This is a genomic window from Flavobacterium taihuense (assembly GCF_019351435.1).
GTDB classification, from domain to species: domain Bacteria; phylum Bacteroidota; class Bacteroidia; order Flavobacteriales; family Flavobacteriaceae; genus Flavobacterium; species Flavobacterium taihuense.
This window is the reverse complement of record NZ_JAHWYN010000005.1, coordinates 57,672-173,014: the sequence shown is the minus strand read 5'-3', so window position 1 is coordinate 173,014 and position 115,343 is coordinate 57,672. Positions and strand designations below refer to the sequence as shown.

The 115,343-nt window shown below is 34.2% G+C and carries 117 protein-coding genes and 1 pseudogene (2 of these 118 cut by a window edge); 37 read left to right on the top strand and 81 right to left on the bottom strand.

Going from position 1 to position 115,343, the window contains the following annotated elements; genetic code table 11:
- From KZH69_RS07450 to KZH69_RS07435, 4 genes are all read right to left on the bottom strand, one after another.
- A protein-coding gene (locus KZH69_RS07450) for a polysaccharide biosynthesis tyrosine autokinase (RefSeq protein ID WP_219316804.1) crosses the window boundary here: on the bottom strand, positions 1–2,260 show its 5' portion. It extends 188 nt beyond the left edge of the window; only the first 2,260 of its 2,448 coding nucleotides appear in the window; it begins with the start codon at positions 2,258–2,260; the stop codon falls past the left edge of the window.
- Between the two features lie 15 nt (positions 2,261–2,275).
- Positions 2,276–3,067 carry a polysaccharide biosynthesis/export family protein gene (locus tag KZH69_RS07445; protein ID WP_219316803.1) on the bottom strand — a complete coding sequence of 264 codons (792 nt, stop codon included), beginning with the start codon at positions 3,065–3,067 and terminating at the stop codon, positions 2,276–2,278.
- A gap of 69 nt (positions 3,068–3,136) precedes the next feature.
- A complete protein-coding gene (gene recR / locus KZH69_RS07440) occupies positions 3,137–3,757 on the bottom strand; it encodes a recombination mediator RecR (RefSeq protein WP_219316802.1) in 621 nt (206 codons plus the stop codon).
- A gap of 277 nt (positions 3,758–4,034) precedes the next feature.
- The gene (locus tag KZH69_RS07435) at positions 4,035–4,403 is read right to left on the bottom strand and encodes a CoA-binding protein (RefSeq protein WP_219316801.1); all 369 of its coding nucleotides are present in this window, start codon (positions 4,401–4,403) and stop codon (positions 4,035–4,037) included.
- Between the two features lie 205 nt (positions 4,404–4,608).
- On the opposite strand from KZH69_RS07435, the gene KZH69_RS07430 reads away from it, so the two are divergent.
- Positions 4,609–5,238: a MarC family protein gene (locus tag KZH69_RS07430; RefSeq protein ID WP_219316800.1), complete on the top strand. Its 630-nt coding sequence runs from the start codon at positions 4,609–4,611 to the stop codon at positions 5,236–5,238.
- Positions 5,239–5,325: 87 nt separating this feature from the next.
- Here KZH69_RS07430 and ctlX read toward each other — a convergent pair whose 3' ends face one another.
- The 37 genes from ctlX to rpsL form a co-directional block, all read right to left on the bottom strand.
- Entirely contained in the window at positions 5,326–6,261 is a 936-nt protein-coding gene (gene ctlX / locus KZH69_RS07425) for a citrulline utilization hydrolase CtlX (RefSeq protein WP_219316799.1), read from the bottom strand.
- A gap of 68 nt (positions 6,262–6,329) precedes the next feature.
- Positions 6,330–7,244 (bottom strand): dimethylarginine dimethylaminohydrolase family protein, encoded by a 915-nt coding sequence (locus KZH69_RS07420; protein WP_219316798.1) that lies wholly within the window; start codon positions 7,242–7,244, stop codon positions 6,330–6,332.
- A 74-nt stretch (positions 7,245–7,318) separates the two neighbouring features.
- Positions 7,319–8,593: a citrate synthase gene (locus tag KZH69_RS07415; RefSeq protein WP_219316797.1), complete on the bottom strand. Its 1,275-nt coding sequence runs from the start codon at positions 8,591–8,593 to the stop codon at positions 7,319–7,321.
- A gap of 154 nt (positions 8,594–8,747) precedes the next feature.
- Positions 8,748–10,040, bottom strand: a complete 1,293-nt coding sequence (gene eno, locus KZH69_RS07410) for a phosphopyruvate hydratase (RefSeq protein ID WP_219316796.1) — start codon at positions 10,038–10,040, stop codon at positions 8,748–8,750.
- A 118-nt stretch (positions 10,041–10,158) separates the two neighbouring features.
- Positions 10,159–11,262, bottom strand: coding sequence for a glutamine-hydrolyzing carbamoyl-phosphate synthase small subunit (gene carA / locus KZH69_RS07405; RefSeq protein ID WP_219316795.1), 1,104 nt, complete (start codon positions 11,260–11,262; stop codon positions 10,159–10,161).
- 315 nt (positions 11,263–11,577) lie between these two features.
- Positions 11,578–12,063, bottom strand: a complete 486-nt coding sequence (gene rplQ / locus KZH69_RS07400; RefSeq protein WP_077377735.1) for a 50S ribosomal protein L17 — start codon at positions 12,061–12,063, stop codon at positions 11,578–11,580.
- 36 nt (positions 12,064–12,099) lie between these two features.
- Complete coding sequence (locus KZH69_RS07395) at positions 12,100–13,092, bottom strand: DNA-directed RNA polymerase subunit alpha (protein ID WP_035637337.1); 993 nt, start codon at positions 13,090–13,092, stop codon at positions 12,100–12,102.
- Positions 13,093–13,113: 21 nt separating this feature from the next.
- Positions 13,114–13,719, bottom strand: a complete 606-nt coding sequence (gene rpsD / locus KZH69_RS07390; protein ID WP_035668090.1) for a 30S ribosomal protein S4 — start codon at positions 13,717–13,719, stop codon at positions 13,114–13,116.
- Between the two features lie 92 nt (positions 13,720–13,811).
- Positions 13,812–14,195: a 30S ribosomal protein S11 gene (gene rpsK, locus KZH69_RS07385; protein WP_024981527.1), complete on the bottom strand. Its 384-nt coding sequence runs from the start codon at positions 14,193–14,195 to the stop codon at positions 13,812–13,814.
- 8 nt (positions 14,196–14,203) lie between these two features.
- Positions 14,204–14,578 (bottom strand): 30S ribosomal protein S13, encoded by a 375-nt coding sequence (rpsM, locus tag KZH69_RS07380; protein WP_219316794.1) that lies wholly within the window; start codon positions 14,576–14,578, stop codon positions 14,204–14,206.
- Between the two features lie 2 nt (positions 14,579–14,580).
- Positions 14,581–14,697 (bottom strand): type B 50S ribosomal protein L36, encoded by a 117-nt coding sequence (ykgO, locus tag KZH69_RS07375; RefSeq protein ID WP_008992256.1) that lies wholly within the window; start codon positions 14,695–14,697, stop codon positions 14,581–14,583.
- Positions 14,698–14,709: 12 nt separating this feature from the next.
- The gene (gene infA, locus KZH69_RS07370; RefSeq protein ID WP_007136545.1) at positions 14,710–14,925 is read right to left on the bottom strand and encodes a translation initiation factor IF-1; all 216 of its coding nucleotides are present in this window, start codon (positions 14,923–14,925) and stop codon (positions 14,710–14,712) included.
- 3 nt (positions 14,926–14,928) lie between these two features.
- A complete protein-coding gene (gene secY, locus KZH69_RS07365; RefSeq protein WP_219316793.1) occupies positions 14,929–16,275 on the bottom strand; it encodes a preprotein translocase subunit SecY in 1,347 nt (448 codons plus the stop codon).
- 13 nt (positions 16,276–16,288) lie between these two features.
- Complete coding sequence (gene rplO / locus KZH69_RS07360) at positions 16,289–16,741, bottom strand: 50S ribosomal protein L15 (RefSeq protein WP_100433332.1); 453 nt, start codon at positions 16,739–16,741, stop codon at positions 16,289–16,291.
- 11 nt (positions 16,742–16,752) lie between these two features.
- Positions 16,753–16,935: a 50S ribosomal protein L30 gene (gene rpmD, locus KZH69_RS07355; protein WP_027310825.1), complete on the bottom strand. Its 183-nt coding sequence runs from the start codon at positions 16,933–16,935 to the stop codon at positions 16,753–16,755.
- 12 nt (positions 16,936–16,947) lie between these two features.
- Positions 16,948–17,472: a 30S ribosomal protein S5 gene (gene rpsE, locus KZH69_RS07350; RefSeq protein WP_100433331.1), complete on the bottom strand. Its 525-nt coding sequence runs from the start codon at positions 17,470–17,472 to the stop codon at positions 16,948–16,950.
- 6 nt (positions 17,473–17,478) lie between these two features.
- The gene (gene rplR / locus KZH69_RS07345) at positions 17,479–17,829 is read right to left on the bottom strand and encodes a 50S ribosomal protein L18 (protein ID WP_219316792.1); all 351 of its coding nucleotides are present in this window, start codon (positions 17,827–17,829) and stop codon (positions 17,479–17,481) included.
- Positions 17,830–17,840: 11 nt separating this feature from the next.
- Positions 17,841–18,383, bottom strand: coding sequence for a 50S ribosomal protein L6 (gene rplF / locus KZH69_RS07340; RefSeq protein WP_219316791.1), 543 nt, complete (start codon positions 18,381–18,383; stop codon positions 17,841–17,843).
- A gap of 18 nt (positions 18,384–18,401) precedes the next feature.
- Positions 18,402–18,800 (bottom strand): 30S ribosomal protein S8, encoded by a 399-nt coding sequence (gene rpsH, locus KZH69_RS07335; protein WP_077377752.1) that lies wholly within the window; start codon positions 18,798–18,800, stop codon positions 18,402–18,404.
- Between the two features lie 104 nt (positions 18,801–18,904).
- Complete coding sequence (gene rpsN / locus KZH69_RS07330) at positions 18,905–19,174, bottom strand: 30S ribosomal protein S14 (protein WP_026707007.1); 270 nt, start codon at positions 19,172–19,174, stop codon at positions 18,905–18,907.
- A gap of 3 nt (positions 19,175–19,177) precedes the next feature.
- Positions 19,178–19,729 carry a 50S ribosomal protein L5 gene (gene rplE / locus KZH69_RS07325; RefSeq protein ID WP_077377755.1) on the bottom strand — a complete coding sequence of 184 codons (552 nt, stop codon included), beginning with the start codon at positions 19,727–19,729 and terminating at the stop codon, positions 19,178–19,180.
- A 2-nt stretch (positions 19,730–19,731) separates the two neighbouring features.
- On the bottom strand, positions 19,732–20,046 hold the full coding sequence (gene rplX, locus KZH69_RS07320) for a 50S ribosomal protein L24 (RefSeq protein ID WP_035668111.1): 315 nt from the start codon (positions 20,044–20,046) through the stop codon (positions 19,732–19,734).
- 11 nt (positions 20,047–20,057) lie between these two features.
- Positions 20,058–20,426 carry a 50S ribosomal protein L14 gene (rplN, locus tag KZH69_RS07315; protein ID WP_007803649.1) on the bottom strand — a complete coding sequence of 123 codons (369 nt, stop codon included), beginning with the start codon at positions 20,424–20,426 and terminating at the stop codon, positions 20,058–20,060.
- Positions 20,427–20,428: 2 nt separating this feature from the next.
- A complete protein-coding gene (gene rpsQ, locus KZH69_RS07310) occupies positions 20,429–20,689 on the bottom strand; it encodes a 30S ribosomal protein S17 (protein ID WP_026707010.1) in 261 nt (86 codons plus the stop codon).
- Between the two features lie 12 nt (positions 20,690–20,701).
- Entirely contained in the window at positions 20,702–20,893 is a 192-nt protein-coding gene (gene rpmC, locus KZH69_RS07305; protein WP_035668115.1) for a 50S ribosomal protein L29, read from the bottom strand.
- A gap of 13 nt (positions 20,894–20,906) precedes the next feature.
- Positions 20,907–21,332: a 50S ribosomal protein L16 gene (gene rplP / locus KZH69_RS07300; protein WP_007803637.1), complete on the bottom strand. Its 426-nt coding sequence runs from the start codon at positions 21,330–21,332 to the stop codon at positions 20,907–20,909.
- 19 nt (positions 21,333–21,351) lie between these two features.
- On the bottom strand, positions 21,352–22,107 hold the full coding sequence (rpsC, locus tag KZH69_RS07295; RefSeq protein ID WP_116761847.1) for a 30S ribosomal protein S3: 756 nt from the start codon (positions 22,105–22,107) through the stop codon (positions 21,352–21,354).
- Positions 22,108–22,112: 5 nt separating this feature from the next.
- Positions 22,113–22,526, bottom strand: coding sequence for a 50S ribosomal protein L22 (gene rplV, locus KZH69_RS07290; protein WP_219316790.1), 414 nt, complete (start codon positions 22,524–22,526; stop codon positions 22,113–22,115).
- Between the two features lie 6 nt (positions 22,527–22,532).
- Positions 22,533–22,811 carry a 30S ribosomal protein S19 gene (rpsS, locus tag KZH69_RS07285; RefSeq protein WP_035637298.1) on the bottom strand — a complete coding sequence of 93 codons (279 nt, stop codon included), beginning with the start codon at positions 22,809–22,811 and terminating at the stop codon, positions 22,533–22,535.
- 6 nt (positions 22,812–22,817) lie between these two features.
- Complete coding sequence (rplB, locus tag KZH69_RS07280) at positions 22,818–23,642, bottom strand: 50S ribosomal protein L2 (protein ID WP_077377767.1); 825 nt, start codon at positions 23,640–23,642, stop codon at positions 22,818–22,820.
- Between the two features lie 6 nt (positions 23,643–23,648).
- Complete coding sequence (rplW, locus tag KZH69_RS07275) at positions 23,649–23,939, bottom strand: 50S ribosomal protein L23 (RefSeq protein WP_077377770.1); 291 nt, start codon at positions 23,937–23,939, stop codon at positions 23,649–23,651.
- A 6-nt stretch (positions 23,940–23,945) separates the two neighbouring features.
- Positions 23,946–24,575, bottom strand: coding sequence for a 50S ribosomal protein L4 (rplD, locus tag KZH69_RS07270; RefSeq protein WP_111411027.1), 630 nt, complete (start codon positions 24,573–24,575; stop codon positions 23,946–23,948).
- Positions 24,575–25,192 carry a 50S ribosomal protein L3 gene (rplC, locus tag KZH69_RS07265; RefSeq protein ID WP_077377776.1) on the bottom strand — a complete coding sequence of 206 codons (618 nt, stop codon included), beginning with the start codon at positions 25,190–25,192 and terminating at the stop codon, positions 24,575–24,577. Before rplC ends, rplD begins: the two co-directional genes overlap by 1 nt.
- Positions 25,193–25,346: 154 nt before the next feature.
- Positions 25,347–25,652, bottom strand: coding sequence for a 30S ribosomal protein S10 (gene rpsJ, locus KZH69_RS07260; protein ID WP_007803605.1), 306 nt, complete (start codon positions 25,650–25,652; stop codon positions 25,347–25,349).
- Positions 25,653–25,663: 11 nt separating this feature from the next.
- Positions 25,664–27,820, bottom strand: a complete 2,157-nt coding sequence (fusA, locus tag KZH69_RS07255; protein WP_219316789.1) for an elongation factor G — start codon at positions 27,818–27,820, stop codon at positions 25,664–25,666.
- Positions 27,821–27,830: 10 nt separating this feature from the next.
- Complete coding sequence (rpsG, locus tag KZH69_RS07250; protein WP_143391055.1) at positions 27,831–28,307, bottom strand: 30S ribosomal protein S7; 477 nt, start codon at positions 28,305–28,307, stop codon at positions 27,831–27,833.
- Positions 28,308–28,380: 73 nt separating this feature from the next.
- On the bottom strand, positions 28,381–28,764 hold the full coding sequence (gene rpsL, locus KZH69_RS07245; RefSeq protein WP_007136570.1) for a 30S ribosomal protein S12: 384 nt from the start codon (positions 28,762–28,764) through the stop codon (positions 28,381–28,383).
- Between the two features lie 267 nt (positions 28,765–29,031).
- On the opposite strand from rpsL, the gene KZH69_RS07240 reads away from it, so the two are divergent.
- The 4 genes from KZH69_RS07240 to rlmB all read left to right on the top strand — a co-directional run bounded on the left by KZH69_RS07240 (position 29,032) and on the right by rlmB (position 36,348).
- The gene (locus KZH69_RS07240) at positions 29,032–30,729 is read left to right on the top strand and encodes a BamA/TamA family outer membrane protein (protein ID WP_255557668.1); all 1,698 of its coding nucleotides are present in this window, start codon (positions 29,032–29,034) and stop codon (positions 30,727–30,729) included.
- Positions 30,730–30,813: 84 nt separating this feature from the next.
- Positions 30,814–34,059 (top strand): SusC/RagA family TonB-linked outer membrane protein, encoded by a 3,246-nt coding sequence (locus tag KZH69_RS07235; RefSeq protein ID WP_219316788.1) that lies wholly within the window; start codon positions 30,814–30,816, stop codon positions 34,057–34,059.
- A gap of 4 nt (positions 34,060–34,063) precedes the next feature.
- Entirely contained in the window at positions 34,064–35,530 is a 1,467-nt protein-coding gene (locus KZH69_RS07230; RefSeq protein ID WP_219316787.1) for a SusD/RagB family nutrient-binding outer membrane lipoprotein, read from the top strand.
- 83 nt (positions 35,531–35,613) lie between these two features.
- Positions 35,614–36,348, top strand: coding sequence for a 23S rRNA (guanosine(2251)-2'-O)-methyltransferase RlmB (gene rlmB / locus KZH69_RS07225; protein WP_219316786.1), 735 nt, complete (start codon positions 35,614–35,616; stop codon positions 36,346–36,348).
- A gap of 77 nt (positions 36,349–36,425) precedes the next feature.
- Here rlmB and KZH69_RS07220 read toward each other — a convergent pair whose 3' ends face one another.
- Positions 36,426–37,223, bottom strand: coding sequence for a rhomboid family intramembrane serine protease (locus tag KZH69_RS07220; RefSeq protein ID WP_219316785.1), 798 nt, complete (start codon positions 37,221–37,223; stop codon positions 36,426–36,428).
- A 279-nt stretch (positions 37,224–37,502) separates the two neighbouring features.
- Between KZH69_RS07220 and KZH69_RS07215 the strand changes: the two genes are divergently transcribed.
- Positions 37,503–38,780 carry a replication-associated recombination protein A gene (locus tag KZH69_RS07215; RefSeq protein ID WP_219316784.1) on the top strand — a complete coding sequence of 426 codons (1,278 nt, stop codon included), beginning with the start codon at positions 37,503–37,505 and terminating at the stop codon, positions 38,778–38,780.
- Between the two features lie 145 nt (positions 38,781–38,925).
- Here KZH69_RS07215 and KZH69_RS07210 read toward each other — a convergent pair whose 3' ends face one another.
- The 13 genes from KZH69_RS07210 to KZH69_RS07150 form a co-directional block, all read right to left on the bottom strand.
- On the bottom strand, positions 38,926–39,702 hold the full coding sequence (locus KZH69_RS07210) for a hypothetical protein (RefSeq protein WP_219316783.1): 777 nt from the start codon (positions 39,700–39,702) through the stop codon (positions 38,926–38,928).
- Positions 39,703–39,705: 3 nt separating this feature from the next.
- Entirely contained in the window at positions 39,706–40,395 is a 690-nt protein-coding gene (locus tag KZH69_RS07205; protein ID WP_219316782.1) for a YjjG family noncanonical pyrimidine nucleotidase, read from the bottom strand.
- 9 nt (positions 40,396–40,404) lie between these two features.
- Positions 40,405–40,863 carry an RES family NAD+ phosphorylase gene (locus KZH69_RS07200; RefSeq protein ID WP_219316781.1) on the bottom strand — a complete coding sequence of 153 codons (459 nt, stop codon included), beginning with the start codon at positions 40,861–40,863 and terminating at the stop codon, positions 40,405–40,407.
- Positions 40,863–41,366 (bottom strand): Xre family toxin-antitoxin system antitoxin, encoded by a 504-nt coding sequence (locus tag KZH69_RS07195; protein WP_219316780.1) that lies wholly within the window; start codon positions 41,364–41,366, stop codon positions 40,863–40,865. Before KZH69_RS07195 ends, KZH69_RS07200 begins: the two co-directional genes overlap by 1 nt.
- A gap of 53 nt (positions 41,367–41,419) precedes the next feature.
- Positions 41,420–42,115, bottom strand: a complete 696-nt coding sequence (gene radC, locus KZH69_RS07190) for a RadC family protein (protein WP_219316779.1) — start codon at positions 42,113–42,115, stop codon at positions 41,420–41,422.
- An 11-nt stretch (positions 42,116–42,126) separates the two neighbouring features.
- A complete protein-coding gene (locus KZH69_RS07185; RefSeq protein ID WP_219316778.1) occupies positions 42,127–42,585 on the bottom strand; it encodes a GNAT family N-acetyltransferase in 459 nt (152 codons plus the stop codon).
- Between the two features lie 163 nt (positions 42,586–42,748).
- The gene (locus KZH69_RS07180) at positions 42,749–44,104 is read right to left on the bottom strand and encodes a UDP-N-acetylmuramate--L-alanine ligase (protein ID WP_219316777.1); all 1,356 of its coding nucleotides are present in this window, start codon (positions 44,102–44,104) and stop codon (positions 42,749–42,751) included.
- Between the two features lie 41 nt (positions 44,105–44,145).
- A complete protein-coding gene (locus tag KZH69_RS07175) occupies positions 44,146–44,835 on the bottom strand; it encodes a tetratricopeptide repeat protein (protein ID WP_219316776.1) in 690 nt (229 codons plus the stop codon).
- Between the two features lie 173 nt (positions 44,836–45,008).
- Positions 45,009–45,449 (bottom strand): carboxymuconolactone decarboxylase family protein, encoded by a 441-nt coding sequence (locus KZH69_RS07170; RefSeq protein ID WP_219316775.1) that lies wholly within the window; start codon positions 45,447–45,449, stop codon positions 45,009–45,011.
- A 64-nt stretch (positions 45,450–45,513) separates the two neighbouring features.
- Positions 45,514–46,089, bottom strand: coding sequence for a Crp/Fnr family transcriptional regulator (locus tag KZH69_RS07165; RefSeq protein WP_219316774.1), 576 nt, complete (start codon positions 46,087–46,089; stop codon positions 45,514–45,516).
- A 49-nt stretch (positions 46,090–46,138) separates the two neighbouring features.
- Positions 46,139–46,717 (bottom strand): YdeI/OmpD-associated family protein, encoded by a 579-nt coding sequence (locus KZH69_RS07160; protein WP_219316773.1) that lies wholly within the window; start codon positions 46,715–46,717, stop codon positions 46,139–46,141.
- Between the two features lie 65 nt (positions 46,718–46,782).
- Positions 46,783–47,955, bottom strand: a complete 1,173-nt coding sequence (locus tag KZH69_RS07155) for an acetyltransferase domain-containing protein (RefSeq protein ID WP_219316772.1) — start codon at positions 47,953–47,955, stop codon at positions 46,783–46,785.
- Positions 47,956–48,183: 228 nt separating this feature from the next.
- The gene (locus KZH69_RS07150) at positions 48,184–48,753 is read right to left on the bottom strand and encodes a cysteine hydrolase family protein (protein WP_219316771.1); all 570 of its coding nucleotides are present in this window, start codon (positions 48,751–48,753) and stop codon (positions 48,184–48,186) included.
- A gap of 524 nt (positions 48,754–49,277) precedes the next feature.
- Between KZH69_RS07150 and KZH69_RS07145 the strand changes: the two genes are divergently transcribed.
- Entirely contained in the window at positions 49,278–50,093 is an 816-nt protein-coding gene (locus KZH69_RS07145; protein ID WP_219316770.1) for a UDP-2,3-diacylglucosamine diphosphatase, read from the top strand.
- A 14-nt stretch (positions 50,094–50,107) separates the two neighbouring features.
- Positions 50,108–51,097, top strand: coding sequence for a glycosyltransferase family protein (locus KZH69_RS07140; RefSeq protein ID WP_219316769.1), 990 nt, complete (start codon positions 50,108–50,110; stop codon positions 51,095–51,097).
- Positions 51,098–51,235: 138 nt separating this feature from the next.
- On the opposite strand, the gene KZH69_RS07135 is transcribed toward KZH69_RS07140, so the two are convergent.
- From KZH69_RS07135 to hpt, 5 genes are all read right to left on the bottom strand, one after another.
- Positions 51,236–53,392, bottom strand: a complete 2,157-nt coding sequence (locus KZH69_RS07135; RefSeq protein ID WP_219316768.1) for a S46 family peptidase — start codon at positions 53,390–53,392, stop codon at positions 51,236–51,238.
- A gap of 250 nt (positions 53,393–53,642) precedes the next feature.
- Positions 53,643–54,644, bottom strand: a complete 1,002-nt coding sequence (gene obgE / locus KZH69_RS07130) for a GTPase ObgE (RefSeq protein WP_219316767.1) — start codon at positions 54,642–54,644, stop codon at positions 53,643–53,645.
- A gap of 78 nt (positions 54,645–54,722) precedes the next feature.
- Positions 54,723–56,003, bottom strand: a complete 1,281-nt coding sequence (locus KZH69_RS07125) for a hemolysin family protein (RefSeq protein ID WP_219316766.1) — start codon at positions 56,001–56,003, stop codon at positions 54,723–54,725.
- Positions 56,004–56,210: 207 nt separating this feature from the next.
- Positions 56,211–56,783 (bottom strand): adenylate kinase, encoded by a 573-nt coding sequence (locus KZH69_RS07120; RefSeq protein WP_219316765.1) that lies wholly within the window; start codon positions 56,781–56,783, stop codon positions 56,211–56,213.
- 32 nt (positions 56,784–56,815) lie between these two features.
- On the bottom strand, positions 56,816–57,346 hold the full coding sequence (hpt, locus tag KZH69_RS07115; RefSeq protein WP_219316764.1) for a hypoxanthine phosphoribosyltransferase: 531 nt from the start codon (positions 57,344–57,346) through the stop codon (positions 56,816–56,818).
- Between the two features lie 88 nt (positions 57,347–57,434).
- Here hpt and KZH69_RS07110 point away from each other — a divergent pair, with 88 nt between their 5' ends.
- The 4 genes from KZH69_RS07110 (at position 57,435) to KZH69_RS07095 (ending at position 62,109) form a co-directional block, all read left to right on the top strand.
- Positions 57,435–57,983, top strand: a complete 549-nt coding sequence (locus tag KZH69_RS07110) for a HEAT-like fold family protein (RefSeq protein WP_255557666.1) — start codon at positions 57,435–57,437, stop codon at positions 57,981–57,983.
- A gap of 81 nt (positions 57,984–58,064) precedes the next feature.
- The gene (locus tag KZH69_RS07105; protein WP_219316763.1) at positions 58,065–59,216 is read left to right on the top strand and encodes a 5-(carboxyamino)imidazole ribonucleotide synthase; all 1,152 of its coding nucleotides are present in this window, start codon (positions 58,065–58,067) and stop codon (positions 59,214–59,216) included.
- A gap of 93 nt (positions 59,217–59,309) precedes the next feature.
- Positions 59,310–59,795: a 5-(carboxyamino)imidazole ribonucleotide mutase gene (purE, locus tag KZH69_RS07100; RefSeq protein WP_219316762.1), complete on the top strand. Its 486-nt coding sequence runs from the start codon at positions 59,310–59,312 to the stop codon at positions 59,793–59,795.
- A gap of 286 nt (positions 59,796–60,081) precedes the next feature.
- Entirely contained in the window at positions 60,082–62,109 is a 2,028-nt protein-coding gene (locus KZH69_RS07095; RefSeq protein ID WP_219316761.1) for a M3 family metallopeptidase, read from the top strand.
- Positions 62,110–62,199: 90 nt separating this feature from the next.
- On the opposite strand, the gene KZH69_RS07090 is transcribed toward KZH69_RS07095, so the two are convergent.
- The gene (locus tag KZH69_RS07090; RefSeq protein WP_219316760.1) at positions 62,200–63,033 is read right to left on the bottom strand and encodes a UbiA prenyltransferase family protein; all 834 of its coding nucleotides are present in this window, start codon (positions 63,031–63,033) and stop codon (positions 62,200–62,202) included.
- Between the two features lie 237 nt (positions 63,034–63,270).
- On the opposite strand from KZH69_RS07090, the gene gcvP reads away from it, so the two are divergent.
- The 12 genes from gcvP (at position 63,271) to KZH69_RS07030 (ending at position 76,579) form a co-directional block, all read left to right on the top strand.
- Positions 63,271–66,120, top strand: a complete 2,850-nt coding sequence (gene gcvP / locus KZH69_RS07085) for an aminomethyl-transferring glycine dehydrogenase (protein WP_219316759.1) — start codon at positions 63,271–63,273, stop codon at positions 66,118–66,120.
- Between the two features lie 767 nt (positions 66,121–66,887).
- Positions 66,888–67,202, top strand: coding sequence for a GIY-YIG nuclease family protein (locus KZH69_RS07080; RefSeq protein ID WP_219316758.1), 315 nt, complete (start codon positions 66,888–66,890; stop codon positions 67,200–67,202).
- A 423-nt stretch (positions 67,203–67,625) separates the two neighbouring features.
- A complete protein-coding gene (locus KZH69_RS07075) occupies positions 67,626–68,114 on the top strand; it encodes a hypothetical protein (RefSeq protein ID WP_219316757.1) in 489 nt (162 codons plus the stop codon).
- A gap of 396 nt (positions 68,115–68,510) precedes the next feature.
- Positions 68,511–68,873 carry a hypothetical protein gene (locus tag KZH69_RS07070; RefSeq protein WP_219316756.1) on the top strand — a complete coding sequence of 121 codons (363 nt, stop codon included), beginning with the start codon at positions 68,511–68,513 and terminating at the stop codon, positions 68,871–68,873.
- 190 nt (positions 68,874–69,063) lie between these two features.
- Positions 69,064–69,801: a protein phosphatase 2C domain-containing protein gene (locus tag KZH69_RS07065; protein WP_219316755.1), complete on the top strand. Its 738-nt coding sequence runs from the start codon at positions 69,064–69,066 to the stop codon at positions 69,799–69,801.
- Between the two features lie 159 nt (positions 69,802–69,960).
- Positions 69,961–70,578, top strand: coding sequence for an AbiU2 domain-containing protein (locus KZH69_RS07060; RefSeq protein ID WP_219316754.1), 618 nt, complete (start codon positions 69,961–69,963; stop codon positions 70,576–70,578).
- Positions 70,579–71,063: 485 nt separating this feature from the next.
- Positions 71,064–71,726 carry a TonB-dependent receptor plug domain-containing protein gene (locus KZH69_RS07055; protein WP_219316753.1) on the top strand — a complete coding sequence of 221 codons (663 nt, stop codon included), beginning with the start codon at positions 71,064–71,066 and terminating at the stop codon, positions 71,724–71,726.
- Between the two features lie 528 nt (positions 71,727–72,254).
- Positions 72,255–73,313, top strand: coding sequence for a 3-oxoacyl-ACP synthase III family protein (locus tag KZH69_RS07050; RefSeq protein ID WP_219316752.1), 1,059 nt, complete (start codon positions 72,255–72,257; stop codon positions 73,311–73,313).
- Between the two features lie 199 nt (positions 73,314–73,512).
- Positions 73,513–74,040 carry a methyltransferase domain-containing protein gene (locus KZH69_RS07045; RefSeq protein WP_219316751.1) on the top strand — a complete coding sequence of 176 codons (528 nt, stop codon included), beginning with the start codon at positions 73,513–73,515 and terminating at the stop codon, positions 74,038–74,040.
- Between the two features lie 70 nt (positions 74,041–74,110).
- The gene (locus KZH69_RS07040; protein ID WP_219316750.1) at positions 74,111–74,959 is read left to right on the top strand and encodes a glycosyltransferase family 2 protein; all 849 of its coding nucleotides are present in this window, start codon (positions 74,111–74,113) and stop codon (positions 74,957–74,959) included.
- Between the two features lie 112 nt (positions 74,960–75,071).
- Positions 75,072–75,821: an MlaE family ABC transporter permease gene (locus KZH69_RS07035; protein WP_219316749.1), complete on the top strand. Its 750-nt coding sequence runs from the start codon at positions 75,072–75,074 to the stop codon at positions 75,819–75,821.
- Positions 75,818–76,579, top strand: coding sequence for an ABC transporter ATP-binding protein (locus KZH69_RS07030; protein WP_219316748.1), 762 nt, complete (start codon positions 75,818–75,820; stop codon positions 76,577–76,579). The genes KZH69_RS07035 and KZH69_RS07030 overlap by 4 nt, the downstream gene beginning before the upstream one ends.
- Before the next feature lie 82 nt (positions 76,580–76,661).
- Here the strand turns inward: KZH69_RS07030 and KZH69_RS07025 are convergent, their stop codons facing one another.
- From KZH69_RS07025 to KZH69_RS07010, 4 genes are all read right to left on the bottom strand, one after another.
- Positions 76,662–79,811: a T9SS type A sorting domain-containing protein gene (locus KZH69_RS07025; RefSeq protein WP_219316747.1), complete on the bottom strand. Its 3,150-nt coding sequence runs from the start codon at positions 79,809–79,811 to the stop codon at positions 76,662–76,664.
- Between the two features lie 99 nt (positions 79,812–79,910).
- The gene (locus KZH69_RS07020) at positions 79,911–80,438 is read right to left on the bottom strand and encodes a Riean_0653 family protein (RefSeq protein ID WP_219316746.1); all 528 of its coding nucleotides are present in this window, start codon (positions 80,436–80,438) and stop codon (positions 79,911–79,913) included.
- 67 nt (positions 80,439–80,505) lie between these two features.
- The gene (locus tag KZH69_RS07015; RefSeq protein ID WP_219316745.1) at positions 80,506–81,126 is read right to left on the bottom strand and encodes a hypothetical protein; all 621 of its coding nucleotides are present in this window, start codon (positions 81,124–81,126) and stop codon (positions 80,506–80,508) included.
- On the bottom strand, positions 81,123–81,533 hold the full coding sequence (locus KZH69_RS07010; RefSeq protein ID WP_219316744.1) for a carboxypeptidase-like regulatory domain-containing protein: 411 nt from the start codon (positions 81,531–81,533) through the stop codon (positions 81,123–81,125). Before KZH69_RS07010 ends, KZH69_RS07015 begins: the two co-directional genes overlap by 4 nt.
- Positions 81,534–81,731: 198 nt before the next feature.
- Here KZH69_RS07010 and KZH69_RS20745 point away from each other — a divergent pair.
- Positions 81,732–81,848 (top strand): annotated as a pseudogene (locus KZH69_RS20745) (ABC transporter ATP-binding protein); the annotation flags it as partial.
- A 1-nt stretch (position 81,849) separates the two neighbouring features.
- Here the strand turns inward: KZH69_RS20745 and KZH69_RS07005 are convergent.
- From KZH69_RS07005 to KZH69_RS06990, 4 genes are all read right to left on the bottom strand, one after another.
- Positions 81,850–82,773, bottom strand: a complete 924-nt coding sequence (locus tag KZH69_RS07005) for an EamA family transporter (protein ID WP_219316743.1) — start codon at positions 82,771–82,773, stop codon at positions 81,850–81,852.
- 112 nt (positions 82,774–82,885) lie between these two features.
- Entirely contained in the window at positions 82,886–83,944 is a 1,059-nt protein-coding gene (locus tag KZH69_RS07000; RefSeq protein WP_219316742.1) for a mannose-1-phosphate guanylyltransferase, read from the bottom strand.
- A gap of 37 nt (positions 83,945–83,981) precedes the next feature.
- On the bottom strand, positions 83,982–84,581 hold the full coding sequence (locus tag KZH69_RS06995) for a SprT-like domain-containing protein (RefSeq protein ID WP_219316741.1): 600 nt from the start codon (positions 84,579–84,581) through the stop codon (positions 83,982–83,984).
- Between the two features lie 45 nt (positions 84,582–84,626).
- The gene (locus KZH69_RS06990) at positions 84,627–85,304 is read right to left on the bottom strand and encodes an SDR family NAD(P)-dependent oxidoreductase (RefSeq protein WP_219316740.1); all 678 of its coding nucleotides are present in this window, start codon (positions 85,302–85,304) and stop codon (positions 84,627–84,629) included.
- A gap of 378 nt (positions 85,305–85,682) precedes the next feature.
- Here KZH69_RS06990 and KZH69_RS06985 point away from each other — a divergent pair, with 378 nt between their 5' ends.
- Positions 85,683–86,252: a GNAT family N-acetyltransferase gene (locus KZH69_RS06985; protein ID WP_219316739.1), complete on the top strand. Its 570-nt coding sequence runs from the start codon at positions 85,683–85,685 to the stop codon at positions 86,250–86,252.
- A 232-nt stretch (positions 86,253–86,484) separates the two neighbouring features.
- Here KZH69_RS06985 and KZH69_RS06980 read toward each other — a convergent pair whose 3' ends face one another.
- The 11 genes from KZH69_RS06980 to KZH69_RS06930 all read right to left on the bottom strand — a co-directional run bounded on the left by KZH69_RS06980 (position 86,485) and on the right by KZH69_RS06930 (position 94,411).
- The gene (locus tag KZH69_RS06980) at positions 86,485–87,138 is read right to left on the bottom strand and encodes a hypothetical protein (RefSeq protein ID WP_219316738.1); all 654 of its coding nucleotides are present in this window, start codon (positions 87,136–87,138) and stop codon (positions 86,485–86,487) included.
- Positions 87,139–88,176: an ATP-grasp domain-containing protein gene (locus KZH69_RS06975; protein WP_219316737.1), complete on the bottom strand. Its 1,038-nt coding sequence runs from the start codon at positions 88,174–88,176 to the stop codon at positions 87,139–87,141.
- A gap of 33 nt (positions 88,177–88,209) precedes the next feature.
- Positions 88,210–88,920 (bottom strand): NRDE family protein, encoded by a 711-nt coding sequence (locus KZH69_RS06970; protein ID WP_219316736.1) that lies wholly within the window; start codon positions 88,918–88,920, stop codon positions 88,210–88,212.
- Positions 88,921–89,066: 146 nt separating this feature from the next.
- A complete protein-coding gene (locus KZH69_RS06965; protein WP_255557665.1) occupies positions 89,067–89,396 on the bottom strand; it encodes a hypothetical protein in 330 nt (109 codons plus the stop codon).
- 1 nt (position 89,397) lies between these two features.
- On the bottom strand, positions 89,398–89,781 hold the full coding sequence (locus tag KZH69_RS06960; protein WP_219316735.1) for a DoxX family protein: 384 nt from the start codon (positions 89,779–89,781) through the stop codon (positions 89,398–89,400).
- A gap of 5 nt (positions 89,782–89,786) precedes the next feature.
- A complete protein-coding gene (locus KZH69_RS06955; RefSeq protein ID WP_219316734.1) occupies positions 89,787–90,248 on the bottom strand; it encodes a YHS domain-containing (seleno)protein in 462 nt (153 codons plus the stop codon).
- Between the two features lie 101 nt (positions 90,249–90,349).
- Complete coding sequence (locus KZH69_RS06950) at positions 90,350–91,231, bottom strand: helix-turn-helix domain-containing protein (protein ID WP_219316733.1); 882 nt, start codon at positions 91,229–91,231, stop codon at positions 90,350–90,352.
- Positions 91,232–91,306: 75 nt separating this feature from the next.
- Complete coding sequence (locus tag KZH69_RS06945; protein WP_219316732.1) at positions 91,307–91,720, bottom strand: nuclear transport factor 2 family protein; 414 nt, start codon at positions 91,718–91,720, stop codon at positions 91,307–91,309.
- A gap of 76 nt (positions 91,721–91,796) precedes the next feature.
- Positions 91,797–92,333, bottom strand: coding sequence for a carboxymuconolactone decarboxylase family protein (locus KZH69_RS06940; protein ID WP_219316731.1), 537 nt, complete (start codon positions 92,331–92,333; stop codon positions 91,797–91,799).
- 130 nt (positions 92,334–92,463) lie between these two features.
- A complete protein-coding gene (locus KZH69_RS06935) occupies positions 92,464–93,141 on the bottom strand; it encodes a Crp/Fnr family transcriptional regulator (RefSeq protein WP_219316730.1) in 678 nt (225 codons plus the stop codon).
- A gap of 130 nt (positions 93,142–93,271) precedes the next feature.
- Positions 93,272–94,411, bottom strand: coding sequence for an acyl-CoA dehydrogenase family protein (locus KZH69_RS06930; RefSeq protein WP_219316729.1), 1,140 nt, complete (start codon positions 94,409–94,411; stop codon positions 93,272–93,274).
- 96 nt (positions 94,412–94,507) lie between these two features.
- Here KZH69_RS06930 and KZH69_RS06925 point away from each other — a divergent pair, with 96 nt between their 5' ends.
- The 11 genes from KZH69_RS06925 to KZH69_RS06875 all read left to right on the top strand — a co-directional run bounded on the left by KZH69_RS06925 (position 94,508) and on the right by KZH69_RS06875 (position 114,982).
- On the top strand, positions 94,508–95,575 hold the full coding sequence (locus KZH69_RS06925) for an anhydro-N-acetylmuramic acid kinase (protein ID WP_219316728.1): 1,068 nt from the start codon (positions 94,508–94,510) through the stop codon (positions 95,573–95,575).
- Positions 95,576–95,854: 279 nt separating this feature from the next.
- On the top strand, positions 95,855–96,430 hold the full coding sequence (locus KZH69_RS06920; protein ID WP_219316727.1) for a chalcone isomerase family protein: 576 nt from the start codon (positions 95,855–95,857) through the stop codon (positions 96,428–96,430).
- Positions 96,431–96,689: 259 nt separating this feature from the next.
- Complete coding sequence (locus tag KZH69_RS06915) at positions 96,690–97,916, top strand: Glu/Leu/Phe/Val dehydrogenase dimerization domain-containing protein (RefSeq protein ID WP_219316726.1); 1,227 nt, start codon at positions 96,690–96,692, stop codon at positions 97,914–97,916.
- Between the two features lie 461 nt (positions 97,917–98,377).
- Positions 98,378–99,298, top strand: a complete 921-nt coding sequence (locus KZH69_RS06910; RefSeq protein WP_219316725.1) for a glycoside hydrolase family 16 protein — start codon at positions 98,378–98,380, stop codon at positions 99,296–99,298.
- 59 nt (positions 99,299–99,357) lie between these two features.
- Positions 99,358–101,652 (top strand): beta-glucosidase BglX, encoded by a 2,295-nt coding sequence (gene bglX / locus KZH69_RS06905; protein WP_219316724.1) that lies wholly within the window; start codon positions 99,358–99,360, stop codon positions 101,650–101,652.
- Between the two features lie 327 nt (positions 101,653–101,979).
- Positions 101,980–106,026, top strand: coding sequence for a hybrid sensor histidine kinase/response regulator transcription factor (locus tag KZH69_RS06900; RefSeq protein ID WP_255557664.1), 4,047 nt, complete (start codon positions 101,980–101,982; stop codon positions 106,024–106,026).
- Between the two features lie 504 nt (positions 106,027–106,530).
- Entirely contained in the window at positions 106,531–109,635 is a 3,105-nt protein-coding gene (locus KZH69_RS06895) for a SusC/RagA family TonB-linked outer membrane protein (RefSeq protein ID WP_219316722.1), read from the top strand.
- 62 nt (positions 109,636–109,697) lie between these two features.
- Positions 109,698–111,221 carry a RagB/SusD family nutrient uptake outer membrane protein gene (locus KZH69_RS06890; protein ID WP_219316721.1) on the top strand — a complete coding sequence of 508 codons (1,524 nt, stop codon included), beginning with the start codon at positions 109,698–109,700 and terminating at the stop codon, positions 111,219–111,221.
- A gap of 7 nt (positions 111,222–111,228) precedes the next feature.
- Positions 111,229–112,335 carry a hypothetical protein gene (locus KZH69_RS06885; RefSeq protein WP_255557663.1) on the top strand — a complete coding sequence of 369 codons (1,107 nt, stop codon included), beginning with the start codon at positions 111,229–111,231 and terminating at the stop codon, positions 112,333–112,335.
- A 141-nt stretch (positions 112,336–112,476) separates the two neighbouring features.
- A complete protein-coding gene (locus KZH69_RS06880) occupies positions 112,477–113,868 on the top strand; it encodes an endo-1,4-beta-xylanase (protein WP_219316720.1) in 1,392 nt (463 codons plus the stop codon).
- Positions 113,869–114,076: 208 nt separating this feature from the next.
- A complete protein-coding gene (locus tag KZH69_RS06875) occupies positions 114,077–114,982 on the top strand; it encodes an energy transducer TonB (protein WP_219316719.1) in 906 nt (301 codons plus the stop codon).
- A 188-nt stretch (positions 114,983–115,170) separates the two neighbouring features.
- On the opposite strand, the gene KZH69_RS06870 is transcribed toward KZH69_RS06875, so the two are convergent.
- Positions 115,171–115,343: the 3' portion of an NUDIX hydrolase gene (locus KZH69_RS06870; protein WP_219316718.1), read on the bottom strand. It continues 583 nt past the right edge of the window; 173 of the gene's 756 nt are visible here — the last part of the coding sequence; its start codon lies beyond the right edge, outside the window; the stop codon is at positions 115,171–115,173.

Sequence of the window (115,343 nt, the reverse complement as noted above, 5' to 3'; positions counted from 1 at the left end):
GCAAAGTTATCATTTCCTTTTTAGTGAAATTTTGTCTTACAATATACAAAGTAACATCACAATATTGATCCAATTCAAGAGCATCTGCTACCAAACCAACAGGAGGCGTATCCAAAATAATATAATCGTAATTTGCTTTCAACTCGTCCATCAACTCTTTCATTCCCTCGCTCAAAATTAACTCGGAAGGATTTGGCGGAACTGGACCAGAAAGGATGACATCCAGAAAAGGAACAGAGGTATGGTTTACAATTTCATCCAAACTTTTTTGCTTTATAAGATAATTCACAACTCCCACATCATTAGATAAATTAAACTCAGTAAACAGCTTAGGCTTTCTTAAATCCAATCCAACAATCACTGTCTTTTTCTCGCTCAAAGCAAAAACGGTAGCAATATTAATAGAACAAAATGTTTTTCCCTCACCACTTACTGAAGAGGTAATCATTAGTGTCTTTGCTCCAGCAACATTATTCTTTTTATACAAAAACTGAAGGGAAGAACGAATCGATCTAAAGGATTCTGACAATGCAGATTTAGGTTTTTCAAAAACAGCCAAATTATTATGGTCTGTATTGATCCCAACAACTCCAATCAAAGGTATACTACTATGACTACTAACATCTTCTGGATTCTGAATAGAATTATTAATAAAGAAAAGAACAACAATAAACAACAAAGGAAGCAGTAATCCAAGAAACAAAGCCAACACATAATTCACTCCTGTCTTAGGTCCAACAAGTCCTCCGCCAATATCTTTTGCTGGATCTATAAAATGAATGTCCGATAAATTGGCTGCTTTTACAATATCAGCTTCACTTCTTTTTTGAAGAAACGTATTATAAATATTATCATTTAAATCGTATTTCCTTTTTATTTTTATTAATTCTTGCTGATCATCCGGGAGGCTCTTGATCTTACTTTCCGCTTGATTAATTTTGCTTTCGACAATTGCCAAATCATATTGCAATGAAGCTTTTACCGAAACTATATTTTCTAACAAAACATTCTTAATTGCTTCCATTTGATTATCAAAATCTCTAAATATTTTCTCGCTTTTGACAGCATATGCCATTTCAGATCTTTGGGTAGACAGCGCTATTAATTTGGACACATTGACAACAATATTAGGATCCTCGATTCCAGCGACAGATGGTGCTGGCAATTTTGAATAATCTACACTGTTTTTTAAATAAGCTTTTAATGAATTATAATACGTTATTTTTCTATTAACTGCATCTCTCTCTAGATCAAAACCAAGTATCTTATCCGAAAACTTAGCTCCACCTCCATCTTCAACTTCATAAATATTTTTCCCTTTTCGAAAAGATTTTAGTTCATCTCCAGTCTGTTTCAGATTAGATTCCATAGCAACAAGCGTACTATCAATAAAACTAATCGTATTTATGGCAAACAGGTTTTTACTCTCCAATTGCCTCTTCATTAACATCTTAACAGTAGAATTAAGATATTCGACCATTCGGGCTTTATTGGTGCCTTGCATGCCCAAAGTGATTATAGAACTTCCTTTGTCATCCGATTTAACATTTAAATTTCGATAGCTAGATACAGTACCGTCAAAATTATTGAACCTAACAAAATATTCATTCCCTTTGTACAAACCAGGATTATCTTTAATTTGCAATTTCCAATTCAAAAACGGCAAAGAAACCTGCTCACCCACTTTGTATTTCTTTACAAACTCGCCCTCAACAACTGAAGTATTGCTTCGACTATTATCCCAATAATGAATTAATGAAACAGAAGTTCCTTCAAAAGGAATCCTTATTTCGTACTCATTTTCACTTATAAATTTAATTGCAATAAGATTCCCTGCTATTTGCCCTTGCTTTTTATCAATATCTACATAAAAGGGTACTGCTCCATAAGCATCTACAAGATTGTATTCGCCTTGTTTCAAATAATCAATATAAAATTGCAACTTATCTACTACCAATTCATTATGAGATCGAGATTGCAAGGTGGTCGAAATAGTTTGAATTTGATCTGAAGCTCCACCCCAATTAAATACCAAGCTCGTATTTGAAGTAAAAAGCGGGTTTGTTTCTTCTTTTACAGAAATCAAAGTCTCAATTTCATAAATTTTCTCTTTGCGCACATTAACTTGATAGGCAATCATTAATGCTACAACTAAGGATATTAAAAACCATTTCCAATAACTTACTATCTTTATCAAAAAACCCTTAAAATCAAAACTGGAATGATTTTCAAAAACCGTAAAATCTTTAATATCTAACATATAGGGTAACTGGTTTTATTTTTTAAGCAACAAATAAGTAGTCGAGACTAAAGACAATAATGTAATAATAGTAGTCAAAGATTGAATTCCAGTACTCCCTGTCCCCCAAGTTTTTTGCTTTAGTGGTTTTACATAAATATAATCATTGGGTTGCAAAAAATAATAAGGAGAATTCATCACATTGATATTGGTTAAATCCAAATCCTTCATCTCTGTTCCATTTGGTGTTTGCCTAATGATAGTTACTGCTTTCCTATCCCCGGTCGTGGTTATATCTCCAGCATTGGCAATAGCTTCCATTATATTTACTTTTTCTTGGAACAAAGTTTTAGTTCCTGTGCTTCCTACCTCGCCATTAATGGTATATCGAAAACCAGCTAATTTAACCACTACAAAAATACTGGCATTATCTTTAAAATAGTCAGCTAACAATTGCTTTTCAATACTAACACGCACTTCTTCCAAGGTAAACCCCATGACATTCATCTCTCCCAAAACAGGAATTCGAATATTTCCATGGTCATCAACTGTAAAACCATCAAAATACAAACCAGATTCGGATTGATCTGTTTCAGAACCAGATGCTGTTGGATTAAAAATAGTTACCAGTTTGGGATCTGAGGCTTTGATTGTAATACTCAATACATCATGCGTTTGCAAACGATAGGGTTTTGATTCCACCATTACAACTGGTCCTTCATTGGATGAGTTATCTTTTTTTTGAAGGTAAACCAAATCCTTTACTGGAATACAGGATGTAAATAACATACTGATAAATAAAAAAATAAAGACTAAACGTTTATTCATTCGTGTTAATTTAGTAACAAATATAGTTTTTCAATTAGTATTTAAAAAGCATTGCGCTTAATAAACTGCTCAATTGGTTTTTAATGATTTTTCAAAAGGCACTCTTTGCAAAATACTTCTACCAAGGGTAACTTCATCAGCGTATTCTAATTCGTCTCCGACTGCAATTCCCCTAGCAATTGTTGAAACCACTATCGGCAAATCTGCAATTTGTTTATAGATATAAAAATTGGTCGTATCACCCTCCATAGTAGAACTTAATGCGAATATAATTTCTTTTACTTGGCCCAACTTGACTTTCTCTACCAATTTATTAATAGTAAGTTGGCTAGGCCCTACTCCATCAATGGGTGAAATTTTACCTCCCAAAACATGATAAATCCCTCTAAATTGTCCTGTATTTTCAATTGCCATTACATCCCGAATATCCTCAACAACACAAATAATTTGATGGTTTCGGCTGGTATTGGCACAAATCTCGCAAACAGCGCTATCCGATATGTTATGACAGCTATTGCAATATTTGATTTCCTCACGCATTGTTACCAATGCTTGAGCCAAAAAAGAGGCCTGTTCTTTGGGCTGTTTTAAAATATGAAGCACCAATCTCAAAGCGGTTCTTTTGCCAATTCCTGGCAATTGAGACATTTCATTAACTGCTTTTTCTATTAGTTTCGAAGAAAATTCCATGGGTACAAAAGTAAGCAATTTGACAAACTGCCATTTAGAAAATTGAATCTATTTTATAAAGACAATTTACGCGCTTTGAAACAAACATTGCCATTACTTTTTTACTACAAGCAAATACCAAATATTACAAAAAAACCAAATTGTTTCTATTAAAACTGTTGATTGTTATGACTTAACCCCAGCTGATCAAATTGCTCTCGCAATTACCTTTTTTGTCTCATCACTAAAGACGTAACAAAAAAGGTACGGCAGACAGCCAGAACAGGTTCTAAAAAAATTAATACTTATTTAATGTTAGAAGAACCAATGTACAAGCCACTTCATACTTTATATTATTCAATTCCAACAATTGATAAAATTCCGGGTTTTCGGTTCCGGGATTAAAAAGCACTCGTTTCGGTTTAGCTTCAATGACATAATTGTAATAATCCCTTTGGCGTGCTGGGTTAATGTACAATGAAACGGTATCAATATTTTTAAGCGGAATCGCTTTGGTATTTATTTTAATTCCCGATACTTCACCTGTATTTTGTCCCAAAGCAAGAACGGAATGTCCTCTTGCAACTAGCATTTCAATCGCTTTAAAAGCTGCTTTTTCAGACTTTAGAGTAGCTCCAAGGACTAATGTTTTTTTGTTTTTTGTCATTTTAAATCTATATAAGCTACAAAAGTAATCAAAAAGGATTAAGCACTAACTAAATACTTATCCTAAACCCAGAAATTGCCATTAAAGATTACAGCTAATTGTTCCGAATTTACTTCTTCATTCATTGGAATAAACAATAACCTAACGCTCGTTTAAACTTAGTTATACAAAAAATCGTATTTTTACAATCAAAAATCAAAACTGAATGGATTTATTTATTTACTTATTTGTTGCTTTATTTTCTGTTTTAAATCCCATTGGAACCGTTCCAATATTTGTTGGTCTTACACAAGGTGATTCTAAACAAGAGTGTTCTAGAATCTCATTATGGACTTCCATAAATGTTTTTCTAATCCTAATAATATCATTTTTTATAGGGAAATATGTTTTAAGTTTTTTTGGCATTAGTATAGATTCCCTTAGGATTGCAGGTGGATTAATAATTGTAAGTTCAGGTTTTTCTTTACTTTCTGGGAAATTCAATAAAAAGCGAGGAATAAATAAAAAGATAGAAACCGATGCTCAAAAACGAAATGATATTGCCTTAACTCCATTGGCCATACCAATGCTTGCTGGCCCTGGCTCCATCTCTCTTTTAATTGCTTTTTACCAAGAACACAATTCTACTAACGAACTCATAATCGCCTCGTTAGCAATTTTCGCGATCGCTATTGCTATTTTTATAATTCTGCGAAGTGCACACTTTTTAGCGCAATTACTTGGAGCATCAGGTATTGTTGCGATTTCCAGAATTGTTGGATTCATTGTAATTGCAATTGGCATTCAATATATTGTAAGTGCACTAATCAATATCATCAAAGGAAATTTGATGTAATTCTAAAATACAATCATTAAAAAAGTCCAATTTTCAAAAATTTACAGCATTTGAAAATTGGACTTTTTTATTGGAATTTAATTTTTTTTATTCTCTGGGCAAAAAAATCTCGGCCATCATACAACGAGCACTTCCACCACCACAAGCCTCAATAGTATCTAGACTTGAACTCAAAATTGTCACATGTTCTTCCAACTGGGAAATTTGCTTTTTGGTCAAACATTGATGAGCTGAAGCACTCATTACCAAATATCGCCTATCATCAGTACCTCTAACTTCAAGCATATTTCCAGCAAAGTTATTCACTTGCTCTTCGGTAATTAGAATCACTTCTTTTTCATCACCTTTAAGACTATCAAGAACCATTTTACGTTCTTTTTTGTCATCGATACAATCAGCACAAATAACTGCAAAAGTATCACCAATACACATCATTACATTAGTATGATAGATCAATTTTCGTTCTTTATTGACAGTTTGAAAGGCTTCAAAAATTACTGGTGTAAATTCAAAATCTTCACAAAACTCAATAAACAGTTCTTCATCAGCCCTAGGAGAAAGTGCACAATATGCTTTTCCATTTTCCCTGTCCAACACTAAACTTCCTGTTCCTTCCAAGAAAAAGCCATCTTCTTCGGCTGAAGTATAATCCATAATATTCTCTATTACAAATCCTTTTTCTTCCAAAGTATCCAAAATATCTTCTCGACGTTCTAACCTACGATTCTCAGCAAACATAGGATATAATGCTACATCTCCGTTTTCATGAAAAGAAATCCAATTATTAGGAAATATACTGTCTGGCGTATCAGCATTTTCTAGATCGTCCACTACAGTTACATCAACCCCAACGGCACGAAGCTTTTCAACAAAAACATCAAATTCCTGTTGTGCTTTTGCGTTTACTGTTGCTGGCAAAAGACCGTCTAATACTTTTTGATAGTAATTATTCACTGCTGTTTGTTCATTCATACGGAATGCAACTGGCCGAATCATCAAAATGGAGTTTGTTGTTTGTTTCATATTTCTATTGTATTATCATTAAAAGAATCTATTGCTTAAAGTTACACAATAAAACCTTAAACGAATTATTAATCTCTTATTAATGGCAAAGTGGAACAGCGTAATAATCCTTCTTGCTTCGCAATTTCGGCATACGGAATTTCTTCCACTACAAACCCATTCGATCGTAGCCAATTATTTAGCCTTGTGAAATTCTTTTCAGAAACAACAACATTTGTATCTATAGAAAACACATTGGAGTTCATATTATACATTTCGTTCCGAGTAATATGGAACAGGTTTTCTTTCCCAAAAAGATCAACCAAAAACATATAATCCGCTTCTTCTCTAAAACCTCTTTTATATATAATCCCTTTATCTTTACCTACAGGTTGAAAACAACAATCCAAATGCAAAGCATTATCACGAGCTTCAATTCTTGATTTTACCAAATCAAATTCTTTCACAATTTTATTAGGAAACAGCTCTTTTATAAATTTAACACCTTGCCAATTGGTTCTGGCTGTAACATAACTTGAATAATCACTGCCTTTATAGGTTCCCACAAAAACATAATCATTCCAGAGCATTACATCTCCTCCTTCTATATGAACTTCTTCGGGAGGGCGAACTACTTTTGCAGGATTCATTTGATCAATTACATATTGGATGGCATCCAATTCTCGTTCACGATCCGGTAAAATATTAGATTTAATAAAAATATCATCAATCACAAAACCAATATCTCTTGCAAATATCTGATTGTAGTTTTCTATAATTTCTGGGCGTAAAACCGTTACACCATATTTTTGAAACACTGAATTAAAGGCTTCCATTTCAACAACCATATCAGCCTCTATAGGATAAGTATTGGCTAAAATATGTTCTAAGGATTTAGGATCATAAGCTTCTTCAGCCATGGGCGTCGGCCCATTATTAACAGCAGAACCTAGCACCACTACCCTCAATTTTGAGGTCTCATTTTTTATGTTTAATTCTAGCATTTTTTTAAACTTTTGCCAAAGATAAAAAAAAAAGCTCCACCGTAAAGTGAAGCTTTAATAAACTATTTCTTGATTTATGATTTAACATATTCTCTCAAAGGATAACCAGTGTATATCTGTCTTGGCCTACCAATTGGCTCTTTATTTTCTCTCATTTCTTTCCACTGGGCTATCCAACCAGGCAATCGACCAATTGCAAATAATACTGTAAACATATCAGTAGGAATTCCTAAAGCTCTGTAAATAATACCAGAATAAAAATCAACATTAGGATATAAATTTCTTGACTTAAAATATTCATCTTCCAATGCCGAAACTTCCAGTTTTTTAGCAATTTCAAGAATCGGATCATTTACTCCCAAAGTCGCAAGTACTTCATCAGCAGCCTTTTTTATTATTTTGGCTCTTGGATCAAAGTTTTTATAAACTCTATGACCAAATCCCATTAACCTGAAAGGATCATTTTTATCTTTCGCTTTCGCTAAATACTTATCGGCATCTCCACCAGTAGCATGAATTTCTTCTAACATTTCTAAAACAGCCTGATTTGCACCACCGTGTAATGGCCCCCACAAAGCAGAAACTCCAGCAGATATTGATGCAAAAAGACCAGCATGTGATGAACCTACCATTCTCACTGTTGAAGTTGAACAATTTTGTTCATGATCAGCATGAAGAATAAACAATTTATCCAATGCATCTATAATGATAGGATTTGCTGTGTAAGGCCCTGTAGGCAACTTAAACATCAAATTCATAAAATTCTCAACATACCCTATTGTATTATCATAATAATTTAAAGGATATCCCATACTTTTTCTATAAGTCCAAGTAGCAATAACTAAAAATTTAGCAATAGTTTTACAAACTGCGTCATACATATCTTTTTCATTATCGGCATCTACTGACTTAGGATTAAAAGCTGTCAAAGCACTTGTCAAAGCAGACAATACTCCCATTGGGTGTGCAGTTCTAGGAAAACCATCTAAAATAATCTTCATTTCTTCACTCACCAAAGTGAATTTTCTAATATCATTTTCAAATTGCTCTAATCTTTCTACAGAAGGTAATTCTCCAAAAATTATTAAATACGAAACTTCTAAAAAGTGAGACTTCTCAGCCAATTCTTCAATTGAATACCCTCTGTAACGTAAAATTCCAAGTTCACCATCCAAAAAGGTAATTTCACTTTTACAAGAACCTGAATTTTTATAACCTGGATCAAGAGTAATCACACCAGATATATCACGTAATTTACTAATATCTACGGCAGCTTCATTTTCACTTCCAACAATAACGGGAAGCTCAAATTTATTACCATCTATTTCTAATATTGCTATTTTTGACATATTTTTTTATGAAATAAAATTTAATTTATAATTTACCAAATCTAAGGAATTCCACATTAATTTAAAAACTAATTGAACATTGAATTTGTTAAATATTCAATAAAAAAGCCATTCATCATAGACGAATGGCTCAATTACTATAATTTCATTACAATTACTTTATTTTGAATGCCTTTTTCCCAGGAAAATATGCAGAATTCCCTAATTCCTCTTCAATTCTTAATAATTGATTGTATTTTGCCATACGGTCAGAACGTGAAGCAGATCCTGTTTTAATTTGACCACAGTTTAATGCAACAGCCAAATCAGCAATAGTATAATCTTCCGTTTCTCCTGAACGGTGCGACATTACAGATGTATAACCGGCATTTTTAGCCATATTTACAGCAGCGATAGTTTCGGTTAAAGTACCAATTTGATTTACTTTTATCAAAATAGAATTAGCAATTCCTTTTTCAATACCAGTTGACAAACGGTCAACATTAGTCACAAATAAATCATCTCCAACCAATTGAACTTTATCACCAATTTTTTCGGTTAATAATTTCCATCCATCCCAGTCATTTTCATCCATTCCATCTTCAATAGAAATAATTGGATATTTTGCGGCTAATTCAGCCAAATAATCAACTTGTTCAGCAGATGTTCTGATTTTACCAGTTGCTCCTTCAAATTTAGAATAGTCATATTTACCATCTTTGTAAAACTCAGATGAAGCACAATCCAAAGCAACCATAATATCTTCTCCGAAAGTATAACCAGCAGCTTCAACCGCTTTTTTGATTGTATCTAAAGCATCTTCAGTACCTCCTGCTAATGTAGGAGCAAAACCTCCTTCATCACCAACAGCTGTAGAAAGACCTCGATCATGCAATACTTTTTTAAGATTGTGGAAGATTTCCGTTCCCATTTGTAAAGCTTGAGCAAAAGAAGTAGCCTTAACTGGCATAATCATAAATTCTTGGAAAGCAATAGGCGCATCAGAATGCGACCCTCCATTGATGATATTCATCATTGGCAAAGGCAAAGTATTAGCAGAAACACCACCAACATATCTGTATAAAGGCAATCCTAACTCTTCAGCTGCAGCTTTAGCAACAGCTAAAGAAACTCCTAAAATAGCATTTGCTCCTAAATTTGATTTAGTTGGAGTACCATCTAAATCAATCATCATTTGATCTATAAGATTTTGTTCAAAAACAGAAGTTCCAACTAACTCTTCAGCAATTTTAGTATTTACATTTTCAACCGCTTTCAAAACTCCTTTTCCTAAGAAAGCTTTCCCCCCATCACGTAATTCATGAGCTTCATGCGCTCCTGTAGATGCTCCAGAAGGAACAGCTGCACGTCCTAAAACACCATTCTCAGTAATTACGTCAACTTCTACAGTAGGATTACCTCTTGAATCAAAAATTTGTCTTGCGTGAATTTTAATAATAATACTCATTATTCTTATTTTTTATGTTATTAATTTGTATTTTACTCAAAATTAAGTAAAAAAAATCACAAGTCTTTATTATAGAAACGTTAATATCCTTTTATTTATTAACGATAACGTTTTAGTCTTATACAGATTTAATATTTTCAATAAACTGATCAAAAAGATAAGAAGAATCGTGCGGACCTGGACTTGCTTCTGGGTGATATTGCACAGAAAAACACTTTTTATTTTTCATTCTCATACCAGCAACAGTTCCATCATTCAAATGCAAATGTGTAATTTCTAAATCAGGATGATTATCCAATTCTTCTTTATTTACAGCAAAACCATGATTTTGCGAAGTAATCTCACCTTTACCGGTTATTACATTTTTCACAGGATGATTAATTCCTCTATGCCCATTAAACATTTTATATGTTGATACACCATTTGCCAAAGCAATAACCTGATGTCCAAGACATATACCAAATAATGGTTTATTATTTTCAAGAATATCTTTTGCCACTTGAATTGCACTATCCAAAGGATCTGGATCACCAGGACCATTGGATAAGAAAAATCCATCTGGATTAAAAGAAGCTAAATCGGAATAAGTGGCATTATATGGGAAAACTTTAATATAACAATCTCTTTTAGCTAAATTGCGCAAAATGTTTTCTTTTATTCCTAAATCCAAAGCTGCTATTTTATAAGTAGCATTTTCATCTCCATAAAAATAAGGCTCAAGAGTAGATACTTTAGAAGCCAATTCTAATCCTTCCATATCAGGAACTTCGGCTAATAATGTTTTCAATTCTTCAACAGGAGTATCATCTGTGCAGATAACCGCATTCATAGCTCCATTTTCACGTATGTAACTTACTAATGCTCTAGTATCAACATCTGAAATACAAATTAAATTTTGCTTCGCAAAATAATCTTCTAAACTTCCTGATGAATCAGTTCTAGAATAATTAAAACTAAAATTTTTACAAACCAAACCAGCAATTTTAATACTACTAGATTCAACTTCCTTGTCATTTATCCCATAATTACCAATATGAGCATTTGTAGCAACCATAAGTTGACCAAAATAAGAAGGATCTGTAAAAATCTCTTGATATCCAGTCATACCAGTGTTAAAACAAACCTCCCCAAATGTTTTTCCAGTAATTCCAATAGATTTACCATGGAAAATGGTTCCGTCACTTAATAAAAGAATAGCGCTTTTTCGTGTTGTATATTTCATTCGTCGATTTCTATTATTTTTTTATTTGTCTCATGTAACTCGAAAAACTCGTTTCATGCCTAATTTAAATATTGTGCAAATTTAATTTTTTAAAACAGTGGATGCAATGTTTTTTTTGAATAATTCGGGTAATTTAATACTCTATACTACAGAGTAACAAAAAGGCAATAAAATGTTCAAAAAAGAAAGGAAATAATATCCTAATATAGCAAAACCGTCTAACGTACTTCTAAATATCAGTCAAAAAAAATCAAAAAAAAAGGATAAACTATAAATAGTTTATCCTTGATTATTATCGAATGATTATTTTCATAATTATTCAGCAGCATCCGTTGATTCAGCTTCAGCTGCTGGAGCTTCAGTTGCTTCGTCTGCTTTCTTAGCTTTTCCACCACGACGGCTTTTTGCTTTTTTAACTTCTTTTTTACCTCCGTTGTAAAGTTCATTGAAATCTACTAATTCGATCATTGCCATATCAGCATTATCTCCTAAACGATTTCCAACTTTAATGATACGAGTGTATCCACCTGGACGGTCTCCTACTTTAGCGGCAACATCTCTGAACAAGTCAGTTACTGCATATTTACTACGTAAGTAAGCAAAAACGATACGACGATTGTGGGTTGTATCTGATTTTGATTTTGTTATAAGCGGCTCAACAAATTGTTTAAGCGCTTTAGCTTTAGCAACAGTAGTGTTAATACGTTTGTGCTCGATAAGAGAACAAGCCATATTAGCTAACATAGAACTTCTATGTGCAGTCTGTCTGCTTAAGTGATTGAATTTTTTTCCGTGTCTCATTGCTTTATGAAATTTAATCCGCCGCAGCGGATTAGATTATTCTTTATCTAGTTTGTATTTTGCCAAATCCATTCCGAAGGTTAAATTCTTAATCGCAACTAGTTCGTCTAGTTCAGTTAAAGATTTTTTACCGAAATTACGGAATTTCATTAGGTCATTTTTATTGAACGATACTAAATCACCAAGTGTATCAACTTCAGCCGCTTTCAAACAATTTAATGCTCTAACAGAAAGATCCATATCAACAAGCTTAGTTTTAAGCAATTGTCTCATGTGCAATGACTCTTCATCATACGATTCTGTTTGTGCAATTTCGTCAGCCTCTAGTGTAATTCTTTCATCAGAAAACAACATGAAATGGTGAATTAAAACTTTTGCAGCTTCTGTAAGAGCATCTTTAGGATTAATTGAACCGTCAGTTTTAATTTCAAAAACCAATTTTTCATAATCTGTTTTTTGCTCTACACGGAAGTTTTCAATTGCATACTTCACATTTTTTACAGGAGTAAAAATTGAGTCAGTAAAAATAGTTCCTATTGCAGCATTCTGTTTTTTGTTCTCTTCAGCAGGAACATATCCTCTACCTTTTTCGATAGTTAAATCGAAATTCAGTTTAATTTTACTATCTAAATTACAAATAACTAGTTCTGGATTCAAAACTTGGAAACCTGAAATAAATTTTTGAAAATCACCAGCTGTTAATTGATCTTTACCAGAAACAGATATAGTAACTGATTCATTATCGATATCTTCAATTTGACGTTTGAAACGCACTTGTTTAAGATTAAGGATAATTTCGGTAACGTCCTCAACAACTCCTGAAATAGTAGAAAACTCATGATCTACACCTTCTATACGAACAGATGTAATTGCATAACCTTCTAATGCTGAAAGCAAAACTCTTCTAAGTGCATTACCAACGGTCAATCCGTAACCAGGTTCCAAAGGTCTAAATTCAAATTTACCTTCAAAATCGGTTGAATCGATCATGATAACTTTATCGGGCTTCTGAAAATTAAATATTGCCATAAATTTCGACTAAGTCAATTATTATTTGTTGTACAACTCTACGATTAATTGTTCTTTGATGTTTTCTGGAATTTGAAGTCTAGCAGGAACAGTAACAAAAGTACCTGATTTAGTTTCATTATTCCATGTAATCCATTCGTAAACATGACTTGAATTAGATAAAGAACGTTCGATAGCTTCTATAGATTTAGATTTTTCACGAACACCTACTACATCACCTGGTTTCAAGTGATAAGAAGGAATATTTACATTTTCTCCGTTTACTGTAATGTGACGGTGAGAAACGATTTGACGAGCACCTCTTCTAGAAGGAGCAATACCCATTCTAAAAACCACATTGTCTAATCTTGCTTCACACAATTGCAACAACACTTCACCAGTTACACCTTTAGTAGCTGATGCTTTTTCGAATAAATTTCTGAATTGTTTTTCTAAAATTCCATAAGAATATTTAGCTTTTTGCTTTTCCATTAACTGGACAGCATATTCAGATTTTTTTCCTCTTTTTTTAGCCATCCCGTGTTGTCCAGGTGGATAATTTCTTTTTTCGAAAGCTTTATCGTCTCCGAAAATTGCCTCGCCAAACTTACGAGCGATTCTTGTACTAGGACCAGTATATCTTGCCATTTTAAATTGTTTAAGATTGAGATTATGAATTCAGGTCTTATCCTTCGATAATCTATTTTCAATCTAGGTTATACTATAATTATTTTTGAGTATTAAACTCTACGTCTTTTTGGAGGACGACATCCATTGTGCGGCATTGGAGTAACATCGATAATCTCTGTAACTTCAATTCCACCGTTATGCAAAGAACGGATTGCAGACTCGCGTCCGTTTCCTGGTCCTTTAACATAAACTTTTACTTTTTTAAGTCCAGCCTCAAGAGCTACTTTACTACAATCTTCTGCTGCCATTTGAGCTGCGTATGGAGTATTCTTTTTAGAACCTCTAAAACCCATTTTACCAGCTGAAGACCAAGAAATAACTTCACCTTTTTTGTTAGTCAAAGAAATGATGATGTTATTGAAGGTAGCAGAAATATGAGCTTCACCCGTTGATTCAACGATAACTTTACGTTTTTTTGCAGTTGCTTTAGCCATATTACTTATTATTTAGTTGCTTTTTTCTTGTTAGCAACAGTTTTTCTTTTACCTTTTCTTGTTCTAGAGTTGTTTTTAGTTCTTTGTCCTCTTAATGGAAGACCAGATCTGTGACGGATACCTCTATAACATCCAATATCCATTAAACGTTTGATGTTTAAAGAAACTTCAGAACGTAATTCTCCTTCAATTTTGTAAGCAGATACCGCCTCACGAATTGCTCCGATCTCGTCATCATTCCAATCTTGAACTTTTTTATCTTGGCTAACTTGAGCTTTTTCTAAAATCTCAATTGCTCTACTATTTCCTAATCCGAAGATATAGGTAAGTGCTATAACACCTCTCTTATTTTTTGGGATATCTACCCCTGCTATTCTTGCCATAATTATCCTTGTCTTTGTTTAAATCTAGGATTCTTTTTGTTTATTACGTACAATCTCCCTTTTCTACGCACAATTTTGCACTCGGGACTTCTCTTTTTTACTGATGCTCTAACTTTCATAGTGAATATCCTTTAATATCTATAAGTAATTCTTGCTTTTGACAAATCATAAGGACTCATTTCTAGTTTCACTTTATCACCAGGTAATAATTTGATGTAATGCATACGCATTTTACCAGAAATATGAGCAATTACAATATGTCCATTTTCTAACTCTACACGGAACATCGCATTTGACAATGCTTCAATGATTGATCCGTCTTGTTCTATTGCTGATTGTTTTGCCATAAGTTAAGCTACTGCTTTTCTATTTTTACCACTTTTCATTAAACCATCATAATGTTTATTCAACAAGTATGAATTAATTTGCTGAATAGTATCTATTGCAACTCCAACCATAATTATCAATGAAGTCCCTCCAAAAAACATAGCCCAAGATTGTTGAACATCCATAAGACTTACAACAATTGCTGGGAACACAGCTATCAAAGCAAGAAATAAAGATCCTGGAAAAGTTATTAAAGACATCACTTTATCAAGATAATCCGAAGTCTCAACACCAGGCCTAACACCAGGTATAAAACCACCACTTCTTTTTAGATCGTCAGACATTTTATTAGTAGGAACTGTAATCGCAGTATAAAAGAAAGTAAAAACAACTATCAAAGTTGCAAAAACTAAATTATACCAAAACCCGAACATATTACTAAAAGCACCAACAACAGATTGAGAAGCATCTGATTTAGACAAACCAGCAACAGCTGCAGGAATAAACATAATCGCTTGTGCAAATATTATAGGCATTACACCAGCTGCATTAAGCTTTAATGGAATCCATTGTCTGTTACCACCCATCATATCTTGTTCGAAATCACCAGATGTTGTACGACGAGCGTACTGAACTGGAATTTTTCTAATCGCCATTACTAATAATACACAAGAAATAATTACAAGTAGCCAAATAATGATCTCAACTACCAATAACATTGGCCCACCATTGTTATTAGTTACTCTTGTTGTAAATTCTTGAATAAAAGCTTGTGGCAACCTAGCCAAAATACCAACCATTATCAAAAGAGAAATACCGTTTCCAATTCCTTTATCAGTTATTTTTTCTCCTAACCACATGGCAAAAATCGTACCCGTAACTAAGATTACAACTGATGAAAATAAAAATTCAAAAGAGTTAAACCCTAAAATAAAAGCTGAACTAGGTAAAGTTCTGTAAAGATTGTAGATATAAGTTGGCCCTTGTACCAAGGTAATAACAATAGTTAACCAACGGGTAATTTGATTGATTTTCTTTCTACCACTCTCTCCATCACTCTGAAGCTTTTGCAAATAGGGAATCGCAATTCCCATAAGTTGCACAACAATAGATGCAGAAATATAAGGCATAATCCCTAAAGCAAAAACTGAAGCTTTAGAAAATGCACCTCCGGTAAACATGTCCAGAATAGATCCTAATCCATTTTTGGTTTGTCCAGCTAATCCAGTTAATTGAGTTGCGTCAATTCCAGGTAGTGTAACATGTGCACCAAAACGATAAACAAGAAGCAGACCTAAAGTAATTAAAATTCTATTTTTTAGTTCTTCTATTTTCCAAACATTACTTATTGATTCAATAAATTTCTTCATCTTAATTGTAATATTACATGATTACAGCTTCTCCACCAGCAGCTTCAATAGCAGCTTTTGCAGTAGCAGTAAATTTGTGAGCAGTTACTTTTAATTTTGCTTTCAATTCTCCTCTACCCAAAATCTTAACGATTTCATTTTTGGTAGCAAGACGATTAGCTACATAAACTGTCATATCAACAGTATCTGTAATTACTCCATTATCAACTAATAATTGAAGAGTATCAAGATTAACACCTTCGTATTCTTTACGATTGATGTTAGTGAAACCAAACTTAGGCACACGTCTTTGAAGTGGCATTTGCCCACCCTCAAAACCAATCTTTTTAGAATAACCAGAACGAGATTTTGCTCCTTTGTGACCTCTTGCAGAAGTACCACCTTTACCAGAACCTTCACCTCTACCTAATCTTTTATTTTGATTGTGTGTAGAACCCTCAGCAGGTTGTAAGTTACTTAAATTCATAACAGTATTTGTTATTTAGCTTCTTCAACAGAAACTAAGTGTTTAACTTTATTTATCATCCCAAGGATTGTAGGATTTGAGTCATGCTCTACAACTTGTCCCATTTTACGTAGACCTAAAGCTTCCAAACCTCTTTTTTGAGTAAGAGGGCAGTTGATTTTGCTTCTAACTTGTTTTACTAATAATTTAGCCATAATTTCCTTGAATTAACCTTTAAAAACTTTTTCTAAAGAAACACCTCTTTGTTTTGCAACAGTATAAGCGCTTCTCATTTGTAATAAAGCATCAAAAGTTGCTTTCACTACGTTGTGAGGATTTGAAGATCCTTGTGATTTAGATAATACATCATGAATTCCTACTGATTCAAGAACTGAACGAACAGCTCCACCAGCAATAACTCCTGTACCATGAGAGGCCGGAATCAAGAACACACGTGCACCACCAAATTTACCTTTTTGTTCGTGAGGAACTGATTGTCCATTCAAAGGAATCTTTACTAGATTTTTCTTTGCATCTTCTACTGCTTTCGCAATTGCTTCAGAAACGTCTTTAGATTTTCCTAATCCATGACCTACAACTCCATTTTCATCACCTACAACTACAATAGCAGAAAAACCGAAAGCTCTACCCCCTTTTGTAACCTTAGTAACACGATTTACACTCACCAAACGATCTTTTAATTCAAGACCACTTGGTTTTACTAACTCTATATTCTTGTATTTATTAGACATAATATATTAGAATTTAAGTCCAGCCGCTCTTGCGCCTTCCGCTAATGATTTAATACGACCGTGGTATAAATAACCTCCTCTATCGAAGGTAACTTCACTTATACCTGCTTTCAAAGCTTTCTCAGCTGCAAGTTTCCCTACTGCAGTAGCCACTTCAATGTTCGTACCTTTTCCTATTTCTTTTTCTCTTGAAGAAGCAGCTAATATAGTAACTCCGTTTACATCATCAATTAATTGAGCGTAAATTTCATTGTTACTTCTAAAAACAGATAGTCTCGGTTTAATGGCAGTACCACTAATCGTTTTTCTAATTCTGAATCTAATACGTTGTCTTCTTTCAGGTTTTGTTAATGACATAATCTTATTTTTTAAGCTGATTTACCTGCTTTTCTTCTTAATACTTCACCTACAAATTTAACACCTTTTCCTTTGTACGGCTCAGGCTTACGGAAACCTCTAATTTTTGCCGCAACTTGACCTAAAAGTTGTTTATCTAATGATGTTAATTTTACAATTGGGTTTTTACCTTTTTCAGATATAGTTTCTAGAGTTACCTCCGGAGCTATTTCTAAAACAATATTGTGTGAGAACCCAAGCGCTAAATCTAACTTTTGACCTTGATTTGAAGCTCTATAACCAACTCCAACCAATTCTAAAGATTTTGTAAAACCTTCTGTTACACCAATAACCATGTTATTAATTAAAGATCTATACAAACCGTGTTTTGCTCTTTGGTCTTTATGATCAGAAGATCTTTCAACTTGAACTTGATCTCCTTCAACCGTTACAGTTACGTCCGAAAACTCCTGTGTAAGTTGACCGTTTTTTCCTTTTACTGTAATAATACCGTCGGCAACTGTAATAGTTACACCAGCTGGTATTGTTACTGGGCTTTTACCTATTCTTGACATCTTATATAGTCTTTAAAATTAGTATACGTAACAAATTACTTCTCCACCAACATTTAATTGCTTGGCTTGTTTCCCTGTCATCAACCCTTTTGAAGTTGAAACAATAGCAATTCCTAATCCGTTAAGGATTCTCGGTATTTTAGAAGCACCTGCGTACTTACGTAAACCTGGTTTACTAATTCTTTGGATATCTTTGATTACTGGCTCTTTAGTATCTTTATCATACTTCAAAGCGATTTTGATTGAACCCTGAACAGCGTTGTCTTCAAATTTGTAACTTAAGATATAACCTTGATCAAATAAGATCTTTGTTATTTCTTTTTTTAGATTAGATGCTGGAATTTCGACAACTTTGTGGTTTGCAGCCACAGCGTTTCTAACTCTCGTCAAATAATCTGCAATTGGATCTGTATACATAAGTATTGATTTGCGGTAACGGTTTTCGATTAAAAGTAATCGAACCTGAAACCAGTTTATAAATGTGAAAAACAGACGTGATTACTCACGTCTGAATATTTTTTCTACCAAGATGCTTTTTTAACACCTGGTATCAATCCATTATTAGCCATCTCACGGAATGTAACACGTGAAATACCGAATTGACGCATATACCCTCTTGGTCTACCTGTCAATTTGCAACGGTTGTGCAAACGAACTGGCGAAGCATTTTTCGGTAATTTTTGCAAACCTACGAAATCTCCAGCTTCTAACAAAGCTTTTCTTTTCTCAGCATACTTAGCTACCGTTTTTTCTCTCTTAACCTCACGGGCTTTCATTGATTCTTTAGCCATATCTTAATTCTTTTTAAAAGGTAAACCTAATTCAGCCAACAATGACTTTGCTTCTTTGTCAGTTTTTGCAGTAGTAACAAAAGAAATGTCCATTCCAGATATTTTATTTACTTTGTCAATATCAATTTCAGGGAAAATGATTTGCTCTAAAACACCTAAATTATAGTTTCCTCTACCATCAAAACCAGTCGCTTTAATACCACTGAAATCTCTAACACGTGGTAATGCTGAAGTAATAAGTCTATCTAAAAACTCATACATTCTTTCACCGCGCAAAGTAACTTTTGCTCCAATAGGCATCCCTTTTCTCAATTTGAAAGACGCAACGTCTTTCTTTGAAATAGTAGATACTGCTTTTTGTCCAGTTATCTTTGTCAATTCATCAACTGCATAGTCAATCAATTTTTTATCAGATACTGCTGCACCAACTCCTTTACTCAAAACGATTTTTTCCAATTTTGGAACTTGCATTACGTTTGTGTAACCGAATTCTTCTTTAAGAGCAGAGATAACTCTACTCTTATATTCTTCTTTTAGTCTAGGTATATATGCCATTACTATAGTACTTGATTAGATTTTTTTGAAAATCTTACTTTCTTATCTCCTTCAACTCTGATACCTACTCTTGTTGTTTCCTTAGTTTTAGGATCAATTAGAGATATATTAGAAATTTGAATAGAAGCTTCTTTCTTTACAATACCACCTTGAGGGCTTTTTGCACTAGGTTTCGTATGTTTAGAAACCATGTTTACACCTTCAACAATTGCTTTGTTTTTCTCACGGTAAACACGTAAAACTTTACCTTCAGCACCTTTATGGTCTCCAGCAATTACTCTTACGATGTCTCCTGATTTTATTTTTAGCTTTATCATCTTAAAACGAATTAAAGCACTTCTGGTGCTAATGATACAATTTTCATGAATTGTTTTTCACGAAGTTCTCTTGCTACCGGACCAAAAACACGAGTTCCTCTCATTTCACCTGCAGCATTCAAAAGAACACATGCATTATCATCGAAACGGATATAAGAACCATCAGCTCTTCTCACTTCTTTTTTGGTACGTACAACAACTGCAGTTGAAACAGCACCTTTTTTAACGTTTCCGTTAGGTGTTGCATCTTTTATAGATACTACAATCTTGTCTCCAACAGAGGCATACCTTCTTTTGGTACCTCCTAAAACACGAATAGTTAAAACTTCTTTTGCTCCCGTGTTATCTGCTACTTTTAGTCTTGATTCTTGTTGTACCATAATTATTTAGCTCTTTCTAGGATTTCAACTAATCTCCAACATTTTGATTTACTCAAAGGACGCGTTTCGCTAATTCTTACAGTATCTCCTATGTTACAGTCGTTTGTTTCGTCATGTGCAACAAATTTCTTTGTTTTCAACACGAACTTACCGTATAATGGGTGTTTTACTTTAGTTACCTGAGCAACCACAATGGATTTATCCATTTTGTTTGAAGTAACAACCCCAACTCTTTCTTTTCTTAAATTTCTTTTTTCTTCCATCTTTCAGCAGAATTATTGTAATTCTCTTTTAGTAAGTTCTGTAGCTAATCTTGCAACTGTTCTTCTTACACTTCTAATTTGAAGTGGGTTCTCAATTGGAGAAATAGCGTGAGCCATTTTTAGGTCGGCATATGCCTTCTTAGTTTGGCTAAGTTTTTCTTGCAACTCCGCTGCAGAAAGATCTTTTATTTCTGATTGTTTCATAATATAATATAGATTATGCTTCGAAATCTCTAGCAACTACGAATTTAGTTTTTACTGGAAGCTTTTGTGCTGCAAGACGTAACGCCTCTTTTGCAACTGACAACGGAACTCCTCCAACTTCAAACATAATTCTTCCGGGTTTAACAACGGCAGCCCAATATTCAACGGCACCTTTACCTTTACCCATACGTACCTCAAGAGGTTTCTTAGTGATAGGTTTGTCTGGAAATATTTTGATCCATAATTGTCCTTCTCTTTTCATAAAACGAGTCGCAGCGATACGCGCAGCTTCGATTTGACGAGAGGTTAAGAACATTCCATCTTCATGTACAGATTTAATACCAAACATTCCATTAGAAAGTTCATGTCCTCTTTGAGAATTTCCTTTCATTTTACCTTTTTGTACCTTACGGTATTTTGTTCTTTTAGGCTGTAACATTTTTCTTTAGTTTAAAAATTTACTTTCGTTTACGAGCGTCTGGTTTTCCACCTTTATTAAAAGGCTTTCTGTCTCCTCTAGGAGAATCTCCACCTTTACCACCACCAGGTTGTTTTTTATCCATTCCTGCAAGTGGAGAAAGATCTCTCTTTCCATAAACTTCACCTTTCATGATCCATACTTTGATACCCATTCTACCATAAGTAGTATGAGCTTCAGCCAAAGCATAATCAATATCAGCTCTGAAAGTTGATAGAGGAATTCTACCTTCTTTGAAACCTTCTGAACGAGCCATCTCTGCACCATTCAAACGACCAGAAATCAAAACTTTGATACCTTCTGCGTTCATACGCATAGAAGCAGCAATAGCCATTTTGATTGCACGTCTGTAAGAAATTCTGCTTTCGATTTGACGACAGATGCTTGTAGCAACTAGATACGCGTCAAGTTCAGGTCTTTTTATTTCAAAGATGTTAATTTGAACCTCTTTGTCAGTAATTTTCTTAAGTTCCTCTTTCAACTTGTCTACCTCTTGTCCACCTTTCCCAATAATAATACCAGGTCTTGCAGTAGTGATAGTAACGGTTACAAGTTTTAAAGTTCTCTCGATGATTACTTTCGATACACTAGCTTTTGATAAACGAGCATGGATATACTTTCTGATTTTGTGATCTTCGGCTAATTTATCACCGTAATCATTTCCACCATACCAGTTTGAGTCCCATCCTCTGATGATACCAAGTCTATTTCCAATTGGATTTGTCTTTTGTCCCATGCTGCTTAAGAATTGCTTTGTGTGTTATTGATAGCTCCAAGCACGATTGTTACGTGGTTAGAACGTTTTCTTATTCTGTGTGCTCTTCCTTGTGGAGCTGGACGAAGTCTTTTCAACATCATTCCACCATCTACACGGATTTCTTTAATAAATAATCCAGCTTCTTCAAGATTACCTTCACTATTTTTTTGCTCCCAGTTATTGATTGCAGATAATAATAGTTTTTCTAATTTTCTTGAAGCTTCTTTCGAACTGAATCTTAATATGTTAAGTGCTCTTTCTACCTTCTGACCTCTTACCAAGTCCGCTACTAAGCGCATTTTTCTAGGTGAAGTAGGGCAGTTATTCAATTTTGCGAAAGCTATAGACTTATTAGCCTCTTTTCTCGCATCTGCTGTTTCTCTTTTACGAACTCCCATTGCTTCTTATTTTTTACCTTTATTTTTTGCTCCAGCATGACCTCTAAAAGATCTAGTTGGTGAAAATTCTCCTAATTTGTGACCTACCATGTTTTCTGTTACGTAAACTGGTACAAATTGACGACCGTTATGAACTGCGATTGTTTGTCCAACAAAGTCTGGAGTAATCATAGAAGCTCTAGACCATGTCTTAACCACTCCTTTATTTCCACCTGCGATGTTTTCTGCAACTTTCTTGTCTAACTTATAATGAACGAAAGGTCCTTTTTTTAATGAACGTGCCATATCTTATTATTTCTTTCTACGTTCTACGATATACTTGTTACTCGGGTTTTTCTTAGAACGAGTTCTATAACCTTTAGCTGGTATTCCATTTCTTGAACGTGGATGTCCACCAGAAGAACGTCCTTCACCACCACCCATTGGGTGATCGACAGGGTTCATTGCAACAGGTCTTGTTCTAGGTCTTCTTCCTAACCATCTTGTTCTACCTGCTTTACCAGATACAACTAATTGGTGGTCTGAATTAGAAACTGCTCCAATTGTAGCTGAACAAGTCAACAAGATTAATCTTGTTTCACCTGATGGCATTTTAATTGTAGCATATTTTCCATCTCTTGCCATTAATTGAGCAAATGTTCCAGCAGAACGAGCGATTACAGCCCCTTGTCCTGGTCTCAATTCGATACAAGATATAACAGTTCCTAAAGGAATTCTGCTTAAAGGTAAAGTATTACCAATTTCAGGTTGAGATTCTGGTCCAGAAACTACTTTCTGTCCAACTTTCAATCCGTTTTGAGCAATAATATAAGTTTTCTCACCATCAGCATAAGCTAATAAAGCGATAAACGCAGTACGATTTGGATCGTATTCAATAGATTTCACTGTAGCCGGAATTGCTTCTTTTGTACGTTTGAAATCAATGATACGATATCTCTGCTTGTGACCACCACCCGTATAACGCATGGTCATCTTTCCTTGACTATTTCTACCTCCAGAGTTTTTTATCGGCGCTATCAAAGAGCGTTCCGGCTTATCAGTTGTAATGGCGTCATAACCATTCACAACTCTAAATCGCTGACCTGGGGTAATAGGTTTTAATTTTCTTACTGACATTTTATCTTAGATATTGTTGTAAAAATCAATTGTTTCTCCTTCTTGTACTTGAACAATCGCTTTTTTAATAGCGTTAGTCTTTCCACTGATCAAACCACTTTTAGTGTATTTTGTAGTTCTATCCGGTCTCACATTCATTGTATTAACACTCAAAACATTTACTCCATAAGCAGCCTCAACAGCTTTCTTAATTTGTACTTTGTTTGCTTTTCTGTCAACAACGAATCCGAAGCGGTTTAAAACTTCACTTTCTTTGGTTACTTTTTCCGTTACTATAGGTTTAATTATGATGCTCATATCCTATTATTTACTTAAATTTTCTTCAATTACTTCCAAAGAACTCTCCAAAAGCACTAGATTATTAGCATTTAAAATAGCGTAAGTGCTTAATTCATAGCTACTTACAACATTTGAAGCTTTTAAATTTCGTGAGGACAAATATACGTTTTTATTCGTATCACCCAACACAAACAGTGATTTTTTGTTTTCTAACTCTAAAGCTTTCAAAACATTAATGAAATTTTTAGTGTTTGGCGTTTCAAAATTAAAATCTTCAAGTACGATTATATTCGACTCTTTTGCTTTAATTGAAAATGCAGATTTTCTAGCAAGACGTTTCAAGTTTTTATTCAATTTGAATGAATAACTTCTTGGTCTAGGTCCAAAAACTGTTCCTCCACCTTTAAACAAAGGGTTTTTAGCGCTACCCGCACGAGCTGTACCTGTTCCTTTTTGTTTTTTAATCTTACGTGTACTTCCCGCAACTTCAGCTCTTTCTTTAGCTTTGTGAGTACCTTGTCTTTGATTAGCCAAATATTGCTTTACATCAAGATATACAGCGTGATTATTTGGTTCGATTGCGAAAACTGAATCAGAAAGTTGAACTTTTCTTCCAGTATCTTTTCCGTTGAAATCTAATACTTTTACTTCCATTACTTCTGAATGATTACATAAGAGTTTTTGCAACCAGGAATACACCCTTTAACAACAAGTAGGTTCTTATCAGCAACTACTTTTAAAACTCTAAGGTTTTGAACTTTTACATTATCTCCTCCCATTCTTCCAGCCATACGCATTCCTTTGAATACTCTAGATGGATAAGAAGAAGCTCCTACAGAACCTGGCGCTCTTAAACGGTTGTGTTGACCGTGAGTTGCTTGACCAACACCACCAAAACCGTGACGTTTCACAACCCCTTGAAAACCTTTACCTTTAGATACACCTTGTACATCTACAAATTCTCCTTCAGCAAAAATAGAAACATCAATAAGATCTCCTAATTTTTGTTCTGTTGCGAAATCTTGGAATTCAACGACTTTTTTCTTAGCTACAGTTCCAGCCTTCTTAAAGTGACCTACAGCCGCTTTTGTGGAATGTTTCTCGTTTTTGTCATCGAAACCAAGTTGCAACGCTTCATACCCGTCAACACCTTTGGTTCTGACTTGGGTAACAACGCATGGACCAGCTTCGATTACTGTACAAGGAATATTCTTCCCGTTTTCGTCGAAAATACTAGTCATGCCGATTTTTCTACCAATTAACCCAGACATAAATATTAATTATTAATTATTAAATATAAATATAGAACGCAGCTTTTAAGCAAATCCTATTTTTTAAGTGGGTGCAAATGTATAACTTATTTACACACAAACCAAAAAAATATTTTTTACCTAAAAACGGCGTTCCTTTTTACTCTTAAAGTACTTAAACTTTGATTTCAACTTCAACTCCACTTGGCAATTCAAGCTTCATTAAAGCATCAATAGTTTTAGATGAAGATGAATAAATATCAATTAATCTCTTATATGACATTACTTCAAATTGCTCTCTTGCTTTTTTGTTTACGTGTGGAGAACGCAATACTGTAAAAAGTTTTTTGTGTGTTGGTAATGGAATTGGACCAGTTACAACAGCACCTGTTGTTTTTACCGTTTTTACAATCTTTTCAGCAGACTTGTCTACCAACATATGATCGTAAGATTTTAATTTTATTCTGATTTTTTGACTCATTTTCTTAAAGATTATGCGTTTCCTTTTGCTTTTTTGATAACTGCTTCTGAAATATTAGAAGGTGTTTCAGCGTAGTGTGAAAATTCCATTGTTGAAGTTGCTCTACCAGAAGATAACGTTCTTAATGTAGTTACATATCCAAACATCTCTGATAAAGGCACATCAGCTTTAATAGTTTTAGCACCAGCTCTATCTCCCATATCATTCACCTGACCTCTACGACGGTTAATATCACCAACGATATCTCCCATGTTTTCTTCCGGCGTAATCACTTCCATCTTCATGATTGGCTCAAGAATTACAGCTCCTGCAGCTTTAGCTACTTCTCTATAACCCATTCTTGCTGCAAGCTCAAAAGAAAGTGCATCAGAATCGACAGGGTGGAAAGATCCGTCCAACAAAGTAACCTTCAAACTATCTACTTGGTATCCTGCTAAAGGACCAGTTTTCATAGCTTCACGGAAACCTTTTTCAACAGAAGGTATGTATTCTTTAGGAACGTTACCTCCTTTTACAGCATTCACAAACTGTAATCCAACTGGAGTTTTACCATCCACTTCATCAGCAGGCTCTAAAATAAATACGATATCACCGAATTTACCACGACCTCCAGATTGTTTCTTGTAAGTTTCTCTATGTTGTGCTTTTTTAGTAAACGCTTCTTTGTATTCAACTTGAGGCTCACCTTGGTTCACTTCAACTTTAAATTCACGTCTCATTCTATCAACCAAGATATCCAAGTGAAGCTCACCCATACCCGAGATAATAGTTTGCCCTGAAGCTTCATCTGTTCTAACAGTAAATGTTGGATCTTCTTCAGCTAATTTAGCCAAAGCCATACCCATTTTATCTACGTCAGCTTTAGTTTTAGGCTCAATAGCAATACCAATTACCGGCGCAGGGAATTTCATTGACTCAAGAATAATTGGGTGTTTTTCATCACACAATGTATCTCCAGTTTTAATATCTTTAAAACCAACAGCAGCTCCAATATCACCAGCCTCAATATATTCGATTGGGTTTTGCTTGTTAGCATGCATTTGGTAGATACGTGAAATTCTTTCTTTGTTTCCTGAACGAGTGTTCAAAACATAAGAACCAGCATCTAAACGTCCTGAGTAAGCACGGAAGAAAGCTAAACGACCTACGAATGGGTCAGTAGCAATTTTAAAAGCTAAAGCAGCAAATGGCTCTTTAACATCTGGCTTACGCAATATTTTAGTTTGATCTTCTTCTAACAATTCAGCATCATCTGGATGAATTCCAGTAATACCTTCTTTATCCATTGGAGAAGGCAAATATTTACATACTGCATCTAACATGAATTGAACTCCTTTGTTTTTGAAAGAAGATCCTGCAATCATAGGAATGATAGCCATATCCATTACAGCTGCTCTTAATGCAATGTTGATTTCTTCCTCTGTAATAGAGTTTTCATCTTCCATGAATTTTTCAAGCAAAGTCTCATCATAATCAGCTACTGCCTCAATAAGAATCGATCTGTATTCTTTTACTTCTTCAAGCATATCTTCAGGAATAGGCACAATATCATAAGTAGCCCCTAAACCTTCTTCATGCCATACTATAGCTTGATTTTTAACTAAATCAACCACACCTTTGAAATCATTTTCTTCACCAATTGGCAAAGTGATTGCAACTGCATTTGATTTCAACATATCTCTTACTTGTTGACATACCATCAAAAAGTTAGATCCTTGTCTATCCATTTTATTAACGAATCCAATACGTGGCACTCTGTATTGATCTGCTAATCTCCAGTTAGTTTCAGATTGTGGTTCAACACCATCAACAGCACTAAATAAGAAAACCAAACCATCAAGTACACGCAAAGAACGATTTACTTCAACTGTAAAGTCAACGTGTCCTGGGGTATCGATAATATTAAAATGATAAGGCAATGTTTCAGGTAAAATTTTACCTTGTGTAGTTGGAAAATTCCATTCACAAGTAGTAGCAGCAGAAGTAATTGTAATACCTCTTTCTTGCTCTTGCGCCATCCAGTCCATTGTCGCAGCACCATCGTGCACTTCACCAATTTTATGTGATTTTCCAGTATAGAATAATATACGCTCTGTTGTTGTTGTTTTACCAGCATCAATATGAGCAGCAATTCCTATATTTCTTGTATATTTAAGATCTCTAGCCATTTCTTAAGAATTAAAATCTAAAGTGAGAGAATGCTTTGTTAGCTTCTGCCATTTTGTGAGTATCCATTCTTTTCTTAACAGCAGCTCCTTCTTCTTTAGCCGCAGCTAAACATTCTGAAGCCAATCTTTGAGCCATTGATTTTTCGTTTCTTCTTCTTGAATAAAGAATCAACCATTTCATAGCCATAGATATTTTTCTGTCTGGTCTAATTTGCATTGGAATTTGAAATGTAGCTCCACCAACTCTACGACTACGTACTTCTACGTGAGGCATAACATTTGTTAAAGCATCTTTCCAAATTTCTAATGAAGGTTTTTCTGCATCTTGCTTTTTCGTTTCTATAATGTCAATTGCATCATAAAAAACTTTAAAAGCTGTTGATTTCTTACCATCCCACATCAAGTTGTTCACAAAACGTGTTACCAATTGGTCATTAAACCTTGGATCTGGTAAAAGTGGTCTTTTCTTTGCCGCTCTTTTTCTCATGTCTTTTTTTTAATAAAATTTCATACCCACACAGCCACGACGAATCGTACCTCTACAGGAATAACGTTTTAAATTACTTTTTCGCTTCTTTTGGTCGTTTTGCTCCGTACTTAGATCTTCTTTGCGTTCTTCCTGCTACTCCTGACGTATCAAGCGCACCACGAACGATGTGATATCTTACTCCTGGCAAATCTTTTACCCTTCCACCCCTAACTAATACTATCGAGTGCTCTTGTAAATTGTGTCCTTCTCCAGGGATGTAGGCATTCACTTCATTACCATTTGTCAAACGTACACGCGCTACTTTACGCATTGCAGAGTTTGGTTTTTTTGGTGTTGTAGTGTAAACACGCGTACAAACCCCTCTTCTTTGAGGACAAGAATCTAAAGCAACCGATTTACTCTTCTTAGTTATCTGAGTTCTTCCTGTTCTTACTAATTGTTGAATTGTTGGCATAATTAATACTAAAAATTTCTTATTATATTAAAATCCCGCTTTTTACGGGGTTGCAAATGTATAAATTAATTTTCACTCTACAAACCATAATTCATTTATTTTCTGAAGAAGTAATTATTTGTTTACTAACAAAATACAAACTCACCCGAACAAATATCATTTTGAGTCTAAAAAAGACATCACAACACAAAAACTTCAATGAGAGATTATTATGATTATTCCAACAAAGAACTGATATTTGCAACACTTCCCATAAAAAAATAAAACTTGAAATCTAAAATTCTCATTTTATCATTCCTCTTAAGCTATATCACATCCTATAGCCAAACTTTCCAATTAAAAATAACTGGAACCACACCCATCGAAACAAAAATCATAGATTCCGTTACATATAAGACAAAACACCAAGACACTAAACAAGTCATTAACGAAATAAATTTATTAAGCAAAAGATTAACTCAAAACGGGTATCTAGAAAACCAAATACTTAAAAAAAACAAAGAAAATGACAGTAGTTACTCTGCGAAAATTTCACTAGGAAGCCAACTTAAAAACATACATATATATATAGGTATAAAAAACACCTCATTTCTACCAAATTATTTAATCACAAATCAAGACAGTATAATATTACCATATTCTCAAACAGAATCATTTTTAAAACATACTACACAAAACTTAGAACAAAATGGCTTTGCCTTTGCAAAAGTAAAACTCATTAATATTCAAAACAAAAAACAAAATCTTTATGCTGATTTATCAATCACTACAGGGACCAAAAGAGTCCTAAATACCATTGAAATAAAATACAGCAACGAACAACAAAAAAAAATATTTCCAAAAGGAGCCAAAAAACAAATCTCCAAAAAATACAAAAACACACTTTTTAACCAACAATCGGTAAAAGAAATTTATGCTGAATTTGAAAAATTCAATTTTGTAAATCAAATTAAATTTCCAGAAATATTATTCACAAATGACACCACCAAAGTATTTGTTTATTTAGAAAAAAGAAAGGCAAATAATTTTGATGGCTACATAGGCTTCAATAATTCCCAGAACAATAAAATACGTTTCAACGGATACCTTGACTTAACTTTGACAAACTCACTTAAACACGGAGAAGAACTATCTATTTATTGGAAAAATGACGGAAATAACCAAAAACTCTTCACTGCGAGCTTGGACATCCCATACTTACTCAATACCTCAATAGCACTTAAAGCACAAATTAATATTTTCAAACAAGATAGCATCTTTCAAAATTCCAAAACAGATTTACATCTCGGCTACTCCTTAGATTACAGCAGAAGGATCTACCTAGGCTATGAATCAACAGAATCAAGCGAAATTCAAAACTCTAACACATCCAACTTAACGGATTTTAAAAACACTTTTTACACCACTTCTATAGAAATAAAAAACATTAATAAAAAAAACACCCTATTCCCTATAAAATCATGCGTAAACATAAGAATCGGCACTGGAAATAGAAGCACAACCACAGACACCTCATTAAAACAAAATTTTGGAAATTTTAACATAATGAATGATTTTTATATTAATGAGAAAAATATTATAAATGTTAAAAATCAAAATTATTATTTAAAAAGCGAATCTTACCTCACGAATGAATTATTTCGTTTTGGCGGAGTTAATTCAATAAGAGGATTTACAGAAAATAGCTTACAAGCCAATTTAATGATAGCCCTAATTACTGAATATCGATATTTGATTTCCCCAAATTTATACTTCAATTCAATACTAGATTACTGTTATTATCAAGACCCAACAGCACCACTAGAAAAAAACAAAAATGAAAAACTTCTTGGCATAGGACTCGGTTTTGGATTGCAAACACTAAACGGCTTATTAAAATTCGCTATTACAAATGGTAAGACAAAAAATGAAGAAATAAAATTTTATAACACAAACATAACGATAAGTTATAATGTTAAATTTTAGCTTTAACAAAAAAAAGAGTTTCAGATATTAGGATAGTTAACAAATTATTATGATTTTTGCCTCACTAATTCAAAATATTTAAAAATGAAACTAAAGTTCAATGGATTCTTAGTACTCTTAGTAGTACTAGTGGCGCAACTAACTTTTGCGCAAGAAAGATCTGTTTCAGGGATTGTTTCCGACAATGCAGGCATGCCTTTACCAGGTGTGAGTGTATTAGTGAAAGGGACAAAAAATGGAACTCAATCAGATTTTGATGGAAAATATTCTATCAAAGCAGCACCAAGCGATGTATTGGTATTTAGCTACGTTGGAATGAAGACTTCAGAGAAATCTGCAAGTTCAGCTACAGTCAATGTAAAATTAGCAAGTGATGCTACACAATTAGAAAGCGTAGTAGTTACTGCATTAGGTGTTTCAAGAGAAAAGAAGTCTTTAGGCTATGCATCTCAAAAACTAGACGCTGCTGCAATTAACACTGCACCAACAACAAATTTCTTGAACAATCTGTCTGGAAAAGTTGCAGGTCTTGAAATAAGAAGCAATTCAAATTTTGGAGGATCGACAAACATTGTACTAAGAGGAACAAAAAGTATCACAGGAAATAATCAAGCTTTGATTGTTGTTGATGGTGTACCTTTAGCCAATGCGAATTTAAATGATTCAGATACTCAAACAGGGAGAGACGGATTTGATTTTGGTAACTCCGCATCAGATATTGACCCTAATAACGTAGAATCTGTAAACGTTCTTAAAGGTGCCGCTGCTACAGCTTTATATGGTAGTTCTGCTGCCAACGGAGCAATTATGATTACGACTAAAAAAGGAAAGAAAAATGCTGGTCTGGGCGTTTCATTCAGCACAACTGCATCCGTTGGAGTAATTGATAAATCTACATTCGTTCATTACCAGAAACAATATGGTGGTGGTGGTTATGATGGTCATGATAACTTCACTTATACAGATGTTGACGGCGATGGTGTTGATGACAGAGTTGTACCAACTGGATACGACATTTCTTACGGTAATGCTTTTGATGGCCTACCAGCATACCAATGGAATGCTTTTGCGCCAGGAAATGCTAATTTTGGAAAGGCAACTCCATGGGTTGCAGCAACAAATGACCCTACCACTTTCTTTGAAAAAGCATTTAACACTATAAACAGTTTGAACCTAAATGGAGGTGATGACAAAAGTGCCTTTAACTTAAGCATAACGAATAATTCAGACAAAGGGGTTTTACCAAATAGCAGCCTTAAAAGAAACGTTCTTAATGGTAATTTCTCTAGAGACTTAAGTGATAAATTGACTGCAAGAGCTTTCTTTACCTTTACTGATCAAAATACTATTGGTAGAAATAGTTTAGGTTATGGAGATAATTTTATAGGTGGATTTAGACAATGGTGGCAAACTAACGTTGACATAAAAGAGTTAAAACAGGAATATTTCAGAAATAATGATAACATTACCTGGAATATGAATGACCCACTATCAGGCGATTTAAAACCTGCATATTGGAATAATCCATATTGGGACAGATACGAAAACTACGAAAGCGATGTTAGACGTAGAATCACAACAGGAGCAAACTTGAGCTATGACGTTACCGAAAATTTAAACTTATTAGGTAGAGCAACAATCGACAACTCTAACGACAGACAAGAGCTTAGAAAACAGGTTGGAAGTCATGCAGAAGAATTTGGAATTAGTCAAATTAGTGAATCTTCAGGATATTCCTTATACACTAGAGCATTTCTTCAACAAACATATGATTTCATAGCTACATATGATATTAAATTAAGCCCTACTGTTAGTGGTAAAGTATTAGGTGGAGCAACACTTGTGAAATCAAGAGTTGATTCATTTAACGGATCAACTACTGGTGGTCTTGTTAAACCAGGACTTTACACATTAGCAAATTCAAAGGAATTTGTTGCCCCAGTAGAAACCGAAATAAATTCTGAAAAATCAGGATTGTATGCACAGGCTTCGCTTGATTACAACAAAACCGTATACTTAGAAGGATCATATCGTCGTGATCAATCAACAAGCCTATATGTGGACAACAATACTTATGATTACTATTCTATTGGATCAAGTTTTGTTTTTTCAGAACTATTGCAAGCAGATTGGTTATCTTTGGGAAAACTGAGACTTAATTATGCGCAGGTTGGAAATGATCCCGCTGCTGGTCAATTGGGTGCAAGAATTAATAATGGTTTATTGAATGGAAATCCATTATTTCAAAACAGCGCTACATTTGTTCAATTCCAAAACTTAAAACCTGAGACACAAAGAAGCTGGGAGGCTGGTTTAGAAGCTTCATTGTTCAGCAATAGATTAACTATGGATTTATCTGTTTACAAAACTAATACAGTAGACCAAATTTTCAACGTGCCTCAATCTCCATCAACAGGATATAGCTTTTCACAGATCAACGCTGGTGAACTTGAAAACAGAGGTATTGAAGTAGTTTTGGGAGGATATCCAATTAAAACTAAAGATTTCCAATGGCAAGTTAATGTAAACTGGTCAAAAAACGAAAATAAAGTTGTTTCATTAAACGAAGGAAGAACAAATCTTCAATTGGCTAGTTGGAATCAAAATGTTACCCTTAATGCAACTGTTGGCGAACAATATGGTGCCATCAGAGGACAAGGAATAGCTCGTGATCCTAATGGAAATAAAATTGTCGATGCAGATGGAAGTTACGTAACTGTCGATAATCAAATAATTGGTAACATTCAGGCAAAATGGATAGGTGGTATGTCAAATAAATTTACTTATAAAGATTTTTCTTTTAACTTTTTAATTGATATGAAAAAGGGAGGAAGCGTTTTCTCACTTGATCAGGCATACGGACAAGACACAGGTCAAGGAGTTCAAACTGCATACATCAATGACTTAGGCAATCCAGTTAGAAATACTTTAGCTGATGGTGGTGGGTATATCAACCCAGGTGTTATGTTAGATTCAAATGGGAATTACGTTACCAACACAACTCGTGTAGATGCATCTGACTCTAGTGAAGCAAGCGGTATGGGTTTTGGAGTTTCCGGAAATCCGAATAGCAATTTTGTATATGATGCTTCTTATGTTAAACTTAGAGAAGTAGGTTTAACCTATTCTTTCCCTTCAAAATATCTTGGACAAAGCTTTATTAAAGATATGTCATTCAGTTTAATTGGTAATAACGTTTGGATTATTGACAAAAATTTACCGGACGCAGATCCTGAAGCTGGAACCTCTGCGGGTAATATACAGGGATTTCAGTCTGGAGTTATGCCATCAGTTAAAACATATTCTTTTAACCTAAAAGTAAAATTCTAAAAAAATGAAAAAAATAATATATTCAATAGCAATATTGTCATTAATAATGACAAGTTGTGTAAGCGATGATCTCACTTTTAACGAGAATAAAGATGCGGCTTATGAAGTTCCGGCAGCTACTTTATTTGCAAATTCTCAAAAAGCGTTAACAGATCAATTGACTAGCCCTAGTGTAAATGAAGGTGCCATATTTAGATATTTCCCTCAGTACTTAGCAGCAACACAGTACACCACAGAATCAAGATATAGAGTAAGCTCAAGATCAATACCTGATCGTCATTGGAGAATTTTATATGCTACTGTACTTGGTGGTTTAGAATCTGCAAAAGAGGTAATTCCAACTGAAGTTGCACCTACTGGAGTTTCTGATTCACAATTTCAAAGTGAGCAAAAAAACAAGCTTGCAATTATAGAAATTTTTGAAGTTTACACCTATCAAATAATAGTTGATTCATTTGGAAATGTACCTTATACAGATGCATTACAACCAAAAACAAATGTTTTACCTAAATATGAGGATGGAGCTACAATCTATACAAAACTAATTACAAGATTAGATGCAGCTATAGCAAATTTAGACGTTAGCAATAAATCTTTTAGTACAGGTGATATTGTTTACAAAGGTGATGTTGCAAAATGGAAACTTTTTGCAAACTCATTAAAAGTAAAACTAGGAGTTAATCTTATTGATACGAATCCTACATTAGCAAAAAGCACAATTGAAAGTGGTTACAACGGTGGAGTAATAACAACAAATGGAAATAATGCAGCATTTAAATATGCTGTATCTGCTCCAAATTACAATCCTATTTACGAAAATCTAGTAGCATCTGGCAGAAATGATTTTGTTCCTGCTGCAACGATAGTAAATGAGATGAATACATTAAATGACCCTAGAAGAGCGCAATATTTTACACCATTAAGTTCTGGACTTTATAAAGGAGGAAAATATGGTTACACAAATATATACACGAATTTTTCTCACGTAAATCCTATTCTAACAGCTCCAGATTTCCCTTCATTATTAATGGAAGCAACTGAAGTGAATTTTTATCTAGCCGAAGCTGCTTTAAATGGATTTTCAGTTGGAAATTCAACTGAATATTATTACAACCAAGCAATTACTGCTTCTTTTGAAAATTGGGGTATTAAAGATCAAGCAGCAGCTTATTTATTAGACCCAAATGTTGCTTTTACATCTCCAGGATCTGGTAAAGATAAAATTGCTAAACAAGAATGGATTGCATTTTATAACAGAGGATTTGAAGCCTGGACAGCTTATCGTAGATTAGATATCCCTGCCTTACTTGCTCCTGCAAATGCATATTCTGAAGCTGAAGGTCAAGTTCCAAAAAGGTTAAACTACCCTGTTAATGAACAAACAGTTAACGGTGCAAATTGGCAAGCGGCATCTGCTTCAATCCCTGGTGGAGACAAGTTAAAATCACATGTTTTCTGGGATAAAAACTAATTTATTTCATAAATTTAATACACCTAAACCACCAGCCTTGCTGGTGGTTTTTTTTATACAAACCTTTTACTTAACTTTGCCGCATGGAAAAAGAACATCAAATATTTGGGATTAGAGCAATAATTGAAGCCATACAAGCGGGCGCAACGGTAGATAAAGTCTATATTCAAAAGGAAGCAAGTAGCGAACTGATGAAAGACTTGATGAAAGTGATGAAACGTGGCAATATCAATTTCTCTTATGTACCTGTTGAAAAACTTAACAGACTTACTCCTAACAACCACCAAGGTGCAGTAGCAACCATCTCCCCTATTTCCTTTTTTGATTTGGAAACCTTAATAGAAACAGTTATTGATAACGGTAAGAAACCTTTGTTTTTAATTTTGGATCAAATATCGGATGCTCGTAATTTTGGTGCTATTATCAGAACAGCAGAATGTACAGGAGTAAATGGAATCATTGTTCAAAAAGCAGGTTCGGCTCCAGTAAATGGAGATACGGTTAAAACTTCGGCAGGTGCGGTATTTAATATTCCGATTTGTAAAGTGGAGCACATAAAAGATGCAATTTTCCTTTTGCAAGCCAGCGGAATCAAAACCGTTGCTGCCACCGAAAAAACTGAACAAAATATTTATGATATTTCTTTGAATGAACCTGTAGCAATTATTATGGGATCAGAAGACAGAGGAGTAAATCCATCTGTTCTTAAAATCGTTGACGAGAAAGCAAAACTACCTATGTTTGGATCTATTGGTTCTCTAAACGTTTCGGTAGCCTGTGGCGCTTTTTTATACGAAGCAGTTAGACAACGAAGCTAAAAGATTGCGGATTTTATAATTCAAATTACAGAATTTGGATTGAAAAATTTCACTTCAAGAAATAAACACAAAATGAATCAAGACTCTGGTTTTGATTCATTTTTTTCGTTTATATCCTCTATATTTTCTACAAAATCATAAACTACATTCGAATTCGAAAGAAAAAAAGGACTGATTTCAGATGCAGTTTCCTCAATAATTTCAGGCTTTGGTGGATTGACAAAATTTCCGTTTTCGTCAAAGCGTTGCATAAATTTATCTTCTGACGGATTGTAATCCGAGCGTTCCCAATCGTACTTTATTACTTTCTTGAATTCTGGTTTCTTGTAGAAAAAAGTAAGTACAAAACCGACTATCAATCCGGATAAATGGCCTTCCCAAGAAATGGTTTCATCAATTTTTGGAAAAACATACCAAACCGTTCCACCATAGAGCACCACAACGGTGAGTGATAAAGCTACCAATCGATAATACTGGGTTTGAATTCCTTTGAAAAAAATAAAAGAAACCAATACATAAATTAAACTGCTGGCACCAATATGGTAATTTTCCCTTCCAATAATCCAAGTTAGTGTTCCCGAAAGTAAAATTCCGTAAACTAGTATCCCAAATGCTTCTTTTCTGTAAAAAAAGAATAGCGCTGCTAATAGCACTAATAAAGGAATCGAATTATTATAAAGATGTTCAATATTCGAATGAATGAATGGGCTAAAAACAATGCCTTGTAATCCAGAAAAAGTTCTTGGCAAAATTCCGTTGTTATCAAAATCGAAACCAAAACGAATTTCTAACCAATAAACAAACCAGAGGAACAATACGAAAAAAAGTGGTACTCCTATAACGGCATTTGTGAATTTAAAATGATTTTCTTCCATTTTTTTTTACAACTCAGATTGTTAGACTTCTTAGATTCGTTAGACAGATTATTTTTTTGCTTTATAATACCCATTAAACAAATCAAAAATGTATCCAAAAGCAATTTAGTGCTATTTTGTCATATAAAAATAATTTTGGTTCTGAAAACGAATGCCCTAGCCCTGATAGAAGTAAAAATCCTCCCTGGCCGGGGTTCGGCTAGGGAGATTGAAACGGATAGCAGGAATAGCTCCTGAAAAATATACTTATAAAAACTGAAAATTGCGTAATTTTACCGCATGGAAGCACCACTGGCAGAACGCATACGCCCACAAAAACTAGAAGATTACATCAGTCAATCCCATTTGGTTGGACCAAACGGCTCGTTGACGCAACAGATTTCTAAAGGGATTATCCCGTCCCTAATATTCTGGGGGCCTCCTGGAACGGGCAAAACAACTTTAGCACAAATTATTGCCCAAGAGTCGAAACGTCCATTTTATATCTTGAGTGCTATCAACTCTGGAGTGAAGGACATTAGGGATGTGATTGAAAAAGCACGACAGAGCGGTGGTTTATTCACCGCCAAAAACCCTATTTTGTTTATTGACGAGATTCATCGTTTTAGTAAATCACAACAGGATTCTTTATTGGCTGCTGTTGAAAAAGGATGGATTACCCTTATTGGTGCTACTACCGAAAATCCGAGTTTTGAAGTTATTCCCGCTTTATTGTCGCGTTGTCAGGTTTATGTTTTGAATGCGTTTACTAAGGCAGATTTAGAACACTTGTTGCAAAGAGCTGTGAAAACAGATATTCATTTGTCCACAAAAAAGATTGAACTGCGTGAAACAGAAGCACTGTTAAGGCTTTCCGGCGGCGATGGACGCAAACTATTAAATATTTTTGAACTCGTCGTAAATGCCTCTGCTGATGACGAAGTTTTAATCACCAATGACCGCGTTTTTGAATTGGTCCAGCAAAATACGGTTTTGTATGACAAAAGTGGTGAACAACATTATGACATTGTCTCGGCCTTTATAAAATCGATACGGGGGAGTGATCCCAATGGTGCTGTTTATTGGTTGGCACGAATGATTGAAGGTGGTGAGGATGTGAAATTTATTGCGCGTAGAATGTTGATTTTATCCAGTGAAGATATTGGAAATGCAAATCCAACTGCTTTTATTATGGCCAATAATGCTTTTCAGGCAGTCTCTACCATTGGTTATCCAGAAAGCCGGATTATTTTGAGTCAGTGCGCTATTTATCTTGCCACTTCACCCAAAAGCAATGCTTCGTATTTGGCAATTGGAACCGCTCAACAATTAGTTAAACAAACTGGTGATTTACCTGTACCTATACATTTGCGCAACGCTCCGACCAAATTAATGAAAGAATTAGGATATGGCGAGGATTATAAATATTCTCATGATTATGCCAATAATTTTGCCGAGCAGGAATTCTTACCAGACGCTCTAAGCAACACCCCAATTTATGTTCCAGGAACTAATTCCCGAGAAAATACGACTCGTGAATTCTTAAAAAATCGTTGGAAGAATAAATATGGGTATTAAGATTTTAGATTGCAGATTTCAGAATGCAAAATTTAGATTAGAGAATATTCTATAAATAAAAACCTCGGAGCAGAGCCACCGAGGTTTTATTTTAAAAAACTCTCCACTGCCGAAGCAGAGCTTCCGGGAATTGAACTGGAGAAGATTAAAACTTCACTTTTATTTTTTCCGACATCAAAGTATCTTTTTCATAATATTCAAAGTACCATTGGTTATCTTTTAGAACCAACGTTCCTTGTATATCGCCTTTAGATGCTAAATAAATTGCAGGGTTAGTGGTTTTGTATGCTTTCATAACCACTTTTGGAGTACTGTCCACTAACTGAAATCCATTTTTGATAGGCTGTGCAAACAAAACTGAACCATCCGGTTCGGCACTGCTGCTTGGCACATTTACGGCAACGGCTGCAGTAGGCACTGGAACAGCCATTGAGACAACTGATACTATAGCAGGAGATACCACTGATGCATTTTGATTAGCCACAACTGCTTTTCCGTTGTATTTATAGTGTAGCGCGTAAACGGAGGTAAAAGCTGCATTTAGTGCCTCGGCATAGGCTACTTCATAATCTTTCTCTTTGCTTTTCCCTACTTCAGATTTAAAAATGACTTTACCATTACAATCTTTAAGTATTACATACAATTTAGTTATCAAAAAACCATTTTCTTTCAATACATCCACGTTTAAAAGACTACATCTATCACTATACTCTTTTGGAATGGCTTCGTTGGTATAAAAGGCCTGAAAACCTGCTTTATGCAAATTGAATTTTGTCAATGTATTGAGTCGATATTGATTTTCCTGTTTCACAAAATCATACTTTACAGGCACAATAACAGCTACATAATCATTTACCGATTGAGAAAAACCATAGCTTGAAATAAATAATAATAATAATAGGAACAGAAATTTAGTTTTCATGATTTATAAATATTTTTTTAATTCTAATAAACGTGTTACTTGCTTGATATTTTCTTCTACTTTAATTTTTTTGTCATTAAAAAAAATAGCATCCAATCCTGCATCTAAAGCTCCTTGTACATCTGCCTCTAGACAATCACCAATCATTATACTATTTTCTTTATTGGCTTGAGCCTGATTAAGAGCATACTCAAAAATAACAGGATTAGGTTTCTTAACCCCCGCCATCTCCGAATTGGTTATTGTTTTGAAAAATCCCGCAATATTCGAGTTGTTAATTTTTTTGTACTGAACCTCGGCAAAGCCATTGGTAATAATATGCAATTTATACTTTTTTTCAAGATATTCCAGCACTTCAATTGTGCCATCAAACAAACGATTATTTTCCGGCAATAACTCAATATAATCATGCGCAATACTCTCTATTTGATCATCGGAAACAAAATATTCCAAAGCATCAAAAGTATGTTTAAGACGATTATACCTTAATTCAGCATGCGTTATTTTATCATATTGGTATAACTTCCAACAAGCCTGATTGATGGGAGCATACTTCTCTATAAAATCAGCTATTTGAATCGTTGGGTGATCTTTCTTGAAAATAGCTTCAAAAGCCAATTCCGAATTGACATCAAAATCCCAAAGTGTGTGATCTAAGTCGAAAAATATATCGGTTATTTTAGTAGAAAACATGTAATGCTATTATTTAAAAATTCGTTTGTCGAAAGGAAAATCGGCTTGTTCTATAATTTTAATTTTATAAAAATCAAAATGATACGGATTAATCAAAAAATTAAAATCGCCTTTTACTACAGCAGAAGGTACTTTTAAAACACAAGCTTTATTTCTTTTTATAAAATCATCTCCCAAAAGAGGCGTTTCAAAGGTACAAGGAAAAACATTCCAATCTAAATTTACTTTATTGAGATCTAAAACTTCAACCAAAATAGTATCTGGAATATCAATTGTTAACATTACAAAATCATTGGGTAATGTTGCCAATGAAAGATGGACTAAAACTTCGGCCATTGCCAAAGCCCTATTTTGGGCACAATAAATAATCTCAGTCCCTTTTGAATTCCAACGCGCTCCCGAAATTGACGCGCCTTTTCCGGATAACTCAATGGGATATTTTTTGCGTGCTAACCGAAAAACTTCCATTATACAAAAATCCCTTGGTCAATTTTATTCAATTCATTTACCACCATTTCTTTGCCGTAAGAATCTTTGAGTAATTCTATAGGCTGCAGATTTCCAAGTGCAAATGAAGGTGTGTTTAACCACAAATAAAACTGTGCTTCAGTATCAAAAACGGTATTCCCCAAAGAAGTTACCTCAGCCAATTCCAATATTTTTTCGGATTGTAACGGTTTGAAAATAAAATCCTCTTTGATTTTATTTCTTTGAAGTGATTTTGTAGAAATCCCTAAAAATGAAGCCCAATCCTCCTCGTTAAAAGGAGTTATTTCTTTTATCAAATTGAAAAGTTCATACGGAATTCCTTCGCGAATAGAATGAATAATTAGCATTCTATTTTTCAAAAACTCATCATAAGTAATCTTCTTATTCAAAAGCTTATATCCCCTCTCCTGCTCCACTCTATTGACTAAAACTCTAACGGCTTTATCAATAGCTTCTCTTGGTTTTAACTTAATCGCTTCCATAAAAATACATTTGTCCGCAAATATACGACAAATGTCCAACTGAAACAAATTATTTAAAATATCCCTTCATCAGCAAAACTATAATACCCTTTTTCTGTAATTATTATATGATCCAATACAGGAATATCTAATTGCTGCCCTGCTGTTTTAATTTTTTTTGTTATTTGAATATCGGCATCGCTGGCTTGCAATTTTCCGGAAGGATGATTGTGCGTGAGAATTATTGCCGTTGCATTTTGCTCGAAAGCCAATTTAAAAACAATTCGGACATCCACCATTGTTCCCGTCATTCCGCCTTTGCTTAATTGTGATTTGGAAAGTATCTTATTGGAATTATTCAAAAACAAAACCCAAAATTCTTCATGGGGCAGTTCTCCTATTATGGGCTGCATCACTTCAAAAACCGCTTTACTGGATGTTACTTTTGTTAACTCAACTGCTTCTTCACTTCGTCTTCTCCTCCCCAACTCCATTGCGGCAATTATCGAAATCGCCTTGGCTTCGCCAATTCCTTTAAAATTCATTAATTGTGCAATAGATAGCTTTCCCAAAGCATTCAAATTATGATCTACACTTGCCAAAATTCGTTTACTCAAACCCACCGCCGATTCATTTCGGCTTCCAGAACCAATCAATATTGCAATCAATTCGGCATCACTCAAAACACTTTTACCTTTGAGCATTAGTTTTTCTCTAGGTTTATCGTCTTCTGACCAGTTAGTAATTGGGAAAAATGAAGTTTCCGACATAGGCTTATTTTCTAAATTTGTTTTCTCATGCAAACACTATTCTCAGAATCCACATAAGGTTCGTAATTATCGACAATAGCATATCCAACTTTTTGATACAAACTAATCGCTTCCTGTTGTTTATGCAAGGTTTCTAAAATAGAAACAGAATAACCTAATTCCGTTGCCCAAAGCTCTAATTCCTGCAATATCCTTTGAGCCAAACCTAATCCGCGCGCTTCTGGAGAAACAAACATCCGTTTTATTTCAATTGCAATTTTATCATATTTCTTGAAACAGCCGCACGCTACCGGTTTTTCGTTCCGATAAATAACGACAACATTTGGATTCAATTCGATGATATTATTTCCCCAATAATTGGCTTTCAATTCGGGGTAACGTTCCCATAAATACGCATCAAATGTCTTTATCAACGATAAAAAATCAGGGTTTTCGCTGGTTGTTTTTACAACTTTTATTTTTGAGTCCATATATCTAGATTCTTAGTTTGGCTAATATATTAAAAAAAGAGAAAAATCATACATTAAAATTCTTTTCTTATTTTGATAAAGATTCTGAGGAAAATATGCAAAATAAAAATGTGCCAATTACAAAATCGTAATTAGCACATTATACATTCTATGCAATAATTTATTATGCTATCAATTCTTTTACCTCATCAAAGTTCAAACCTCCATAATTACCTGAACTCATCAGCAATAAAGCTGAATTCTCCAGATCTAGATTAAACAAATAGTCTTTAAAATCTTTTGGATTCGTGTAAATGATCAGATCTTCTCTATTGAAAGCTTTGGCAATTTGTTCATAGGTCACTTCTTCTAATTGCTTAATTTTGACTGCATCCGGAGAATAGAAAACAACAGCAACATCAGCATATTCGAGTGCGCCTTCGTATTCTTTCAAAAATTCGGCATTCAAACTACTGTACGTGTGCAATTCCAAACAAGCCACAACAGTACGGTTTGGATATTGCTCTTTTACCGCTTTCGTTGTCGCAGAGACTTTACTCGGCGAGTGCGCAAAATCTTTGTAGGCTACTTTAGTTTTGCTTTCAGCAATTATTTCCAAACGTTTGGATGCCCCTTTGAAACTGGCAATAGCTTCATAGAAATCGGCTTCATCGACTCCCATATTTTGGCAAATCCACTTGGCTCCAGCCAGATTATTTAAATTATGTGCACCAAATACTTCAATAGGCATAGGCCCATCTGGGGTTTCCAAAAGTGTCACACCGTCTTTTACCGCGTATTTTGGTGTTGTATATGGTATTTTACGAATAGGATTAGTTGCTTTTTCGGCAACACGTTTCACTTCAGAATCGTCTTCATTGTAAACCAAAATACCACCATTTGTAATTTTATCAATGAAAATTTCAAACTGTTCTACATAAAAATCATAAGTTGGAAAAACATTGATGTGATCCCAAGCAATACCTGAAATCAAAGCAATATTGGGTTGATATAAATGAAATTTAGGCCTTCTGTCAATTGGTGAAGACAAATATTCATCGCCTTCCAAAACAATAAAATCATTCTCTTCGGTAAGATGCACCATTGTATCGAAACCTTCCAATTGAGCCCCCACCATATAATCCACTTCAATATTATGGTAATGCATCACGTGCAAAATCATTGAGGTAATAGTCGTTTTCCCATGAGAACCACCAATAACAACACGGGTCTTATTTTTGGATTGTTCGTATAAAAACTCTGGATACGAATAAATTTTTAGTCCTAATGCCTGAGCTCTCAAGAGTTCTGGATTATCAGCTTTGGCGTGCATTCCAAGAATTACGGCTTCAATATCGGAAGTGATTTTCTCTGGAAACCACCCCAACTCTGCAGGCATAATTCCCTTTTTTTCCAATCTTGATTTTGAAGGTTCAAAAATAGCATCATCACTTCCCGTAACTTGATATCCTTTGTTGTATAATGCCAATGCTAAGTTATGCATTGCGCTTCCGCCTATGGCAATGAAATGTGTTTTCATTTATTGTTCTTTATATTGCTTTTATCTAATAATCGATTACTCTATTTCTTATTTTTATACTCTTCCCAAATGGCATTGGATTTATCGGGTTGTTTCATTTTGTTTTTATACAAATCGGCCAATTTTTGATAACAAACCTTAGAACCTCCAATCAAAATAGCTCTTTTGTATTGCTGTTCAGCACTGCTATATCTGTTGAAATATTCCTCAATATGACCTCGTGACAAATACCCATCAACTGGAGATATTTCCCTTAATTCTGTTGAATACTTAATAGCCTTGGATTCACTTCCACCAACAATCCCCGGCAGTTTCAAATTTAATTCGATTAATGCCCATCGCGCTTCAACATGTTTTGGATTTAACAGTATGGCTTTTTCAAAAGAAGACCTTATCTCACTAATCATTCCCAAGGCTTTAAATTTATTAACCTCCAATGATTTCATTCCTAAAGCTCCTCCATATTTGTAATAAAAATTCGCTTCGGTGGGTTTTAATATTTTTAGTTTTTTATAATACCCTATCGCTTTATCCCAAGACTTATCATATCCTGCAATATCACCCAAATACTCTATTGCTTTAAGATTTGACGGATTACTTTTTAGGTAGCTTTCCAGAATAGGTTGCGCTTGATCGAATTTCCCGTCAACGAACAATTTTTCCCCTTTTTCAAAAGATTGGGAACATAATAGTATTGGAAATAACAAAAAGAAGCTTGCCAGTAGTTTCATCCTCCAAAAATAAAGAATTTATAAACGAATAATGATCTTTTAACTTAAAAATAGGATTGGAATTAAATCAATATTACGGCTAGAAACATTGCACGACTTGCGCTTTAATCATAAAAAAAGCGCAAAAGTCTTGATCTTTTGCGCTTTTCAATCATTCTGCCATTAACAGTCTTTTATTTCCCTGGCTCCAATTGTGTACTCACTGCAATTCTGTTCCATGCATTTATGGTTACAACCTCCATTATAATTTGAGCGATTGTGTTTTGGTCAAAAACTTGTCCTGCTTTTTTATACGTTTCATCAGACAAACCATGATTATGAATCAAAGTGATTTCTTCGGTGATGGCCAAAATTGTCTTTTCTTCCTCTGTAAATAAATCGGTTTCACGCCAAGCGTTCAGTAAAAAAATACGTTGATTAGTTTCTCCGTATTTTAAAGCATCTTTCGTGTGCATATCAATACAAAACGCACATCCATTAATCTGGGAAGCCCTAATTTTTATTAATTCTTTACGTGTTTTTGACAATTGAGATGTTGCCAAATACCCTTCCAAAGCATACATGGCTTTATAAGCCTGAGGTTCTACTTCGTTGATGTTTATTCTCTTTTCCATTTTTTTTGTTTTAAATTAACAGGACAAATTTCTGGAATAGATACTGCAAAAAACTTAAACCAGTTTAAGAACGCTTTTTATTCCTGATTTCGCTTAAATATTCTGGAGTAAACCCTAAAAAAGAAGCAATCAAATATTGAGGAATACGTTGTACAAATTCAGGATGTCCTTTGCAAAGGTGATCATAGAATTCTTCTTTCGAAAAATCATAAAGGTATTTTAGACGTATTTGTGCAGCAGCATACGCCCGCTGGTAAATAAATCTGAAATAACGTTCCATTTTGGGAAATTCGATTAATAATTCTTCTTGTGCCTCACGGTCGATGACTAAAATCTCAGAATTCTCTACTGCCTGAATGTAAAATTCTGTTGACAAACCTCGCTCATAAGCAAAATTGTCTGTTAGCCACCAATTTTCAATGGCAAATTCTGTGGTTTGTTCAATTCCTTTTTCATTGATGAAAAATTTGCGCAGACAACCGTTGAGCATAAAATAATGTGATTTACAAATCTGTCCTTCCACAAGCAAATTCTCTTTTTTCTTTACTTTTCTAATCTGAAAAAAAGCTAAAATAGCAGAAAATTCTCTTTCATCTATATCGATGAATTTTTCTAGATGATTTTTAAATATTTCAGGCATGATTTTTTTAAGGGTTAAATTTGATGTCTTTATTTTTTATTCAAATTTACTAATCATTCAATCCCTTTCCATTAAGAATTTGCGATATGCATTTTTCAACTCTTGCTTCCCGGGTTTTGGATTGTTTGGGTGCCGAAAAATACAACAGATATGCTTTCTGTCTTCCTGATGTTAAACCTTCGAAAGCCTTTTTCAAATCGGGGAATCCGTCTAGTCTTATTTGAAATTCTTCGGCTACGACAAATTCCTCGGTCTTTTTAAATTCAACTTCCAAACCAGCTTTTTCCACTTCAATAGCTTCATAAATATAAGCTTTCAAGACGGATTCCATTGGCACAATTTCCTGAACATTAGTAAACCGAATCTGTCGCGCTGCCTGTACATTTTTCGTTTGTTGAATCAAGATACCATTAGAATCATTCAATAAAGCCCCTTTGAAAAACAAAAAAGCACAGTATTCTTTAAACTCATGAATTAAAACGATATTATTCCCTTGAAACATATAACAAGGACACCCCCATTTCAATTCTTCTGTCAGATGACATTCCAGAGCAATCCTTCTTAATTGCTCCAATGCTGTTTGCCATTTTGAGGATTTATCAAAATAAAAATCAACCTTAGGATTCATAAAATTCATTTATTGATTAACACAATTCTTTTTTATCAAAAGGAAAACTAGTTGGAATTTATTTATTACAAATAACTCAACCACCATTTCTCCTTGTTCCTTTGTTTATATTTGTCAAACTTTTTACATAAGGGATAAAGCATCAAAATAATTCCTATCCAAACGGTGTAAACCAACCAAAGACTAAAACCATAACCTTTCATATTGGGTTCAAATCCGATCCATGTGGAGAAAATAAATTTTTGCCAGCCAAAACCAGACAGTTCTGCAAAAATCATTGCTATTATGTGAATGATGTAGAGATGTAGAATGTAATAGAAAAAAGGAACTCTTCCGAAAGTGGAAAAGAAATCCACAATCTTTCCTTTGAGTTTTTCAGTGTTAGCCAAAAATAAGAAAGCTCCCCCCAAAGTCATCAATACATACAAAAGTGATGGAGGATATTTACTTGGATTCAAGAAAGAAATCAAGTCTTGGGATACAGTATCATACTGTTCAAACAGCCTTGAGTCTCCATACAAATTTGTCAATCTCAATAGAATAAAAACGATAATTGCAATTCCTCCAATATAGTTGAATAATTTTTTTCGCTTATTACTGTCAAAAGATTTATCATAAAAAGCACCGAAATAATACCCTAAAGCCATTACTGCAATCCATGGAACAAGTGGGTATCCAATCAATAGTTGGGTATGTTCAGATAGTGAATAAAAAGTTTGTTCATGAATAAGAGACCACAATACATTACCCGAAAAATGAACGTTGTCAAACAGATTATGACAGCAAATAAGCAGCAAGCTAAAAATTAGAATATAGGTTCTTGGTAAATAAATTAAAGCCGCCAAGACTATCATGCTAATTCCCAATGACCATATTACAAGCAAGCCAAAAGTCCTGAAATGAACATCAAAAAACCAAGCAAAACCAACAACCGTCAACTCTATAAAAACCAACCAAAGTCCTCTTTTGAATAAAAAACCAGATAACTCTTTCTTAGTTTTCCTTTTTCCAACCATAAATGCGGACATTCCAGCCAAAAAACTAAAGGTAGGCGCACAAAAATGAGTTATCCATCGTGTAAAAAAGATGGGCAAATTACTTTGAATGGGATCTGTTGGATCAAAAAAGAAAGCCGAATAATGAAAATAATCCCTCACATGGTCGAGTGCCATTATGACCATCACCAAACCTTTTAGTAAGTCAATGGATTCGATTCTGGTATTGGAAAGTGATGTCATAAATTAGGCTATTAAATAGTTATAGTGCGTTAAAGAGTATGTTTCGTCATAACAGATTGCAGCAATAAAACTAAATACAACATATTTACCACAAGCAATTTAACACTAAATTAAGCCCTGTTTTCGGATTTGCCAAATCGCCCAAATACAAAACCAAATTTCTATTAAGCAAATTACCCAAATCTGTTGTATTAACTGTTGCGCATTCGCTTTTCTTCCACCGAATGTCTAAATATTTTGTTTTAAAAAGTCTGTTGTTACGACGGTTGCAAACTCGCCATTCAAACTCGCCAAAGCTGTTTCGTGAATTAATTCTGCTGAAAAATTTTGTCCGTCAAGTCCTTTTTTGTTAAAGGTAGCTGTCGCATCAGAAACCAAAAAAGTATCAAACCCGAAATTTCCTGCCATTCTCGTAGTCGTTGAAACGCAATGGTCTGTTGTCAAACCTACAATTACAAGTTTCGTTATTTTATCGTTGTCAAGTTGCTCTTTTAAGTTTGTCCCGATAAAAGCACTATTCACATTCTTTTTGATAATTGGTTCTCCGTTAACTGGTTTTACAATGTCTTTAAATTCGTTTCCTTCATTTGTCTCGTTTAGCAAAGAAGTCGGCGTTGAAGAACAATGTTTGATATGAAAAATTGGAAGATGATTTTCTCTCCAAAGTTCCAAAAGTTCGCCTGCGTTATTTTCCGCATCAAGATTGTTTCTTTGTCCGCCCCAATATTCGACATTATCAAACCCTTTTTGAATGTCTATTAAAATTAGCGCTGGTCTGTCTGATTTTGAAATGCTCATTTTATGTTTTTTTTAATGATTTTGTTGATACCGTTGTTTCCTAAAGTGACATACAACTTGTATATATTTCCGATAAAATCGCACATACCCCATTTAATCGAAGTAACTTTATGTGACAGTGCCTTGTTTTTTACTTCAAATATAAATGAATTTATTGTTATTTCAATGCAATTGATATTGCTAGATCATTTCTGTAAAGCCACTATTAATAATACTGGAAACAGGGCTACTACGCCCCATTATTCCTCCTTCACCTATATAAAAGTATCCATTACACTCTCCAAAAAAGGGAGTATTTCTCCCACACAAAGCAGGAGCAGTACATCCTATATAACACCAGTGCTACTACAAACCACCCCTTATTACTCCCCAAAGTTGAGAGTTGCGCTTGCAAAAATATTATTCCTTAAAAATTTGTAGTTAAAACAATGCTGGAATAAACTTGAACACTGTATTTTTATATACAAATAATACTAAGAACACATTGAAATAACATACCAGTCTTACTTTCGTAAAAACTAAATATGAAAAGACGAAGAAAGATTCCACTGGTGGTCATAAGTGATGTGCATTTAGGCACCTATGGATGTCACGCCAAAGAATTATTGCAGTATTTAAAATCAATAAACCCACAAACATTAGTTCTTAATGGAGACATTATCGATATGTGGAGTTTCACCAAAAGTTACTTTCCGGCTTCCCACATGAATGTCTTGAGACAGATCATAAAAATGTCGAATCTTGGTACTCGGGTTATTTACATTACTGGAAATCACGACGAAGCATTGCGCAAATACTCTGATTTTATTTTAGGCAATTTCGAATTGGTCGATAAACTCACTTTAGATTTAGACGGCAAAAAAGCATGGATTTTTCATGGTGACGTATTTGATTCTTCGACGCAAGGATACGCCAAAATCCTAGCCAAATTAGGAGGAAAAGGCTATGATTTACTGATTCTAATCAACAGTTTGATTAATTGGTTTTTGGGCATTTTGGGCAAAGAAAAGAGAAGCTACTCCAAAATGATTAAAGACAGCGTCAAGAAAGCAGTTTCTTTTATATCCAATTTTGAAACTACCGCTGCCGATGTAGCCATTCAAAAAAAATGCAGTTATGTAGTGTGCGGACACATTCACAAACCCCAAATGAAGGAAGTAGAAAACGAACAGGGAAAAGTATTATACCTCAACAGTGGCGACTGGATTGAAAACCTGACAGCTTTAGAATATAAAAAGCAAAAATGGAGCCTTTATCATTACAAAAAAGAGCATTACAAGGATGCTGACAGTAATGAGGAAAAAGAGGTTAGTGACATTGTTAACAAGATTCTTTCTTAAAAAAACATACAGCAATGAAAATATTTTACGCTATACAGGCAACAGGCAACGGACACATCAGTAGAGCCATACAATTATACCCTTATCTGCAAAAATTTGGCGAAGTTGATTTTTTCATGAGTGGCAACAATGCCAGTCTGGATGTCAATTTGCCCATAAAATTCAAAAGCGAAGGCTGTAGTTTACATTACAGTAAATGTGGAGGACTTGATTATTGGGATATTGCCAAAAACATTAAACCCAAACAAATCTATAAAGATGCTAATGCTTTACCTCTGAAAAATTACGATGTAGTAATTAATGATTTTGATTCGATTACTGCACTGGCCTGCAAAATGCAAAAAGTACATTCGATACAATTTGGGCACCAAGCCAGTTTCATATCTCCAAAAACTCCTAGACCCGAAAAGAAAAGTATCATGGGTGAAATGATACTAAAGCATTACGCTCCCTCACCAAAAAATATTGGATTGCATTTTGACAAATACGATGATTTTATTTATCCTCCAATCATCAAAGATGAAATCCTAAACGCAGAACCGAAAAACGCAGAACATATTACCGTCTATTTACCTTCCTTCCAAAAGGATTGCCTCGAAAAGGCGTTCAACAGGCTTCCTAATCTAAAGTTTCATTGGTTTTTGAATGATGTAAAAGTAAAGCACACTATAAAAAACGTCACTTATTTTCCAGTAAATCAAGAATACTTCAATAAAAGTTTAATAAAATGCGAAGGAATTATCACGGGTGGAGGATTTGAAACACCTGCAGAGGCTTTATATCTAGGCAAAAAAATACTTTCGATTCCAATTAGAAAACATTATGAACAAGAATGCAATGCTGCTGCTCTCAAAAAAATGGGTGTTCCTGTTGTTTACGAGGTGGGCGATGATTTTGATCTAATAATCGAAAACTGGCTGGATGCACCTATAAAATACCCAAGTATGAAAGCCAACAACATTAATGAAACCCTACAGTTCCTATTTGATACATATAATGATTAATTTTTGCGGAGATGCATTGTTGCGGAAATGCATTTCGTAGAGATGCACTGCAGTGTATCTCTACAACACAAATTAAAGATAAACCCTGTCTCATTTAAAACGAGACAGGGTTATATTTTCAACAATATGCTGTTTTTGTTATGGTTGAGAATCTTTTATGATAGTCATTTCTTCAATAATGTTATGAGCACCTGCATATTTGTCAATAATCCAAAGTACGAAACGAATATCAAGATTGATGGTACGTTGTAGTTTTTTGTCAAAAATAACATCACCTGCCATTGCTTCGATATTGCCATCAAAAGCCACACCGATTAATTCTCCTTTTCCGTTTAATACAGGAGAACCTGAATTCCCACCAGTAATATCATTATCAGTCAAGAAATTTACAGGCATATATCCCGCTTTATCGGCATATTCACCAAAATCCTGAGCTTTGTTTAATTCCAGCAAACGAGCTGGCAAATCAAACTCGGCATCTCCTGCTTTATACTTATTAACCATACCTGTCATTGTGGTATAATTATTTATTTTGGCATCATTGCGTTTGTCAGCAGGCAAGGAACGAACTTTACCATACGTTAAACGCAAAGTAGAGTTGGCATCTGGATACTGAATGCTATTCAATTTTGATTCTCTTAAACCTTCCACTAACTTGCGGTAAGCGATAGCAAAATCGTCATCTAATTTTAATTGCTCTTCAGATTTGGCTCTGACTTTTGTTACCAAATCATTTGAAATTACGTACAACGGATCAACAGCAATTGCTTCTGGTTTTGCATCTTTCATAAAAGCCACAACCGATTCTTTACTAGCAAAAACACTTCCAGCAATTGCTTTATCAACATCAGCAGTAAAATTGCCCTTATTAGTTTCTTTCATTTTAGCCACAACTGGAGCTAAACCATATTCTGATGCTTTAGCAGCATACAAATTCAATTGGGCTGTAAGAACTTCTTTTTCCAAAGGAGCACAAAATTCCCCAAAATAATTATCAATTAAACTATTTATCTTAGGAAGCATTTCGGCTCTTTTGGCTTCATTTTCTTTATAATAACCAATCAATGCATTACCCAATACAGATGGCCCGGCACCATAAGAAGTGGTTCTCATCAATTGAGTAAGATAATTGTCATGACGTGATTTCAAATTTGTCTTTGCATAATAGTCATTTATCGTAGCAATAACATTTCCGTATTTACCCGCGTTCTCAGGTTTATTGGCCCAAGCATTGAATTTAGCTTCTTCACTTGACTTTGTAGCAGCTGTTTTTGCTTTAGTCAATGCATCAATCATCCCTTGACGGTTTTTCCAATAATTGGCAGTTGAAGCATATTTAGAAGCATATTTCAAGTTTACAGTTGCGTCTTGTTTCATGAACTTCTTCATGTTATCCATTCCAGTTTTGGCACCTTCAACCCAAGCTGGATAAGCATACCCAACGTTTTGTGCAATTCCTCCTGACGGCATCCAACGATTCGTTCTTCCAGGATAACCCAAAATCATTGCAAAATCATTTTCCTTTACTCCGGTAATATTAATTGGCAAATGGTGTTTCGGTTGCAAAGGCACATTGTCTTTGGAATATTCTGCTGGATTTCCATCTTTATCGGCATACACTCTAAACATAGAGAAATCGGCAGTATGACGAGGCCATTCCCAGTTATCGGTATCACCACCAAATTTTCCAAGACTTTCCGTTGGTGTCCCTACCAAACGAACGTCTTTATAATCTTGGTAAACAAAATAGTAATACTCGTTTCCTTGAAAAAATGGACGAACGGATACTGTGTATTTTCCGCCTTCATTATTTTCTTTTTCAATCAGTGCAATTTCTTGTTGGATTACTTTATTGCGTTCTGTTTCGTTCATTTTATCGTTTACTTTTGATAAAATTCTTTTAGAAACGTCATCCATACGAACAAAGAAACGTACGTATAATGATTTTGGTTTTAACTCCTCACTTCGGTTTTTAGCCCAAAAACCATTTTTTAAATAGTTTTGTTCTTCTGTAGAAAGTTCTGCAATGGCATTGTATCCACAGTGGTGGTTGGTCAATACCAAACCATCTTTGGAAACAATCTCGGCAGTACAACCTCCGTTAAATTGTACTATAGCATCTTTCAAACTGTGATGATTGATACTATAAATCTCCTCGGCTGTCAATTGCAAGCCCATTTTTTCCATATCTCTATGGTTTAATCTTTCAATAAACATCAAAAACCACATTCCTTCATCGGCTCTTACAGGAAAAGCCATTAGGCACATGGTCAAGAATAATACAATTTTTTTCATAAATATATTTTTTGGTTTTTAAAACATGAAACGTCTTTTCCAATTATTTTTTTTAATTAGTTTGTTGACAGTTTCATATCTGAATAATTTTTAGATGATGCGAATATAATCATTTTGACAACTCCACTAAAGTTTCACCAACATAAACACAATAAACCACTTCTAAATTAACCAAAATTTAAGAATTGTTTAAAAAACAAAAAAGGTGTTCTATCGCTAGAACACCTTTTTTATTATAAAACATTGACTTTTAGTCATTCAACATTTTCCATAACTTATCTTTCAATTCGGTCAAACCTTGTTGGGCTACTGATGAGATAAACATATAAGGAACGTCTTTGAAAGCAACGTCTAATTCGGTTTTCAATTCAGCTTTTAATTCATCATCCAGCATATCGCATTTTGAAATCACCAATAAACGTTCTTTATCCAACATTTCTGGATTGTATTTGGTCAATTCATTTACGAGAATATCATATTCCGCCTTAATGTCTGGAGTATCAACGGGAACTAAGAACAACAGCGTTGAATTACGCTCAATATGACGCAAGAAATAATGACCCAATCCTTTTCCTTCGGCCGCACCTTCAATAATCCCGGGAATATCGGCAATTACAAAAGACTGAAAATCTCTGTAAGCCACAATTCCAAGATTTGGTTTTAAAGTTGTAAAAGGATAATCGGCAATTTTTGGTTTTGCAGAAGTCAACACAGATAATAACGTGGATTTACCTGCATTAGGAAAACCTACCAAACCTACATCGGCCAATACTTTAAGTTCCAAAATCACATCCATTTCAACACCTGGCAAACCTGGTTGAGAATAACGTGGCGTTTGATTCGTTGAACTTCTAAAGTGCCAGTTTCCTAAACCTCCTTTACCTCCGCGAGAAAGAATTTGTTTCTCTCCGTCTTCGGTAATTTCAAAAAGGGTTTCACCTGTTTCTTTATCTTTTACAACAGTCCCCAACGGAACCTCAATGTATTTATCATCTCCATCGGCACCAGTACTTCTATCTCCACCACCATCACCACCGTGTCCTGCTTTGATATGACGTGCAAATTTAAGGTGAAACAAAGTCCAAAGACCTTTATTCCCCACTAGATAAACGTGTCCGCCTCGACCACCATCACCACCGTCTGGTCCACCTTTTTCAATAAATTTCTCTCTATGCAAATGCGTAGATCCCTTTCCTCCTTTTCCTGAAGAAACATAAATTTTTACGTAATCTACAAAATTCCCTTCTGTCATTTTTCTCAATTTCAGATTTTAGATTTTAGATTTTAGAATGAAAAAAATCAAACTACCATCACCATCAGCCATCTATTTTTATTTCTGTTTTTGTAATGATTTAACCATTACTTTATCAATCTTCACGCCATCCATATCGATGACCTCTAACTCAAATTTTTGCCAAATCAACTTTTCTCCTTCTTTTGGGATACGAGATAATTCGGTCATTATTAATCCACTTACGGTGGTCACTTCATAATCATTTATCAAATCATCCAACTCGAAATACGTCAGAAAATCGTGTAGCGAATAATGTCCGTCTACCATCCAGGTTCCGTCCTCTCTTTCGATTAACTGGAAATCGTCCTTATAAAAATCGGAAGCATTACCAACCAGTGCTTCAAGAATATCATTCAACGTAATTACCCCCTGAAAAACTCCATATTCATCCGAAACCAGTGCATAATGAATTCCTGTTTCCTTGAACTGCTCCAATGCCTTATAAGCCGTGGTTTGCTCCATCATAAAAGGAGCGTCGGTCATGATTTCGGCCAAATTAAAACTATCGTTTTCAAAATGGGCGAAAATATTTTTCAAATTTACAACTCCCACAATATCATCGTGATTTTCGCCATAAACAGGATAAATGGAATGCAATTCTTTTAGCATAAATTCCTTTACCTTATTTTTATCAGCGTGTAAAGGCAAGAGCATAACCGATTTTCTGTGCGTCATCAACGAATTGATTTTCCGATCCCCAATATGAAAAACACGCTCCACGATATCTTGTTCTATTTCTTGAACTTCACCAACTTCAGTCCCTTCTTTGATAATGGCTTTTATTTCTTCCTCAGTTACTTTTCCGTCGGCTGTAGGTTTTATTTGCAGCACATCCAATAAAAATTCGGTCGAAGTTGTTAGCAACCATATAAAAGGTGCGGTAATTATAGAAACAATTTTCATAGGCCACGCCACAGCTTTGGCAATTCCTTCTGGATGATTCAACCCAATTCGTTTAGGCAATAACTCTCCCAACACCAAAGAAAAGAACGTCAATATTACAACAACAATTCCAACCGCAATTGATCGTGCAAACGGAATCAATACATGAAATCCTTTTACAAATACCTCCATATCCGCGGTGATTTTATCCCCACTATAAATACCGGTAAGTATTCCAATCAATGTTATTCCTATTTGTACTGTTGACAAAAACTTATTTGGGGAATTGGCTAAATCCAAAGCTATTTGAGCACTTTTGTTACCCTTTTTTGCCGCGGTTTCCAACCTGTTTTTTCGGGCCGAAATCAATGCGATTTCAGACATAGAAAAAAATCCATTTAAGAGTATCAGAAAAAATATTATTACTATTTCCAATGTTTAGATAATTCGTTTATACTTTTGATTCTTAGAACCTTGTTATTGTGTAATCTTATTTTAATAGCCCAGATGGAAGTGAAAAGCCCACAGTCCCGTTGTTTAATTTTTATGAGTGACACAAAAGCGACTGAAAGAAGCTTATGGGACGCTTTAGAAAAATAAACAACGGGACGCGGACTTGAAACGTACAGCTGGAAATTGCTTCTACAAATTATCGATAACTGCTGTTAATCTTTCTGTAATTTCTTGAATAGACCCTATTCCATTTACAGCGTGAAACTTATTTTGAGCTTTATAATACCCCATTAATGGAGCTGTTTTTTCGTTGTATTCTTGGTAACGGTTTCTGATTTTTTCTTCGTCCTGATCATCTACTCTTCCGCTGGTTTTTCCTCTTTCTAATAATCTTGCTACCAGAATGTTATCATCAGCTTCCAGTGCTACTGTTGCAGCTACGCTTGAACCAATTGTTGGTAAAAATGCGTCTAATGCTTCCGCTTGAGCAATTGTTCTTGGATAACCGTCGAATAAAATTCCGTTGGAATCCAAATGTTTGTTTACCTCATCAATTAGCATTTTGGTAGTTAACTCATCTGGAACTAAATCCCCTGCATCCATATACACTCTTGCTTCTTTACCTAATGGAGTGTCGTTTTTCAAGTTGTAACGAAAAACATCTCCGGTTGAAATGTGCGTTAATTTGTATTTTTCTTTTAAAAACTCTGCCTGAGTTCCTTTTCCTGCTCCTGGCTTTCCAAATAAAACTATATTGATCATTCCTTTTTATATATGATTTTTATTATTCTTTTTTATTCTTTTAACTGATATACTTCGGGTAAATTTCGACCTAAACCATCGTAATCTAAACCAAAACCAACAATGAATTTATTGGGAATTCGAATACCCACATAGTCAATTTTCAAATCTTTTTTGAAAGCATCCGGTTTGAAGAAAAGCGTTGCAATCTTAAAATGCTTCACGTTTTGGCTTTTAAACAATTTTTTTAATTCTTCCAAAGTGTTTCCTGTATCAATAATATCCTCAATAACAATCACAGTTCGCCCTGTTAAATCTTGGTTTAACCCAATTAATTGTTTAACCGATTCTGTAGAAGAAGTTCCTTCGTAAGAAGCTAACTTGATGAAAGAAACTTCACATGGTTTTTTGTATAATTTTAAAAAATCGGAAACTACCATAAAAGAACCATTCAATACTCCAATAAAAATTGGTGTTTCGTCAAAAAAATCGTCTTCTATTTGTGCTACCATTTTTTCAATAGCAAAGTTTATCTCTTTGGCTGAAATAAACGGAACAAATTGTTTATCGTGTAGTTGTATCACAGTTTTATGTTTTAAAATATTTTGCAAAGATAGGGATTTCACTTTTGACAATTGTCAATTGATTTGTACTTTTAAACCAAAAATACCGATGATGGTCACCGAATTTCAAAAAAAATTAGAATATGTAACCGGATATAGAGTCAATAGACAAAAATATGCTAATGAAGTACTCGACAATCCTGAACTTTTTCCGGAATTGATTCGACTATGTTTTGAAGTTTCGGACAAAAATGCATCTAAAGCTTTTTGGGTTTTGGAATTTGTTTGTTACCAAAAACTGGAATGGCTTGAAGATCATCTTGATTTTTTTTGTTCCAATATTAAAAACCTAAAAGAAGAAAGGGCCATACGTCCTGCGGCAAAGATTTGTCAACTTTTAGTGCATTCTCATTTTAAGAAAAAAGAAATACAGCTCTCGGAAAAACATTTGGAAGAAATCACAGAAAGCTCTTTTGACTGGCTCATTAACGACATTAAAGTAGCTCCCAAAGCCTATTCAATGCGTACTTTATACATTTTGGGACAACATTACGATTGGATTCATCCCGAATTGCAAACGATAATTACCAAAGATTTTTCAAATCATAGCGCTGCTTATAAAGCAGTTGCCAAAGAAGTTTTGAAGAAAATAAAATAGCATTTCCCTATTCGATCAGGAAAAAGTATCTTTGCACACACTAGGCAATATGCCCAACAGACAAAGTTAAAGACAATCACAATGAATTATTTTTCATCCTCTTTTAAATTAGGTATACTTGGTGGCGGACAATTAGGCAAAATGCTTTTATTTGACACCAGAAAATTTGACATACAAACGTATGTTCTTGACCCTAGCGATGAAGCACCATGCAAAATAGCGTGCAATCATTTTTTTCAAGGCGACTTGATGGATTTTGAAACAGTTTACAATTTTGGAAAACAAGTCGATGTTTTGACTTTTGAAATCGAATTGGTCAATCTTGAGGCTTTAGAGAAATTGGAAAACGAAGGAATAAAAGTATATCCTTCTCCAAAAACACTGAAATTGATTCAAAACAAAGGAATTCAAAAGGATTTTTACATTAAAAACAATATTCCAACAGCTCCTTTCAAAAGATATGCTACTTTAAAAGACCTAGTAATTGACATTGTTGAATCTAATATAAAATTTCCTTTTGTTTGGAAATGCACCGAATTTGGATACGACGGAAACGGCGTAAAAATCATTAGACAAACATCCGATTTAGAAAATCTACCAAATGTGGAATGTATTGCAGAAACGATGGTACCTTTCAAAAATGAATTGGCCGTAATAGTTTGCCGCAATCCTCAAGGAGAAATAAGAACCTATCCAGTGGTAGAAATGGAGTTTCATCCCGAAGCAAACCAAGTAGAGTATGTAATTTGTCCTGCTCGTATTGACGAAAAAGTGGCCACAAAAGCTAGAGCAATCGCTTTGAATGTCTCTCAACAATTCAATCACGTTGGACTTTTGGCTGTTGAAATGTTTCAAACCGAAGACGATGAAATTTTGGTAAACGAAGTAGCTCCACGCCCACACAATTCAGGTCATTACTCTATTGAAGCGAGTTATACTTCTCAATTTGAAAACCATTTACGAGCGATTCTTGATTTACCTTTAGGAAATACAGAAAGCAAAGTAGCCGGAATTATGGTTAATCTTTCGGGCGCTGAAGGTTTCTCTGGAGATGTAGTTTATGAAAATATAGAGAAAATATTAGGTTGGAATGGTGTTACACCACACATTTACGGCAAGAAACAAACCCGTCCTTTTAGAAAAATGGGACACGTTACGATTGTCAACGAAGACATCAACAAAGCTAGAAAAATAGCCGAAGATGTCAAGAATACAATAAGAGTAATCAGTTAAAAAATAATTATAAATGTTGAATTATAAATTTTAAATGAAACCCTAAATTGTTTTAATTTAAATTTTATAATTCAAAATTCAACATAAAAACAAATGAGCAAAGTAGCCATAATCATGGGAAGCATTTCAGACATGCCTGTAATGCAAGATGCCATAGACATTTTAAAAGGATTTGATATAGCGGTAGAAGTCGATATAGTATCGGCACACAGAACCCCTGAAAAATTATTTGATTTTAGCAAAAATGCACATACTCGCGGTATTTCGGTAATTATTGCCGGAGCTGGCGGAGCCGCACATTTGCCAGGAATGGTAGCTTCGATGTCTCCGTTACCAGTGATTGGTGTCCCTGTAAAATCAAGCAACTCAATTGATGGATGGGACAGCGTTTTGTCTATTTTGCAAATGCCTGGAGGTGTTCCCGTTGCCACCGTAGCTTTAAACGGAGCAAAAAATGCCGGAATTCTTGCTGCTCAAATCATAGGTAGTTCCGACAAAAGTATTCTAGACAAGATTATTGCCTATAAAGAAGGGCTGAAAGAAGCAGTATATCAATCTTCTGAAAACTTAAATAAATAAAAAAAAGCTCCTGAAAAAAAGGAGCTTTTTTGATATTGCAAAATTCTAAACTCGGGGAAATTTAGTATTATCAATATTGTTTTCTTTTTATTTGGGACAAAAAGAGTTTATATTTTCGACTGAATTAATTCATGTGTTAATTAATTACTCGACAAAAGTACATAAATAATCGACAAAGTACACGTCATTTGAAAATTTTAACAAATTTTTCTTGTTTTAATTTTCAAAATAAAAAAACATAAAACTATAACAACCAATTATTTGAAACAAAATAGAGTCTAAAATCATGAACATACTACTTCAAAAATTTGGCACCAAGCTAGACACTGCGCCATTTTCTAAAATAAAAAACGAAGATTACCTTCCTGCTTTTCAAGAAGCAATCGTCTTGGCTAAAGCAGAAATTGACGCTATTGTCAGCAATACAGAAAATCCTACTTTTCAAAATACTATTGAAACTTTATCGTTTAGCGGAGATACATTGGACAGGATTTCAAGTATCTTTTTCAATTTAAATTCGGCTGAAACGAGTGACGAAATGCAAAAAATTGCTCAGGACGTTTCACCTCTATTATCTGAATTTGGAAATGATGTTCGCTTGAATGCCGCTTTATTTGCCAAAGTAAAAAGTGTTTATGAAAATAGAGAATCTTTGAATCTAAATCCGGAGCAAACAACGCTTCTTGATAAACAATACAAAAGCTTTTCCAGAAATGGAGCTAATTTACCCGAAGATAAGAAAAATCAGCTGCGTGAAATTGATAAAGAATTATCAAAACTGAGCCTGCAATTTGGCGAAAATGTTTTGGCTGAAACCAATGCTTTCGAATTGCACCTTACTGACGAGAAAGATTTGGCAGGTTTACCGGAAGGGACAATTGAAGCGGCTCGTTCATTGGCGAAAGCCCAGGAAAAAGAAGGCTGGATTTTCACCTTAGATCATCCAAGTTACATTCCGTTTGTGACCTATGCCGACAACCGTGAATTACGCAAAAAAATGGCGATTGCTTTTGGCGCAAGATGTTTTCAAAACAATGAATTCGACAATCAAGAGATTGTTTTAAAAATTGCCAAACTGCGTTTCGAAAGAGCCAATCTTTTGGGATATAAAACTCACGCTCATTTTGTTCTTGAAGAACGTATGGCCGAAAGTCCAGAGAAAGTATTGTCGTTTTCTAATGATTTATTGGCCAAAGCCAAACCAGCCGCGGAAAAAGAATTTGAACAATTATCGGCTTTCGCAAAAGAATTAGACGGTATCGAACAGCTTGAAAAATGGGATGGCGCTTATTATTCGGAAAAATTGAAACAACAATTATTCAATTTGGATGATGAGAAATTGAAACCGTATTTCCAATTGGAGAAAGTATTAAAAGGTGCTTTCACCATTGCCGAAAAACTGTACGGACTGACTTTTACCGAAGTTTTCGATATCGATAAATATCACGAAGAAGTTACAACCTATGAAGTAACAGACAAAAATAAAGAATTGGTCGCTGTTTTCTACGCCGATTTCTTTCCGAGAAAAGGGAAACGAAACGGTGCTTGGATGACTTCTTTCAAATCACAATACATCAAAAACGGCATAAACGAAAGACCACATATTTCGAATGTATGCAACTTTACAAAACCTACCGAAACCAAACCGTCGCTTTTGACATTTAATGAAGTGACGACTTTATTTCATGAATTTGGTCACGGATTACATGGAATGTTAGCCAATACTACGTATCCGAATCTTTCGGGAACATCCGTTTATTGGGATTTTGTGGAACTGCCAAGTCAGATTATGGAAAACTGGTGTTATGAACCGGAGGCATTAGCTTTGTTTGCACACCATTATGAAACTGGAGAAGTTATTCCGCAGGAATATGTACAAAAAATTAAAGAAAGTGCTAGTTTTCAAGAAGGGATGGCAACCATGCGTCAATTGAGTTTTGGACTACTGGATATGGGTTGGCACGGACAGGATCCTACAAACATAACTGACATCAAAGCTTTTGAAACTGAACAATTTGCTTCGACACAATTGTATCCTGACGTAAAAGAAAACGCAATGAGTACAGCCTTTTCACATATTTTTCAAGGTGGATATTCTTCTGGATACTACAGTTACAAATGGGCCGAAGTTCTTGATGCCGATGCCTTTGATTATTTCTTAGAAGAAGGAATATTCAACACTGAAGTAGCCGAGAAATTCAAAGAAAATGTACTTTCAAAAGGAGGAACAGAACATCCTATGATTTTATACAAACGTTTTAGAGGGCAAGAACCAAAACCGGATGCGCTATTGAAGAGAGCGGGGTTATTATAAAAGATTGCAGACCCAAGCGATAGCGAACAGCCGAAGCAATTAAGATTTTAGAATGCAAATAAAAACCGAAGTAGCAATGCTTCGGTTTTTTTATTGAATAAAAAGCAATAACACCCACCAAACTATCGGAATGCTTTCTGCCCAAAATGAAGTATAATATTTCGTGCGCTTTTCATTGGCGAAAAACAGAAAAAGAGTAATCACGATAGCAATAGCAATGTCAAAATTCAATTTCAATTTCAAAAATTCAATATTGTAATTGAAATTGATATTTACAAGTTCCAATACACAAAAAAGAGCCAATAAAGCAAAACCCAATATCTTGGTATTCTTCACTCCTATTTGTTGCGGCACGGTTCTTAAATTGGGATTGTCATGTCGCAAATCGATAATTTCGAATATGAGAATCAAAACAAAAATCAAGATAAATCGTTGTGTTGACAGTACACCAATGTTAGCGTTAAGCGAAATGCCAGCATTCAATAAAGGCAGAAATACAGTTGCTCCAACCCAACAAAACGATACAATGTAAATCTTTACTCCTGCCCAATTTCGGGCATTTTTTCTATTCGGAAAAAACGGAAGGGTATAAAGCATCGTCAATCCCAGAAAAACAATAGCCACTATTTGGGTAATTTGTTGCAACAGAAAAAAATAATAACCCACCATTATAAAAGAACCAAAAGTAAACAGCGCAATCCATCGTAATTGCTTGCGTTTTTTTATTTTCTTGGCTCTGGCCAATTCTTCATATTTCACAAAATTATAACCTACTACAGTTCCCCAAAAAACAAAATAACCCATTGCATTTTGTTGTGAAATGTGGAATACCATTTGGGTGATTTGTACCAATGCAAAACAAGACAAACCAACATGTATGCTGCCGTTTATGTAAAATTGGAGAATACTTTTTAAAACCTTCATTTAACAAATTTAATCAATTGTTAATAAATCAGTCCATTAGTTGAAAAATCCCTATAAAATCAAGTTAAAAAAGGGCTTTATTAAGAGATTAATATTTATTTTTGCACCACAAAAAAACATAACGCTTTTATTTCTACACTAAATAGTCTGGATTGAACTTAAAATTCAAATATAAATGAATATTTAAACAATCTGGCTTTTCCTTTAGACTTAAAAAAATAAATATTAGCTACACACATGAAAACAGATTCTTTTGCTTTAAGACACATTGGCCCGAGAGAAACAGATTTACAACACATGTTGAAAACCATAGGAGTTGACTCCATAGAGCGACTTGTCTATGAAACACTACCGGATGATATTCGTCTAAAAGCACCTCTTGCTTTAGACCCAGCTATGACCGAATATGAGTATTCCAATCATATCTCTCAATTGGGAAGCAAAAACAAAATGTTTCAATCTTACATTGGTTTAGGTTACAATCAAGCTATTGTTCCAGCGGTTATTCAAAGAAACATTTTTGAAAATCCAGGATGGTACACGGCTTACACTCCTTACCAAGCCGAAATTGCTCAAGGTCGTCTGGAAGCTATTTTGAATTTCCAAACGATGGTAGTGGAATTGACCGGAATGGAAATCGCCAACGCTTCTTTATTGGACGAAGCTACTGCCGCTGCCGAAGCAATGGCATTACTTTTCGACGTAAGATCACGCGACCAAAAGAAAAACAATACCAACAAATTCTTCGTTTCTGAAGAAATATTGCCTCAAACATTATCGGTTTTACAAACTCGTTCTACTCCAATCGGAATAGAATTGGTTGTTGGAAACCACGAAACTTTTGATTTCTCATCAGACTTTTTTGGAGCAATTCTTCAATATCCAGGGAAATACGGTCAAGTAAATGACTATACTTCATTTATTGCAAAAGCTGCCGCAAATGAAATAAAAGTAGCCGTTGCTGCCGATATATTGAGCTTAACAAAACTAACGCCTCCAGGAGAAATGGGAGCTGCAGTAGTGGTTGGAACCACACAACGTTTCGGAATTCCGTTGGGTTATGGTGGGCCACACGCTGCTTATTTTGCTACCAAAGACGAGTACAAACGTTCTATGCCGGGAAGAATCATCGGGGTAACGGTTGATACTAACGGAAACCGCGCACTTCGTATGGCTTTGCAAACTCGTGAGCAACACATCAAACGTGACAAAGCGACATCCAATATCTGTACTGCGCAAGTTTTGCTTTCGGTTATGGCTGGAATGTACGCCGTATATCACGGACCAAAAGGTTTGCAATACATCGCCGATAAAGTACATGCTTTGACAGCCACTTTGTCTAACGAATTGGAAAAACTAGGTTTGCAACAAACCAATACTGCTTTCTTCGATACTATCGTTATCAAAGCCGATGCTCAAAAAGTACGCACGATTGCAGAACAAAACGAAGTAAACTTTTACTACATAGACAACAATACCGTTTCAATCTCTTTGAATGAAACTACAAGTATTGCCGATATCAATAAAATTGTTGGAATTTTCGCTGCTGCAAATGGTACCCAAGCAACAACAATCGAAACATTATCAGAAGCCATTCATTTTCCAGAGGATTTAAACAGAACATCATCTTTTTTACAACACGATGTTTTCAACCAATACCACTCTGAATCAGCAATGATGCGTTACATCAAAATGCTGGAACGTAAAGATTTATCATTGAATCACTCGATGATTTCTTTGGGTTCTTGTACGATGAAACTGAATGCCGCTTCAGAGATGTTGCCATTGAGCAATGCGCTTTGGAACAACATTCACCCTTTTGCACCGCTAGACCAAGCACAAGGATACCAAGAAATGTTGTCTAAACTAGAACAACAATTAAACGTAATTACTGGTTTTGCAGGAACCACTTTGCAACCTAACTCAGGAGCACAAGGAGAATATGCTGGATTAATGGTAATTCGTGCCTACCACCAATCTCGTGGCGATCACCACAGAAACATTGCTTTAATTCCATCATCGGCTCACGGAACCAATCCGGCTTCAGCAGCTATGGCGGGTATGAAAGTAATCGTAACCAAAACATTGGAAAACGGAAATATAGACGTAGATGATTTACGCGAAAAAGCAATCCTGCACAAAGACAACTTATCGTGCTTGATGGTTACGTATCCATCGACTCACGGAGTTTTTGAAAGCGCTATTATCGAAATCACACAATTAATCCACGAAAACGGTGGACAAGTATACATGGACGGTGCCAATATGAATGCACAAGTTGGTTTGACCAACCCAGCAACCATTGGGGCTGACGTTTGTCACTTGAACCTTCACAAAACATTCGCTATCCCTCACGGTGGTGGTGGACCTGGTGTAGGACCAATTTGCGTTGCCGAGCACTTAGTTCCATTCTTACCATCAAACCCAGTTATCCCAACAGGAGGAGACAATGCCATCACCGGTATTTCTGCAGCACCTTGGGGATCTGCATTGGTATGTTTGATCTCTTACGGTTACATCACAATGCTTGGTGCTGACGGTTTGAAAGAAGCTACAGAACATGCTATCCTGAACGCCAATTACATCAAAGAAAAATTAAACGGTCATTACGACACTTTATATTCTGGTGAAATGGGTCGTGCCGCTCACGAAATGATTTTAGAATGTCGTCCTTTCAAACAAAAAGGAATCGAAGTTACCGATATCGCAAAACGTTTGATGGATTACGGTTTCCACGCACCAACCGTTTCTTTCCCAGTGGCAGGAACCTTGATGATCGAACCAACCGAAAGTGAAAACCTAGAAGAATTAGACCGTTTTTGTGATGCTATGATCTCTATTCGTAAAGAAATCGAAGCAGCAACTATCGAAGACAGCAACAACGTATTGAAAAATTCTCCTCATACATTAGCCATGCTTACTGCCGAAACTTGGGATTTCCCATACAGCAGAGAGCAAGCCGCTTTCCCACTGGATTACATCGCCGAAAACAAATTCTGGCCTACCGTTCGTAGAGCCGATGATGCTTACGGTGACAGAAACCTAGTATGCAGCTGTGCGCCTATTGAGGCTTACATGGAAAGCTAGATTGCAGGTCTCAGATTACAGATTATACAAAACCCTTTCAGTACTCAAAAACTGAAAGGGTTTTTCATTTTATAATCCTAAAAAAATAAGGAGCAGACGTTTTCAGTTTTTCCTCAACATCACTCCTGCTGTCCGCTGTATTCCCGATTAACAAAAACTACGGCAAAAAAGCCTTGTTTTTCTAAATCGGGAGATGCCGCTTCCATCAGGGCTAGTTTACATCTTTAATTTTTCATAAGGTGTTTTCCAAAAAAATTAGCATTCCTACAGAGGAGGATAGAATCGATAACCAATTGCCTCAGGAATCCCCGCAATCAGCATCGTTAATCTTGTCATCTCGACGAAGGAGAGATCTCCACAAGCCATTCCGCAATATTGTCTCACCACTAACTGGTCGTTCTGCATTTTAATACAAAATTCAAGTAAAGAATAACAGACTGATTTTACTTAGATTGTCGAGTTACTTGTGAAGATCTCTCCTTCGTCGAGATGACAAACATTAAGTGATGTAGATTATTAGAAATTGAATACAGAAGTAGATTAAAAAAAATAAAGTAATGACAAAGTTTTACCACAATATTGTCATTCCGACAGAGGAGACTCGAGCGAAAGCGAACAAGCGAAGCAAATCTCCACAATACTGTCTTACCATAATATTGTCATTCGTGTCGGAGAAGGAATAAACACAAGCCATTCCATAATATTGTTTATCTCTTAATGTTTTTAAAACACTTTTGCATTTGTAAAAAAAAGACTATTTTAGTTTTATGCAATTTCAAGAAGGATATCATACTTACTACATTTATATAATCACCAATAAAGCAAGAACTGTTTTATACACAGGTGTTACAAATCATTTGAAAATACGTTTAGAGCAACACAAAGACAATATTGTTTCAAAAAATAAAACTTTTGCATCAAGCTATAATGTATGTTTTTTACTTTACTATGAAAAATTTACTTGGATTCAAGAAGCCATTGCGCGTGAAAAAGAAATAAAGCGTTGGAGAAAAGAAAAGAAATTGGATCTTATTAAGACAATCAATCCTGAACTTAATTTTTTGAATCACTTGTTCGAATAGTATTGCGAAGTTTCTCTACGAATCATACCAAAATATTGTCTCACCTCAAATTCTCTCGCAGCAATATTGTCATTCCAACGAAGGAGGAATCTCCCTGAGATATTCCTCGATGTAAACACAATACTATATGGAGCTACTTGTGAAGATCTCTCCTCCGTCGAGATGACAATATTGTGGAATGGCTTGCGGAATAATATTGCGAACTATTCTCTACGAGTCATACCAAAATAATGTCTCTCCACAAAATTCTCTCGCGGCAAGATTGGCATCCCTACGGAGGAAGCATCCCTGTAAGTAATTCTACAATCAAAGTCTTTGCATCTCTTTCTTTTAATTAAATCAGAAAATACTTTAGTGTACTTTATTATTAATTGCTAAATTTCCTATATTAGCTTAACAAATAACCTTTTAAACCATCATTCTATGGCTAATCTAACCAACAACCGAATTAACACCACTGCCACTGCTGCACAAATAACAGCTGTAAAAACAGCCTTGCAAACCATTACTACAAACCTTCCTTTTCTGGTGGGGCTTACTACCGAGGAGCGCATAGCACTTCCGTCGATCAACGTGAGCAACAAAGCTTTTACCGAGGACGCTATTAATGCCGGAGTAAACAACCCCACATTAATACCGTCTTATGTATCGGTAGGCGGTATGCAAAATGACATGCTGCTTTTCACCCAATTGGACGAAATTATTATGATGACCAAACAACTGCTTGAAAAAATGGAAGACACCCAATTACTGGCCGGCAGCGAGGCCTATACATCGGCACTTACATTATACAAACTTTTTGGTTCTGCCGCCGATGCTGGTGTAGCCGGTACCGATGCTATTGTATCACAACTCAAACAACGCTTTGCAGGACAGGGAGGCGCGGGTACTCGTGCTTCAACTCCGAATTGATCGTTTTGCAATAGAAAATAATCACAAAACACTTCTTGTATAAAGAAGCGTTTTTTTATGCTCTTTTCAGAACGATTTTTACTAAGTTCAATTACTTTTGAAGTAAAGCACCAATCCATATCTTTCATTTGTTAGGTATAACAACCAACTAATTTGGTGTTTTTACACAACTCTACTAGTGTTTATAAATAACTAATTTATGCTTTACAACCAAATTATATATGTTTTACAACCAACTAAGTTATGTAAAAACACCAACAAAGCTATGCTTTAAAACTATTTTAGTTATGCTTTACAACCAACTTAGTTATTCAAAAACACCAATTTAGTTAGCCATAAACACCACTTTTTATAAAAAATTGTATATTTGACCTTACAACACTTAAAAACAACAGGATGGAACTCAAAAAAAAATTTCAGCAGCTACGAGAAAATGACTCACCACCTCTAGGGAACTTTATCAAGTGGCACTTTCAGCAAAACAAAACCAAGAAGAAAGAAGTATCGGATTTTTTGCAGGTCTTGCCTACTACCCTCAACCAGTATTTTAAGCAGTCGTCGTTTCAGTTTGCCATATTATGGCGTATTTCGCAGGCCGTACAACATAATTTTTTGATGGAACTGGGCGAAAGACTGGCCATCCCTTATGAAACCAAAGCCGAAAAGGAATTGAAAAACCAACTCGCCGAAAACGAGAAACAAATAGAAACATTACAAACACAACTTGATCTGTTTAAAAAGATTCATAAAATAGAGTAACCGCAAAAGTCTTATAGATGTTTTATAATCTTTATGTTATATATTTGAGAAAATAATAAGTAGGGATTGACAAGGATAGCTACCCAATTATGGTTGCCTTTATGTGACTTTGTGACACATACATACAAGTTATGGGCTATGTTAGCAGAAAACAGAAGACATATTATTTTAAAAAACAGAAAATCCATAAATGAAAATATATTCAGCAATACAAATCGGAGATTATCATCAAAATAATTGTGAAGACCATTTGTATATTGGAGAATATGGAAAAAATAAAATTCTTTGCGCAGTAATGGACGGTTGCACAACTGCATTGGAAAGTCATTTTGCTTCTACTCTAGTTGGAAAAATTCTAAAGAAAATTTGCATTGAAAAAGGTTATAAAGAATTTATTGAACAAAATGAATTAGAACTCAATATTGAAGAAAACTTAAAAACTATTCTTCGAGATTTATTAAATGAGCTCAAAATTGTAAAAAATCAATTAATGCTTGACTCCAAAGAATTATTGACAACCTTAATTATAATGCTGATTGATAAAAATAATGAACAAGGAATAATTTTAGCAATTGGAGATGGATTTGTAAATGTTAATGGAGAAATAACTGAATTTGAACAAGACAATAAACCCGATTATTTAGGTTTTCATTTATCCGAGGATTTTGAAACGTTCTATAATTCTCAAAAACAGAAAATTGAATTTAACAAAATAACAGACTTAAGTATTTCGACTGACGGAATATTTACTTTTGAGCAATTAGCACCGAATAAATCTAAAGAGGAAATTAATGTAATTGAGTTTTTAACAACCGAAAAAACGAATTGTGAAAAAGACGAAATGCTTAATCTAAAACTAAAGATATTAGAAAATGAATTTGGATTGAAACCGACTGATGATTTTTCTATAATCAGAATAACGGAGTAAAAAACACAGCCCATAACAGCCACTACAACGGATTTGGGCAATAGGCTAAATGGAAAGTTGGTTTTGTATTTGGGATGATTTGGCAAATCCGAAAATAGGGCTTAATTTAGTCCCAAACCCGCTGTAGTGCCAGAACGTTAGCAGATATTTTAAAAGAAAATGAAGATAAAAAAAACAGAACTAAAAGAAAATATTGACAGTATTTGGGAGATATCGACATTTTCAAAAGAATGCTTTGGATATGCTTTTTATTTTCATAAACCTGAAACAGAAGATGAATCAGAATTCTTAAATGAATCTCGGGATTTTAAATTTATACGTCACATATTATGGCGAATGACAATAATTGAACTTTCTAAACTTTTTAGCAATTCCAAAAATGATGTGTATAATTTAAATCACTTTATAAACAAACTAAAAAGAAATCAATCTTTTGGTGATATAGGAATATTAGAAGAAAAGATTCAAAACTGGGAGAAAATATTACTGGACAACCAAAAATTAATTAAGAACGTTTTAAATTTAAGAAATAAAGTTTATGCGCACAAAGATCGTAAAAATGATGATTTAAAATTATTAGATATTCGATTTAAAGAAATTGAAATATTGATTAATTTATCAGAAGAAATTATTACAGAAATTCATTCTGTAGCTTTTGATTCTGATGTACGTTTTAAGGCAATTTATTTTAATAAAGATCGATTTAACTTAATTAAAATTCTCGCTGAAGAAAAGAAAAATAGGAGAAACAGAGTCAAAAAAGGAAATTTAGGCTAAATAAAAAACATCTGCTAACAGCTACTACAACGGATTTGGGCAATTGGCTAAACGGAAAGTTGGTTTTGTATTTGGGATGTTTTGGTAAATCCGAATAATGGGTTTAATTTAGTCCCAAAACCCGATAGGCGGATTTGCAATCCGTGCACACAAAGTACATCGACAAAGTGAGAGCAGCGACAAAAAAGAATTGCAAAAAAGAATTGCAAAACAAGTTAAACTTAATAATTGGGTGGTACACGGATTGCAAATCCGCCATCGAATTCTCCTTATGCGTTACGTAAAATGTCTCTGCCTTTTGCGTTTTTTAAGATAGTACCTTTTTCCGTGAATGTCTATAGAATTGTATGCGCTCTAATAGTTATAAAAAAACAGCTTTGGCAAATCGGCACTATCGGAAATGGATAAAAATTTCAATACAGTACTGATTATTCATTTTTTTTTAAATAACTTAACTCCCTAATCCTTAATTAAATAATTTCATTATGAACATTTCAAAAATATTACTTACTATTTGTTTGTCATTTGTTTTTTTTGGGTATGGTCAAAATAAACTGACTGGGAAGGTTGTCGATTTTAACAATAAACCCGTAGCAAAAGCTAAAATATATTTGGATTCCATATACTCCAAAGTCGTAACAAATAAGGATGGTGATTTTGAGGTTTTGGTTCCTGCAAAGGTGAGTACAATCAATGTTTACTCTCACGAATATGGATTATTATCCTCCAAATACAACAATGAAACCAAGATGAGTTTTGTGTTTTTAGAAGCTGATCAATCAAAAAAAATAGAAAAAGGGACTGATGTTTCAATTGCATATTCAAAATCAGAGGACAAATATGTTGCCAAATCTCAAAGTAAAAATACCCAAGGTGACAAGAGTAATTACAACACCATCTATGACATGATACGAGGCAGAGTAGCGGGAGTGACCGTCTCAAGAGATCACAAAATAACCATTCAAGGAGTTAGTTCAATAAATTACGCTTCAGAGCCATTATTTGTTGTTGACGGGATGATAGTTTCAAATATTGATTATCTTATTCCTAATAATGTAAAATCAATAAGGGTTTTGAAAGGTGCTGAAGCTTCTTATTACGGATCTCAAGGGTCTAGCGGCGTTATAGTAATAACAACTATAAAATAATTTTTCATTAAATTTAAATTAAAAAGAATAAGCTACCCCTTTCGGCAAAAAACTGAAAGGGGTTTTTTATTTATTAGAATTCTGAAGAAAAATTAGGAGCAGAAGTTTACCATTATTCATCAGCATCACTCCTGCTGTCCGCTATATCCATCTCGTCGAAAAAACAAGATGGGATGCCGCTCCCATCAGGGCTACATCACCTATTTTATTTTCATAAAATATTCTCCAAAAAAGTCCTCGCTACTTTAAACAAAATCAGCATTTAATAGCTAAACTTTTTTATTTAAAATAAAATGATATTTATCCTTGCAAAAGAGAGAATTGACTTTTTAACAAAAAAAACCCACTTTGTTATTTATAGCGATTCCAAGAATAAAATGCATCATTTAATGATTTTCAATAAAATATATTCAATAATTTTACCATATATTTAATATTCTGCAATTATATGCATGCATAGTAAATATTTTGCCCTTTATACATTTATTATAATTAATTTAGCCAAAATTTATTCTGGAAATTATCAAAATGAAAATAAAAATAACTGGTATAGGAAGCTATATTCCTGAGAAAAAGATTAGCAACACCGATTTTAGTGAACATGTTTTTTTAAATGAAGATGGTTCTCCTTTTGCTTATCCAAACGAAGTCGTAATTAACAAATTCAAAGGTATTACGGGTATCGAAAAAAGAAGATATGCCGAGGATAAATACACTGCCTCAGACTTAGCGTTTTTTGCTTCTCAAAAAGCAATAGAAAATGCAGGAATAGATCCTGAAACACTTGATTATATCATTTTTGCACACAATTTTGGTGATGTAAAATTTGGTACATCCCAATCGGATATAATTCCAAGTTTGGCAACTAGAGTTAAACACCAATTACAGATAAAAAATCCAAAATGTGTCGCTTACGATATTCTTTTTGGTTGTCCAGGTTGGATTGAAGGCGTATTGCAAGCCAATGCATTCATAAAATCAGGCATGGCCAAAAAATGTCTAGTCATAGGTGGCGAAACTTTATCCCGTGTTGTAGATGCTCACGATAGAGATTCTATGATCTACTCTGATGGTGCGGGAGCTTCTGTTATAGAAGCCTCAGATGATGAAACCGGAATGTTATCTTATGAAAGTGCAACTTATGCTGCCGAAGAAGCGAATTTCCTTTACTTCGGAAAATCATACAACCCAGATTTAGACCCAGACACTAAGTACATCAAAATGTACGGTCGTAAAATCTATGAATTTGCCTTGAGCCAAGTTCCAGCAGCCATGAAAAGTTGTTTGGATCAAAGTGGTTTAGGAATTGATGATGTTAAAAAAATCCTTATTCACCAAGCCAACGAAAAAATGGACGAAGCCATCATTCACCGTTTTTACAAATTATATGGGCAAACTCCTCCAAAAGACATTATGCCAATGAGTATACACGAACTTGGAAACAGTAGTGTTGCAACCGTTCCTACGCTTTTTGATCTTTTGATAAGAGGCCAAATCGAAGACCAAGAAATCCATAAAGGAGATGTACTCATTTTTGCTTCTGTGGGAGCAGGAATGAATATCAACGCCTTTGTCTATCGCTATTAAACTAAGCTGTACGCTTATTTATTTTAAGTCCACTCACTATTTTTTGTGCAGTGGGCTTTTTTTTTAAAAGCAAAATCAAATACAAATCTCTTATCCACATAGATATTCTTGGACAAATTTGAAATTACAAACCGTATAAGAAACAGAATCTTTATATTTGCAAACTCTAAAGCAAAAGCGATAGTTAAAAATTAAAAACATGTACGAAAAAACGTTTCCCAATAAAAGATTCAAACATACTTTAGAATTTTTAAAAAAACATATCAACACCTCGCAAACCATACTAGATTTGGGAGTTGACAATCCTTTTTCTAAAATCATGAAAGAAGAAGGCTTCACCGTAAAAAACACTACTGGCGAAGATTTGGACGTAAATCAAAGTGTTTTTTCCGAAGGAAAACAAGATGTGGTAACGGCTTTTGAAATTTTCGAACATTTACTCAATCCCTATACTATTTTAACCGAAATCAAATCGGACAAATTAGTAATATCAATCCCCTTGCGATTGTGGTTTTCATCAGCTTATCGCAGTAAAACGGATATGTGGGACAGACATTACCACGAATTTGAAGACTGGCAATTGGACTGGTTATTGGAAAAAACAGGATGGAAAATCATTGATAGAGAGAAATTCACCCATCCAGTTAAAAAAATTGGATTTCGCCCATTATTGCGATTTTTCACTCCCAGATATTACATTGTTTACGCGGAAAAAATTCAGAGTTAAGATTACTGATTAACGCTTTTTGATTAACGTTTTGCAACAAACCGTTAATCAAAAATCTAAAATTTTTTAAATGAAATACTACATCGTAATTCCGACCTACAACGAAGAAGCCTTTATCGCTTTGACCTTGCAATCCTTGATTTCGCAAACTGTTTTACCAAAAAAAGTAGTGATTGTCAACGATAATTCTACCGATAAAACGGCCGAAATTGTTTTGGCTTTCGCCAAAGACCATCCGTTTATTACTTTGGTAAACAAAACCTCCGAAGCAATACATTTACCCGGAAGCAAGGTAATTCAAGCTTTTCAAAAAGGATTTGAAACTTTGGACGAAGATTATGATTTAATCGTAAAAATTGATGCCGATTTAATTTTTCCTTCTAATTACTTCGAAACCATAATTAAACATTTTCAATCCGATTCAACAATTGGAATGGCAGGCGGATTTTGCTACATTGAAAAAAATGGCGATTGGATTTTAGAAAACCTAACCGATAAAGACCATATTCGAGGTGCATTAAAAGCCTATCGAAAAGAAACCTTTCAGCAAATTGGAGGCTTAAAACCCGCAATGGGTTGGGATACCGTAGATGAATTACTTTGTAAATTCTACAATTGGAAAGTAGTCACAGACTCCTCTTTGCACGTAAAACACCTCAAACCAACCGGAGCCAATTACAGTAAAACAGCTCGTTACAAACAAGGAGAAGCTTTTTACACACTTGGATACGGTTTCTGGATTACAGCAATTGCATCGGTAAAATTGGCCATGATGAAGAAAAAACCACTTCTCTTTCTCGATTACATCAAAGGTTTTTGGAAAGCACAAAAAGCAAAAACACCTTTATTGGTAACCCACGAACAAGCCCGTTTCATAAGAAACTATCGTTTACAAAAAATGAAAGAAAAATTGTTTTAATACTATACTCTTCTGAATTAAAAACAAAATCTAAAATTCCAACAAAATACAGTATTTTTGCGTACTTGTATTTTTTTCTGAATACTGCAACCTGTAAACTGAATACTAAAAAATGATGCTTATTCGCTATACCTCCCAAATCGGGAAATATTTTTTAATGTGGAAAGAAATCTTCAACAAACCAACAAAATGGTCTGTCATGAAAGGTCTAATTTTCAAAGAAGTCGATGATTTAATTATTGATTCATTGGGAATTGTTGCTTTCATCTCTTTCTTCGTTGGTGGAGTTGTTTCTATGCAAACCGCTTTGAACCTTACCAACTCTTTTATCCCAAAATACCTTATCGGGTACGCCACACGTCAGTCTGTAATTTTAGAATTTGCACCAACTTTCATGTCTATCATTATGGCCGGAAAAATGGGTTCTTTTATAACTTCCAGTATAGGATCGATGCGCGTTACCGAACAAATTGACGCACTAGAAGTAATGGGGGTTAACTCTCTTAATTATTTGGTTTTTCCTAAAATTATAGCTTTACTTTTATATCCCTTCCTTATTGGTATCGGAATGTTTTTAGGCATAGCTGGTGGTTATATCGCAACAGTTTATGGAGGTTTTGGCGCCAGTATTGACTTTATCGAAGGGATACAGCGAGATTTTATTCCTTTCCACATTGTTTATGCATTTACCAAGACTTTTATTTTCGGGATGCTTTTAGCGACTATACCATCTTTTCATGGCTACTATATGAAAGGTGGAGCACTTGAGGTTGGTAAAGCCAGTACGGTCTCTTTTGTATGGACTTCGGTTACCATCATCTTGCTAAATTATATTATTACCCAATTACTTTTAACAAAATGATAGAAATAAAAAACATAGAAAAATCATTTGGCGGTGTCAAAATTCTAAAAGGAGTTTCCAGTGTTTTTGAAGCAGGAAAAACCAATTTGATTATCGGTCAAAGTGGATCTGGAAAAACCGTTTTATTAAAATCATTATTGGGAATTCACACTCCAGAAGTAGGGACCATTTCTTTTGACGGACGTATTTACTCTGATTTAAGCGCCGATGAAAAAAGAGAAATCCGCACCGAAATTGGTATGCTTTTTCAAGGAAGTGCTCTTTTTGACAGTATGACTGTTGCCGAGAACGTGGCTTTCCCTCTAAAAATGTTTACTAATGACAGCAATGCTAAAATTCAAAAACGTGTTGATTTTGTTTTAGAAAGAGTAAACCTAGTGGGCGCACACAAAAAATTACCTTCTGAGATTTCAGGAGGAATGCAAAAAAGGGTCGCTATTGCCCGTGCCATTGTAAATAATCCAAAATATTTATTTTGCGACGAACCCAACTCAGGATTGGATCCCAATACCGCAATTTTAATTGACAACCTAATCCGGGAAATCACAGAAGAATACAATATCACAACGGTCGTAAACACCCATGATATGAACTCTGTAATGGAAATTGGCGATAAAATTTTATTTCTAAAAAATGGCGTTAAAGCCTGGGAAGGAACCAAAGAAGATATTTTCCTTACCGAAAATGAAGCTATTGTTGAATTTGTTTATTCTTCTGAATTATTCAAGAAAGTAAGAGAAGCGTATTTGAAAGGGTAGGTTTTTAACTTTTATGTTTGAAATAAAAATGGTTTTGAGAAAACTCAAAACCATTTTAAACAATATAATCAATTTTTGAGATTTAATTTATAATTATTTTTTTTGTAAGCATGACATCCTTTATTTGAACTTTTAGAATATAAACACCATTCTTTATTCCATCCATAAAATAATCATTTGTCTTATAGTTTCTAATTTCCGCACCATAAATATCATATAATTTTGCCGAAGTTATTTCTTTATCAGAAACATTTGTAGTTTGAATACTTGTTTTCTGGGGACCTGTAATTCCTTCACAAGGGTCAATTATTTTATTTGCAACATACCCATTTGATGATTTTGCAACCAAATTATAGGCATTATCACAAGGAACAGGTGGAGCACAGGTAACAACTCTTGTTATAGAAGTAGTTCCACATGCATTTGTTGCAGTAATTACTAAAGTTATTGTCCAATTAAAATTTGGTCCATTCCCAAAACCACTAAGACCACTTCCCCCACCATTACCACTATTGGTTGATGCTATCTTAGTCCACGTTGTTGATGTAATTCCTTGTTGTGTAATATCAACATTATTGGCACTGACCAAATCTATAGTAGCATAATTACTATCAGATGTTAATTTTATTTCAATGCTAGGTTTACCAACAAAAATAGATTTAGTCAAAGTTTTATACCCACAATTACTATTTCCAAAATAAGAACTTAAAATAACTTTACCACTTGCTGATGCTGATAAGGGATTTAATACAACTGGATTTGTTCCATTTCCCGAAAGTGTTACCAAATTTGCACCTTCTGCGATAGTCCAGCTACATGTAGCACCACTAGGAACAGAATATGTGCCACTACTACATAATACAGCGTTTCCTGTGATTTGAGAATCTGAACAGATATAGGAACAATCCGTTTTTTCAGGGATTAAACTAGCATTGCTCAAAGCATTTAGTTCTGATGCTAACCATTTTCCGTTCCTAGTGTCAAATGAAATGTGCTGTTTGTTGTGTGCATTTGGGTTTGCCTTATCAAAATCTGTGGTAAAATTGGCAAACGGGCTATTCTTGGGGGCAACAAGTGGTATTGCTCCAACATAGGACTTTTTGTAGTCCACATCAATTAAGGGAACGTTTCTTTTTCCAATATCCAAAGCACTTGCTGTTGGAATAAAACCAAAATGATCTCTTATAACAAGATTTGGACTGCTAACTGTCCCCGCAAGAGTTTTTGTATCAAAATAACCTCCTCCATAAGTATCAAAAGGTAAAGTAGCCGATGGTTGATTTTTCGTTACATTAGTAATGTCAATTGTGATATTTAGAGCCCAAAGAATTTTCTTGGTATAAGATACACGACCTTTATATATTTGGTTTCCAGAACTGTCATATAATGATTTTGCCTGAAAATCAACATTATATTTTGAATGTCCAGGAAAAGCTCCTAAAACCGCTACACCATACAAATCTCTATCAATGTAATCGCCACCTATAGCACCACCTAAAGGATTATAAACCAAACTTAATAAATCCCCCCAAAAGGATAGCCCTTTATTCAATTGAAAATTGACCAAATCGTCTCCTGGGTTAAAAGTTTGGGTTGTACCGCATTCACTACCATTACTGATAGCTATATTCCTGCATTGTACAGGGTAACCTCCGCTATTAGCAAGTCCTTTACCTTTTAGTTCATTGTAGAAAGAAGTGTTTTCTGAATTGTCTATTGTGTAACTTGGATTTACAAAATTTGCTATCAATTGTTTAGAAGCTGGAGCATCTAGAATGGATAAATACGAAGAAACGGGTTGGGAATCTGTATGCATAGGCAAAAACGTTTCTCCTCCATACAATAATAAAGGAGATTTTACATACTGTCTAGTAAGATGACGAAACATATACTGAAAAGAAATCGGAATATTAGCTCCTTGTTGTGGTGCATCATGCGAGATAAATAAACTCGTTTTATGATCCACACCTCTTTGCTCCATATCTGCAAGGGCGTAACGAGCAATAACACCACCCATACTTTGTCCCAAAATTACATTTTTCGTAGTACTTCCACTCAAAACTTTTCTAGCATTCACATAATTTATAACGGCCTCAAGCGCATAAGCATTGCGTTGCATATAATCTACGCCATTGTCCCAATCTACATAAACAATGTCGTATTGCTTATTGTCTTCATAAATTAGATTTTTTAATTCTGAACTAAATGAATTAAAAAGTGTATTCCTAAAAGTAGCATATGTATTGTTTCCATACGCTTTTTCAGGATTCAATACTACACCAAGGTCAAATCCTTCGGCTACAATTAGCGGTTTTTTGAGTCCCTGATTAGGGTCTCCAGCATAATCAATCGTAAGTTTTACAGTTCCCAATCCTCCTAAATAAGGAATTGTAGCTGTTATGCTTACCGGACTTTCAGTTGCAGAGATTCTACAGGTTTGACAGGGTGGAGGGACTGGAAGTCCTATTTGTCCATTAGTTGAATTTTTTCCAATCTTCATTCTAGATTGATTGTATAAAGAGGTGCCATTGGTCAGGTTGAGTTTGTACTTCCAAATTTTCAAACCATACGATGTATAACTAACTGCAATATTTTGATTGTAAGGGACAGTTACATATCCTTGACCGTTATCAAAATCTATTTGTATGCTTGCGATAAGGTTCTGATAATTAGAAATAAATATATTTGATGGGATTTTAACCTGCATACTCAATTCGTCATATTGTTTTATAGGAGCTGCCATTGCAAAAGTCTGTAACTCTTCGTACGGATTTTGCCACATACCGCTGATTACCTTGTCATAAAATTTATTGCTAGACAATGTAATTTTATTGGCAGTAAGGGCATTACTCGCAAACTGTGAATATTTAAAATACAAACCACTTAAAGCAATCACACCAGCAGTTCTATTACTATTCCATCTAGTGTCATATTCTGTAGGGGTTATCCATGCGGTACTCAATTCCCTTACTCTACTAGAAAGCAAAGTATTGTAGATTTGTTTTAAACTAGATTTGTCTGAATACGTACTATCCGTAAGTGTACCGTTGTAAGCAGGCACATTGGTAAATTCCATACCATAATCGAGCAGGATACCGTGGGGTACTTTGGTTTTGTCCAACGATCCAAACACAGTATTCATTTGTGTCGCAAAAGTAGTGTTGATATCTTGTTGTGCATTTGTAAATACAGAAAACAAGAGAGAAAAAAGAAATAATACATTTTTTTTCATAGTTTTGGTTCTAATTAAATGGTAGTTAAGTGATTGTTTTTTTAAATTTAAAACTACCAGCCTAGCTGATAGTTCTCTTTTTTATAGATTTATATTGCATTAATATTCCATGTCAAAGCGCCCTTCTCTTATCTTAACAGCTTTCCCCTCAGAGTTTATCGCATCAAACCAAAATGTACCAGAAATTATAGCTTTGTCAAAATTATGATTAGTGATTTTTAGTTCTCCATTTACCAATAATGTAGTTAGATATTTGTCTTCACTAAAATCAGAGTAATAAATAATATAACTACCATATTTTGTATTAGACTTATATTCTGTAAGTTGATATGTCTGACCTACTTCTAGTTTTTGATTTAAACTGGCAATTCCAATGCTTTTTTGAATATTATTTTTGTTTTCCGTAATCGACAACCCAAAATTCAATCCATCTTGGTAGAAACAATTCAATATTATTCCAGTTCCTTTTGGTAAAAGAGCTTCCCCATTTACCAAACATCCAGCAGTATTCGCACCAATTTGTGTCGCAGGTGGTAGTTGGTCAATTGGGTTCATGGGCTTGTCATCGTCTTTGTTACAAGAGATTAGTAATGTAATTGTTGCGAATAAAAAAAATAGTTTTTTCATAATTATTGTTTATTTGGTGTTATTCATCTTTATTATTTTACGTTCAAAAATAGTTGCAGTATAATTATTACCTTTTGCCAAACCAAAATCGTATTCCTACTTCAAGATTAAGTTGATTTGAAGAAGTGTAGTTTATATCTAATGAAGAACTTGCTCTTACTTTTGACAAATCAATAATGCCGTATCCTATACTCGAATATAGACTTATATTATTATGGAGAAAATAATTGATTTCGGGTGCAATAAAATAGGTCGTTCCAGTAGTGTAGTACTTTTTTTTAGAGCTATACAAATAAGGATATAATTCATTTTTTAGATTAAAAGTCGCTATTCCAATTTTTGGCACAAAAAGCCATTTATTATTAAGTTGAGCATAGTAACAAGAATAAAAACCCCATTCTATAAAGGTTCCCTTAACACTGTTTCCTACATATTGAGTTGTTTGTAGTGAGGCACTATTTTTTTTGAAATAGAATCCTGCACCAAAATTTTTGCAAACATTAACACTACTGCCCGTAGCTACTGGATAGCTATCATTATATGTTTTTGCAATAAAATTATTCCCCATATAGGTTTTAAATCCTATTGAAAACCCAAAAGATACTAATTTATCGAAATGTGTTTCTGCGTTTTGAGAATGTATGAAACTGGAAAGAAATAAAAAAGAGAAGACAAGTGATTTTTTCATTCTCTAATAACTTTAATACTTTGTAAATCAAACGTATAATCATACATTTTATTAAAGTCTAATTTTGCCGCATTTAATTCGTATGATTTTGTTTGTATTGAATCAATTATTTTATAGTCGTTATCTATGAGTAAAAAATTTACTGTGTTTGATTTTGGGAAAGTAATTTGAAAATCCCCATTTTGATTTGTTTTTCCATAGGCCATAACTACCTCATCTTCATCTTTTCCTAAAGAATTATCATAAATAATTATTCGAGCATAAACCTTTAAATTAAGATTTGAAACAGGTTTGTCATTTGCATCTGTTATCTTTCCTTTTACGGTATAAAAGGTATCTCCATAAAATTCTAATGGCTCACAACTTATACTTAAGAATAATAAAATTAGAAGTAGTTGTTTTTTCATATTATAATTAAGAGACATTTCTCTCAAAAATAATTATTTTTAAGCTATTTCATGTTAAATTATAGTTAATTAAATAGTTGCATTAGACTCAACAATAATTCATTTATGGTATAATTTGAATTGCAAATAAACTATGAGTAACCACTCAAGGAATTATGTAGTAAAATTTAAAAAAACATTCTATCCTTTAAAAGAACAAAATCTTGGGAAAGAAACAAAGAAGACATTTTCCTTACCGAAAATGAAGCTATTGTTGAATTTGTATATTCTTCTGAATTATTCAAGAAAGTAAGAGAAGCCTATTTAAAAGGATAAATTAGGCTTTACTTTTTTCGAATAAAGTCTTTCGATAACCAACCCAGTTGATTAAAACCACACCTATTAGAATCACTATTAAGGCAAGTATCTGTTTTGTGCTTATGGTTTCTTTGGCAAATAACCAACCTAAGAAAACTGCTATAACTGGGTTTACATATACGTAAGTCCCAACTTGTATCAAGGAACGCTTGGTTATTAGCCATACATAAGCAACAAAAGCGAGTATTCCAAAAACGATAAGATATCCCAAACTCAACCAAGAAGCTAAAGATATATTACTAAAAACAAAACCTTCAGTCTCTTTCGTTAAATATGATAGTATTAAACAAAACAAGCCTGCACTTATCATTTGTAAAGCGACATTCATTAAGGTAGGTAAATCAGTAGGGTAGTATCTAGAAAACAAAGAACCCAATGCCCAAGATATTCCTCCGGCAATAATTACTATTACCCCCAAAACAAAATGGTCTGAAAAAACAGATTCATTGACATCAAAAAGAATTATAACCCCAGCAAAACCAATAATCAATCCCAAAAGCGAACTAACATTTGAAAAGTTTTCTTTCCACTTTGGATAATCCAAAATCAAGAACCAAAAAGGCAAACTGCAAACTACTATTGAAGCAATTCCAGAAGGAACAAATTGCTCAGCCCACATGACTGACCCTGTTCCTCCAACAAGTAAAAGAGTTCCGTAAATTGAATTTTTGAGTATGGCTTCCTTACTTGGTTTCTTTAAATTTCCTTGCGCTTTTATTAAAATCAGTAAAAGTAAACCCGCAATTACAAATCGCATTCCCATCAACATAAATGGCGGAATGGTTTCAAGTCCCAAAAAGATAAAGAAATAAGTACTTCCCCAAATAATAAAAATAGCCGCAAAAGCGAGATAGATAAGAAATTGATTTTCGTTTTTAGACATATTATTTTGGGCTATTTTATAAAACAAAAAAATGATTCCTTTCTGAAAATTGAGTTTCCCCAAGATTCTTAAGAAGTCACTTTTTTGATTTAAAAGGAATAAAAAATATTTTTTAGGATTTCAACTGAGATACAATTGCTTTAATTTCTTGCTCTTTACTTTTGGGATAAATCAACAAGACTGAATCTTTATCTACTATAATGTAATCATCAAGTCCATCAACAATTACTTGTTTTCCTATAGCTGTTCTAATGATATTATTCGATGCGTTTTGCAGCAAAACTACTGCATTTACAACGGCATTATTATTATCGTCTTTTGGTAGTTTCTCATGTAGTGATCCCCAAGTCCCTAAATCATTCCAATCAAAAGTAGCTGGAAGGACGTAGACATTCTTGGCGTTTTCCATGATAGCATAATCAATGGAAATATTAGCTGCTTTAGGATAATTCTCTTGAATAAAGTCACTTTCTTTATCCGAATTATATACATTAAACCCTTCCATAAAGAGAGCAAACATTTCTGGCTGAAATTCTTCAAAAGCTTTCAAAATAGATCGCACGCTCCAGATAAAAATACCGGCATTCCACAAATAATTTCTGCTTTGAATAAAACCTTTTGCTGTTTTGGAATCAGGTTTTTCTCGAAACTGGACAACCTTTTTTATCGAACGGCTATCTAATTTATCAAATTCAATATAACCATAACCAGTATTTGGAGCAGTTGGTAAAATTCCCAAAGTCATCAACGATTCTTCTCTTTCACATAAATCAAAAGAACGTTGCAAATTGGCAACAAATTGCATTTCATCTTCAATCCAGTGGTCGCTTGGAGCGACGACCATCACTGCATTTGGATTTATTTTTTTTATTTTCAAAGAAGCGTACAAAATACAAGGAGCCGTATTTCTCATCGCAGGTTCTAAGACAATTTGTTCTTGAGTTACCATTGGCAATTGTTCCAAAATCAAATCATTGTAACTTTCGTGAGTCAGAATCAAAATATTCTCTTTCGGAATGATTTGTGATAATCTACTAAAAGTTTTCTGAATTAAAGTTTCCCCTGAACCCAACATATCATGAAATTGCTTCGGAAATTCTCTCGTACTTACTGGCCAAAATCGCGAACCGATTCCTCCTGCCATCAATATTGCGTAATAATTTTTGTTCATTTTATTTTATTTTATTTGCCCTAACAGCAAATCATTTTTATCCGGGTAACAACTCTACCTCGGCATTGGGGTTAAATAAATACAGACGCCCGGTGCTAACTTCCAAACATTCGTATCGCTTGGTTCGTATGGCTATCTTCTTGAAAACTTTACCATTAGAGATTCTAAAAACGCTACCGTAAGGAATCTCAAAGATATAGTTTTTATCATTTGGTTTGTCATACTGCTTTAAGGCCAATGCTAATGTGGCATCAGTATCGCTACTTGCAGTAGGATTTTTGAAATGCCTAGCCAACAAAGGTAACAAATGATTTGGAAAAATCTCTGGTCGAATATACGGTATCATCAACCTTTGAAAAGAATGTTTCCATTCATCTCCGTGTGGTTTAATATGTCTACCAAATTTCTCAAATGCCACCAAATGTGAAATTTCATGAATCAACGTAATCAAAAACTTGTATTTATTGAGACTGGAATTAACCGTAATCTCGTGCTTCCCATTCAAACCTTTTCGATAATCTCCGTGACGGGTTTGCCTCTCATTTACAATTTTGAGATGCACTTGATGCGTAACAATCAGTTCAAAAACTGGCTTTACGGCATGTTCCGGCAAATATTTTAAAAGTGTTTCTGGCAAAACTAGTTATAAGGATTTGGGTTGGAATTTAGAATTTTACAATTCTTACGGATTTGTCGAAGAAACTGGCAAAACTTTACCGTTAAAATATTTATTTCCCGTAAGCGTAAAATCATAAATGTAATTGGCCATTTCACTAGCTGATAGTGGCGCTTGATATCCAGGAAATGCTTCTTGCAACATTTCGGTTTGTACAGATCCTAATGCCAAAACATTAAAAGAAATCCCCTGTTCTTTATACTCTTCAGCCAGTAACTCAGATAGCGTAATCACAGCTCCTTTACTGGAACTGTAAGCTGCCAATCCAGCAAACTTAAGACTTCCTTGCACCCCCCCCATAGAACTTATGGTTACTACGTGACTGCCTTTTTGCAAATAAGGCAAACAAATGCGTGTCAAATTAGCAACGCCAAAAACATTGACTTTATATATATTTTCAAAATCATGCTGTGTCGTTTCCGAAAAAGGTCTTAATAATAAGCTACCAGCATTATGAACGACAGCATCAATGCTTTTCCAAGATGCAGACAGAAAATTTGACACTTTTTGCAACTCTGCCTCATTCGATATATCTACTGAGAGACATGTTATGTTTTTATGTAAAAGCAAAGCTTCATTTATTTTTCTTGAAATAGCAAGCACTTGATGTCCAGCATTGGCAAATTGCAAAGCCAACTCAAGACCTATTCCCCTACTTGTTCCCGTAATAATAATATTTTTCATGTAGCAAAAATAGTCAAAACAGTTAAAAAACTGTACTTTTAAATTTTAAATAATATATTTTTATCCTTTTATAAAAAGACAAAAAATACAACTCTAAAAATAAAATAAGAACCGTAAAAATTGGAGTTTCATTAAAAAAAAACGAATACTGCCAATTGTTTTTTACTTTCGTAAATCCAAGCTAAACCGGATATTTTGGCCGATAGAAATGGGGCAGTATAGAAGTACCAGAAAATCAATATCCGAGTCAAAGAGCCAAAAGAAGAAATTAAAATTCTAAAAAAAGATATTGATCTCAAATAATACTGGAATATTTAAAAAACAACACTAGACTTTTACTTATTTTTGCAAAAAAACAACCCATCTAGAACTATAAAAATGATTGAAAACATACAATTTGAAGTAGCAAAAAATTCAGACATTGAAGGAGTAATAGCCTTACAAAGCATTTATTTAGTTTCGAATATGACCGAAGAAGAAAAGGCTTCAGGGTTTGTAACCACTCCATTTTCGATAGATCAATTGCAAGAAGTAATTCGACAAGAAGGTTTGTTTATTGCCAAAGACAACAACAAAATTATTGCTTATATCTTTGCTGCAAGTTGGGATTATTTCAGTCAATGGGCTATTTTTAATCATATGACTCCAATGCTGCCTGGTCTTTCTTTCAAAGATTTTAAGATGACTGATCGCAATACTTTTCAGTATGGTCCTATTTGTATTGACAAAAAATATCGAGGAAAAGGTTTAATTAATCCTTTCTTTGATTTTATGAGAACACACCTTGTGAAACGTTTTCCAATAAGTATAACTTTTATCAACAAAACCAATATACCTTCTCAAAAAGCACATATTGAAAAACTGAAATGGGCTATTATTGGCGATTTTGAATTCAACAATAACAACTATTTTATTTTGGGTTATGATATGAGTCAACCTTCTATCTAATTGTTTTCTTAGCTTAATACTAAAATTAACAGCATTTTGTTGGCTGCAATATTAAACCATATAAGTCATATAAGCTTAATTTGAATAAAATAAAGTAAAATCGAAAGTTCATTTTAGTATAATTACAACTCAAAAAATTTTTTTACTTATAATCACTTTTTTTATTGATTTCAAAAACCATCCTTCTTCTTCACTTATATGACTTATATGGTTAAAATTAAATGCTTTCTTTTTAGAATGTAGCGGTTTTTTTTAAATACTTTTTATAGACTTTTCGGGCCTGAAAACAAGCCAAGACTACAAAAAACAATGGTATAACAATTGGTATAATAATTTTGGAATAATTCAATATTTTTTGGGAAAGCGAATCCAATAAAACGATTACAGCTAGCATTCCAAAAAAAGCACCAAGTAAAGTACCAAAAATATAATGAAATTTAAGTTTTTTGGATAACGATATGTGTTTGGCATTCATTAGGTACAAATTCCAACCCATCCAAAAAGGTATTTGAAGAAAATTCAATCCGCATAAAACGAACCCAATCAAAAAGGGAGAATATTGAATGTAATCTTCCAAATAATTATGTTCTTGAGTCGTTTGATTCGAATAGGCATAAAATACATAAGCAATCAATAAAAGAAAAAAGACCGCAAAGAAATCGATGCTTTTCATCAATTTTTTATTTTCTGCCAATTGGTTTGAAAAAATAACAGTAAAATAAATGACAACTGCTTCAATAACAATCACGCCCAATAAATAAGAAACCAAAGCGTTTATTCCTAATTTAGACAAAACCTCAACTCCAATAATATTCAAATAACCCAAGGGTAGCGAACCTAAAAAACTCACAATAAATCCAACAATTAAATTTTTTATAGCTTTCATTTATTGGAAATTTACAATTCTCTTATTTTGCTTTTGATGCAAACGGTATTCTTTCATCCCTTCTTTGTGTGCCAAATACGGAAAGCCCAATTTACGGTTGGCTACACTTATTTCATACATATAGGTAATGTGCCTTGCCAATTCTTTCCAAGCAAATAGCAAGGAATGTTCAGGGTCATAAATATGAGTTGGCTCGCTTGCTGCTCCATTTAACTCGACCACCGAGAAACTTTTCCCTTGTTCTAATTCCTCAAAAGTGTTGTACATTATATCCAACCTTCCAAAATGAAAACCAGGAATTTGCATACACATTTCGTTAAAAGTGTCGGTAAGTTTTGGTGTTACCCTATGACTTCCATCTATAAATTTGGCTCCACGAGCATGATTCCCATAAGGCACAAGATTTATTTTTTCGCCTACAGGCAAAACCGTCTGCAATTTACTTCCATATTCTTGCTTTAGCACTTTTAACTGCAATTCGTATCTAGGATTTTGTTTTATCAATTCCTCAATAGTTGCCACTCCATTTCCGGTAATTATTAGAAATTCCTTAGCGACTATACCTGTAATTCTTCCTTTCTTTTCGTGTGGATAGCGTACATAAAAAACACCGACTTCATTTTCATACGGAATCAAATCCTGCACAATAAAATCAAAATAAGCACTTTCAGAATACTGTTTTAAATCGGTTGGAGTTACTATTTTTTTAACGGCAGACCCTCTCAAACCAATATCCGGTTTGGCAATAAAAGGATATTTAATTCCTGCATTTTCTAATATTTTACTAATCTCTTCAACAGAAGTTCTGGCTTTCACCAATTCGGTTTTGGGATAATAATTTTGAGGAATCAAATTATAAATTTGCTTTTTACTTTCCATCATAAAACCGCCATTTTTAATGGTTGGATTGGAAGCATTGAAGAAAAAAATAGATTTCGCCTTAATCGAATAATACGCCCATAGGAAATAAATCGGTATATAAACGATTTGAAAAGGCCAATACTCCCAGTGTGTCAATTTGTGAAAGAATAGTTTCAATTTTGTAATTATTTTATAAACTTATCAAAGTTATTAGATGGAAATAAACGTTTTAGAATATTCTTTTTCAGCAATCAAGTCTAAATAATTCATAATAACCTTATTCTTCTCAATTACCGATTGGGTAATACTTAATGTTTTCAATTGATTGTTTCGATTAATTACCAAGCCATGTTCATTGTTATTTTCTTCCGTATAACGATGAAAATGCAGCATTTTGTCTTGTGTAATTTCAGGATTGGCATCTAAAAAAGAATAAAACCAATTCGAACGCTGCTCTCGAATGTCTTTTGAATAAAGGGTTGACGAAGACCAAACATAATTTTTATCAGTATTTAAAGTTGTAGTTGATTTTTCGGCTCCATTCCAGCGCAATTGAAAAAGCAGTTTTTCCTGAAACAAAACTAATGTAAAAGGTTCGATATTTTCTAAATCAATTTCATCCCAAAATTGCTTTGGCGAAGCACTACTAATCATCTCTAGCACAATCAAACCGCGGCTTTTTCGATAATGTAATTGAACTTCATGCTTTTCATCGGCTCCATTGAGTAAGACCAAAACGGTTCCGTTTTCGTCTACCACATACCAAGTTCCCCCTGCTTTGGAGTCTTTTGGATAAATAATATTTTTTCCGTTCAAGGTGTAATTTTTGGGCGGAATTGCAGTCGGTCGCATTATTTTTTCATCACGATTGGACGTAATGATAATTTTACCATTCGAGCAAACAAAACTTACTGTACACATTGTTTCCTGTATTCGATTGTTGAACGAGCCACCCCAAAATTGGAATCAACCGTTATTTTTTCAGACTTTAAAATTGCTACTTTAATCAATGCTTGGTGATGAATACAATGTTCCAAATTATATAGCAACTCTCGGTAATAGTTACTTTAAATTTTGATAGCAATACCATCCATCATTTGGTGCAATTCTAAATTTTTATTTTCTTTTAAAATACCGTCTTTGACATCCAAAATTGCTTGAATTGCAAAATCTGTATTGGTTTGAATCAGTTTATTTCGATCTCTTTTATCATAATTCACGATTCCTGAATTATAATTCCGATTCAAACACTGAAACATTTCAACGATATGCCGAGTATGCTCACCAATACTAGAGCCACTCAATTCAAAACAAGGTTCCAAATATTCCTCTTTAGACAATTGGTTGAGCAATTCAATCAATTCATCAAGACTATTATTTATAGATGGAATTAGCATATTATAATTTTAAGAGGTTAATCATTTTACTTTTATTCCAATAAATTAATGCAAGACAACAAAGAAAGGTAATTATTGCTAAAATAAATAACTCTCCTCTATCATTTTTCACTTCTATTCCTAATACAAAAAGATGCGAAAAAATAGCGCCAAGCATTACTCCTGCACCCAACAAAGCCCCCAATAAAGTTGTTCTTGGAATCAGAATTAAGATAGCAGCGATTAACTCGGCTACTCCCGATCCAATTCTGCCATACGGCTCTATTCCCAAGGTCGAGAAAATATAAACACTCTCTTCTGCAGCCGTAAATTTAAAATACAGCGTTTGCAATAAAATGATTGCAGCAGTTAGCCGAAACAACCATTGTACAATTGATATTTTCATGATTTCTATTTTTTAATTTTCTTCCAATTGGCATCAGCTTTTACTTTCAAACTGGTTTCATCCTTGTTCCAGCTTTTTAGGGTGTTGTTGAAATAAGCATTATAAAACAGATACAATTTGCCATCAATAACTTTAAAAGTTTCCGGATTAATTTCGACTTTTTCTCCAGCACTTCCCATAGCATAAGCACACCAACCACCGTATTGTGGCTCGAAGGAAGCTGGATTTTTCAAGAAAATTTCTTTATTTGCAGTTGAAGAAAATTGATACATCACTCCATCATAAGTAATTGAAATTTCTTTTCTCCCTTTCATGGCCTTATTTTGTTTAAAATAAGACACGGGATCGAAGCCTTGAATGGCAACTTTATTTTCCAAATTATATTCGGATAGTTTTTTGCTTGCACTTTGTGCAAATGTGGTTGAGAAAGCGAAGACAACCAACAGCAGTACTATTACTCTTTTCATAATAACTATTTTTTTGTTTATCGATTTTGATATTACAAATGTAAAGCAGTAAAAAAAGCTAAAATGTCGGGTAGTTTACATTGGAGGCAAATTTTTCTAAATCAATTGACTGCCTTGGCAAAACCAACCGTGTCACGATATATTTGAGGCGAAACTTCGGCATTGGTTTTAAAAAAGCGACTAAAATAATGTTCATCATCATACCCGAGTTCATAGGCAATTTCTTTGACTGGTTTATTTGTCAAGTATAATTCACGTTTAGCTTCGATAATAATGCGTTCTGCAATTAAATTGGTCAATGTTTTATTGAAGTGATTTTTGGTGATTTTCGCTAAAGCTTTTGGAGAAATATTAAGTAAATCAGCATAATCACTGGCAGAATGTTTGGTTTTGAAATTTTGTTCAATGAAATTTTTTAAATTTTGAAGAATAAATGGTGCCGTATTTTCTTCTATTGGAGCAGACTCTTTTGGTTGCTGTTCTTTTTTTAGTCGAGAAGCGGTAATGAGGAAAATTTTCAAATAGGAAATTAACAATTCATATTGTGCTAACGCAGGATTTTGCATTTCAATCTTCATTTGTTCCAAAACCATATTGAATGTGGCTTTAGCAGCCTCATCAATCAACACATACGGTGGTTCATAAATATTATTAAACAAAACCCCATTACAAGCTACTTCGTCATGGTGCTTCATAATACAAAAAAAATCGGGATGAAAATGAATTACTTTCCCTTCTATAGCAACGTCAGATGATAACATAAAAGGCTGATAGGGTGCAAAAGCCAACAATTGATTTTCTGAAAAATCATATTCTGAAAAATCTACTTTTACTTTACCTTCCCCTTTTTGAACCCAAATTAATGAATAATAATTCAATCGCTGAATATGATCAAAACAAGAAATGCTTTCAAAAGAAAAAAGTTTGAAAGCCAAATTTCCGTTTTGTGGATTGACTAAAGTAAACGTGGATTGATCTATCATACTATTTAATTTATAAACAAATTTAATTCAAACGAGAATCTTTTAATTGGTTTTTAAGATTCTCAGCCATGACAATTATTTAAATTTTCTATCCTTCTCCTCTATTGGCAAATCATTGATACTGGCAAAGCGTTTGCGCATCAAACCATTTTCGTCAAATTCCCAGTTCTCATTTCCGTAGGCGCGAAACCATTGTCCTGCTGCATTTCTATATTCATACTCAAAACGAACTGCCATTCTATTTTCGCGAAAACCCCATAATTCTTTTTTGAGTTTATAATCGAGTTCTCTTTCCCATTTGCCTTTCAGGAATTCTTTTACGGCTTCACGACCATTAATAAAATCGGTTCTATTACGCCATTCCGTATCAACAGTATAGGCCAAAGCAACACGCTCTGGATCTTTACTATTCCAGGCATCTTCGGCCAATTGTACTTTTTGCAAGGCAGTTTCCATATTAAATGGAGGAAGTGGATGTCTTTGTTCCATGATAATTGAGTTTATTTAAAAAGAATGCAAACCAAATTAAATTGATTTGCATCTTTTGATTTCAAAAAAATAAAAATTATAAAGCGGGTGCCAAAGGAAAATCAACTGGCACTTGTGTCAAATTATGTAGATAATTCAACGCTGTTTTATCACTCACTTGAAGTATCAAATCTACTAAATTCTCATTTGTAAAACCCTGTGCAAAGAAAGCATCTACTAAATCTGAATTAGCGTTTCCTCTTGTTTGTGTAATTTCAGCTGCCAATTGAACCAAAGCATTCAATTTTGCATCAGTAGATTTTCCTTTACGAATGTCCAACAATTGTTCATCTGTAAAACCATTCATTTTCCCAATAACGGTATGGGCACTTTGGCAATAAATACAATTGTTAACTTGGCTTACAATTAAATTTACCGCTTCTTTTTCTTTATTGGACAAAGAGGTTTTAGCATTTTGATAGGCCAAATATTTTTCTAACCCATTTTTTGAATAGCCAATCGTAGCATATAAATTGGGAACAAATCCTAATGCTTTTTGTAAATTATCAAAAATTACTTGATTGTTTTCTGAAACTTCTGATCTTGTTGGAACTGAAAATGTTGTAGTTGTCATCTTATTTATTTTTAAAAATTGCTTGTCTTTATTGACATTACAAAGATGCAACAGCTTTAAAAGTTATAAAATGGATAATAAACGCAAGGTGGTGGACAATTTTCCTTCCTCAAAAGAAGAAGTTAGAAAACTATAATTTGGTAATATCTTCAATGATAATTTCTTTACGATTGTAGTACAACAATCCATTAGTTTCCATTTCATTTAGCAATTGAGTGGTTGTTTGTCTTGAAGTACAAATAATTTGAGCCATATCATTCTGGGTGAGATAATTTTCAATAACAACTCTATTATCCGTTCGCTTGCCTTCTCTTTCGGCCCAATCTTTTAAAAATTGATACAACCGGGTTTTGGCATCTTTAGAAATTAAATTAGCATAATTGTTTTTAATGCGCTTCATTTTCAATCCTACAAACTTGGTATATGACAACGCCAAACTAGGATTTTGAAGCAATAAATTTTCAAAATCGGAAAGTAGGAAACTACAAATAATAATTTCATCGGTCAATGCCTTTGCATATTCATTGGAATTCACATCATTTTCCAAAGTCAGTTCGCCAAACAAATCGCCTTTTTGAATAATATCTTTGATGGTTTCGTTCCCGTCTTCATCGACAGCAACAATTTTGATACTTCCTTTTTTAAGTAGAAAAACCCGAGGCACATCGGAGGAAGAAAAATAGATAACATCACCTTTTTTGGCTTTTTTAAAACCTGTAATGATGCACAACTGCTTAATTTGTGACATACTCAATGTCCAAAATAATTTGTGATCTCGAAGATACCAATATTTTAATTCGTCGTACATAACTATTTAAAAGTGTGTTGCTAATTCGTGTAAAAATAAACAAAGTCGCTTTTAAAAAATGCATCTACCAAATAAAAAATCCAAACTCGAAAATTCAAGTTTGGATTTATATATTGAGTAAAAAAAATAATTATGAAACTAAGGTTCTTGAAATCACAATACGTTGAATTTCGGAAGTCCCTTCATATATTTGAGTAATTTTGGCATCACGCATCATACGCTCTACATGATACTCGGCTACATAACCATTTCCGCCATGAATTTGTACGGCTTCAATAGTAGTATCCATAGCAGTTTGAGAAGCAAACAATTTCGCCATTGCTCCTGATTGGGAAATGTCCATTCCTGCATCTTTTTGGTATGCCGCATTAAAACACAACAATCTGGCAGCCGAAATTTGAGTTGCCATATCAGCCAGTTTGAAAGCGATGGCTTGATGTTTGAAAATTTCTTTTCCAAAAGCCTTACGTTCCTGTGAATATTTTAAGGCCAATTCGTAAGCTCCTGTTGCAATTCCTAATGCTTGGGATGCAATACCAATTCTTCCACCGTTTAAAACTGCCATTGCAAAATTAAATCCAAAACCATCAGCTCCAATTCTATTTTCCTTAGGTACTTTTACATCATTAAACAATAAAGAATGTGTGTCTGAACCACGAATACCCATTTTCTTTTCTTTCGGACCAATGTCAAATCCAGCCCAACCTTTTTCAACAATAAAAGCGTTGATTCCTTTATGTCCTTTCTCTACATCGGTTTGAGCAATTACTATATAAGTTGAGGCCGAAGCGCCATTAGTAATCCAGTTTTTGGTTCCATTCAATAAATAATGATCTCCTTTGTCAATCGCTGTAGTTTTTTGAGAAGTTGCATCTGATCCAGCTTCTGGTTCCGATAAACAAAATGCTCCAATTACCTCTCCTTTGGCAAGAGGAACCAAATATTTCATCTTTTGCTCCTCATTACAATATTTTTCCAATCCTGCACAAACCAATGAATTATTTACAGACATAATTACAGCTGCCGATGCATCAATTTTGGCAATTTCTGAAACGGCTAAAACATAAGAAACGCTATCCAGACCTGAACCTCCATATTTTGGATCAACCATCATTCCCAGAAAACCTAGCTCGGCCATTTTTTTGACTTGTTCGGTAGGAAATTTAGAGTGCTCATCTCTTTCTATTACGCCTTCCAACAATTCAGTTTGAGCAAAATCTCGCGCTGCTTGCTGTATCATCAATTGTTCTTCGGTTAGATTAAAATCCATAATAATATAAAATAAAAATTGGTTTTTGTTTTAAAAATGTTGTCAAAGGTAATTTTTAATTATGAATTTTTCAATTTTGAATCGTAAATTTGGCCTATGAAAAAAGATTACTATAACGTTATCGGAGTGATGTCAGGAACTTCGCTTGATGGAGTCGATTTGGCTCATATTCAATTCGAAATAAAAAATGATAAATGGGCATTTGAAATCTTGGAATGCGAAACCATTTCTTACGATTCTAGTTGGATTTCAACTTTAAAAACAGCAGTAGATTACACTGAAAACCAACTTGAAGAATTAAATAAAAACTATACTCAACTTCTGGCTTCCATCATTGTTCAATTTATAAATAAGCATGACATTCAAGATTTAGATTCGGTATGTTCCCACGGACACACTATTTTGCATCAGCCACAAAATGGATTTACACTTCAAATTGGAAATTTACCTGAAATTGCAAAACTGACACAGCAAAAAGTAGTTTGCGATTTTAGAATCCAAGACGTGCAATTAGGAGGACAAGGTGCACCGTTGGTTCCAATTGGAGATGGCATCTTATTTTCGGAATATGATTATTGTATGAATCTTGGCGGTTTTTCAAATGTGTCTTTTGAAGAAAACAAGACCCGAATTGCTTTTGACATTTCGGCTGTCAACACGGTGCTTAATTTTTATGCCAATCAGTTGGCTATGGATTATGACGACAAAGGTCAAATTTCAAGAACAGGCAATTGTTCAATTGATTTACTGAATGAATTAAATGCTTTGGATTTTTATCAAAAAAAACACCCGAAATCATTGGGCTTTGAATTTGTAAAAAAAATTATTTTACCCATCATAGAACGTTACCCAATATCCATTGAAGATAAATTGCACACCTATACAGAACATATTGCCGTTCAAATAGCATTGGCTTTGCCCAATAAAAAAGGAAGCATGTTAACTACTGGAGGTGGCGCTTATAATAACTTTCTAATTGAAAGGATTCAATTTCACTTGCCAGAAATGCATGTGATTATTCCGTCGAAAAAAATCCTGGAATTCAAAGAAGCACTAATTTTTGCATTACTAGGAGTTTTAAAAATACGTGGGGAGATAAATGCGCTTCAAAGCGTAACTGGCGCGAAACACGATCACAGTTCCGGAATAATTTATAATTATTAAAAAAAGCTTTCTATCTTTTAATAAAAATATTTTAATCATTTTCTCTCTTATCTCTATTAACAAATGTTCAATAAGCAGCAATAGAATAATCAGAAACACAAACTTAATACATTTTCCTACTTTGAATGTAAGTGATTATTTACTAGATCATTGCGTTTTTATAAGAAAAAATGAACTACAACGTTATAAAATACACATTTAATAAAAAAAAGCTGCCACGACCTGTCGTTTATGATAATTTAACATTATTTTTGCTCGAAATTATAAATTATCATCATTGTGAAAAAAATATTATTGGTAATAACATTAGTTATTTCTTCCTTATTCTCTGAGGCAAATGCTCAAAAACAAATCGTATTTGAAGGGGTAACTATCCCTAGAACAATGAAATTTGAAAACAAAACACTACAACTGAACGGTGCAGGGTCCAGATCAAAAATGTGGGTTGAAGTATATATCCAAGCTTTATATTTAAGTCAATTATCACAAGATCCGAAAGAAATCATCAATGATAACTCAGAAATGTCAATTCGTATCGAAATTACTTCTGCATTGGTTTCATCTGGTAAATTAACTAGAGCTATGAATGCCGGATTCGAAAAATCAGCAGGTGACAAATTCGAAGCTTTAAAACCAAAAATGGAATTATTGAAAAGTTTTTTATCTGATGAAATCACTAAAGGGGATGTATTCGAATTAACTTATAATCCAATCGACAAATCAGTTTGGGTGATAAAAAACCGTGAATTAAAAGGAAAAGTTGAAGGTATTGAATTCAAGAAAGTATTTTTCGGAATTTGGTTGGGAGACAAACCAGTTGATGAAGATTTGAAAAATAGTTTATTAGGTATCTAATACCCATTTTTGCAATTCACAAAACATATAAATACCACATTTACAAAATGAGCATGATTTAAAATTGGTTGCCAATACCAATACCATCATGCTAATTTTGCATAAAAGACCTTAAAAATAAAAGTGCTTTTGTATCTATTTACGATATAGAAGCATTTTTTTTATGGAGATATTGCGAGTGCAAAAAAAAAAAATATCAAATACATATTTCTCATAAAACCTTTTATATATTTGCCAAAAATAAATATATCACAATAATATGAAAGATTTATTGCAGCAATTTGAAAATAAAGCCCCTGAAATTATTTTCAACTGGAAAGATTCCGAAACCGAGGCTGAAGGTTGGACTGTAATCAACTCCCTTCGTGGTGGAGCTGCAGGTGGCGGAACCCGAATGAGAAAAGGGCTTGATATGAATGAGGTTTTGTCATTGGCAAAAACCATGGAAGTGAAATTTTCAGTTTCTGGACCAGCGATTGGCGGTGCTAAATCTGGAATCAATTTTGACCCAAACGACCCTCGCAAAAAAGGTGTTTTGCAACGTTGGTACAAAGCGGTTTCCCCATTATTAAAAAGTTATTACGGAACAGGTGGCGATTTGAATGTGGATGAGATTCACGAAGTAATCCCAATGACCGAAGAATGTGGTGTTTGGCATCCACAGGAAGGTGTTTTTAACGGACACTTCAAACCTACCGAAGCCGATAAAATCAATAGAATTGGACAATTGCGTCAAGGAGTAATTAAAGTAATCGAAAACCCAAAATTCTCACCTGATGTAACCAGAAAATATACCATTGCCGATATGATTACCGGTTATGGCGTTGCCGAAGCAGTACGCCACTTCTACGATATTTATGGTGGTTCTGTCAAAGGGAAGAAAGCCATCGTACAAGGTTTCGGAAATGTAGGATCGGCTGCAGCCTTTTATTTAGCCGAAATGGGAGCCAAAATTATTGGTATTATTGATAGAGACGGAGGATTAATCAACGAAGAAGGTTTTACTTTTGAAGAAATAAAAGCATTGTTCCTTGCTAAAGACGGAAACAAATTGGTTGCCGATAAAATGATTCCTTTTGAGGAAATCAACCAAAAAATCTGGACTATTGGTGCCGAAATATTTACACCTTGCGCTGCTTCAAGATTGGTCGCCCAAAATCAAATTGATAGCTTAATCGCGAATGGATTGGAAGTAATATCATGTGGAGCCAACGTTCCATTTGCAGACAAAGAAATTTTCTTCGGTTCCATTATGGAAGAGGTAGATCACAAAGTGAGCTTAATTCCTGATTTTATCTCGAATTGTGGAATGGCTAGAGTTTTTGCTTATTTCATGGAGAAAAAAGTACAAATGACTGACGAAGCCATTTTTAACGACACTTCCGAAACAATCAAAAAAGCCATTGCCAAAGCATACGACTTAAACAACTCTAAAACAAACATTAGTGCTACGGCATTTGAAATTGCTTTAAAGCAATTGACATAATACAATCATTTGACTCAAAATAGTCAACACGGATTGAACAGATTTAAAACTGTTTGCTCCGTGTTTTTTTTGTTTATAAAGTTTTCTTATTAAACCCAGAATCCGCAATAGAAATCTACTGTAGGTCCTGGGTTTACTTTTTATAAAAAAATATCGAATTGCTGCAAAACCCCCAATCAATGGCCAATCCAACCAAAAACAGTTACTAAATACATCATTTATGCTATATTATGCTTCAAATTTACTACCAGCATTTTCAATATACATCTACTTTTATACAAAATATTTTCACTGTTTGACAGTACATTAACTACAGTAAAACAATATCTTCCGAATTTAAATTTTCGAAATAATATTACTTTAAAAACAACCTTTAATTCTATAAAAACAACTTGAACAACTAATGCAACCCTCAAATTACAACCTATTATAACCAAAAAAATAATTATTAAAAGGAAATCATGAAAAAAATAAGTATGATTACATTAGCACTATCAATTGCATTAGGATTTGCATCCTGCTCTGACAATCCGGCTCTTGAAACAGAAACTCAATCAGTAAGTACTGCACCAAATAATAATACCAGTAAAGTCGCTGCTGCTCCTTGGGTAAAACAATTTGAAGACACTTTTAATGTGGGCGCTACACTTTCACAATGGACAAAAGCACAACGTACTGATTATAACTCAAAATATTGTGACTATAACAGTTCTGTGCCTTCAATACAAACAAGAGACGGAAAAGGATGTTTAGAAATTAAGACCACGAAGCTAAGTGCAACAAAATATCAATCGGGTCTAATTAAGTCTAACTATCAGTATAAGCCAGAAAACAACACAGAATACATGCTCTCCGCTAATATTAAATTAATAGCTATGGATGGTGCTAACTATAAATCATTCACAGACACTTACGGGGCTTGGCCTGCTTTCTGGAGTGTTCAAGAAAATGCTTGGCCAGTTCAAGGTGAAATTGACATCATGGAAGGTTATTCGTTTGCGCCAAATGTATCTCGCTTTACTTCTAATCTTTTTTATGGAACAGCTTCGGGTACAAACCAATTAGGAAACACAGCTGAAAGAAACTATCCAAGTACATTTAATCTAAATGGGAATAACGGATGGCATTTGTACGAGTCCTTTTGGAGTATGAAAAACAACGTGGTTACGGTAACTATAAAATTAGATGGAGCGACTGTTTCAACCTATACTAATAGTAGCGTATCTAAGCTTAATTTAAATAATTTTGGGCCGCATAATATAATTTTCAATTTGAATGTAGGATCCAATGATTCGAATTTTATAGATCCGAATAAAATAAATTTATTTTCTACTGTCATGATGTGGGTAGATGACGTTACAGTCTATAAAAGATCAATCTAAAATAAATTACATATTCATAACTTATCTATAAGGGGGCCAAAAAGAAAATAAACCATACAATGACATATAAACAAACAATAACCATAGGGCTTTATACCTTACTAACAATTGGAACTATTAACGCTCAAAAAAAGTCTTATTTAGACAAAACAAAGCCAATAGAAGAGCGTATCAATTTACTAATGAAGCAAATGACTCTAGAGGAAAAGGTGGGTCAAATGAACCAGTACAATGGTTTTTGGGAAGTGACAGGCCCTGCCCCCAAAGGAGGAAATGCCGAATTAAAATACAAACATTTGCGTGACGGCTGGGTAGGCTCAATGCTTACTGTTCGTGGCGTGAAAGAGGTAAGAGCAGTTCAAAAAATTGCGGTGGAAGAAACTCGTTTGGGCATTCCATTGATTATTGGGTTTGACGTAATTCACGGGTACAAAACATTAAGTCCAATTCCGCTAGCAGAAGCAGCAAGCTGGGATATGGAAGCAATAAAAAAATCAGCTCAAATAGCGGCGGATGAAGCCTCGTCTGTGGGGATTAACTGGACTTTTGGGCCTAATGTCGATATTTCTAATGATGCGCGTTGGGGACGTGTAATGGAAGGGGCTGGAGAAGATCCTTATTTAGGAAGTAAAATCGCTACGGCAAGAATAACTGGTTTCCAAGGAGATTCCAGAGCTGATTTAGCTAAAGTAAACACGATTGCGGCTTGTGCAAAACATTTTGCTGCCTACGGTTTTGCCGAGTCCGGTCGTGATTATAATACTGTAGATATTAGTAATTCTAAACTATATAACACGGTTTTACCTCCGTTTAAAGCAACTATAGATGCTGGTGTCCGCACGTTCATGAACTCTTTTAATATTCTAAATGGCATTCCTGCCACTGGGAATTCTTTTTTACAAAGGGATATTCTAAAAGGAAAATGGAAATTTGACGGTTTTGTGGTTTCAGACTGGGCTTCGGTTCGTGAGATGATTGCACACGGATTTGCAAAAGATGGTGCAGAAGCTACCCAAAAAGCAGTAAACGCGGGTTCTGACATGGATATGGAATCCCATTTATATGTGGAAGAGTTGGTGAATTTAGTAAAAACCGGTAAGGTCAGCGAAGCTTTGGTTGATGATGCAGTTCGCAGAATTTTGCGTGTGAAATTTGAGTTAGGATTATTTGACGATCCGTATAGATATTGTGACGAAAAAAGGGAGAAGGCAACCATTGGAAGCAAAGCCAACAATGAAGGTGTTTTGGATATGGCCAAAAAATCGATTGTCCTTTTAAAAAATGAAAAAGGGTTGCTTCCGCTAAAAAAATCAGGACAAAAAATTGCTTTAATTGGAGCTTTGGCCAATGATAAAAACAGCCCATTGGGAAGTTGGAGAATTGCTTCAGATGACAATACAGCTGTTTCTGTTCTAGAAGGAATGCAACAATACAAAGACAATCAATTAACCTATGAAAAAGGATCTGATTTAACCGTTGGAAAAACTACTTTCTTAGACGAATTGGTTTTCAATACCACCGATACAAGCGGATTTGAAGCTGCCAAAAAAACAGCATCTATTGCTGATGTGGTAGTCATGGTTTTAGGAGAACACGGATTTCAATCTGGTGAAGCTCGCAGCAGAACCAATCTGGATTTACCTGGAAACCAACAAGAATTATTAGAGGCAATTTATAAAGTAAATCCAAATATTGTTTTAGTTTTAAATAATGGAAGACCATTGTCAATTCCTTGGGCAGCAACACACATCCCTACCATTGTAGAGGCTTGGCAACTAGGAACACAAACTGGAAATGCGGTTGCTCAAGTGCTGTATGGAGATTACAATCCTAGTGGAAAACTGCCAATGTCCTTCCCTAGAAACGTAGGTCAATGTCCAATTTATTACAACAACTACAACACCGGAAGACCAACAGATGTTGATAAAAATGTATTTTGGTCGCACTTTTCCGATGTTGAGAAAACACCACAATTCCCTTTTGGTTTCGGATTGAGCTATACCACTTTTGAATATAAAAATCTAAAAATAAATAAAGCCGCTTTTGCAAAAGGAGAGCCTGTAGAAGTTTACGTAGATGTTACAAACTCTGGAAATTATGACGGAAAAGAAGTAGCACAATTATACATCCAAGATGTTGCTGCTAGTTTAGCCAGACCTGTAAAAGAATTAAAAGGATTCGAATTAATCAATCTGAAAAAAGGAGAAACCAAGACAGTAACCTTTGTGCTAACTGATAAAGAGCTAGGATTTTTTGATAACGATGGAAACTATTTGGTAGAAGCTGGTACTTTCAAAATTATGGTCGGAGGAAGCTCTGACAAAGGACTGGAAGGTCACTTTGAATTGCAGTAGGCCTACTTTATAAAATAATTCATTTGCCTATTCCAGACATAAGTACTTTTTCGCTATTAAGTGTTTAGTTTTTTTTTACTAAAAAACAGTTAATGAATGGTTTAAACTATTTTTCGCCACACCCGATAACAATCGAGAGTGGCGAAATTTTTCATTGGTATAATCTGTTTTTTTTGATATAAATTGCATCGCCATTTACACCCAAATTATTTCACAATGTTCAGTAACAAAAAAAGCACTATATTCCTCTTTTTCCTCTTTATCACGTCGAGTTTGTCTTCTCAAAACAGATTCGAGAATTTTCAGTTTCTTAGTATAAAGGAGGGAATGTCAAAAAGAGCTGTTTCGAGTATATCACAAGATCATTATGGTTTTATGTGGTTTGGTACCGATGGTGCAGGATTGTATAAATATGACGGTATAAATTATACCAACTACGAATATGATTGGAAAAACAAAAACGCCATAAACAGTAATTTAATTTATGCAACTTACATTGACTCATACAATAGACTTTGGGTTGGTACAGATGAAGGTCTGTGTTTCTATAATCGAAATCTAAACAAATTTGAAAATATAGACTTAAAAAATGCATTTACAAAAGGATATAAAAATATAGTAACCGTAAAAAGCATTATTCAGGACAACATAGGCAATCTTCTAGTTGGTACTTATGCCCACGGATTATTCAAATTAAATTTGAAAACCTTTAAAATGGAGTCTATCCAATTAAACTCACCATTAAACAGTGACAGTAAGATTAACTGTTTTGTAAAAAACAAAAAAGGAATTCTCTATCTAGGCACAGATTTAGGGCTAATAGAATATGATTCTAGGAGTAACAAAGTGAAAAAATTTACTTGGAACACACAAAAAATATCGGTCACAGATCCTATAGAAACTTTATATCTTGATGCCTCTGAAAATTTATGGATTGGTACAATTTCCAACGGATTACTTAAAATTTCGAGTAATCAAAAAATGGCTCAAATCGACAGATTCCAAATTTCAAAAAATAAAATATTATCGGTAATTGGCGTCAACTCTCATACCCTTATGTGTGGCACCGAAAATGACGGCTTATTTTTAATCAGTGATAAAGGAAATGTAATACATCGGTATCTAAATAGTAAATCGGACAGCCATAGTTTAAAATCCAATTCTATCTGGTCCTTATTTTTAGATAAAGACAAACGTATTTGGCTCGGTTATTACAACAAAGGAGTTGGGATTTTTGATAAACGAAATGCTAAATTTAATGCTATAGAAAGTGTTCCAACCAACACTAATTCTTTGCAAACAAGCTCAGTCACTGGAATCGAAAAAGACAATTCTGGCAAGTTATGGATTAGTATGGAGGGCGGTGGAGTCGATGTTCTGAATCCTTCTACTAAAGTTTTTAAGCACATTAACAATCAAGATGCTAAAAATTATTCCGGACTTACAAGTACTAATATCTTAACCGTTTTTATAGATAGCCAGCAAAATATTTGGCTAGGAAGTTGGAATGATGGCATCTATTTTTTGAAAAAAGGTTCAAAAACATTTGTCAATTTCACTTCGAAAAATACAATAGGTTTGACATCTGACCAAATTTTTAGTTTTTCGGAGGATTCTAAAGGAATAGTTTGGATAGGTTCCTACATGAAAGGATTACACTATTATGATCCTCTAAAAAATGAATTTCATCATTGTGATTCAAAACCATTTGTCACTAACAATTTAAACACCGCTAACATCCGAAAAGTTTTAGTAGACTCTAGAAATGCAATATGGGTTGCTACAATAGACGGTTTATACCAAGTTCGCAGAAATTCAAATGCCACTTTTTCTGTTGTATCGATGAAAAATGTAATGTCCAAAAGCATAAAATCCAATAAAAGCACCAATACGATTCTGTCTCTTTATGAATCCAAAACCAAAATTATTTGGATAGGAACAGCTGGTTCTGGTTTGTTTAGTTATGACGGAAAAAATAATAAATTAGCCTGGTACAGTGATTTTCCAGGATTCAAAGAAAAACTAGTAGTTGCTATAACTGAATCCCGTGATGGTACAATCTGGATTAGCGGAAAAACAGGGATAACCAAATTAGATCTAAAAAACAAAAAAGCAATAAATTTCTCGACCGACGATGGCCTTTTAAGTAACGACTTTAATAATAATGCAGTCTTGAATGACAAAAATGGTGATTTGTATTTTGGAAGTTATGAAGGAATAAATTATTTCAATCCTAATAAAGCCTCAACTAATATAAAAGAACCTTTGCTTTATTTGAATGATTTTAAATTATTCAACAAGTCGATTCATCCAAATGAGCCACAATCTCCTTTGTCGAAAGTAATATCCGAAACCGATCATATTACGCTTCACTACGACCAATCAGTATTTACTATTGAATATATTGGCCTCAATTATTCCTACCCAAGCACCAATGAATATGCGTATTATCTTGAAGGTTTTGAAAAAAACTGGAATTATGTAGGAAATAAACGTTCAGCAACTTATACGAATTTGGCTCCCGGAAAATATGTTTTTAAAGTCAAGTCGGCGGCGCGAGGCGGGAATTGGAATCAAAAACCATTGCAACTCTATATTGAAATTTTACCGCCTTGGTGGAGAACATCTTGGGCTTATCTTTTCTATTTTTTAATAATTGCAGGGACCTTTTACGGTATTAATAAATATTTTCAAAATCGATTTAAAGAAAAACAAGCAATAAAATTTGAAAGGGATAAAGCAAAGCAAATAGAAAAATTAAACACGAAAAAATTACAATTTTTCACCAATATCTCCCATGAATTCAGAACGCCTTTGACTTTGATCCTAAATCCGTTAGCCGATCTTATCAAAAATAAAAGTTTAGAATTACCGCATGATGTTGTGAATAAACTGCAAATCATGCACAAAAGTTCTGATCGTCTTTCAAAACTGATAAATGAATTGATGGATTTCAATAAATTACAGTTCAATCAAGTCGTTGTACAAGTGCAAAAAATAGAAATAGTTTGTTTTACGAAGGACATTATTGAGTATTTTAACGAAGAAGCTTCTAGCCGTGGAATTACCTTAGCTTTTGAATCAAACACAGCCGAACTGCACGATTGGTTAGACCCAAAAATGGTTGAGAAAATTATTTTTAATATTGTATCCAATGCTTTTAAAGTTACTGCCGATCATGGATTTATAAAAGTTCAAATAAATGCATCACAAAAAACAGAGCAATTCCCGTTAACCAATATTGAAAAAGAAATTCCTTATTTTGAAATTGCAATATCCGATACCGGCGCTGGATTAGACAAAAAAGATATTAAAAAAATATTTGATCGATTTTATCAAGTAAACAATTTAAGTAAAGCCTATTATGGCAGTACGGGAATTGGATTAGAGGTCGTTCGAGGATTTGTTGAATTGCATAAAGGGAAAATTGAAGTCGAAAGTGAATTGGGAATTGGATCAACATTTACTGTTACTTTTCCGCTAGGAAATGATTTCTTTACCGAAGATGAAATTGTTAAAGATGCATTCAAAAGAGAAGCGAAAATAACTCCACACCTTTTATCAATTCTAAACAAAGAAAACCCCAGTGAACCTGCTTCAGAAAAAGTGCACACCATCCTTATCGTTGAAGACAATACCGAATTGAGGAATTACTTAAAAAATGAATTGAAAAAAGAATACAAAGTACTTGTTGCAGAAAATGGTCAGAAAGGATTGGAATTGGCTTTAGAAAAATCTCCGGATATAATTATGACAGATGTTATTATGCCTATTATGGATGGTTTGGAATTATGTAAAAACATAAAAAAAGACATAAAAACAAGTCATATTCCATTATTGATGCTATCCGCAAAAGCTATGGTCAAAGACAAACTGGAAGGAATAGATTCTGGTGCCGATATTTATTTAAGCAAACCTTTTGACATGGATATTTTAAGGTCCAGTTTGGTGCAGCTTCTCACGAGCAGACAGATTATGTTCAATAAATTCTATCATGGAATTTCTAAAAAAACAAAGGCAAAAACAACCACAATAGACAATGATTTTATTCAAAAAATATTGAATTTTATTCACGAAAATATCAACGAATCGGATTTAAGTGTTGAGATATTGGCTTCAAAAGTATTCTTGAGCAGAAGCCAGCTTTATCGAAAAATAAAAACACTCACTGGAGTATCTGTAAATGAGTTCATTCGAAATGTAAGATTAGAAAAAGCCAAAGAATTAATAGCCTTAGGAAATAACAACATCAATGAAATAAGCTATAAAGTAGGATTTACATCTCCCTCCTACTTTACAAAATGCTTTAAAGAAAAATACGGTCATCTTCCAACACACAAAAGTGATGAGGATAGAACCAAAACGAATGAATAGTGGCAATAGCAACGATTAAAAAAGGTAATTCATGATGAATTACCTTTTTTTTTGGTCTTGAAATAAGTAAATTCATATCCTTTTTATGCACTTAAATCATCTTTAGGGAATAAGAAAAAACTATTAGACTGTTTTGACTTCAACTATTTATTCATTGTTTCTTCAATTATTATCAAAAACATAATTTTCTTCCTTATTCTTTTTTATAATTAATTAATAACGGAATTTTTCTATGAATGTGACAAAACTATATTTTGCCCTATAAATCTTTCATCGCTCGTTATTAGATAGTTTCCAATTCATTTCTGCAACAAATGTACTAGATTATGCATCATACGTGTTATAATTTCGGTAACGAACACGCTAGTTTTGGTCATGTATATTTTTTAAAAAGTTTGAATTTTATTTTCTAAAAAAAGAAATTATCTCTTAAGAAAAGAGATTCAAATTATAGATTATTAGAAAATAAACAAGCTTATAAACCTAACCAAAACAAACTTTTTCATGAAAAAAAAATTATTTAAAAAATTAGTGACGCTAGTTTTAATACTGTCTGGATTTTCCTTTTTTGGGCAGACTATTAAAGGTAAAGTGGAGTCTTCTGGATTGCCCTTATCTGGTGTAAATATTGCCGTAAAAGGAACATCAATCCGAGCTTCCAGTGGTTTTGACGGTTCCTTTACTCTGGACAAAGTACCCGCAAAATCCAAAATTATCTTTAGTTTCGTCGGTTTCGAAACAAGAGAAATTGAGTCTGACGGCCAAACACATTTAGTTGTGCGTCTTAATGAGGTTACCAAAACATTAAATGAAGTGGTCGTTATAGGATATGGAACCGCAAAACGAAAAGATTTGACTGGCGCCGTTTCATCCATAAAAGCTTCGGAAATCCAAGACAAACCTTTTACATCTATTGATCAAGCACTTGTAGGAAAAGCAGCGGGTGTAACTGTGAGTCAAAATTCGGGTACGCCCGGAGGAGGAATTTCTGTTCAAATTAGAGGAATTACGTCTATTAATGGAAACGAACCATTATATGTTATAGATGGAACTCCAATATTCGCAGATAAGAATAATGATTCTTTTGCATTTAGCGCATTAGGAGGAGGAAGCGGACAAACAAAAAATTCGGCTTTGTCTAGTTTGAATATTGCTGATATCGAATCTATTGACATTTTAAAAGATGCATCATCAACAGCAATCTATGGAGCAAATGGAGCTAACGGAGTTGTTTTGATTACCACCAAAAAAGGAAAAAAAGGAAAATCTACAGTTGCTTATGAAACCTATATGGGGATTCAACAAGTAACCAATTTTGTTGATGTTTTAAACTTACCAGAATATGCTAAGTATCAAACAAAAATTTTCGCATTAAGTGGAGAACCTATTCCTTTTCAATATCAAAAACCAGATTTATTAGGTGAGGGAACAAACTGGCAAGACGAACTTTTTAGAACTGCTTTAATGTACAATCATCAGTTGTCATTTTCAGGTGAAAAAGACGGAACAAGATATTATACTTCGTTAAATTATTTTGATCAGGAAGGAGTTGTTCTCAATTCAGATTACAATAGAATGTCCATGCGATTAAATATAGATTCGAATGTTAAATCCTGGTTGAAAATTGGTAATAATGTTGCATTGAGTAAATCCTCTCAAACCGTAGTAAGAAACGATGATAGAGGCGGTTTAGTCATGAATACACTAAGACAATCTCCAGAATTACCGGTTAGAAATACTGATGGTTCTTACGCGGGTCCTACCTCTGGTTTAGGCTCTTCGGCAAATGAGACAACCAATCCAATTGCTATGGCTGAATACAATAATGCGGAAAACGACAGATATAAAATCAACGGAAATTTCTTTGCTGATTTTACTCTTACGAAAGGATTGGTTTTTAGATCCGAATTAGGATATGATTTGAATTTTGCAAAAAGCAGTTCTTTTGCACCCGCATATACTTTAGGAAATGTATCTGAACTTTTAAACAAATCTTTCAAGCAGCAAGATCAAAGCTTTTATTGGAGCATCAAAAATTATTTGACTTATAATAAAACTTTCAATGACAAACACAACTTCACTTTTCTATTAGGTCAAGAGGCTCAAGAAAGTCAATACGAATACTTAAGCGGTTATAGAACTGGAGATTTTTTAAGTAAAGATTTTACCAACTTAAACTTAGGTGATATTGATACTGCTTTAAACCAAAATGGTTCTGGCAGATGGTCCATGACTTCTTATATTTCGAGATTAAATTATAGTTTTTTAGATAGATATTCTTTTTCAGCTTCTTTAAGAGCCGATGCTTCTTCAAACTTTGGACCTAATAATAAATGGGGTTATTTTCCATCATTTTCTGGAGGTTGGACTGTGAGTAACGAAAAGTTCTTTGAACCATTATCAAATACCATAAATTATTTGAAATTTAGAGTTGGTTACGGTGAGGTAGGAAATCAAAATATTCCAGCCAATAGATACCAAACCATTTTAACTTTAACTCCATCTCCATTTGGTGGTTCCTCTCCAACAATTGATAACTTAGGTAATCCTGATATTAAATGGGAGGCCCTAAAATCTTTCAATGCCGGTCTTGATCTAGATATGCTCAATAACAGAATAAAGTTTGGATTTGATTATTATATTAAAAATTCTTCCGACTTCTTAACAAAACAAATCAACGACGAATCCAATCAAAGTGCTCTTAACTACTATTTGAATACCGGTGAAATTGAAACTAAAGGAGTAGAATTTACATTGAATACAAGAAATATTGTAACAGAAAATTTTACTTGGGATAGTACCATTATTTTATCAAAATACAATAATGAGTTGACTAGTTTTCAAGGTGAAGGCAAATCTTTGCTAGGAAAAGTACAATTCGATTTATATACCGTTACTAAAACTACAGAAGGAGAACCAGTAGGGCAATTTTATGGATATGTTACCGATGGATTGTTTAAAAATGATGCAGAATTAGCATCAGGACCTACTCAGGAAACAGGGACAGCTGTTGGTGATATCCGCTTTAAGGATCTTAATGAAGATGGAAAAATTGACGCTAAAGATCAAACAGCAATAGGAAGTGCAATTCCTGATTTTACGTATTCATTTACAAATAATTTCAAATATAAAAACATCACTTTAGGAATTGTTTTAACAGGAACTCAAGGCAACGAAATCTACAACTTTACACGCCATTATATAGATGGTATCTATCCCGGATTTGGAGATCGATACGCAAATGTAAGTACTGATGCTTTAAATTCATTTGAACCAGGAGTAAATGAAAATACAAATGTGCCAAGAATTACGCTTACTGATCCAAATGGGAATGGCAGAATTTCGAACAGATTTGTTGAAGATGGTTCTTATCTAAGAATTCAAAATGTTTCTTTGAGCTATGATCTGCCAAGTAAGATTTTCGAAAAATCAATTTTCTCTAGTGTTCGACTCTATGCAAATGTGCAAAATCTGTACACGTTTACAAAATATTCTGGATTTGATCCTGCCTTAGGAAATTTAGATCAAAACATAACATTGAGCGGTATTGATTTAGGAAGATACCCTGTTCCAAGAACGACTTCTATAGGGGTTGATTTAAAATTCTAAAAGTTAAATAAAATAGTATCTAACTTAATGATTAATAGTCATTAACATAAAAAATAATAGTTATGCAAAAACGTTTTAAACTTTTTATGATGGGAATGCTCATACCATTGCTGTCTCTGTTTTCTTGTTCAGATGAATTTTTGGATGCTCCATCTGAAAATCAATTAACACCTAGTGATTTACCGGAAGGAATTACAGCTTTTGACGGAATCGCCGAGAGTTTATACTTCAAACCTTGGTTTGCTTTTAATGATAAATTCTTAATTGCTGTAGGAGATATGTACGCTGGTAATGCTTTTACATTTGATGGTGCTTATGCGCAATTTCTAAATGCTCAGGTAACATCACAAAATCCAATTTTAACCGAAGGATACGTTTCTTTATTTTCGGTTGTCGATCAAGCAAATAATTTAATGAAGTTGGTTGAGGACAGAAAAAGCGAATTACCCGAAGCATCATACAAAAATTCGATAGCAATATCACGATTTATGAGAGCCAATGCCTATTTCTATCTGGTAAGGACTTTCGGTGCTGTGCCTATCATCGATAAAGCAGGTTCTGCAGCACAGCCAAAGAGAAATCTTATTGAAGATGTTTATAAATTTATAAAACTAGATTTAGAGTATGCTGCTGCAAATTTACCTGAGAAGTCATTAAAGAAAGGGTATGTCAATAGAACAGTAGCCATGGGTGTTCTCGCAAAAGTACATTTAACGCTACACGAATATGCAGAATGTGCTAGTTTAACCCAAGAAATTATGGGAACACAATATTCTCTAATTCAGGAATATGGAAACTTATTTAGCAGTCCGGAAAACAATAATAGTGCCGAGAGTATGTTTGCGCTACAATGGAAAGCAATTGCTACAGAATGGGGAACTCAAAATACAAATCAAGCATACATTGTTCCTAATGGTACTGGAATAACTGGCGGTGGTGACGGTTGGGGAGTTTACTTGCCTTCTATTTCATTGCAAGAAGGATTTGAATCAAAGGATAGCAGAAAAAAGAATACAATCATGACCGATGGTGACTTTTATCCTGAATTGTTAAAAGAACAAGGCGGCTTCAAGTATAAAAAAATACTTTCATCTACGGCAGCTAACTTCAGAAAGTATATTGTAGGTTCTGCTGCAGAAAGAAATGATGTGTTTTTTATGAGAACATCACAAAACACAATTATATTAAGATACTCTGATGTTTTATTAATGCATGCCGAAGCGATTTTGGCTGGAGCCAATTCTACAGCAGATGGATCAGCATTAAAAGCCTTCAACGAAGTGAGAACTAGAGCAGGATTACCAATCAAAACAGTACTTACAAGAGACGATCTGTTTAATGAAAGACGAATTGAGTTTGCACTTGAAGGGCAATATTTCTTTGACTTAAAACGTCGTGGTTTAGCTGAAGCAACTGCAATTATTTCGCAGCAAGAAGTTGGGTTTTATTCTGATGATGACAGAACGGTTTTAGTTTCCAGAAAAATAACTCCAACAAGCGATTATTTTGAATTGCCTTTGCCTCAATCTGCAATTGATACTAATCCATCATTGTTAGAACCTCCAGTTCCTTTTAACTTTAATTAATTTTCATATGATGATCAATAAAATAAAATATAGCATTATAGTACTTTTGATTTTGGCTTCGTTTACTGGATGTCAAAATGACGATGCAGTTACTGCAAACGTAGACGCAATGGTTTCTGAACCTGGTGATTTACTAAATCAAACTTTTCCACTCAGACAAATTAGAGTGGAAGGCGAAGGATTGTCTGGATTAAAAAAAATCACTCTTGATAATAAAATTGATATCAGTTTCAATCCTAACCATAATTCAGATAAAGCGTTTATTTTCACTATCCCTTTTGATGATGAACTCGGAAGCAGATTTGGGGTACAACCCATTACATTTGTAACTGCAACGGGTTCGGTTACTAAGGATATAGAGATTTTACAGCCTAATCCAACTATTACAAAAACAATTCCTGCTGTAGCAACACCTGGTTTTCCTCTTGCAATTGAGGGCACTTGGTTTTATAATGTTTCGTCGGTAACCGTAGGGGGAAAAGCAGTAAGTTATACCGTAAGTTCATCTACTTCAATTATCATCGGTTTACCGTCAAATGCAGTTTCTGGTGAAGAATTGGCAATTACTACTCCAGGAGGAACAGCAAAAAAAACAATTGATTTTGAAAAAGTAGTACTGGTATCTAATTTTGATGGAGGTGGTTCCAGAGAATCTTGGAGCTCTTATGGAGATGTTGCTTCTTTTAATGCAAGTACTTCGGGCGGACCAACAGGTAATTATGCAACGCTTACTTGGACTGGTTCGACTGCAAATGGTTACAACGGCAGCAGCGGTGGCGGTGGAGCTAATTTCTTGAGTGCAACAAATACAGATGCAACAAGAACTTTTATAGATATCGATGTAAGTGCAAATGTTGTAGGTGCACAATTTGCTATTCAATTGAACACTATTGAAGGCATAAACTACGGTTATAATTTCAAAGTAACGGATGTAAATTGGTCTACTAAGACTATACTACTTTCTGATTTTAAAGATAATTATGGATTTGGGGGCAATTCAGCCGCGACGTTAGATGCTTCTAAAGTTAACGAAATTAAGGTTGGAATCGCTCAGGGTGACACACCTAATCCTAGCACAATAAAATACGATAATATTAAGGTTCGTTACAAATAATTTATTGGTTTTAAGTTTGGTTTTTTACTTCAAAAAGGTTGTGATCAAAGGCAACCTTTTTTGTAATAACTGAATTTATAAATTAAATTATAAAAACGATAAAGAATATTTTTCTTGAATGTATTCTAAAAATATAAAAAAATGAAACATAAATTTTTACTAGTTTTAACTGGCATTATGCTTTTTTTGAATTCGTGTTCAAAAGAGGATAACATAATTGCAGATACTTTAACTACCCCTATAGCAAATGCGTCCACAGATATAAATGATACTGGTTTTAAAGCTAAATGGGGTTTTGTTTCCAGCGCTCAAAGTTACCTTTTGGATGTTTCTACCAGCGCGGATTTTACAACGTTCGTGGCAAATTACAATTCAAAATCAGTGTCTAATTTGAATGAAAGCGTAGCTGGTTTAAATAGCGGCACTCAATATTTTTACAGAGTTAGAGCTAAAAGAGACTCGCAGATTTCTGGATATTCGAATGTGATTAGTGTTGTGACGACAGGTACAAGCAACGTTCCTGAGGATCCTACTTTTCTAAAAGTTAAGGCAAATAAATTAGCTAATCCCTTTTTTGTAGGCATGGCTGTAAAGGCAAATCAATTGGACAGCGGAAGCAAATATGATGGTATATTAAAAAATGAATTTAGCAGTATTTCGGCTGAATATGAAATGAAAATGAATCCAATTTCAATTTCAAGCGGTGTTTACAATTGGACTGCCGCAGATAAAATTGTCGCTTACGGAAATGCTAATGGTATCAATGTTCATGGTCATGCCTTGGTATGGCATGTTGCAGTACCAAATTGGTTAACTAATTTTTCTGGTACCGATGCAGAATTTGCTGCCGAAGTAAAAAAATACATTACGGATGTTGTTACTCATTATGCAGGAAAAGTAAAATCCTGGGATGTAGTAAACGAAGCTGTAGATGATGCTAGCGGTAACTTGAGAAACACTATTTTTCTTCAACGAATGGGGCCAAACTATATTAAAGATTGCTTTAAATGGGCTAGAGATGCAGCAAATGCGGCAGGAGATACAAACCTATTATTGTTTTATAACGATTATGCTACTTCGACTAACATTGCTAAACAAAATAAAATGTTTTCAATAGTGGATGATTTAAAAGCGAGTAATCTTATCGATGGAATAGGTTATCAAATGCATAACACTTATTTAAGTCCAACCAAAACTCAAATCGAAACTGATATTAATAGAGCTGTCGCTAAAGGTTTAAAAATTCACGTTTCGGAGTTAGACATACAAGTGAATCCAGCAAATGACATCAGCTCTTTTACCAATGAAAGAAGACTAGCACAAAAAGAAAAATACAAAGAGATCGTCAAAATATACAATGCGATTCCTGCTGCAAACAAATATGCCTTAACCGTTTGGGGAATGAAGGATAATGAATCCTGGATTCCATATAGTACGGACTTAAATCACGCAGGAAATGATTGGCCTCTATTATATGATTCAAATTTTGCTCTTAAAAGCGCTCATACGGGATTCCTTGAAGGCTTAGATTAAATCTATTAATACATTACATTTTATGCCACAATTACTATGAAATATAGAATTGTGGCATTTTATTTTAAAACCACTTTTCAATTACTTCTGCTTGACATAATAAAAACTCTATCTTCAACAAATAGTCCGAACCATACTTTTTACTTCTAACAATTTTTAGTACTTTTCAACGTTTTTATAAGTACACTTTTTTAATTCAATTTCCACAATGAGTTCTACACTTTCCAACGATCAAAAGAAATCATTAGCCCTATCCATACTCATTTACGCATCCTTATTGCTGTTGCTGTTTTTCATTCGCTTTTGGCCACCCTATAATCCAGAAAACAATGTAGCACTTGCTGGCGGTGGTGGCGGTGGCGTTACCCTAAACTTTGGTGATAGCGATTTGGGATCAGGAAAAAATACGCAAAGCGAGGTTTTGAATGTGCAAAACCAAGCCAAACAAGTTCCTGTTAAAAGTACTCCTGACGAAGCCATTTTATCTCAAGAAAATGCCACCGAAGAAAGTGTAGTTATTCCGCAAAAAGAAAAACCTAAAAAAACAGAAGTTGTTGTCAAACCCGAGATCAAGCCAGAAGTTGTTAAACCAAAAGTTTCCAATTCTACCAACGATGCTTTGTCCAGCATTCTAAAAGGCTCCAAAAAAGGTGGAGACGGCGACGACAAAACCGCTGGCAACAAAGGAAAATCCAACGGCAGTTTGGCCGCAACTGGTTATTATGGCACAGGCGGTTCTGGTGGCGGTACAGGCGGAGGCAATGGAACCGGAAACGGTATTGGCAATGGCAGCGGTTATGGCCCCGGAAGTGGCGGTGGCTCTGGTGGAGGAACAGGAGGCGGATCAGGCTATTCGCTCGGCAATAGAAAAGCACTCTCCAAGCCCGCTCCCAAATACACTTGTAATGAATCTGGAAAAGTAGTTGTAGAAGTTTCGGTGGATAGAAACGGAAACACAATAAATGCTGTTGCGGGTATAAAAGGCACAACCAATACTGCAAAATGCTTACTGGATCAAGCCCGAATTGCTGCAATGAATACAAAATGGGACGCTAGCTCCGATGCTCCAGAAAAACAAGTAGGCAAGATTGTTTACAATTTCAATTTGAATTAAAAGAGCAATTAGGAGAAATACTCTTTTGCATTCCATCAACAATTGTCCGCTGTACGTTATCTCTTTTTATCTTGTCCAAAAAAAGTAATTAAGCAATTCGATTACCGGGATCTGTTCTACAGGTTTACTTTTTGTAAGGACAAGAATTCTTATCGAATAGCCTTTATTGAATAAGCAAACTCTAAAAATCACCAACCTTGCGTGAGACCATTCTTTAAGACTTCTTCATATTTATCTTTGTCAAAGCTGTATAGATTTGGAGCTTTGTGGGCTACGTTGCTTTTCTTTTCGTCCAGTTTGGTCAGGATACCTATAGCAGTTATCTTTCGGAGAAAATTTCTTCGGTCAAGTGTTCTCCCTA

Excerpts from the sequence above, each read along its gene's own strand:
- radC (WP_219316779.1), bottom strand. The coding sequence starts at position 42,115 with ATGTCGGAAACTTCATTTTTCCCAATTACTAACTGGTCAGAAGACGAT.
- KZH69_RS06990 (WP_219316740.1), bottom strand. The coding sequence starts at position 85,304 with ATGAAAAATATTATTATTACGGGAACAAGTAGGGGAATAGGTCTTGAG.
- KZH69_RS06965 (WP_255557665.1), bottom strand. The coding sequence starts at position 89,396 with ATGCTAATTCCATCTATAAATAATAGTCTTGATGAATTGATTGAATTG.
- infA (WP_007136545.1), bottom strand. The coding sequence starts at position 14,925 with ATGGCAAAACAATCAGCAATAGAACAAGACGGATCAATCATTGAAGCA.
- KZH69_RS07055 (WP_219316753.1), top strand. The coding sequence starts at position 71,064 with ATGAACATTTCAAAAATATTACTTACTATTTGTTTGTCATTTGTTTTT.
- rpsQ (WP_026707010.1), bottom strand. The coding sequence starts at position 20,689 with ATGGAAGAAAAAAGAAATTTAAGAAAAGAAAGAGTTGGGGTTGTTACT.
- KZH69_RS07035 (WP_219316749.1), top strand. The coding sequence starts at position 75,072 with ATGATGCTTATTCGCTATACCTCCCAAATCGGGAAATATTTTTTAATG.
- KZH69_RS06980 (WP_219316738.1), bottom strand. The coding sequence starts at position 87,138 with ATGAAAGCTATAAAAAATTTAATTGTTGGATTTATTGTGAGTTTTTTA.
- rplN (WP_007803649.1), bottom strand. The coding sequence starts at position 20,426 with ATGGTACAACAAGAATCAAGACTAAAAGTAGCAGATAACACGGGAGCA.
- KZH69_RS06970 (WP_219316736.1), bottom strand. The coding sequence starts at position 88,920 with ATGTGTACAGTAAGTTTTGTTTGCTCGAATGGTAAAATTATCATTACG.
- KZH69_RS07200 (WP_219316781.1), bottom strand. The coding sequence starts at position 40,863 with ATGGAAGTTTTTCGGTTAGCACGCAAAAAATATCCCATTGAGTTATCC.
- KZH69_RS07070 (WP_219316756.1), top strand. The coding sequence starts at position 68,511 with ATGGAACTCAAAAAAAAATTTCAGCAGCTACGAGAAAATGACTCACCA.
- KZH69_RS06885 (WP_255557663.1), top strand. The coding sequence starts at position 111,229 with ATGATGATCAATAAAATAAAATATAGCATTATAGTACTTTTGATTTTG.
- rplW (WP_077377770.1), bottom strand. The coding sequence starts at position 23,939 with ATGAGCATCATAATTAAACCTATAGTAACGGAAAAAGTAACCAAAGAA.
- KZH69_RS06950 (WP_219316733.1), bottom strand. The coding sequence starts at position 91,231 with ATGATAGATCAATCCACGTTTACTTTAGTCAATCCACAAAACGGAAAT.
- rpsE (WP_100433331.1), bottom strand. The coding sequence starts at position 17,472 with ATGTCTAATAAATACAAGAATATAGAGTTAGTAAAACCAAGTGGTCTT.
- KZH69_RS07175 (WP_219316776.1), bottom strand. The coding sequence starts at position 44,835 with ATGAAACTACTGGCAAGCTTCTTTTTGTTATTTCCAATACTATTATGT.
- KZH69_RS07415 (WP_219316797.1), bottom strand. The coding sequence starts at position 8,593 with ATGTCAAAAATAGCAATATTAGAAATAGATGGTAATAAATTTGAGCTT.
- KZH69_RS07080 (WP_219316758.1), top strand. The coding sequence starts at position 66,888 with ATGCAATTTCAAGAAGGATATCATACTTACTACATTTATATAATCACC.
- rpsS (WP_035637298.1), bottom strand. The coding sequence starts at position 22,811 with ATGGCACGTTCATTAAAAAAAGGACCTTTCGTTCATTATAAGTTAGAC.
- KZH69_RS06955 (WP_219316734.1), bottom strand. The coding sequence starts at position 90,248 with ATGAAAAGAGTAATAGTACTGCTGTTGGTTGTCTTCGCTTTCTCAACC.
- KZH69_RS07060 (WP_219316754.1), top strand. The coding sequence starts at position 69,961 with ATGAAGATAAAAAAAACAGAACTAAAAGAAAATATTGACAGTATTTGG.
- KZH69_RS06945 (WP_219316732.1), bottom strand. The coding sequence starts at position 91,720 with ATGGAACAAAGACATCCACTTCCTCCATTTAATATGGAAACTGCCTTG.
- rpsN (WP_026707007.1), bottom strand. The coding sequence starts at position 19,174 with ATGGCTAAAGAATCAATGAAAGCCCGTGAGGTTAAGAGAGAAAAAACG.
- ctlX (WP_219316799.1), bottom strand. The coding sequence starts at position 6,261 with ATGAAACAAACAACAAACTCCATTTTGATGATTCGGCCAGTTGCATTC.
- obgE (WP_219316767.1), bottom strand. The coding sequence starts at position 54,644 with ATGACAGAAGGGAATTTTGTAGATTACGTAAAAATTTATGTTTCTTCA.
- rpmD (WP_027310825.1), bottom strand. The coding sequence starts at position 16,935 with ATGGCTAAATTATTAGTAAAACAAGTTAGAAGCAAAATCAACTGCCCT.
- KZH69_RS07195 (WP_219316780.1), bottom strand. The coding sequence starts at position 41,366 with ATGGAAGCGATTAAGTTAAAACCAAGAGAAGCTATTGATAAAGCCGTT.
- KZH69_RS07090 (WP_219316760.1), bottom strand. The coding sequence starts at position 63,033 with ATGAAGGTTTTAAAAAGTATTCTCCAATTTTACATAAACGGCAGCATA.
- KZH69_RS07075 (WP_219316757.1), top strand. The coding sequence starts at position 67,626 with ATGGCTAATCTAACCAACAACCGAATTAACACCACTGCCACTGCTGCA.
- KZH69_RS07110 (WP_255557666.1), top strand. The coding sequence starts at position 57,435 with ATGATGGTCACCGAATTTCAAAAAAAATTAGAATATGTAACCGGATAT.
- KZH69_RS07165 (WP_219316774.1), bottom strand. The coding sequence starts at position 46,089 with ATGCCTGAAATATTTAAAAATCATCTAGAAAAATTCATCGATATAGAT.
- KZH69_RS07155 (WP_219316772.1), bottom strand. The coding sequence starts at position 47,955 with ATGACATCACTTTCCAATACCAGAATCGAATCCATTGACTTACTAAAA.
- rplR (WP_219316792.1), bottom strand. The coding sequence starts at position 17,829 with ATGTCATTAACAAAACCTGAAAGAAGACAACGTATTAGATTCAGAATT.
- fusA (WP_219316789.1), bottom strand. The coding sequence starts at position 27,820 with ATGGCTAGAGATCTTAAATATACAAGAAATATAGGAATTGCTGCTCAT.
- KZH69_RS06960 (WP_219316735.1), bottom strand. The coding sequence starts at position 89,781 with ATGAAAATATCAATTGTACAATGGTTGTTTCGGCTAACTGCTGCAATC.
- rpsJ (WP_007803605.1), bottom strand. The coding sequence starts at position 25,652 with ATGAGTCAAAAAATCAGAATAAAATTAAAATCTTACGATCATATGTTG.
- KZH69_RS07395 (WP_035637337.1), bottom strand. The coding sequence starts at position 13,092 with ATGGCAATATTTAATTTTCAGAAGCCCGATAAAGTTATCATGATCGAT.
- KZH69_RS07005 (WP_219316743.1), bottom strand. The coding sequence starts at position 82,773 with ATGTCTAAAAACGAAAATCAATTTCTTATCTATCTCGCTTTTGCGGCT.
- KZH69_RS06915 (WP_219316726.1), top strand. The coding sequence starts at position 96,690 with ATGAAAGATTTATTGCAGCAATTTGAAAATAAAGCCCCTGAAATTATT.
- KZH69_RS07140 (WP_219316769.1), top strand. The coding sequence starts at position 50,108 with ATGAAAATATTTTACGCTATACAGGCAACAGGCAACGGACACATCAGT.
- KZH69_RS07045 (WP_219316751.1), top strand. The coding sequence starts at position 73,513 with ATGTACGAAAAAACGTTTCCCAATAAAAGATTCAAACATACTTTAGAA.
- rlmB (WP_219316786.1), top strand. The coding sequence starts at position 35,614 with ATGGAAAAAGAACATCAAATATTTGGGATTAGAGCAATAATTGAAGCC.
- secY (WP_219316793.1), bottom strand. The coding sequence starts at position 16,275 with ATGAAGAAATTTATTGAATCAATAAGTAATGTTTGGAAAATAGAAGAA.
- KZH69_RS07445 (WP_219316803.1), bottom strand. The coding sequence starts at position 3,067 with ATGAATAAACGTTTAGTCTTTATTTTTTTATTTATCAGTATGTTATTT.
- KZH69_RS07220 (WP_219316785.1), bottom strand. The coding sequence starts at position 37,223 with ATGGAAGAAAATCATTTTAAATTCACAAATGCCGTTATAGGAGTACCA.
- rpsL (WP_007136570.1), bottom strand. The coding sequence starts at position 28,764 with ATGCCAACAATTCAACAATTAGTAAGAACAGGAAGAACTCAGATAACT.
- KZH69_RS07205 (WP_219316782.1), bottom strand. The coding sequence starts at position 40,395 with ATGTTTTCTACTAAAATAACCGATATATTTTTCGACTTAGATCACACA.
- carA (WP_219316795.1), bottom strand. The coding sequence starts at position 11,262 with ATGAAATATACAACACGAAAAAGCGCTATTCTTTTATTAAGTGACGGA.
- KZH69_RS07135 (WP_219316768.1), bottom strand. The coding sequence starts at position 53,392 with ATGAAAAAAATTGTATTATTCTTGACCATGTGCCTAATGGCTTTTCCT.
- gcvP (WP_219316759.1), top strand. The coding sequence starts at position 63,271 with ATGAAAACAGATTCTTTTGCTTTAAGACACATTGGCCCGAGAGAAACA.
- KZH69_RS07215 (WP_219316784.1), top strand. The coding sequence starts at position 37,503 with ATGGAAGCACCACTGGCAGAACGCATACGCCCACAAAAACTAGAAGAT.
- KZH69_RS07050 (WP_219316752.1), top strand. The coding sequence starts at position 72,255 with ATGAAAATAAAAATAACTGGTATAGGAAGCTATATTCCTGAGAAAAAG.
- KZH69_RS07180 (WP_219316777.1), bottom strand. The coding sequence starts at position 44,104 with ATGAAAACACATTTCATTGCCATAGGCGGAAGCGCAATGCATAACTTA.
- ykgO (WP_008992256.1), bottom strand. The coding sequence starts at position 14,697 with ATGAAAGTTAGAGCATCAGTAAAAAAGAGAAGTCCCGAGTGCAAAATT.
- rplO (WP_100433332.1), bottom strand. The coding sequence starts at position 16,741 with ATGAATTTAAGTAACTTACAACCTGCTGAGGGTTCTACACACAATCAA.
- KZH69_RS06940 (WP_219316731.1), bottom strand. The coding sequence starts at position 92,333 with ATGACAACTACAACATTTTCAGTTCCAACAAGATCAGAAGTTTCAGAA.
- rpsC (WP_116761847.1), bottom strand. The coding sequence starts at position 22,107 with ATGGGACAAAAGACAAATCCAATTGGAAATAGACTTGGTATCATCAGA.
- KZH69_RS07235 (WP_219316788.1), top strand. The coding sequence starts at position 30,814 with ATGAAACTAAAGTTCAATGGATTCTTAGTACTCTTAGTAGTACTAGTG.
- bglX (WP_219316724.1), top strand. The coding sequence starts at position 99,358 with ATGACATATAAACAAACAATAACCATAGGGCTTTATACCTTACTAACA.
- rplQ (WP_077377735.1), bottom strand. The coding sequence starts at position 12,063 with ATGAGACACGGAAAAAAATTCAATCACTTAAGCAGACAGACTGCACAT.
- KZH69_RS07160 (WP_219316773.1), bottom strand. The coding sequence starts at position 46,717 with ATGAATCCTAAGGTTGATTTTTATTTTGATAAATCCTCAAAATGGCAA.
- KZH69_RS06935 (WP_219316730.1), bottom strand. The coding sequence starts at position 93,141 with ATGTACGACGAATTAAAATATTGGTATCTTCGAGATCACAAATTATTT.
- rplF (WP_219316791.1), bottom strand. The coding sequence starts at position 18,383 with ATGTCAAGAATAGGTAAAAGCCCAGTAACAATACCAGCTGGTGTAACT.
- rplD (WP_111411027.1), bottom strand. The coding sequence starts at position 24,575 with ATGGAAGTAAAAGTATTAGATTTCAACGGAAAAGATACTGGAAGAAAA.
- KZH69_RS06925 (WP_219316728.1), top strand. The coding sequence starts at position 94,508 with ATGAAAAAAGATTACTATAACGTTATCGGAGTGATGTCAGGAACTTCG.
- KZH69_RS07185 (WP_219316778.1), bottom strand. The coding sequence starts at position 42,585 with ATGGACTCAAAAATAAAAGTTGTAAAAACAACCAGCGAAAACCCTGAT.
- KZH69_RS06880 (WP_219316720.1), top strand. The coding sequence starts at position 112,477 with ATGAAACATAAATTTTTACTAGTTTTAACTGGCATTATGCTTTTTTTG.
- KZH69_RS06985 (WP_219316739.1), top strand. The coding sequence starts at position 85,683 with ATGATTGAAAACATACAATTTGAAGTAGCAAAAAATTCAGACATTGAA.
- KZH69_RS06910 (WP_219316725.1), top strand. The coding sequence starts at position 98,378 with ATGAAAAAAATAAGTATGATTACATTAGCACTATCAATTGCATTAGGA.
- KZH69_RS06875 (WP_219316719.1), top strand. The coding sequence starts at position 114,077 with ATGAGTTCTACACTTTCCAACGATCAAAAGAAATCATTAGCCCTATCC.
- rpmC (WP_035668115.1), bottom strand. The coding sequence starts at position 20,893 with ATGAAACAATCAGAAATAAAAGATCTTTCTGCAGCGGAGTTGCAAGAA.
- KZH69_RS07025 (WP_219316747.1), bottom strand. The coding sequence starts at position 79,811 with ATGAAAAAAAATGTATTATTTCTTTTTTCTCTCTTGTTTTCTGTATTT.
- KZH69_RS07420 (WP_219316798.1), bottom strand. The coding sequence starts at position 7,244 with ATGCTAGAATTAAACATAAAAAATGAGACCTCAAAATTGAGGGTAGTG.
- KZH69_RS06930 (WP_219316729.1), bottom strand. The coding sequence starts at position 94,411 with ATGGATTTTAATCTAACCGAAGAACAATTGATGATACAGCAAGCAGCG.
- KZH69_RS06900 (WP_255557664.1), top strand. The coding sequence starts at position 101,980 with ATGTCAAAAAGAGCTGTTTCGAGTATATCACAAGATCATTATGGTTTT.
- rpsG (WP_143391055.1), bottom strand. The coding sequence starts at position 28,307 with ATGAGAAAAAGAGCGGCAAAGAAAAGACCACTTTTACCAGATCCAAGG.
- rplV (WP_219316790.1), bottom strand. The coding sequence starts at position 22,526 with ATGGGAGTTCGTAAAAGAGAAACAGCAGATGCGAGAAAAGAGGCTAAT.
- rpsK (WP_024981527.1), bottom strand. The coding sequence starts at position 14,195 with ATGGCTAAAGCAACTGCAAAAAAACGTAAAGTTATCGTTGAATCAACG.
- KZH69_RS07015 (WP_219316745.1), bottom strand. The coding sequence starts at position 81,126 with ATGAAAAAATCACTTGTCTTCTCTTTTTTATTTCTTTCCAGTTTCATA.
- rplC (WP_077377776.1), bottom strand. The coding sequence starts at position 25,192 with ATGTCTGGGTTAATTGGTAGAAAAATCGGCATGACTAGTATTTTCGAC.
- rpsM (WP_219316794.1), bottom strand. The coding sequence starts at position 14,578 with ATGGCAAGAATAGCAGGGGTAGATATCCCAAAAAATAAGAGAGGTGTT.
- rplB (WP_077377767.1), bottom strand. The coding sequence starts at position 23,642 with ATGTCAGTAAGAAAATTAAAACCTATTACCCCAGGTCAGCGATTTAGA.
- rpsD (WP_035668090.1), bottom strand. The coding sequence starts at position 13,719 with ATGGCAAGATATACTGGTCCTAGTACAAGAATCGCTCGTAAGTTTGGC.
- rplX (WP_035668111.1), bottom strand. The coding sequence starts at position 20,046 with ATGATAAAGCTAAAAATAAAATCAGGAGACATCGTAAGAGTAATTGCT.
- KZH69_RS07000 (WP_219316742.1), bottom strand. The coding sequence starts at position 83,944 with ATGAACAAAAATTATTACGCAATATTGATGGCAGGAGGAATCGGTTCG.
- KZH69_RS07435 (WP_219316801.1), bottom strand. The coding sequence starts at position 4,403 with ATGACAAAAAACAAAAAAACATTAGTCCTTGGAGCTACTCTAAAGTCT.
- KZH69_RS07430 (WP_219316800.1), top strand. The coding sequence starts at position 4,609 with ATGGATTTATTTATTTACTTATTTGTTGCTTTATTTTCTGTTTTAAAT.
- KZH69_RS07020 (WP_219316746.1), bottom strand. The coding sequence starts at position 80,438 with ATGAAAAAACTATTTTTTTTATTCGCAACAATTACATTACTAATCTCT.
- rplP (WP_007803637.1), bottom strand. The coding sequence starts at position 21,332 with ATGTTACAGCCTAAAAGAACAAAATACCGTAAGGTACAAAAAGGTAAA.
- KZH69_RS07145 (WP_219316770.1), top strand. The coding sequence starts at position 49,278 with ATGAAAAGACGAAGAAAGATTCCACTGGTGGTCATAAGTGATGTGCAT.
- KZH69_RS07095 (WP_219316761.1), top strand. The coding sequence starts at position 60,082 with ATGAACATACTACTTCAAAAATTTGGCACCAAGCTAGACACTGCGCCA.
- KZH69_RS07170 (WP_219316775.1), bottom strand. The coding sequence starts at position 45,449 with ATGGAAAAGAGAATAAACATCAACGAAGTAGAACCTCAGGCTTATAAA.
- KZH69_RS07230 (WP_219316787.1), top strand. The coding sequence starts at position 34,064 with ATGAAAAAAATAATATATTCAATAGCAATATTGTCATTAATAATGACA.
- recR (WP_219316802.1), bottom strand. The coding sequence starts at position 3,757 with ATGGAATTTTCTTCGAAACTAATAGAAAAAGCAGTTAATGAAATGTCT.
- purE (WP_219316762.1), top strand. The coding sequence starts at position 59,310 with ATGAGCAAAGTAGCCATAATCATGGGAAGCATTTCAGACATGCCTGTA.
- KZH69_RS07150 (WP_219316771.1), bottom strand. The coding sequence starts at position 48,753 with ATGAGCATTTCAAAATCAGACAGACCAGCGCTAATTTTAATAGACATT.
- KZH69_RS06890 (WP_219316721.1), top strand. The coding sequence starts at position 109,698 with ATGCAAAAACGTTTTAAACTTTTTATGATGGGAATGCTCATACCATTG.
- KZH69_RS07065 (WP_219316755.1), top strand. The coding sequence starts at position 69,064 with ATGAAAATATATTCAGCAATACAAATCGGAGATTATCATCAAAATAAT.
- KZH69_RS07120 (WP_219316765.1), bottom strand. The coding sequence starts at position 56,783 with ATGATCAATATAGTTTTATTTGGAAAGCCAGGAGCAGGAAAAGGAACT.
- KZH69_RS07210 (WP_219316783.1), bottom strand. The coding sequence starts at position 39,702 with ATGAAAACTAAATTTCTGTTCCTATTATTATTATTATTTATTTCAAGC.
- rpsH (WP_077377752.1), bottom strand. The coding sequence starts at position 18,800 with ATGTATACAGATCCAATTGCAGATTATTTGACGAGAGTTAGAAACGCT.
- eno (WP_219316796.1), bottom strand. The coding sequence starts at position 10,040 with ATGAGTATTATTATTAAAATTCACGCAAGACAAATTTTTGATTCAAGA.
- KZH69_RS07010 (WP_219316744.1), bottom strand. The coding sequence starts at position 81,533 with ATGAAAAAACAACTACTTCTAATTTTATTATTCTTAAGTATAAGTTGT.
- KZH69_RS06895 (WP_219316722.1), top strand. The coding sequence starts at position 106,531 with ATGAAAAAAAAATTATTTAAAAAATTAGTGACGCTAGTTTTAATACTG.
- rplE (WP_077377755.1), bottom strand. The coding sequence starts at position 19,729 with ATGGCATATATACCTAGACTAAAAGAAGAATATAAGAGTAGAGTTATC.
- KZH69_RS07030 (WP_219316748.1), top strand. The coding sequence starts at position 75,818 with ATGATAGAAATAAAAAACATAGAAAAATCATTTGGCGGTGTCAAAATT.
- KZH69_RS07040 (WP_219316750.1), top strand. The coding sequence starts at position 74,111 with ATGAAATACTACATCGTAATTCCGACCTACAACGAAGAAGCCTTTATC.
- KZH69_RS07105 (WP_219316763.1), top strand. The coding sequence starts at position 58,065 with ATGAATTATTTTTCATCCTCTTTTAAATTAGGTATACTTGGTGGCGGA.